Raw genomic sequence first — 111,444 nt, forward strand, 5'->3', positions numbered from 1 at the left:
GCGACCCAGCGCTTGGCTTCCTCGTCGTAGTCGAACATCGGGAAGTCGACCACCCAGGCCGGGGCCCACTTGCGACCATCGACGTGCCCCTTTTCGTGGCCGATCTTGGTACGCAGGGCGCCGAGGGCGTCGGTGACGATCTTGGTCTTGTCTGCGCCGAAGAAGATCAGGTCGCCGCTGGTGGCGCCGGTGCGCTCGATCACCGCGCGCAGCGAGGCTTCGGACAGGTTCTTGACGATCGGCGACTGCAGGCCGGTTTCGTTGATCTGGGTGACGTCATTGACCTTGATGTAGGCCAGACCCTTGGCACCGTAGATCTTCACGAACTCGGTGTAGCCGTCGATCTCGCCACGTGTCAGGGCTGCTCCACCCGGGATGCGTAGCGCGGTGACGCGGCAGGCCGGGTCGTTGGCGGCACCAGCGAAGACCTTGAAGGCCACATCCTTCATCACGTCAGCCACGTCGACGAGTTCCAGCGTCACGCGCAGATCCGGCTTGTCCGAGCCGTAGCGGGCCATTGCCTCGGCGTAGGTGATGCGCGGGAACGGGTTCGGCAGTTCGACGTCGATGGCATCCTTGAACACGTAACGGATCAGGTTTTCCATGATCTCGGTGATCTCGGTCTCGTTCAGGAACGAGGTTTCCATATCGACCTGGGTGAATTCCGGCTGGCGGTCGGCACGCAGGTCTTCGTCGCGGAAGCACTTGGTGATCTGGTAGTAGCGGTCGTAGCCGGCCACCATCAGCAGCTGCTTGAAGAGCTGCGGCGATTGGGGCAGGGCAAAGAACTGGCCGTCATGCACGCGGCTCGGCACGAGATAGTCGCGTGCACCTTCCGGGGTGCTCTTGGTGAGCATCGGTGTTTCGATGTCCACGAAGCCTGCGTCGTCCAGATAGCGGCGGAAAGCACGTGCAGTCTTGTAGCGCAGCATCATGTTGCGCTGCATGGCCGGGCGGCGCAGGTCGATCACACGGTGCGTCAGACGTACGTTTTCGGACAGGTTCTCGTCATCCAGCGGGAAGGGCGGGGTGACCGAGGTGTTCAGCACTTCGAGTTCATGTGCCAGCACTTCGACTTCGCCGGAGATCAGGTTGGCATTGGTCGTGCCCTCGGGGCGGCGGCGCACCTTGCCGGTCACGCGCAGGCAGAACTCGTTACGTACCTCTTCCGCAATCTTGAAGGTCTCGGCACGGTCCGGATCGCAGACGACCTGCACCAGCCCCTCGCGGTCGCGCAAGTCGATGAAGATCACACCGCCATGGTCGCGACGGCGATGAGCCCAACCGTAAAGGGTGACAGTCTGGTCGAGCAGGGCGGCGGAAACGAGGCCGCTATAAGTGGTACGCATCAATGATCTCCGTGATCCGGTGTTTTGTTTTGATCGTGCAAGGCTGGCAAAGCGGCTGTCAGCCCGAATTCAGTGTCTGGCTGCTTCTGGGGCAACCGAGCCCATGGATATGATGAACTTCAGGGCGTCATCCACCGACATTTCCAGTTCCATCACGTCCTTTTTTGCCATCATCAGAAAAAAACCTGATGTCGGGTTTGGCGTTGTTGGCACATAAACGCTGATCGAGTCGGCAGGCAAATGCTGCGCCAGCTCACCTGAGGGCGTGCCTGTCTGAAAGGCGATTGTCCAGCTGCCTGCGTGTGGATACTGCACCAGAAGTGCTTTGCGGAAAGCCTGCCCACCCGGTCCGAGCAAAGTGTCTGAAACCTGCTTTACGCTGGAGTAGATCTGCCGGACTACGGGGATCCGGTTGAGCACACTCTCCCACATTTTCACAAGTCTCTGACCAAGCAGATTGGAGGCTACAACCCCCGTCCCGATGACTACCAACAGGGTGATCAGGGTGCCCAACCCCCACAGTTTGAATCCGATCAGGTTGTTGGGCTGCCAGGCCTGTGGCAGGAGCAACAGGGATTGGTCGAGCGTACTGACGATGGACTTGAGAACCCAGACTGTGATTACGAGAGGTATCCAGACCAACAGTCCGGTGATCAGATGTTTCTTCATGAGGGCTCAGTGGCAGGAGCAGCTGCCCGCGCAAGGGGGAGGAGGCGCGTCTGGAGCCGCCGGGCAGGAGGCTGTTGCCGAGTTTGACGAACTGGAAGAGCTGTTTTTGAAATCTGTTGCATACCAGCCATTGCCTTTGAGCTGGAAACCCGCTGCACTCAGCTGTTTTGCGTAAGTGCTGCTGCCGCAGGCCGGGCAGTTGCTGATCGGTGCGTCGCTATGTTTCTGAAGGTGGTCTTTTTGATGACCGCAGTCACCACAACGATATTCGTAAATAGGCATGTGCATCCCCTAAACCATGGATTCTAACGCATTGGCACGGCTGGAAAAACTGGCAAACAGCATTAACACCGGCCAAGGCGCGAAGAAAATGGGGATGAAGCTCCGTCTTTCAAGCCGGATCAGAGCGGGAGGAATAGCTTGCTCAGGGTCTCACCGAAGAACAGCATCAATACCCCTGCCGCAGCAAGGTATGGACCAAAGGGGATTGGGGTTTCACGTCCGTGTTTGGCAAAAATCATCAGGCTAATGCCCACGCAGGCGCCGACAACGGATGAAAGGAGGATGATTCCGGGCAGTGCCTGCCAGCCCAGAAAAGCCCCAAGTGCTGCCAGAAGTTTGAAGTCCCCGTAGCCCATTCCTTCCTTGCCGGTTACCAGTTTGAAAAGCCAGTAAACGGACCAGAGAGAAAGATAACCAGCCATTGCGCCAATTACGGCAGCTTCAAGTGGAACGAAGATCTGATTGAGGTTAAGCAGCAAACCCAGCCACAGCAGCGGTAGCGTGATGTCATCAGGCAGCAGGAATGTGTCCAGATCGATGAATGTCAGTGCCAACAGAGACCAGATCAGAAGCAGGCCCGCTGCTGTTTGCAAGGTCGGTCCGAACTTCCAGGCGACGGCGGCGGACAGGAGCGCCGTCAATACCTCAATAACCGGATAGCGGATGCCGATGGGGGCTTTGCAGTGACTGCAGCGGCCACGAAGGACCAGATAGCTCAGCAGCGGTATGTTCTCGAGTGCAGTAATCAGATGCCCGCAATGCGGGCAGCGGGAGCGTGGCGTTGCCAGCGTGAGCTTTGGCGTGTCCGGCGCTGTTTCGCCACGGAATTCGGCGGCATCAGTCTGCCACTGCCGCTCCAGCATTTTGGGCATGCGATGGATGACGACGTTGAGAAAACTGCCGACGCACAAACCAAGGAGCAGGACTGTCGTGATCAGCAATACGGGCTGCTCCAGATACAGGGATGGGGGCATGATTTCGGAATGAATAAAGGCGGCGCATGCGCGCCGCCTTGTCTGGTTGAAAGGGGCTTAAACGACCTGGCCGAGTTTGAAAATAGGCAGGTACATTGCAACAACCATGCCGCCAATGATCGTACCCAAGAACACGATGATGATCGGCTCCAGCAACTGGGACAAGCCCGCGACCATGTCATCTACTTCCCGCTCGAAAAAGTCGGCAACCTTTCCACACATTCCATCCAGCTGTCCGGATTCTTCGCCAATGGAAACCATCTGTACAACCATTGCCGGGAAAACCTGAACGCCTTGCATGGCAACAGTCAGACTGGTGCCTGTGGAAACTTCATTCTGGATGGTTTTGGTGGCAACCTTGTACACGTGATTGCCTGCTGCACCTGCCACAGAGTCAAGTGCCTCCACCAATGGAACGCCTGCCGCAAACATTGTTGAAAGGGTACGTGTCCAGCGTGCAATCGTAGCTTTTCTGATGATGTCGCCAATTACTGGAATTTGTAGAGTGGCCCGATCCACCCAAGCCTGCATTGAAGGAGAGCGCTTGTAAGCAAAAACGATAGCGACGACGGCTGCGATGGCTCCGCCGAAAATCAGCAGGGAATTGGACACAAAGAAGTCCGATATTGCCATGACAAAGAGTGTCGGAGCGGGGAGGTCAGCACCAAAACTGGTAAACACCTTTTTGAATTCAGGAATCACAAAAATCATCATCACCGAAGTGACTGCCCCGGCAACGACCATGACCGAGATAGGATAGAAAAGTGCTGATTTGATCTTGCTTTTGATCGCCAGCATCTTTTCCTGATAGATGGCGATGCGGTCCAGCAGATTTTCCAGTGCCCCCGATTGCTCTCCCGCTCCGACAAGGTTGCAATAGAGTGCGTCAAAATGCGCAGGATGTTTCCGTAATGAATTGGACAGGCTTGTTCCTGTTTCCACTTCGCTACGGATGTCGCTCAGCAAGCGTCCGAGCGCTGGGTTGCTGCAACCCTTGATCGCAATGTCAAAAGATTGAAGGAGCGGTACCCCTGCGCGCATCATCGTCGCCAACTGTCGCGTGAAGACTGCGATATCTTTGTCTTTGACGCTGGAGCCTTTGCCGAACGAGCGTTTTTTGACCTTGGTGACGGAAATTCCCTGGCGCCGCAGCGTCGCCTGAACCACATTTTCGGTTTGTGCGCGGAGTTCTCCCCGAATTACCTTGCCGCTTTTGTCCTTGCCTTCCCATGTGAATAAAGTTTCTTTTTGTTCGACGCTGGGGCGCCGGACGGATCGGGTTGCTGTGGCCATGTCGGTTTTCCGTAAATTACTCGTTAGTTGTTGCGAGTACTTCTGTCAGTGAGGTCATCCCCTGCTTTACCTTGAGCAGTCCCGATTGCCGCAAATCGCTGACCCCTTCAAGTTGAGCCTGAGCTGCTATATCCATGGAGTTGCCTCCTGTCATGATGATGCGCTGAATCTCTTCAGAAATAGGCATGACTTGATAGATGCCCACGCGTCCTTTATATCCGGAGCCCTTGCAGCGATCACAGCCTACGGGGCCATAGGCTTGCCAGCTGCCGTCCAGGTCCGCTTCCGAGAAGCCCGCTTGCATTAGCGCTTCCATCGGAATGTCGATAGGTTTTTTGCAAGAACACAGACGTCGAGCCAAGCGTTGCGCCGTGATCAGGATGACGCTCGATGCGATGTTGAATGGAGCAACCCCCATGTTTTTCAGGCGATCAAGCGTGGTTGGTGCATCATTTGTATGCAGGGTCGACAACACCATGTGGCCCGTCTGCGCAGCTTTGATCGAAATTTCAGCCGTCTCCAGGTCGCGAATTTCGCCGACCATGATTACATCAGGATCCTGGCGCAGGAAAGCTTTAAGCGAAACGGCAAAGTTCAATCCAGCCTTGTCATTCATGGTGACCTGATTGATGCCGGGAAGGTTGATTTCTGCCGGGTCTTCAGCTGTTGAAATATTGACCCCGGGTTTGTTCAGGATATTCAGACAAGTGTACAGCGAGACGGTCTTGCCGCTACCGGTTGGGCCAGTGACGAGTACCATTCCGTAGGGACGCTCTACCGCGTCAAGAAGTGCTGCTTTTTGTTCCGGCTCATAACCCAGTGCATCTACGCCCAGCATGGCGCTGGTCGGATCAAGAATGCGCATGACGATTTTCTCGCCATGCATGGTTGGCAGGGTAGATACGCGAAAATCAATAGCTTTGTTCTTTGACAGTACCAGTTTCATGCGGCCATCCTGCGGGACTCGTTTTTCCGAAATGTCGAGTCGTGAGATAACCTTGATCCGCGCCGCGATTTTTTCTTTTAGTGCAAGGGGCGGTTGTGATATTTCGCGCAGGATGCCATCCGTCCGAAAGCGGATGCGATAGAACTTTTCGTAAGGCTCGAAATGGATATCGGAAGCGCCTTCGTTAATAGCGTCGACCAGCATCTTCTGGATGAAGCGGACCACCGGGGCATCGTCAATTTCCGCACCAGTTGTATCTGCTTGAGCTTCATCCGGGTTGGTCTCTATCAGGCCTTCCATGTCGAATTCGTCAGAGACTGACATGTTGCTCAGTGCTGACGAAACCGACTCTGTCAGTTTGGCGAGCATCTGGGTCAGTTTGTCGACTTCAACAACAACAGGATCTACTGCCAACCCTGTCTGAAAACGGATTTCGTCCAGTGCCCGCAAATTGGTCGGATCGGCCAACGCCACCGTAATCCTGTTGCCGCGCTTGCTCAGGCCGATGACCTGATGCTTTGCCATCAGTTTGGCGTCGATGGCATCCTTTGCTACATAGGTCTCGTCGTAGGCAGACAAATCAAGCCAAGGGCTGCCGAAAGTTGTTGAACAGAAGGTTGCAATTTCGCCAGTTTTCATCAATCCCCGCTGTACAAGCTCGGCTACAAAGCCACCGGGATTTCCTGTTTGTGCAGAGCATGCTTGCGCGTCGGTCTCGTTCAATCGACCGTGCTGAACCAAGGCTCGAGCGAGACCGCTCAGTGAAGTTTGTTGGACGGCAGCCATCAGGGGAGTTCTATCTTCAGGACTTTCAATAGGTTACGCACGTTACTTGATGTTGTACCGTAATACCTTCGATTGTAAACCGCCTTGTGGCTTTTTTGACACCGATAGTCGGGTGCGGCAAGGCTTCGAGCAGAAAATCAACGTTCGCGGCGTACTGTCATTGTCGGCATCGACTTTTGGGACTGAAGAGGTCAGACGCTACGCCCTAGTAAAAACTCCAGCACAAAACGGGTGCCTGCATAGGCTAATACCAGTGCTATGAAACCCGCCAAAAGCCAGTGTGTTGCGGTTTTCCCTCTCCAGCCCAGAGTTTTTCTACCAATCAGCAGGGTTGCGAACAATAACCAGGATGCTATGCCGAAAAATGCCTTGTGATTCAACATCAATGGTTTATTGAATATCTGTTCAGAGAAGAACAGGCCAGACCCTACTGTCAGCGTCAGGAACACAAAGGCAGTGTTTGTCAGGCGAAAGAGCAGGCTGTCCAGTATGAGCAAAGGAGGGGTGTCTCGTTCTTCGCCTAGCTTTGCGCGATGAAGATTGTGTTCGGCTGCAGCAAGAAGCAATGCATGGAAAATTGCCAAGGTAAAGAGGCTGTAGGCCAGCATGGCGACAACGATGTGCGCCTTGAATGCCCAGTTTGCAAGAGGCAGCGAGTGGGGGTGGCCTGATATCGCCAGGGGGAGAAGGCAAGAAAATCCGGCAATGGGCGCGGCATGTTTGAGTAAGCGATGAAGGGGGGTGAGCAGGCTTTCCAGGCTGTAAATCAGCATGGCTAACCAGAGGGTCAATGAAAGTGCTGCGGTAAAGCCGAAGCGCAGTCCGTCTTCTGCAAAGAGTAGGTTTCCCAGTGACCATGCGTGGGAAACTAGGGCGGACAGCAACAATGCATGAATCAGCGCGTTGCGATCAGTCTTTTTCCGGATGCAGGCGATGGTCAAGGCTGCATAAAGCGAGGCAGGTAGCAGATACAGTAGAATGTTTCCCATTCTCTTAGTTTAACGCCCATTAGGGGGCGGCGGAACCCGCTCCCTGACCATTGCCGGACTCTCATTGCATGCTGGATAACCTGACCAACCGTCTTGCTCACGTCGTCAAAACCCTGCGTGGACAGGCTCGCCTGACCGAAGACAATATTGCCGAGATGTTGCGTGAAGTGCGCATGGCCTTGCTGGAGGCTGATGTGGCTTTGCCTGTGGTAAAGGAATTGATCGCCCGCATCAAGGAAAAAGCCTTGGGGCAAGAGGTGGTTGGCTCTCTTACGCCTGGTCAGGCGCTTGTCGGTGTGGTGCAGCAACAACTTGCTGAGGTTATGGGCGGTACGCAAGCGGCATTGAATCTTGCGACTCAGCCGCCAGCGACGATTTTGATGGCGGGTCTGCAAGGGGCGGGCAAGACCACGACGGTAGGGAAGCTGGCTAAATATCTGAAGGAGAGGCTGCGCAAGAAGGTGTTGGTTGTTTCTTGTGACATCTACCGCCCTGCCGCCATTGCTCAGTTGCAGACGGTGGCTGGTCAGGCTGGCGCAGAGTTCTTTCCATCATCGGTCTCCGAAAAGCCGGTGGATATTGCACTGGCGGCCATTGATTTCGCCAAAAAACATTATTTTGATGTGCTGCTGATTGATACAGCAGGGCGTTTGACGGTCGACGCGCAAATGATGGCTGAGATTCAGCATTTGCATGCAGCGATAAATCCGATTGAAACCTTGTTTGTGGTCGATGCCATGCTGGGACAAGATGCCGTCAATACTGCCAAGGCTTTTCATGAGGCATTGCCTCTGACCGGGGTTGTTCTGACCAAGCTGGATGGTGATTCGCGCGGTGGTGCGGCTTTGTCTGTGCGCTACGTTACCGGGGCTCCGATCAAGTTTACCGGCGTGGGCGAGAAACTGTCCGGTCTGGATGAATTCCATCCGGATCGCATGGCTAGCCGGATTCTTGGCATGGGCGACATTCTCTCGCTTGTGGAAGAGGCGCGTTCAGTTGTTGATGAAAAAGCAGCGCTTGATCTCGCTCAAAAGCTTAAAAAGGGCAAGGGCTTTGATCTGAATGACTTCAAAGAGCAGATTGGCCAGATGCGCAAGATGGGCGGTCTTTCCAGTCTGATGGACAAGATGCCGGCGCAGTTCGCTCAGGCGGCCCAGCAAATGCAGGGGGGCGAGCAAGAGAAGGCAATGGGGCGGGTCGAAGGCATTATCAATTCCATGACTCCGTTTGAGCGTGCCAACCCTGATTTGATCAAGGCTAGCCGCAAGCGTCGAATTGCCTCAGGGGCTGGGGTGCAGGTGCAAGAGGTTAACCGGCTACTGAATCAGTTTGAGCAAATGCAGAAGATGATGAGGCAGTTTTCCAAAGGCGGGATGGGCAAGCTTATGCGTGGTTTGGGGGGGCTCAAGGGGATGTTGCCTGGGGCGTAGCACCCTCCGTTCGTCTGTTTGCTTGAGTGTTTGCCCTTTTGGGCGAATTTTTGGTTGTAGTGACGGCTTTCCTTGCTGCGGCAATGGTTGCTTGGTTTGTATTTCTTAAAAAAAGAAAACTAAGTGGCGTGCCTGTGACGCAAAAAGCAGCCCCCCATCCTTTTGTCGTTGCGGATGCGTAACTTCTTGTCGGAAATGCGCTTGCGGCTTGTGTAGGCGTATAGCATGATGTCGCCTACAGGAATTTATCTAGACGTAAACCCTAGTTCGTTGATCGAGAATAAGGTTTTTCGAGCGGCCAAGTCGAGGTTTTTGGGGAGAAACTCAAGTGATCAACACTCAGGCAAGACCTGCCCCTTCTTTTGCTGTGGTTGGAAGTTGCGAGCGAGGATTTACCTTGGTCGAGCTAATGGTTGCAGTGTCAGTTATGGCTGTGCTGTTGGTGATTGCTATCCCTGGTTTTACCGAGCAGATCCGTTCAGGGCGTACTCAAATGGCGTCGGATGGACTCAAACGTGCCGTTTCCAGGGCCAAAGATGTGGCGCGGGATACAGGGCGTCGCACCATCTTGACTGTGAATGGCACTCCGGTGGGTGTGGCGGGTTGCGATGACGCGGCTTGGGCGATCACGCAAGGCAGTGAAATTATTTCGTGTCTGACCAAGGCTGATTTTACGAAGCGTTACGAAGGTACGTCGATTGGCAGTGGGGCAACCGCCGTAATGACTTTCCTGCCGTCAGGCATCGGCAGCGGGATTGTTAACGGTTCGGGAGACAGTATTTCCTCGGTCTCCTACGAAATGAAGTCTGGCTCAACATTCAAGACGGTCAAGATTTACGCAGGTGGGGTGGTTGATGTCATCTAGAAAAAACAGTCAAGGTTCGACCCTGATTGAAGTCCTGATTGCCGTGCTAGTGCTATCTATTGGCTTGCTGGGCGCTTTCAAGCTCCAGACCGAAGGCGTCCGCCTGAATGCCGACTCGAAATACACAGTGATAGCCGCTTCGTATGCGCAGGATGCGCTTGATGCCCTTTCTTTCAACAGACTGAATGACAAAACCACTTGGGTCAGCATTACGAGCAGTTCCGTTGGGGCAGGGCTCAGCGGCCGGCCTGGCGAGTGGCTGATGAATCTTCAACGCGACCTGCCTGATGGGAATGCCTCCATCGGTTGTGCCAGCAAAGCCTGCACCGTGGAAATTTCTTGGACTCCGCCCGGTCGCGACCCGGTTACCGCAAAGTACAGCATGTATGACAACTGATCTGCTCAGCCGCCAGCGCGGCTTTTCTCTCGTGGAACTCATGATCGCTCTGGTGCTCGGGCTGATCGTTGTGGGTGGTTCACTGGCGGTTTTTGCCAGCCAGCGCGTGACGATGCGCTTGTCTGGTGAAATGGCCGATGTGCAGGCGGATGGCCGAGTTGTGCTTGATGCTTTGGCGCGAGATCTTCGGACTGCTGGTGACTTCGGATGCTGGCCTGTATCCAATCCTCCTATCAGTAAACTTGTCAACGCAGCCGTGTTTGATGAAACCGCCGGCGGTTTGGCTGGGTACGATGGGCCTACCTCGCTCCCAAGCGCGTCGGGGCCGTTCGGTGTCGCAACGGTGCGTTCAGCCGCGCTTGATACGAATTCCGATATTGTTTCCATATCAGGTGTATTTGGAAGCCTGTCACAACTCAAGAGTGGAATGACCGACCAGAGTGCGGCGCTGGTTCTCAAGCAGCCCACCCAGAGTTTTCAGGCCAATGACGTCGCAGTCATTACTGATTGCGTGAATTGGTCAAAGTTTCAGGTCACCAGCGTTGCAACGGATGCGTCAGCAAAAACAGAGACCCTTTCTCATGCTGCTGGTGGGGCTGGCGTAGGAGGTGGCAACAAGGATCCAACACTCGGCGAGGTATTTGCCACTGGAGCGACTGTTGGGCGGCTTGATACTGTCTGGTGGTTCATTGCGACGCAGGCGGATGGGCAAAAAGGTCTCTTCCGACTTAGTGCTCGTGATGGTGTTCCCATTCTGGTTTCCGAGCGTGTTAGCGCGATGGTATTGCTCTATGACATCGACTCTGACGGTGATGGTGTCGTGGATCAGGCAGACAAGACTGCTGCAGATGTCAGCAATTGGGCTCAGGTTCGAGGCGTCAAGGCGCAGTTGCTGATGCGCTCGGAGAAAAAAGCCGCCACGGCAGCAGGAACGGGTGTTTTTGATGGCCAGTCCGTTCCGCAGGATGGGCGCCTCTATCTTCCGCTTCAAATGAACGTTGCATTGAGAAACCAATGAAACAGCTCACCAAGAAACATCGCATGAATGCAGCCGAGCAGCGAGGCGCAGCGCTTGTGGTCGCCTTGATCATGCTCATCATGGTGTCATTGCTGGCGGCGGCAAGCTTTGCGCTGACGACCTCCGAGGCCCGCGGGTCGGCGGGATGGAGTGACCGTCAGCGTGCCCTGTTCGCGGCCGAAGGTGTGCTCAAGGAGGGGGAGACTGCCGTGCAAGTGCTGGTCGATGCGGCAGGAACGAGTGTTGAGCAGGCAGTCAGGATCAAGGGCAAGGGTTTCTATGTTCGCACCGATGGTACTTTGCCTGATATTGACCCGTGGCCCACGGCGAGTTCGATTGCAGGAACAGCGGCGGATCAGCGCCTTGATGGACAGCTGAATTATATCGCGGTGTTTGAAGGCACAGGAATCAAGCCAGGGGCTGCGCTGGGAAATGCGGCTGGTAATCCCAACAAGGCGGCCGAGCAGCCGCGTTTTACCGTCTATGCCAAGGCCGGCGGCATCAAGGAGGGCACGTATGTGGTGCTCTCCTCATCGAAAGCTTACTGAGAAAGTGGAGTCCAAGATGAAACTCTCAACCCTGAAACGATTTGGCGCAGGCGCGATGCTTGTCTTTGGCATGGCGAGTGCTGTGGCTTGGGCTGCTGCAGTGTGTACGAACAACACCAGTCTTGGATCGGTGTTGTCTGTGCTTGATGATGGGAAGATCAATATTGCTGCGGGTAACTGCAACTTGCGTTTCTACGGGGTATCGACTGTCGGGACGAAGAACGGAAATTACGTCGAGCCGGAGGCCGGGAAGTGTTATCCCTATGTTTCTGATACGGAAAAGTCGACAACACCTGTGATTGCTAGTGGTGTTTCTTCCGCGTCCAAACCGCTTGATGCTTGGCAGGAAAGTGGATCCAGCTTCAATTTTTCGGTTTCAGCAAGCTCAATTAATTTTGGTAAGTATACGGCGGTTAGTCAGTATTGGGGGACTTACGCAGGAAGCCTGTCCAACACCGCAGATGGGGATCATGTAATTACTGATGCTGGTCGTACCGTCACCTTCAAAAAGGCCGGCAATGTATATACGTTGCCTAGTGGTGATTACGACACGATTTCAGTTGAAGCTGGTCAAGGGTCCATTGTTTTTTCGGGGCCTGTACGTATCAAGAAACTGATAATTACAAACAATAACTCGGTGACGTTCGCTCAGGATGACTCCGCTTCGACTCCGTCGAAGAATTTCATTGATGAGTTTAATTTGAGTTCTGCGGCCCGACTCCATCTTTCAGGTACGGGGCTGACTACCCTGAATATTCTGGGTAAAAACGCTACTACAGGGGGCGTAAGCGGCTGGTCTATTGGATCGCAAGTCTGCATCAATTACCTGAACTGTGACCCTACTCAAGAGAAAACCACGGCTAATATGGCCATGCAAAATCCTGATCGCCTGCAGATCAATGTCTATAACGGCGATCTCGTCACACAGGGCTCATTTGCGATTGCAGCAGGGGTCTATGTGGCGAATGGTGCGATCAACTTCAGCAACGGCACTCCCATAACGGTTGTGGGTGAGGTTCTTGGGAAAAGCATTTCTCTGCAAAATAATGCTGGAACACAGCTTTACTACAAATCGACTTCTGCGGCAACCTTGCAAGCAGATGCCTATTCACTTACGCCGCCTGCGATAGATGCGATCACGCAGGAAGGATCGTTGATTTATCGTGCGATGCAGAGTGATTATCGCCAGGATGGATCGACGCCAGGAACCTCTGGTCACCTCCGGGCTTTCCGCCTCAAGGCGGATAGTTCGCAGGAAGATACGCCAGTCTGGGACGCTGCAACCAGGATGACGCTTGCGGACCGGCAATCGAAGATCTTTACGGACAGTGATGCAAAAACCTTCCGTACCTTGCTGGCAACGCCAGCATCGGAATTTACCAATGGCACGCTGACGGGGTCGGCGGATTGCATCATCAACCCGAATTGCCAGAACGGCGCGAAGCTTGGTGGGCGTGATCCGGATTCGCTGGTGGGAACTCCTTGGCGGACTCATCCCCTGATCGTCGGGCAATCCGTGCTGTTCGCAACGGATGACGGCATCCTGTATTCCATATCCCGCACGACCGGCGATCTGCAATGGGGCTGGATTCCGCGCCAGATCCTTCCATTGACCGGTGACTCCGCTGCTTTGCGCAGCCAACACCCTTGGGGTCAGATCAACTCGGCGCAGATTACGGTGTTTGAGGGCGGGGCCTGGGTATCCAAAACTTACGTGACCGGTGCGGCGCTGGGCGGGCAATTGCATTTTGCGATTCTGCTCAGCAATGACGGTGCGTCGCTGTCAGAAGTTGTGTGGAGCGACTACCGGGCCAATCAGTTCTCCCCCGGCTCGGCGACATGGGGTGGATTCACGGGCTTGCCGTATGGTGGCGGAGCACCCATCGTGGGGGCCGGCAACAAGGTTATCTATATCGTTGGCAACAAGCTGGTTGTGCGGAATCTCGATGGCAGCGGTACGGTTGAAACAAAGACCATCAGCTCATCCAGCTTCGGCAATGTTTCGAGCAATCTGATCTACCTGAACGACAGTTCCATTTTCTTCGGGTCGTCAAAGGGACGCGTGTGGCAAATGGATATCAACGGTGACGTTGTACCAGGAGTCAATGATGTAGATCTGGGCCTGACGGAGCCCGTTACCTATCTTAATGGGGCGCGTATGGTGTCTGGTGGGGGGAATTCCCTCCAGTTGCTGGCGCAGAGTGCTAACCGGGTCAGCGTATTGAGGTTCTTTGCCGATACATGGTCGCGTGCTTGGTTCACCGGTGTTGGAGCGTCGTCGGATGTGCAGGTCCCTTATATTCCCGCTACTAACAGCGCCTGGATGAGTGCACCTGCTGACATCATGAACGGCAAGGTCGTGTTGTATTACACGACGAAGGATTTCACCGGCTGTGATGTGCGTGGCTATGCGTTTGGTCCCTTGTCACTGGTTGACGGTGCCGCCTCATTGTTAGGTACTCGATATCGGCTAATTACGGCAACGAACCTTTCTCACTATCTTGGGAAGGGTGAGGCTGTTGGCGGTACGCTGACACGGTTCAAAGGCCGCTACGGAGTTTGGGGGGCTTCTGCGGGTTCAAGTTTCAAGCCCAGTGGTTCGGGAAGCTCTTCAGGCAGTGGCGGTGGCAGCAATTCAGGGGCCGGGAACATTGGGACTGGGGCTGGTACTACGGATGCCAATGGTGGGCATCTTGACTCAGATGACAATGTGCAAACCAAGCGCTTGAACTGGCGCGAACTGACCAACTTCTTCTGATAAGGAAAATATTGATGAAGAAGCCAGCCGGTTTTACTTTGATTGAGTTGATGATCGTCGTGGGAATCATCGGGATTATTGCGGCGATTGCCTATCCGTCCTACATCGACTCGGTGCGCAAAACGCGCTTTGGCCAAGCGAAAGAGGGGGCAATGCAGGTGGCGAGCCAGCTGGAGCGTCTGGTGTCGCAGAGCAATGCGTACGAGGCAGATCTGACGAAGGCGGCGGGACCCTATGGGGATTTGCTGAATTACGCCTACCCGGAAACGGACACTCCGAAACGAACGTATGTGTTGGTTGTTACCGAGCAGACAGCGCGTTTCAATCTCTGGGTTGGTGTGAATTCGGCAGGGACGAAGTGTGGATGCGATGGAAAAGTATGCACTGCAGCAACCGCAGGCACTTTCACCGCGACACAGAAAACCTGTGCGAGCCCGACTGTCACGTTCTGACGAGGTGTTGGACCTTCCTATGTGACAAGGGCGCCAATTGGCGCCCTTGTTGTTTGTGGCGACGAAAACTCTCAGCGAAGTCCGGCTGCGTAATCCGACACTGCCTTGATTTCTGCGTCGGTCATGCGGATGGCGACGGTGCGCATCATGCTGGCAGGGTCGTTGTTGCGCTCATTGGCCCTGAATGCCTTGAGTTGCGCTTCGATATAGTCTGCATACTGGCCTTGCAGGCGCGGGTATTGGGCCGGGATGCCCATGCCGGCCGGGCCATGGCAGCCGGAGCAGGCGGGCAAGCCCTTGCTGGCGTCGCCGGCGCGCCAGAGTTTTTGGCCGAATTCGACGGTTTGTTTGTTCTTGGCTTGTTCTGGCTTCTGTTTTTGTTGTGAAAAATAGGCGGCCAGTCCTCGCATGTCGGCATCGCTCAATGCGGCTACCATCGGTGCCATGCTGGCGTTGATGCGTAGCGCGGGCTTACCGCCCTGGCTCTTGAATTCGCTGAGTTGTTTGGCCAGATAAGCTTCATGCTGGCCAGCCAGTTTGGGAAATGTGGCCGCAATGCTGTTGCCGTCAGCGCCGTGACAGGCTGCGCAGACGGTCTCTGCGGTTTGCTTGGCTTTGGCAAGATCCGGTTTGTTGGCCGGAGCACTCTGGGCAAATGCGGTCTGGACGGTCAGGGCAATCGTCAGGATTGAAATGCGCGCGATCATTGTCACCTCTGAGGTGTGGCGTTCTTGAATCCTGATATTCTATACCGCCGCGCGCGTCGCGCGGAATCCTGCATTTGCATGTCTCCGGTTTCCTCTATGTCCCTGTTCCGCGCTGCCCGTTTTGAAATTTCCATCGCCCGTCCGCAAGATCTGCCCGCTCCCAACGGTGCCGAGATCGCTTTTGCCGGGCGTTCCAACGCAGGCAAATCCAGCGCCATCAATACCTTGGTCGGGCATACACGCCTTGCTTACGTGTCGAAAACGCCGGGCCGTACCCAACTGATCAATATTTTCCGCATGAACAATGGGGCCGCGCTGGTGGATTTGCCTGGCTATGGTTACGCCAAGGTGCCGGAGGCGATCCGCAAACAATGGGTGCGTCTGCTGGAGGAGTACCTGACTTCGCGTGAGAGCCTGATCGGGCTGATCCTGATCATGGATTCGCGCCATCCGCTTACGCCACTGGACCAGCAGATGCTGGGCTGGTTTGCGCCGACGGGCCGGCCGATTCATGTGCTGCTGACCAAGTCGGACAAATTGACCCGCGGCCCGGCCATGCAGACCTTGGCCAAGGTGCGCAAGGAATTGGCCGCTTGGGGAGACAACATTACCGTGCAGCTTTTCTCCAGTCTCAAGAAGACGGGTATGGATGAAGCCGAGAAAATCGTGAGTGGATGGCTGAGTGCCGAGCCGGTGGCTGAGGAAGTCCTGGATGAGCAGCGGGTCAGCAAGCCGTGAGCTGCGAAGCCTTTGTGGCGCTTGCTCCGCATGAGGGGTGCCCGGAGTGCCTTGTTTGACGCCCGTCTTCGTGGCATCTGTCTGAAGAATTAGGTTGGATGCCGGTCTTCGTGAGGGGAGATAAAAATAAACCCCGGTGCGAGGGGACACACCGGGGTTGGAATGACCTGAATGACCCGGGGGAGTTCATACAGGTACCCGCTCAGGGAGGTGAAGCGGGTGACGGTTCGCACCGTCTGTAGCTATTGACGACGATGCGCCGGAAAAGTTTAGGTTTGGTTTGTAAGGATGTGTAAAACCTTTCTCAGCAGGAACCCCTTTGCTTCGTGAGCGAGAGCCAGAAATGAGTCAGAAGCCCTTGTCGTTTGCCCGTTTTCCCGCCAACCGTCCGCGCCGCATGCGTCGTGACGAGTTCTCCCGCCGCCTGATGCGTGAATCGCGCCTGTCGGCCGATGATCTGATTTACCCGGTGTTCGTGCTAGAAGGCACGGGTCGGGTCGAGCCGGTCACTTCGATGCCTGGCGTATCGCGGGTATCGCTGGACAAGCTGCTGGAAGTGGCTGAAGAGGCTGTGGCGCTGGGCGTTCCGGCACTGGCATTGTTCCCGGTGATCGAGTCCGGCAAGAGCGAAGGGGCCGAGGAGGCCTGGAACCCGGATGGCCTCGTTCCGCGTGTGGTCCGCGCATTGAAAGCCCGCTTTCCGGAACTTGGCGTGGTCACCGATGTGGCGCTCGACCCCTACACCAGCCACGGCCAGGATGGCCTGATCGATGCGACGGGCTACGTGCTCAATGACGAAACGCTGGTGGTGCTGGAGAAACAGGCCTTGTGTCACGCTGCAGCCGGGGCTGACGTAGTAGCGCCATCGGACATGATGGATGGTCGCGTGGGGCGTATCCGCGCCGCACTGGAAGCCGCTGGCCACATCCATACGCGCATCCTGGCCTACTCGGCGAAGTACGCATCGAGCTTTTACGGCCCGTTCCGTGACGCGGTTGGTTCGGCGGGCAATCTGGGCAAGGGCAATAAATACAGCTACCAGATGGACCCGGCTAATTCCGATGAGGCGCTGCGTGAAGTGGAACTGGATATTGCCGAGGGCGCTGACATGTTCATGGTCAAGCCCGGCATGCCGTATCTGGATATCGTGCGTCGCGTGAAGAGCGAGCTGGCGGTGCCGACTTTTGTGTATCAGGTCAGTGGTGAATACGCGATGCTCAAGGCCGCGGCGGCGAACGGCTGGCTCAACGAAGAGGCTGTATTCATGGAGTCCTTGCTGGCGTTCAAGCGTGCCGGAGCCGATGGCATCCTGACTTACTACGCGTTGGAAGCCGCGCGCATCCTCAAGCGCGATGCCTGAGCTGCTGATCCGGGCGATGCGCCTGGCTGATCTGCCGGGCGTTTTTGCCTTGCAGTGCCGCGCGCATCCGGCGGATTATCACGAGCCGCTTGAGGCTCTGGCCAGTCGCCTGCGGGCAGGGCACGCGCATTGTTTTGTTGCTGAGTGCGTTGGCGAGCTGCTGGGCTATGTCTTTGCCCATCCCTGGAGCGGAGAGCCGCCGCCTCTGCATGTGCCGCTACCTCCGTCACGCCCGCCTGATCATGTTTTTCTGCATGATCTTGCGGTATGCCAGGCATCCCGGAGACGGGCTGCTGGCGGGCGTCTTCACGATGCCGTGCTGGAGAGTGCCGTCAATGCTGGCTTGGCAGACATGCAGCTTGTAGCGGTAGGTGCGGCGCGGGTCTTCTGGCTGCGCAAGGGTTTTGTCGAGTTGCCGCAGGCGCGACTCCATCCGGCGTATGGTGACGCGGTGCTGATGCGACGGGAACTAGATCTCCGAGATAGTGCTGCCCGCACGGACCTGAATCAGTGACGCGAAGAGATTCCGCCTGCCCGGGTTGAGCCTGAGCGATTTTCGTACTCCAGCTGCCGGGCCATGGCCCGCTCCCGTTCGATCCGGCGCTGCGCCTCGGCGGCTTCTTGCCGGCGCTGGCTTTCTTCCTGACGGGCACGGTATTCGTTTTGCTGGCGCAGTCTGTCGTCTTCGCGCTGAGCCTGGCGTGAGGCTGTTGCCAGATCACGATTGATCCGTTCGCTTTCGTAGGAAAGATTTGCACTCATGCGTGCGGCTTCCGCTTTTTCCTGGCGCTCCCGGTTCTCGGCTTCGCGGATCCGCTGTCGTTCTTCCTGCGCCTCCTGAGCTGCCTTGATCCGTTCGGCTTCTTCTTGCTGCAGTTTTTGAGCCTCGGCAATCAGGCGCAAACGCTCGGTTTCCATCTTGTGCTGGGCGCGGAAATACAACCCTGTTCCAAAGGCCAGGATGATCACCAGCGCCCATTTCCAGCCATACCTGAGGAAGTGCGAGGATTCGGCTTCGGCGTACACGATGACAGGCTCGTTGACGGAGGGTGGGTTAAGGCGAGCATCGTATTTTTCCCGCAAAGCCGGCTTTGAAAGGGTGAGATAAGCATCCTTGATCAAGTTGAACTGGGTATCCGGATCCAGCTGGCCAGATTTCAGCTTGCCATCAAGATAATTGTTCTTGAGTCTTTCGTAGGCAGCCTTGATGGCATCTTCGGAGGCTTGCGGGCTGAGCTCGAGCAGGTCGTAAAGAGTTTGTGCCATGGCTGTGTTGTGACGTGTGCTGAAGGATGAACGAGGCGGCGTGTCCGGATTGTCGTGCCGCTCATCGGATTGCCGGATTTCAACGGCCAGTGGGATTGTAGCCGAATGACCTGAGCCGGCGCGCCGACAGGAGGCGTTTGTCCACCCACTGTGGTTTTTTGAGCGCACGGCCGATCAGTACTGTGCGCATGCCCAGTTTTTTGGCTGGACGCAGGTTTTCGGCCGTATCTTCGACCATGATGCAGCGGCGGGCTGGGACTTTCAGCTTTCGCAACACGCTGCGATACGCCCGGATCTGTGGTTTCGGATGGTAAGCCAGGTCTTCGACAGCAAAGCTCCCGTCCATGACCCGATCCAGCCCGGTCAGGCGCAGGATTTCGTCGACATACTGGCGAGGAGCGTTGGAGAAAATGTACTTTTGTCCTGGCAGATGGCGCAGGTGAGTGAGGAGCATCCGGTCAAAAACCACCATCCCTGCCAGATTCTCAAACTGGTGGGTGGCATGCAGGAAATGGGCAGGCTTGGTGCCGTGGTTGCGTACCATGCCACGCAGTGTCGCGCCATACTGGCGCCAGTAACGCATGCGCAGCGCGCCGGCTTCTTCGATGCTGAGTTGCAGGTGCTCGGCGAGATAGGCCGTCATGGCCCGGTTGATGTGCGGAAAGATATGCACGCCCGCATTGTGCAGTGTGTTATCGAGGTCAAACAGCCAGATCGGTTTCACAGCAGGCTTTCGTATAGGGCCAGATCAGTGGCCGAGAAGCAGCAGAAGATCACTTCCTGGATTGCCGGGCAGGCCTCCAGAGTATCGCGTACGGAACGGATGGCGACCCGTGCCGCCATGTCCTGAGGATAGCCGTAAACGCCCGTGCTGATGGCCGGAAACGCAATGCTGCTCAGGTTATGAGCCTGTGCCAGCAACAAACTGTTGCGATAGCAGGCGGCCAGCAAGGCCGCTTCGTTGTGTCTGCCCCCATGCCAGATCGGCCCAACTGTGTGAATGACATGCTGTGCAGGCAGCTGATAGCCCGCCGTGAGTCTGGCTTCCCCTGTGGGACAAGCGTTCAGGGTGCGGCATTCAGCCAGCAATTGGGGGCCGGCAGCACGGTGAATGGCGCCATCCACACCACCGCCGCCAAGCAGGCTGGGCTTGGCCGCATTGACGATGGCAGACACGGACAGGGTGGTTATGTCGGCGTGCAGGGCGTACAGAAGCATGAATGCCGGACTGGAACAGGAGACGAATGATTGTACCTGCCTTGCCCGATCGGGTTTTGCGGGCGGCGGGCGGCTGCGCCGGAAACTAGGCTGAGAGTTGCCTGAACCTTATGCCACAAAACCGGGTGGCAAGCTCCGGACCGCTCTCGATGCGCAACCCTTTTACCGGCATTTCCTGGTGCATGCATGGGCCACGTTTGCTGGCGCGCTTGCGCGCCTGGGTGCCATTGCTGATTTTTGGTCTGGGCATTACGGTCACGCTGCTGGTCTGGTCGGTCGTGCAGCAGCAGATCCGGGAGCGCGAACAGGCTGCTTTCGAGTTTCAGGTCAGCAAGGTTGCAGAGGCTCTGGATAGTCATCTGACTGCGACGGGGCAGGTCTTGCGTGGGGTTGCCGGGCTGTTTGCGGTTAACCGGGATATAGACCGTCGTGAATACCAGCGTTACGTAGCAACGTTGCGACTGGATATGCGTTACCCCGGAATCCAGGGCGTGGGGTTTGCCCGGCTGTTGTCGAAGTCCGAGATGGAGGCACACCAGCGGGAAATGCGTGCCCGGGGCTCCGAGGATTATGTGCTGAACCCGGTTGGCGCGCTCGAGGCGTACAGCGCAATTTCATATCTGGAGCCGTTTGACTGGCGTAATCAGCGCGCCTACGGTTACGACATGTTTGCCGAGCCGGTGCGTCGACAAGCCATGCTGCGGGCGCGTGATACTGGCTTGCCTGCCTTGTCGGGCAAGGTCCGTCTGATGCAGGAAACCGAGGCGGATGTGCAGGCTGGAGCGCTGCTTTACGTGCCGGTCTATCGGGACGGAGAGGGTGGCGAGTCGCTGGAGCAGCGGCGCGAGCGTCTCATTGGCTGGGCGTTTGCGCCTCTGCGCATGCGTGATTTGCTGGGTGGGGTGCTGGCGCGCAATTTCCCCGAATTGCGCGGGCGGATTGGCCTGGCTTTGTATGACGGTGAGCGGGAGGCACCGGAGCATCTGCTGTTTCGCTCGGAGCCCCTACCGGGCAAAGCGGTTGCGCAGGAGGTCCGCCATCCGCTGCAACTGGCCGGTCAGCCCTGGTCCTTGCACGCGTATACCTTGCCTCGTGCTCCGGGCGCTCTGGAAGGTGCGCGTGGTCGTGGCTTCCTGATCGCGGGCAGTCTGGCCAGCATCCTGCTGGCCTTGCTGGCCGGCTTCCTGCTCAACAGCCATACCCGGGTTTCTGCTGCACTGGCCCAGACCGCGGAGGCGCATCGCCTGCTGCGCCTGAGTCAGGACGAACTGCAGGCGGTATTCGACACTTCCGGAGCGGGGATCTTTCTGGTGGACACGCGTGGGGTGATCGTTCGCACCAATCAGCACATGGCCGAAATGTTTGCCTGCAGCTGCGAGAACCTGCTGGGCCTGCCGTATGAGAGTCTGGTTCCGGCGGCCGAGCGTGAGCCGGTACAGCACCGGGTGAGCGATCTGCTCGGCTGTGGGGTGGGGACCGTCAACATCGAGCGACGCTATTGCCGTAGTGATGGCCGTGAATTCTGGGCCTTCCTGTCGGCGCGGCGCCTGCTTGATCGGGATGGCGTGACGCGGGGCATGGTCGGTGTGATCATTGATCTGAGCGAACGACATAATGCCGAGCAACGGCTGAAACGTTCCGAGCATCTGTATCGCACGCTGACCGAGACCATGCAGGATGTGGTCTGGATTCTCGATGTTGAAAGCCGCTGCTTTACCTATTGCAGCCCATCGATCCAGCAACTGCGTGGATACCGTGTCGATGAAGTCGTGGGTGCCGATCTCCGGAATTCGCTGGTGCCGGAGACTGCGGCCCATCTCGATTTTCTGGTGCAGGAGCGGGCCGAGGCTTTTCGCAAGGGCGAAGTGCCGGCAGGGCGCTACTACGTCGATGAGATCGAACAGCCGTGCAAGGATGGCAGTGTGGTGAGCACCGAGGTCGTCAGCTGTTTCTTCTACGACGATGAAGGCGGGCGCCTGTGCATGCGCGGAGTCACACGCAACATCTCCGAGCGCAAACGCAACGAGCAGGAGCGGCGTATTGCTGCGGTGGCCTTTGAGTCGCGTGAAAGCGTGGTCGTGACGGATGCCGAAGGTGTTGTCATCCGGGTGAATCGCGCCTTTGTCGAGCTGACTGGCTATGCGCCGGAAGAAGTGCTTGGCAAAACGCTGCACATCCTGCATTCCGGACGGCACGATCATGACTTTTATGTTGCCATGTGGGAGACCATTCTGGCCGATGGTTACTGGCAAGGACAGGTCTGGAACCGCAGCAAGGATGGGCAGATCTACCCGGTGTGGCTGACCATCACGGCGGTAAAGAACGATGCCGGGCGAACCACAAATTATGTTGGCACTTCATCCGACATCAGTCGCCAGGTGCAGCATCAGAGCGAGATCAACAATCTGGCCTTCTACGATCCGCTGACCGGGCTGGCCAACCGGCGACTCTTTACCGATCGTCTCGGCCATGCCTTTGCCAAGAGCAGTCGCAATCGCAAGTTCGGCGCGGTGCTCTACATTGATCTGGATCGTTTCAAGGAAGTGAACGACAAGCTGGGGCACGCGGAGGGCGACCGCCTGCTTGAGCTGGTGGCCGATCGTCTGGCCACCAATGTGCGTGAAGGCGATACGGTGGCGCGCTTTGGCGGTGATGAATTCGTGGTGCTGCTGGATGATGTGGACGACGAGCTGGATGCCGCGCTGGAAACCGTGCTGAGCATTGCCGAGAAACTGCGCCAGGCCCTGAATCTTCCGTACAAGCTGCGGGGCAGCATGCCGGCCGACTGGCATTGTTCATCCAGCATCGGTGTGGCGGTGTTCCGGGGGCAGCAGGAGGATATGGAAACGGTGCTGGTACGCGCGGACCGGGCCATGTATGCGGCGAAAGACGGTGGGCGCAACGCTGTGTGTGTGGATGAGGCCAGTCGCGAGCCTTGAGTGGCAAGGCGCTTGCTGCAGCGGGCTACTGGCGATTCCGGAACTGGATGACTGCACGCCCGTCTTCAATCTGTTTCGGTGCAACTTTCCAGGCGTGACCAAACACGAGTTCAAACGTCGCGGGCAGGCGCCCGTCGACCTGTGCCTGAAGAGCCGCATCCCGCGCGGATCTCCAGCCTGCCTTGCCGGAGAGCCCCGCTGGACGCGCCTTCGCAGCATTGCTGCTCGCAGAGGCCCGCAGGTCGCGGATCAGCGGGTCGATGCCGGTGTAGGTCAGGGTGATCGTCTGCATGTCCATGACCGGGTCGGCAAAGCCGGCCTGAACGAGACAATCGCCGATGTCGTGCATGTCGATGAAGCGATGCACGCGTTCGCCCGCGTGCCCGGGCAGGATGGCGCGCAATTCCTTCAGGGTGTCCGGCCCGAGGGTCGCGAACATCAGCAGTCCGCCGACTTCCAGCACCCGATGGCATTCGCGGATCGCCGGCAGCGGGTCGGTCAGCCAGTTCAACAGGAGGTTGCTCCACACCAGTTGCACACTGCCACGCGCCAGCGGCAACTGATGGGCGTCGGCGCAGACGAGTTGCGGCCCCGGTTTCTGACCCAGCAGGCGTTGCATGAAACTGCGCTCTGGCTGGGCCTGCTTCAGCAGGGGCAGGGCGAAATCCAGCCCGATATGGGTTGCCTGTGGATAGCGTGCGGCAAGCATGGGCAGATCAGCGCCATGACCGCAGCCCAGATCCAGGATGCGCCGCGGTTCGAGGCGGATGTAATCCAGCCGCTCAGCCATCCGGCTGCTGACCTCGCGTGCCAGGAAATCGGCCTTGGCGACACTGGCCGCGCGAGACGCAAAGCGGCGGCGGACGAGGGCGTGGTCGAGCTGAAAGTCCTTGGCGTCGGGCATGGGCGCAGGTCAGATGAGAAAAGGGCGGGCATCTCTGGATGTCCGCCCGGAGTGTAGATCAGGATCGCTCAGTGTGCGGAGCTTGCTGCCGGAGCTTCGCCCGTTGCCTTGTGCGGTGCGTGCGGATGCCAGCCAACTACGGCCATCATCACCGCGAAGCCGACCACATACGCCAGTACCACATGCCAGCCGTGGCGCAGCCACTGTCCGGCGGATTTGGCCTCCGGGTACATGTTTGACAGCGCCACGCCGGCCGAGGAACCGAACCATAGCATCGAGCCACCAAAGCCTACGCAATAGGCCAGCACGCCCCAGTCGAAACCGCCCTGGCGGATCGCCAAAGCCGTCAGCGGGATGTTGTCAAACACGGCCGAGACGAAGCCCAGACCCAGCGCGCTCATCCACGAAGCGGGCGGCAAACTCTCCACCGGCATCATCGAGGCTATCACCACCAGCGAAAGCAGGAAGATCGAGCCCTTGAAGGTTTCCGGCATCAGTTCCCAGTCGTGACGGCGGACTGGAATGGTGATCAGGATTGCCACCCAGACGGCGGCGCCAATGAAGGGGAAACTGTCCGAAATGTCGGCGAACTTCAGGTTCACCACGATGTTGGTGCCCATCGCGAGAACGAGGATGGCTGCGACGATGCCGACCCGGGCCCAGTCAATTTTCGTGTGGGCGTGGGTGTTCTTGAGGATCGGCGAATAGGCGTGCTGCTGTTTGGCGGCAAAGTAACCACAGAAAATCAGTGCGACCACGGCTGCGGCGTAAGCATGGAACACGTCGGCGGGCGAGATGCCGTCAATCCACATCATGGTGGTGGTGGTGTCACCGACCACGCTGCCCGAGCCACCGGCATTCGAGGCGGCAACGATGGCTGCGAGGTAGCCGATGTGCACCTTGCCCTTGAACAGCTGATGCGCCATGGCGCCACCAATCAGGGCGGCAGCAATGTTGTCGAGGAAGCTGGAGATCACGAAGACCATCACCAGCATCATGAAGCCGCCTTTCCAGTCGTCCGGCAGATATTTTGGCAGCACGACCGGCACATGGCTCTTCTCGAAGTGACGGGCTAGCAGAGCGAAGCCCATCAACAGGCACAGCAGGTTGGCGAGCGTGACCCACTCGTGCTGCAGATGCAGGCCCAGTCCCACGAAACCTGTGCCGAACTTGAAGCCGGTGAAAACCAGCTTGTAGGTGGTGACGGTGATCAGGCCGGTAAGCGCTACCTGCAAGGTGCTGTTATGCAGCAGGGCCACGCCAAGCAGCGTGCAGGCAAAGATGAAAAACTCCAGCGGGATGCCGGCAATGGCCGGGCCACTGGCTGCAAAGGCAGCGGGTGAGGCGGCAAGCAGGCAGAGCAGGGCAGCGGCGCGCAACATAGGTGTCGGTTTCATGGTGATGGCGAGCGATTTGAAAGAAGGGTGCCTGAAGAAGAGCAAAGGACGGGCCTGTGCGGGCTGCTTGCGCGCAGATCAAGGCCCTGTCTGGTTTTCGTGGAAAAGGCTGACGCCAGCGGCGCAGCCTGTCTGTCATCTTTGCGACATTATCCCATGCTCTGGCGCGAGCTTTGCTGCGTCACCAGGAATGCTGCCATGCCTCAGACCAAGGTGATGCCCAGCTTGCCAAAGAGCTCGGTGTCACGGTCCGCATCCGGGTTGTCGGTCGTGAGCAGGCGGTCTCCCGAGAAAATCGAATTGGCGCCGGCGAGATAACACAGGGCCTGGGTTTCGTCGCTCATCTGCTGGCGGCCGGCGGACAGGCGCACATGGCTCGTCGGCATGGTGATGCGCGCGACGGCGATGGTGCGTACGAACTCGATCGGGTCCAGCGCCGGCACTTCGGCCAGCGGGGTGCCGGCAATCGGCACCAGACCGTTGATGGGCACCGACTCCGGCGCCGGGTTCAGATTGGCGAGCTGGGCGATCAGCACCGCGCGGGCGCGGCGGTTTTCGCCCAGGCCGACGATGCCGCCGGCGCAGACCTTGATGCCCTGGTTGCGCACCTTGTCGATGGTCTCCAGCCGGTCGTCGATGGTGTGGGTGGTGACGATCTCGCTGTAGAACTCGCGGGCGGTGTCGAGATTGTGGTTGTAGTAGTCCAGCCCGGCCTCCTTGAGGCGCTCGGCCTGACCGTCTTTCAGCATGCCCAGCGTCACACAGGTTTCCAGCCCCAGTTTCTTCACCTCGCGCACCATCTCCAGTACTGGCTCCAGATCCTTTTCCTTCGGGCTGCGCCAGGCTGCGCCCATGCAGAAGCGCGAGGCACCCTTGTCCTTGGCGGCCTGGGCCATCTTGAGCACTTCGTCGAGGCTCATCAGCGGCTCGGCTTCGAGGCCGGTCTTGTAGCGCTTGGATTGCGAGCAGTAGCTGCAGTCTTCGGAACAGCCACCGGTCTTGATGGACAGAAGGGTGGAGCGCTGTACGGCATTGGCATCGAAATGCTTACGATGCACCTGCTGGGCGCGGAAGATCAGGTCGCTGAACGGCAGCTCGAAGAGCTCGGCAACCGCGTCGGTGCTCCATTCCCCTTCGCGGACTTCGGCCGGGCGGTGGAAGGCGATGGCTTGCTCGGCGCTGACGCAGGAATTCATGGAACGACCTCTGGAGTTTGAAAACAGCCGGGCATGATCCGGGAAAGGCTGAAAGCTTGTCAAACCGCATTTTCGATGCGTTGGCGTATGTCCTGGATGCGGCCATCAGCACCGCATGGCCGCGGGAATGCTTCGTGTGCGGCGAAGCGGCGGGCGCTTTTGCCGTGTGCCATGCCTGTGAGCCAATACTGCTGCGGCTTCCCGCGGCGGTCTGCCCGAGATGCGCGCTGCCAGCCCCTGTCGAAGGTATGCTCTGCGGAGCCTGCCAGCGTCGCCCGCCCTGTTTTGATGCGACCCGCGCGGTCTTCGTTTACACCCATCCGGTACGCGAAATGGTGCTGGCGCTCAAGCATGGACAGGGCTTCGTGTTGCTGGACTGGCTGGGGCAGGCAATGAGTGGGGCGCTGAACGGGCTGAAGGCGGACTGCATCATTCCTACGCCCTTGCATCCGCGGCGTCTGGCGGAGCGGGGGTTTAATCAATCTGGCGAGCTGGCTCGCCGGGTGGCGAAAACCTGCGGTTTGCCACTCTGGCGGGAAGCTGTTGTGCGAGATGTGGATACGCCAAAATTTGCGGGCATGCGTGGCAAGCAGCGCCGTCGGGCCGTGCGTGGCATATTCCGCTGTGTGGAAGATTTCAGCGGCCAGCATGTCGTGCTGCTGGATGATGTGATGACCAGCGGTGCGACACTTGATGAACTGGCGCGCACGCTCAAGCAGCGTGGTGCCGTGCGGGTGACGAATCTCGTGCTGGCGCGGACCCTGCGTGTGCCCCGCAAATAGCCTCGGGATGCTGCGTGCGGCGTATCGACGGAAATGAACGGCCCGTTTCGGTTGCGGTGCCCGGCTGTCAGGTGTGCCTTCTCCGGGCCGGAGGCGCCGAATTCTCCGCCGCGGCGGTCGTCACGGTGAGTCCCGGGGATGCGATAATTGCGGCATGTTTCATATCGTCCTGCACAAACCCGAGATTCCCCCGAATACGGGCAACATCATCCGTTTGTGCGCCAATACCGGCGCACATCTGCATCTGGTTGAACCTTTGGGGTTTGATCTCAGTCACAAGCAGCTGGCTCGCGCTGGCATGGATTACGCTGAACTGTCGGTGGTCAGTCGTCATCCGGATTGGCAGAGTTGTCAGGTGGCGCTGGCCGGGCGGAGGTTTTTTGCGGTAAGTACGCGCGGTGGTGTGCGTTACGATTCCGTTGCATTTCTGCCAGAGGATGTGTTTGTGTTTGGCTCGGAATCCGCAGGTTTGCCACCTGAAGTCTTGGCCGGATTTCCGGATCAGCAGAGGTTGCGCTTGCCAATGCAACCGGGCGTTCGCAGCATCAACCTGTCGAATACGGTGGCCATTCTGGCCTACGAAGCCTGGCGACAGAAAGGCTTCAGCGGAGGAGTCTGACTGTCATTAATGCCTGAATCGGCATGTTTGTTGCAATGGCACACCGCCAAATCGATTGATTTATGTCATCGCGACGGAGCACCGGCGCGGTAACTGTCGGAAAACTTGATTACACTTCATCGGGCTGATGCGGGTCTTCCGCGCCGCAGGCCCTTGTTTTGCAGGAACTGGACACATGAATAAAAAATGTCGGGTCGCCCTTTTTGGCGAGTGCATGATTGAACTGCGTGGCGAGATGTTTGGCACGATGCAGCAGACTTTCGGTGGCGACACTCTGAATACTGCTGTCTATCTGGCACGTCTGGGGGCCGATAGCGGCATTCAGGTTTCTTACGCCACCCAGCTGGGCACCGATGCCTTCAGCGCCAAAATGGTTGAAGCCTGGGAAAAAGAAGGGATTGATACCCGCATGGTGCGCAGGGTGGAAGGCAAGATGCCCGGGCTCTACACCATCCAGGTGGATGATTCGGGCGAGCGCACTTTTTTCTACTGGCGCGACATGAGTGCGGCCAAGGACTTTTTCGTTGGCCAGGAACACAACAGTCTGCTGGAACAGCATATCGACGAACTTGATGTGCTTTATTACAGCGGAATCAGCCTTGCGGTGCTGCCAGATTCCGGCCGGGAAACGCTTTTTCAACTGGCGGATCATCTGCGCAAACGCGGTGGCAAGGTCTTTTTCGATAATAACTACCGCCCGCGCGTCTGGCGTGGCGATCCGAATACCCAGGCGTGGTACGACCGTGCTTTTGCCAATGCCGACCTGACTTTCATCACGCTTGAGGACAATGCAGCGCTCTATGGTCTGGATGAAGAGTCCGCCTTGGCGCATGCATACTCGCTGCCCTGTGAAGAGGTGGTGATCAAGCGCGGTTCTGATCCGACACTGATTCGTGTGCATGGTCAGGAACCGATCATGGTGCCGACCTTCCGCGTGGAAAAGGTGGTGGATACCACGGGAGCAGGGGATTCATTTGCTGGTGGTTATCTGGCCGCCCGCCTTGCTGGTCAGCCGCCGGAAATTGCCGGACGCTATGGCAACAAGCTGGCTTCGATTGTTGTTCAGCATCCTGGTGCGATCATTCCGCTGGCGGCGATGCCGGTGTTTTTCTTTGGCTAGACTGTAGAACTGCTGCATGAGGCGAACTCGGGTCTCTGGGAAACGGCGTGCATGCGCCATGCCCTGCGTCCTGTTTTCGCCTTCTCCACACCAATTCATGCTGGTTTTAGCGGTATGAAATGCAAGGATTGGCGCAGCTAATCCGGGTTTACATCTTCTTGAGTTGTCAGGCAACTTGATCTAGTATGCGGCAAATTTTCCCGATTTGTCAGGCGTATTAGCCTTTGCTTCTTCGGCCGATCCGCGTGGCTCCATTTCAGACAGGAGTTCGTTCATGGCTGTACTCAATCGCTCGACCCTCGCCACTGCCAAGGTGCGCGCCGAATTCAAGCTGGACGCTGCCGCGGGGAAGGCGCCTGTGCGCATCCTGCAGATCGGCGACGGCAATTTCCTGCGTGGTTTTGCCGATTGGCTGATCGATGTCACCAATGGAGCGGGTCTGTTCAATGGTCGTGTAACCATTGCCCAGCCGCTGGCACGCGGCATTGCAGACCTGATCAATGCACAGGATGGCCTGTTTACCGTGCTGCTGCGGGGTGTGCAGGGCGGACAGACGGTTGATTCGCGTCGCATCGTGAGCTGCGTCGACAAATGCCTGAACCCCTACGCCCAGTGGGACGAGATGATCGCCTTGGCCGAGGATCCCAGCTTGCGCTTCGTGATCTCGAACACCACCGAGGCCGGCATTGCCTATGTGGCCGAAGCGCAGAGCAATGCCTGTCCGGACAACTTCCCGGCCAAGGTCGCCAGTCTGCTGTGGGCGCGCTTCCAGAAACTCGGCGGCAGCGCCTCTACCGGCCTTGTCTTCCTGCCCTGTGAGCTGATCGAAGCCAACGGCAGCAAGCTGCGCAGCACCGTGTTGCAGCATGCCCAGGCCTGGGGTTTGCCGGCAGCCTTCGTTGAGTGGGTTAACGCGCACAACCATTTCTGCAACACGCTGGTCGACCGCATCGTTCCGGGCTACCCGGCGGCAGAGGCCGAGGCGCTGTGTACCGAGCTGGGTTATACCGACAAGCTGCTGGTGGCCGCTGAACCCTTCCTGCTGTGGGTGATTGAAGGTCCGGCGCATCTGGCCGAAGAGATTCCGCTGCACAAGGCCGGGCTGGATGTGGTGTGGACCGATGACCTGCAACCGTACCGCACGCGCAAGGTGCGCATTCTCAACGGCGCACACACGGCGTCCTCGCTGGCGTCCTATTGCGCCGGGCTGGATACCGTGCAGCAGATGACCGAAGACCCGGTCGTGTCGAAGTACCTCAAGCAGGTGATGTTCGAGGAAATCGTGCCCTTCGTGCCGCTGCCCGATGCCGAGCGCAAGGCCTACGCTGACACGATCATGGAGCGTTTTGCCAATCCGCACATCCGTCACGAGCTGATCTCGATTGCCCTGAACTCGGTTTCGAAGTGGCAGGTGCGAGTGTTGCCGACAGTGAAGGATTTCGCCAAGGCACACGGCAAGGCACCGGCCGGTCTGGCCTTCTCACTGGCGGCGCTGCTGAATTTCTATCATGGCCAATTCGACGCCCAGGGCGAATTTGTCGGTCAGCGTGAAGCCGGAAACTACCCCATTCGTGACAACGCCGATGTGCTGGCGGCCCTTGCTGAAGCCTGGCGCGGCTGGCAGGCCGGTGAAGCGCTGAGCGCCCGCGTGCACTCCATGCTGGGAGATGTCCGGCTGTGGGGTGAAGATCTGAACGCGGTGGCTGGCCTGACCGATCAGGTTGTTGCGGCACTGACTGCCATCAAGGCCCGCGGTGTGAAGGCCGCGATGGCCGAACTGGCCTGAGGAGATACGAATATGGATGCTTCCATCGCCATCCGCCTGCATGCCAACGATGATGTGGTGATCGCCACGCGTCAGCTCATGCCGGGCAACACGATTCCTGGTGAAACCTGTACGGTGCGCGACCTTGTGCCGCCTGGCCACAAGGTTGCTGCGCACGACATCAAGGCGGGCTCACCGGTGCGCCGTTACAACCAGATCATCGGTTTTGCCAAGGCCGACATCGCTGCCGGCCAGCACGTCCATGTGCAGAACCTCGGGGTAGCCGATTTCGAGCGTGATTACGCCATCGGGACCGCCCGTTTCGATCCGCCGAAGCTTGCTCAGCCCGCCATGTTCAAGGGTTTCAAACGTGCCAATGGCAAGGTCGGTACGCGCAACTATATCGGCGTGATCGCTTCGGTGAACTGTTCGGCAACGGTGGTGCGTGCGATTGCCAACCACTTCAGTCGTGATCGGCTGGCCGCCTTTCCGAACATTGATGGCGTGGTGCCGATGCCGCACCCGCTGGGCTGTGGCATGAACAGCCAGGGTGAAGGCATGCTGGCACTCAAGCGCACCATGCTTGGCTATGCCCAGCACCCGAATTTTGCTGGTGTGCTGTTTGTCGGGCTGGGTTGCGAGATGAACCAGGTGCAACCCCTGATCGAACAGATCGGCATCTACCCGGAAGGCATGCTCGGCAGTGTGAACATCCAGGAGCTGGGTGGCACCTCGAAAGCCATTGCCAAGGGCATCGAACTGGTCGAAGCCATGTTGCCCAAGGCCAATGCTTTCCAGCGCGAAGAGGCTCCGATCAGCCATCTGACCATCGGCCTGAATTGCGGTGGCTCGGACGGTTATTCCGGCATTACCGCCAATCCGGCACTCGGTGGCGCGGTGGATATGCTGGTGGCGCATGGTGCGACGGCAATCCTTTCGGAAACGCCTGAAATCTACGGTGCTGAGCACCTGCTGACCTGTCGTGCGGCGAACCCGGCGATTGCCGAAAAGCTGATCGGCCGCATCGCATGGTGGAAGCACTACACCAGCGTGAATGGCGGCGAGATGGACAACAATCCCTCGGTCGGCAACAAGGCGGGCGGGCTGACCACGATTCTTGAAAAGTCGCTTGGTGCTGTTGCCAAGGGCGGCACCACGACCCTGCAGGGCGTGTATGAGTACGCTGAGCAGATCGATGCCAAGGGCTTCGTGTACATGGATACCCCGGGCTACGATCCGGTTTCGGCAACGGGTCAGGCTGCCGGTGGTGCGCAGCTGATCTGCTTCACCACCGGGCGTGGTTCGGCCTTTGGCTGTGCCGGCGTGCCGACGATCAAGCTCGCTACCAACAATGCCCTGTGGAATCGCCAGCGCGAGGACATGGACGTGAATTGTGGCGACCTGCTTGATGGGGTGCCGATGACCGAGATCAGCCAGCGCATCTTCGATGCGATCATCCGCTACGCATCGGGCGAAAAAGCCCAGAGCGAGAAACTTGGCTACGGCAACGACGAGTTCCTGCCCTGGATGATTGGTGCCGTAATGTAAGACGGCAGGTCTGAAGAGCGGCTTGTGGAGCCGTTCTTCAGGCTTCATGCGGCAAGATGCCCGCCGCTATTGGCTGAGCGGGCAGAGGGGCTGAAAACTTCCGTCAGTAGCCGCTCTTCAGTCCGGTCGCCCCTGAAACGACAAAGCCGCCTGCGGGCGGCTTTGTCATGTCCACGGAAGTCGGCTCACTCCGGCTTTTTCTTGCCTTGCTTGTTGGGGCAGTCCGGCTTGATGCATTCGGCGTACAGATACATGGCGTGTTCGCGCACCTTGAAGCCTTTTTCGGCGGCAATGGCGTTCTGACGGGCCTCGATTTCGGGATCGAAAAATTCTTCCACGCGGCCACAGTCGACGCACATGATGTGGTCGTGGTGGTCGCCCTTGTCGAGTTCAAAGACGGCCTTGCCGGTTTCGAAATGATGGCGCTTGAGCAGGCCGGCCTGCTCGAACTGGGTCAGCACCCGATAGATGGTGGCGAGACCTACATCCAGCTCCTCGGCCAGCAGCAGACGGTAGACGTCTTCCGCGGAGAGGTGGCGCTCGGAGGTGCGCTGGAACAGGTCGAGAATCTTCAGGCGAGGCAGGGTAACCTTCAGGCCAGTTTCCTTGAGGCTTTGCGGTGGGGGCATCACTGTCTCCGGGTGGGTGGGGCTAGGGCCCGTATGATATAGTCCAGCCGTTCGTCTTGGAACGTGTCCGGGTGTGCGCACCCCCGATTGTTGATGTCACGAGAGCCCGTCCGTATGGTTTTGCGTACCGTTTTTCTGTCTGCAGCCGTTTGTCTGCTGACTGCTTGCTCCTCCAACACGCTCACCAACCTGGTCAAGCCTTACCGCATTGATGTGCGCCAGGGCAACGCTATAACCCAGGAAATGCTCTCGCAGCTGTCGCCAGGCATGAGCCGCGAACAGGTCCGTTTCGTGATGGGCTCGCCTTTGCTGGTTGATGTGTTCCATGCGGACCGTTGGGACTATGTCTATCAACACTCTGTCGGTTACGCTGAACCCGAACGTCGCAAGGTTGCACTGTTCTTCGCCAATGACAAGCTTTTGCGCGTAGAGGGCGATGTGGTCGCCGGCGCGGGTGAAGTGCCGATTGCCCCGCGCGTGATCGACATTACTGGCCCGGCTGCCACACCGGCTTCTGCCAAGCCCTGATTCCATCGGGGCGGTCTGCTACTGCCCCTGTTTAAACCCCGAGGATTACCCATGACTGTCAAGGTCGCCATTGCCGGAGCCTCCGGCCGTATGGGGCGCATGCTCATCGAAGCCGCCCTGCAATTGCCCGAAGTCACGTTTGCGGCTGCGCTGGATCGCGCCGACAGCCCCTTCATCGGCCGTGACGCAGGAGAGCTGGTTGGCAATGCCTGCGGGGTGGTAATTACGGCCGATGTAGACGCCGCACTGGCGGTTGCCGATTGTCTGATCGATTTCACCCGCCCGGAAGGCACGCTGGCGCATTTGCGCATTGCACGTCGCCTCAAGCGCGCCATCGTGATCGGTACGACGGGCTTCAGTCCGGAAGAGAAGGCGCTGATCGGCGAAGCCGCGCGCGAGATTCCGGTGATGTTCGCGCCGAACATGTCGGTCGGCGTGAATGCCGTATTCAAGTTGCTGGATGTGGCGGCAAAAATCCTGGCCTCCGGCTACGACGTGGAGGTGTTTGAAGCCCATCACCGATACAAGGTGGATGCACCGTCGGGTACCGCCTTGCGCATGGGCGAAGTGGTGGCGGATGCACTTGGACGTGATCTTGGGGAATGTGCCGTGTATGGCCGTGAAGGGGTGACCGGTGAGCGCAAGCCGGAAACCATCGGCTTTGCCACGGTGCGTGGTGGTGATGTGATTGGCGACCATACGGTGATGTTCTGCGGTCTGGGCGAGCGTGTGGAAATTTCGCACAAGGCCAGCAGCCGCATGCCCTATGCCACCGGAGCCTTGCGCGCTGCAGCCTTCCTGCAAGGTAAAGCCAGCGGCCTCTACGACATGCAGGATGTACTCGGCCTGAAGTAAGCCTGCACAGATCGATGACACCGACGGCCGGATTTCCGGCCGTTTTGCTTGCGGGAGCCTCAAGAGAAGACGGCTTTCGTCCGTAAACTCCGGGAGAGTTATCCCTTTCGCCATCTTCCGGAGCCCGCATGGCCCGCCGCCGCCACGAAGAAGAACATGAAAACCACGAACGCTGGATGGTGTCCTACGCGGATTTCATCACCTTGCTGTTCGCGTTTTTTGTGGTGATGTATGCAATCAGTTCGGTCAATGAAGGCAAGTACCGTGTCCTGTCGAGTTCGATGATGCAGGCCTTCCGCAGCGCATCCAATGAGCAGGGAAGTGCGATGCTTACCCCTGTGCAGGTTGCGGGCTCGCCAGTCGTCCAGATCGTGACGCAGCAACCCAGAGCAAATCCTGAAGCAGAAGCCCGGCGCGCCGAATTCCGTCAGAGAATGCGCAACATGGCAGAGGATGTGAAGCGTGTGCTGGAACCCCTGGTGGCGGGCGGCCAGGTGCGGGTGACTGAAGGGGTGAACGGCATTTCGATTGAAATCAATGCCAGTGCCCTGTTCAAACCAGGCGAAGCCTTGCTCGGCATGGAGGCGAACCGGGCCTTGCGTGCTGTCGCCGAAGTGATCGCGGGGGGAGACTTTCCGATCAAGGTCGAGGGACACACCGACACTCTGCCCATCAGCACGCCGTACTTTCCTTCCAACTGGGAATTGTCTTCCGCTCGGGCGTCTTCAGTCGTGCGTCTGTTTGTCGAGTCCGGCGTGGCGCCGGGACGGCTGACGGCGGCGGGCTACAGCGATCAGCGTCCGGTGGCGGACAATGCAAGCCCGGAGGGGCGAGCCCGCAACCGGCGGGTGACCATCCAGGTGGAATCGATGGCGCCAGAGATTGCCAGTGCACCGTCGACGACCACTGAAGTTGAAAGCAATCCGCGGATGCGTACGGTGGACGGTGCGCTGGGGATTCCGGAGAACATTCGTCTGGTGCCACGTAACGAGCAATCCACACCTCCCTGAAGAGCCGCCTGTGATGGGTCTTTCAGGGCATGCATGCTGGAGAGCGCCGCTGGATGCGGCTCTCCAGTCACCTAGGAATTGATGCGTACCCACCAGCGCCGCCAGAACAGGGCGATGATCAGGGCCAGTCCGGCGGCAACGATCAGGGCCAGTACGCGCAACCAGCCATCCTGTGCGTCCAGCCAGGGAATGTAGTGGAAGTTCATGCCGAAAAATCCGGTCAGCAGGGTGGCCGGGGCAAAGACGGTGGTCACCACGGTCAGCATGCGGACCTCGGCATTCAGGCGGTTGCTGACTGAAGACAGATAGATGTCGAGCAAGCCGCCGATCAGTTCGCGCAGCGAATCGAGCTGTTCGATCACATGGACCGTGTGGTCATACACGTCACGGAAATACAGTTGAGTCTCCGGCAAGAGCAAGCCGGTGGGCGTGCGCTGAACGCTGTTGAGGACTTCACGCAATGGCCAGACCGCACGGCGGATCTCCAGGGTTTCGTGCTTGAAGTGGTTGATGTCCTCAATGCTGTGGCGATCTGCGCCAGCCAGGAGGTTTTCCTCCAACTCCTCGACGTCGATGCTCATGGCTTCTACGACCACAAAATATTGGTCAACCACAGCATCGATCAATGCGTGCAGCAGGCCGTCGGGGCCGGCTGAGCGCAGATTGCCGATGCCCTTGCGCAGGCGGTTGCGGATCGGGTCGAACAGGCCTGACGAACGCTCCTGAAAGCTCAGAACGAAGTCCCGTCCCAGCACCAGGCTGATCTGGTCGGATGAGGCGTCGTGCTGCACGCTGTCGTAGCGAAAGGCGCGCAGCACGATGAAGACGTAATCCTCGTACTCGTCAAGCTTGGGGCGCTGGCGGGTGTTGGCGATATCTTCGAGTACCAGTGGGTGCAGCTTGAAGCGTTTGCCGATTTCCTCCATCACACGCGGGTCGTGTACGCCATGCACGTTCAGCCAGATCAGCCGATGCTGACGCTGATGCTGGCGTGAGGCTTCAAGCGTATCGAAGGTGATTTCGCGCAGGCTGTCGGCGTTGTAATCGAAGAGACTGAAGCTGGTCTGATCGACCTTGATTTCGCCAACATGAATGATGCTGCCCGGCGCCTGGCCGGCCTTGGAGGCATAAAACGTACGGTTCCGTGTGGCCTTGCGTTCACGACCTTTGTGCATAGCGTCATCCAGAAATGGGCAGACCACAGTATCATGCATGCCCTGCCGCCTTGCTGGCATCAGGGGGATGCACCGATTTTACAAGGAGAGCCGCTTGCGATCAGCAAATTGCGCAGAATTGCAGATCGCAGCAATGGTAGAGGCAATACGTGGAGTGTGCATGACAGTGTGGGCCTCGCAAAGTCTCAATGCCGGACTTCTTCTGTAAAACGTGAATGTCGTAGCCTGTCAGCTGCCGAAGCAGCCATGACTCGCCGCAGCACCATCAAGAGGGCAGACCTGTTTGCCGCCGGATGCCGTCGGCAGGCGTTCGTTGTGTGGGTGATCAACAGGCTGAAACGAGCGCAGACAGCTGATATGGAGCGGATTGTCGTGCTCCCGAACGGATGACGGTGCACAGGGTTTGTTTTCTACTATCTAGATAGACCGTCGGTAATGGAGAAAAGAGAATGTCACTGCTTATAGGGGTGCCTCGGGAGGTTTTCTCGGGGGAGAAACGTGTTGCGACCGTTCCCGAGGTCGTGGAAAAGCTGATCAAGCTGGGTTTCAGGGTTACGGTCGAAACCGGCGCTGGTGATCTGGCCAATTGCAGTGATGATGCCTACCGTGCCGCGGGTGCCGAGATTGCCGAGAACGCAGCGAAGCTGTGGTCCGGTGCTGACATCATTTTCAAGGTGCGCGCCCCGAGCGATGAAGAAGTCGCGCTGATGCGCGAAGGCTGCACCCTCATTTCCTTTATCTGGCCTGCCCAGAACCCGGAACTGATGCAGAAACTGGCGGCAAAGAAAGTCACCGTGCTGGCGATCGACGCGTTGCCGCGCCAGCTCTCGCGCGCACAGAAGATGGATGCGCTGACCTCGCAGGCCGGTGTGGCAGGCTATCGTGCCGTGATCGAGGCCGCGAATGGTTTCGGCCGCTTCTTCAATGGCCAGATCACCGCTGCCGGCAAGGTACCGCCGGCAAAGGTCTTCATTGCCGGTGCCGGTGTGGCCGGTCTGGCAGCAATCGGTACGGCTGCGGGTCTGGGTGCCATTGTGCGCGCCAACGATACTCGCGCGGAGGTGGCTGATCAGGTCAAATCGCTCGGTGGCGAGTTCGTCAAGGTAGATTATGAGGAAGAGGGCTCGGGCGGCGGCGGTTACGCCAAAGTCATGTCCGAAGGCTTTCAGCAGGCCCAGCGCGAGATGTATGCCAAGCAGGCGCGTGAAGTCGACATCATCATCACCACTGCGCTGATCCCGGGCAAGCCCGCCCCCAAGCTCATTACCGCCGAAATGGTGCAGTCGATGAAGCCGGGCAGCGTGATCGTCGATATGGCGGCCGAGCAGGGCGGTAACTGCGAGCTCACCGTTCCAGGTGAAGCCGTGGTGCGCCATGGTGTGACCATCATTGGTTACACCGATCTCGTGAGCCGCCTGGCCAAGCAGTCTTCCACGCTGTACGCGAGCAACCTGTTCCGTCTGACTGAAGAGTTGTGCAAGACCAAGGATGGCCTCATCAACGTCAATTTCGAAGACGATGCGATCCGTGGGCTGACCGTCATCAAGGACGGCGAGATTACCTGGCCGGCTCCTGCACCGAAGATTCCGGCGGCGGCCGCCAAGCCTGCTGCTGTGGCCCCTGTGGCGAAAAAGTCGTCGCATGGACACGGTGAGCCAAGCGAGCCGATGTCGGCGAAGAGCATGGCAATCATGTTTGCAGTGGCCGGTGCGTTGTTCTGGCTCGTCGGGGCCTTTGCGCCGGCTGCTTTCCTTGGTCACTTTACGGTCTTCGTGCTGGCCTGCTTCATCGGCTACATGGTGGTGTGGAACGTGAAACCTGCGCTGCACACGCCGCTGATGAGCGTGACCAATGCGGTCAGCAGCATCATCGCGATTGGTGCGCTGGTGCAGATTGCTCCCCCGGAAGTTGGCAGTGTTGCCCGTCCCGATGAAGTGATCCGCTGGCTTGCCATCGGCTCCATCGTGCTCGCTACCATCAATATGTTCGGCGGCTTCGCCGTCACCCAGCGCATGCTGGAAATGTTCCGCAAGTAAGGGGAAGAAAAACATGTCTGCAAGTCTGGCTACCGTCTCCTACCTCGGGGCGACCATTCTTTTCATCCTGTGTCTGGGCGGTTTGTCCAACCAGGAGACCGCGCGTCGCGGCAATCTCTACGGCATGATCGGCATGACCATTGCAGTGCTGGCAACCGTTTTCGGCCCGCGTGTGGCGACGTTGGGCCTGCCCTGGATCGTTGGCGCCATGGTCATCGGCGGGGCGATCGGTGTCTATCTCGCGCGCGTCGTGAAGATGACACAGATGCCCGAACTTGTTGCCTTCATGCACAGCCTTGTCGGTCTGGCTGCCTGTCTGGTCGGTTTCGCGAGCTACATCGATACCTCGATTGCCTTTACCGGCGCCGAGAAGGCCATTCATGAAATCGAGATCTACGTCGGCATCCTGATCGGTGCGGTGACCTTCTCGGGCTCGGTGATCGCTTTTGGCAAACTCTCCGGCAAGATCGGCGGCAAGCCGATGCTGCTGCCGGGGCGTCACTTCATCAACCTGATCGGTCTCCTGATCGTCATCTATTTCGGCTACGCCTTCCTGCATGCCGAAACGGTGGATGCCGGCATGCTGCCGCTGATCGTGATGACCGTGGTTGCTTTGCTGTTCGGTATCCACATGGTCATGGCCATTGGCGGAGCCGATATGCCTGTCGTGGTCTCGATGCTCAACAGCTACTCGGGCTGGGCGGCTGCGGCCACCGGTTTCATGCTGTCCAATGACCTCCTGATCGTAACCGGCGCGCTGGTGGGCTCTTCTGGTGCGATCCTGTCCTACATCATGTGTTCGGCCATGAACCGCAACTTCATCAGCGTGATCGCGGGTGGTTTCGGCTCCGATGGTGGTAGCCCGGCGCCGAAGGCGGCGGGCGCTGCGGCCGAACCGGTTGGCGAAGTCAGCCCGATTCTGGCTGCAGAAACCGCCGAAATGCTGCGCGATGCCAAGAACGTGGTGATCGTGCCGGGCTACGGCATGGCGGTTGCGCAAGCCCAGCATACGGTGTTCGAGATCACCTCCTATCTGCGTGAAAAAGGCGTGAATGTGCGCTTTGCCATCCATCCGGTGGCGGGCCGCATGCCTGGCCACATGAACGTGCTGCTGGCTGAAGCCAAGGTGCCCTACGACATCGTGATGGAAATGGATGAAATCAACGAGGATTTCCCGGAGACCGACGTGGTCATGGTGATCGGCGCCAACGACATCGTGAACCCGGCCGCTCAGGAAGATCCGGCCAGCCCGATCGCCGGCATGCCGGTGCTCGAAGTCTGGAAGGCCAGGACCTCGATCGTGATGAAGCGCTCGATGGCTTCCGGTTATGCCGGTGTTGATAATCCGCTGTTCTACAAGGACAACAACCGCATGCTCTTTGGCGACGCCAAGAAGATGCTGGATGAAGTGCTGGTCAGCCTGAAGGCCTGATCCGCATTTTGCCGTTCAGCAGAAAGCCGGCCTTGTGCCGGCTTTCTGCTTTTTTGCGTGGCGCGGTATAGTTCCGTCCCATGAATACAGCCATTCTAAAAATCGCCGTCGCCCAGCTCAACAGCACCGTTGGAGACCTGCGCGGCAATGCAGCGAAAATCGGTGCCGCAGCGCACTCGGCCCGCGACGCGGGGGGCCATCTGCTCGTGACGCCCGAGCTTTCACTGTGCGGCTATCCGCCTGAAGATCTGTTGCTGCGCGAAGACTTCTATTTTGCCTGCGAGCGCGAACTGAGCGCCTTGGCGACGGCCTGTGCCGGGATTGACGTTCTGGTAGGTCATCCTCTGTTTGCCGATGGCGAGGCGTATAACGCAGCGTCCCTCCTGCGCGGAGGTCGTGTTTTTGCGACATATCGCAAAAATCGCCTGCCCAATTACGAAGTCTTCGACGAAGTACGTTACTTCGCTTCGGGCGAAGAAGCCTGTGTTGTTGAAGTGCAGGGCGTGCGTGTAGGCATCAACATCTGCGCCGATGTGTGGGAGTCCGGCACTGCCAGTGCAGCCCGCGCGGCAGGTGCTGAAGTGTTGCTGGTGCTGAATGCCTCACCTTTCCACATGGACAAGCACAGCCAGCGCCTCGATGTGCTGCGCGAGCGTGTCAGTGAAGCCGGCATTGGCGTTCTCTACTGCAACCTCGTCGGTGGTCAGGACGAACTGGTCTTCGACGGCGGCTCCTTTGCACTGGATGCGAATGGCGCACTGAGCTACCAGGCACCGGCTTTCGAAGAGCGCGTGGATATCGTCGAATACACTGCGGGGCATTTTCACAGCCCGGTGAAGGTGGCGCGCGGCAGTGTCGAGGCGGAGGTGTATGCCGCACTCACGCTCGGCGTTCGCGATTACATTGGCAAGAATGGTTTTCCCGGTGCCATCCTTGGGCTGTCGGGAGGCGTGGATTCGGCGCTGACGCTTGCCATTGCTGTCGACGCATTGGGTGCGGACAAGGTGCGTGCGGTGATGATGCCGTCGCCCTACACGGCGCAGATGAGCCTGGACGATTCGCGCGAGATGGTGCGTCTGCTTGGCGTGCGCTACGACGAACTGGCGATCCAGCCTGCCATGCAGACCTTCGAGGACATGCTGACGCCTCTGTTCGAGGGCCGGGTTGCAGATACGACCGAGGAGAACCTCCAGGCACGCATCCGTGGCATGAGCCTGATGGCGCTTTCCAACAAGTTCGGCAGCATCGTTCTGACCACCGGCAACAAGAGCGAGATGGCTGTTGGCTACGCCACATTGTATGGCGACATGGCCGGCGGCTTTGCGGTGATCAAGGATATCCTCAAAACCTTCGTTTACCGCCTGTGTGCATATCGCAACGGGATTGCGCGGGTGATCCCGGAGAACATCCTGACCCGCGCACCCTCGGCTGAACTCAAGCCCGACCAGAAGGATCAGGATTCACTGCCACCCTATGAGGTGCTCGATGCCATCATCGAAGCCTACATGGAGCGCAACGAATCGCCCCGCGAAATCATCGCGGCGGGTTACAGCGAGCACGATGTTCGTCGCGTGATCGGCATGCTCCGCCGCAACGAATACAAGCGCCGTCAGTCGCCCATCGGCATCCGTGTAACCCAGCGTGGCTTTGGCAAGGATTGGCGCTGTCCGATCACCAATCGCTACGCCGATGAATACTGAGCTGGCGCTTTGTTGGCTATACTTCCCGCAGACAAAACAAACACTGGAGACCATCCGTGAAGAAGATCGAAGCCGTCATCAAACCCTTCAAGCTCGACGAAGTGCGTGAAGCGCTGTCGGACGTCGGCATTGCCGGTCTGACCGTGACCGAAGTCAAGGGTTTTGGCCGCCAGAAGGGGCACACCGAGCTGTACCGCGGCGCCGAATACGTGGTTGATTTCCTTCCAAAGATCAAGGTGGAAGTCGTTGTTGTCGATGACATCGTCGATCAGGCCGTGGAAGCCATCATCAAGGCCGCCCATACCGGCAAGATTGGCGACGGCAAGATTTTTGTTTCATCGGTCGAGCAGGTCGTGCGCATTCGTACCGGCGAAACCAACGAACAGGCCATCTGAATTCCGCATGACGGGTTGCGCCAGGGCCCCGCTTGCGGGGCCTTGTTGTTTGCAGTCCATGCATATCGATCAGGAGCGTTGCCATGAGCCATCTCTTCTCTCCCCTCCGTCTGCGTGACATTACCTTCCCCAACCGTATCGCGATTCCGCCGATGTGCACGTATTCGGCGGAGAACGGCATGGCCGGTGACTGGCATCTTGCTCATCTCGGCTGTCGTGCCTCGGGTGGCGCCGGTCTGATCATCGTTGAGGCGACCGCCGTGACATCTGTCGGGCGTATCAGCCCACGTGATCTGGGTTTGTGGGATGACCGCCAGATCGACCCGATCATCCGCATGACACGCTTCATTCACCAGCAAGGGGCTGTCGCTGGTGTGCAACTGGCACATGCCGGGCGCAAGGGGGGCACCTGGGTTCCCGGTATGGGTGCAGGCACGATTCCGTTCGAGCACGGAGGCTGGCAGGTGGTCGCTCCCTCGGCGCTGGCTTTCGGGGAGGGTTTTGCCACGCCGCAGGCGCTGGATGAGACCGGCATCCAGCAGGTGATTGCGGAGTTCTCGGCTGCTGCGCAGCGCGCGTTGGTGGCAGGCTATCGAGTGGTCGAGGTGCACGCCGCGCATGGCTACCTGCTGCACCAGTTCCTCTCACCACTGGCCAATCAGCGCACTGATGAATACGGCGGAAGTTTCGAGAACCGAACCCGCCTGACCCGTGAAGTCGTCGCAGCCGTACGTGCCGTATGGCCCGAGCGTCTGCCACTTTTTGTGCGCCTGTCGGCGACCGACTGGGCCGAAGGAGGCTGGAACATCGAAGAAACAGTCGCCCTTGCGCGCATTCTTCGTCAGGAAGGCGTTGACCTGATCGATACCTCCTCCGGCGGCATGCTTCCAGTGGCCAGCATGCCTTTGGGGCCAGGCTATCAGACCGCATTTGCCGAACAGGTGCGACGTGAGGCCGGGATTGCAACCGGGGCTGTCGGTCTGATTACTGCGCCAGCACAAGCCGACCACATCATCCGCACACGCCAGGCCGACCTGGTGCTGGTGGGGCGAGAAATCCTGCGCGATCCTTACTGGCCGCTGCATGCCGCACAGGCTCTGGGGCAGGCTGCCAGCTGGCCCCAGCAATACCTGCGGGCGGCCCCGGCAGGCTCTATCCAGCGCGAAAGTCTCTAGAGGATCTGTCTGGATAGCCGCGTCCAGCAAGCCTCTCCGGCATTGTGTGCTGCAGATCCTCTTGTGGTCTGAGTCTTCGGCGTAGCTGCCTGAAGAAGTCCGCCTGTAGCGGCTTTTCGGCATGCGTCGGTAAATGACACGTGTTCCGACGCATTGGCAGAAATTGTCGAAAACCGTGATTTGTTCGACCGCTCATGAAAAAGCCCGCTTCAAGCGGGCTGAATCAGTGTGTGGTACCCGGGACGGGGATCGAACCCGTATACCTTGCGGCGAGGGATTTTAAGTCCCTTGTGTCTACCAGTTTCACCACCCGGGCAGGGTTGCGCATTCTACCTGAATGTCCCGTGCCGCAGGCCTCAGCTGTCTGCGCGTGGCAGGTTCATGTCGCGGCTGTGTGCGATCAGGCGCAAGGCCAGGCCAAACAGGAAGAGTGCCCAATGCGTGATGCCTCCGCTGGCGCCGAACTGGTGCGCCGCAAAGAGCAGCGTGGCGACGACGATGGATACGGTGCCGTAGAAGTCGCGGTGCAGGATGAAGGGGACTTCATTGACCATCATGTCGCGCACCAGCCCGCCGCCGACAGCCGTGATGAATCCGAGAAAGGCTACGCCAAACAGGTTCAGTTCCAGATTGAGGCCAAGCTGGGCTCCGGCGATGCTGAAAGCGACCAGGCCGATGGAATCGGCAATGATGAAGGCCCGCCGTAGGAAAAGCTGGCTGTGGCGGTGCAGCTTGATCAGCCAGGCAAATGCCAGGGTGGTGAAGCAGGCGGCGACCGGCCCTGCATCGATGAAAATGGCCGGCAGACGACCCACCAGGGCGTCGCGGATCAGCCCGCCGCCGATGGCTGTGAGCAACGCGAGGATGCTGATGCCAAGCAGATCGTACTGTTTGCGGGCGCCGATCAGGTAGCCGGAGATCGAAAACGAGATCGTGCCGATCAGGTAGAGCCAGTCGAAGGAGAGCAGATGGTTCATGAGCAAGGACTGAAAACGCCACTGCCCGGCGCGGGCCGGGCAGCGGGATGACAAGATCTCTCGGGTTTTAGCGCACGCCGGGTTCCGGCATCACGATATTGACTTCGAGTACTTCGTAGTTGCCCTTCTTCTCCAGTTGCACCTTGATGTCGTCGGAGCTGACCTTGACGTATTTGGAGATGACGGCGATCAGTTCCTTCTGCAGATCAGGCAGGAAGTCGGGCTGGCCCTCGTTTTCTGCACGCTGGTGAGCGATGACCAGCGTGAGGCGTTCCCGGGCGAGCTGGGCCGATTTGGGCTGGCTGCTGCCGAAGATTTTTTCAAGCCAGGACATGTCAGGCCCCTCCGAAGATGCGCTTGAGCAGGCCGGGCTTCTCGTAATTCACGAAGCGCATCTCGCGCTCTTCCCCGAGGAAGCGGGCGACCACGTCCTGATAAGCTTCGGCGGCTTCGCTTTCCTTGCTGTGGATCACCGGCGCTCCGGAGTTGGAAGCTTGCAGCACGGTTTCCGATTCCGGAATCACGCCCAGCAGCGGTACGCGCAGCAGTTCCTGCACGTCCTTGTAGGAGAGCATCTCGCCTTCCTCGACACGCTTGGCTGAGTAGCGGGTGACGATCAGGTGCTCCTTGACCGCCTCCTGTCCATCGCGGGCGCGGCGGCTCTTGCTTTGCAGGATGCCGAGGATGCGGTCCGAGTCGCGGATCGAAGAAACCTCGGGATTGGTCACCACCAGTGCTTCGTCGGCGAAGGTCAGGGCCATGATGGCACCATGTTCGATGCCAGCCGGCGAATCGCAGATGATGTAGTCAAAACCCATGTGCTCCAGATCCTTGAGCACCTTCTCGACGCCTTCTTCGGTCAGGGCGTCCTTGTCGCGGGTCTGAGAGGCGGGCAGCACGAACAGGTTTTCGCAGTGCTTGTCCTTGATCAGAGCCTGGTTCAGGTTTGCTTCGCCGTGAATGACGTTAACGAAGTCATACACCACGCGGCGTTCGCAGCCCATGATCAGATCGAGGTTGCGCAGGCCGACATCGAAGTCGATCACGGCAGTCTTGAAGCCGCGCAGCGCGAGCCCGGAGGCAAAGCTGGCGCTGGTGGTGGTCTTGCCTACGCCACCCTTGCCGGAAGTTACGACGATGATGCGGGTCACGGGGTTCTCCCTGATTTGATTGTTGTGTTCAGTCATTAGTCGAGTTGAATCGGTTCGAGTACCAGTGCCTGTTTGTCGTCTTCACCACGCAACAGGGCCTGGGCTGGTTTGCCAGCAATCTGGGCGGGAATGCCCTTTTCAAAAGTCCGGTAAACGCCGGCCACGGCGATGAGTTCGGGGCCGAAGTTGCTGCTGTAAATGCGCGCTTTCTTGTTGCCCGAGGCCCCGGCGAGGGCACGGCCGCGCAAGGGGCCGTAGCAGTGGATGCTGCCGTCGGCGATGACTTCGGCTCCATTGCTGACTGCGCCAAGGATGACCAGATCACTGCCCTTGGCGTAGATCTGTTGGCCAGAGCGGATGGTGCGGTCGACGACCATCGTGCCAGCCGCCATGGGAGCGGCTTGTGGCGCAGGGGCTGTGGAGACAGGCTCCGGGAGCGGCTCTGCAGCCGGTGCCGATGCGATGTCGCTCTCTGCCTGGAGTCTGGCGGCCTGTTCGGTGAGGATGGCGAGCCCGGCCTTGCGGGCGCTGGCGTGCAGATGCTCAGGCGCTCCGCGCAGGGCAACGGGCTGCAGGCCGTAACGACGCAGCAGACTCAGTGTGCCGGCCCAGTCCGCCTTGTCCGGGAAGTTTCTGGCCTGGCTGACATCGATGATTGTGGCCTCGCCGGCGAAGAATTCGCCCATGCCGCCGAGCATGACCTGCAGGGCGTCGGAGAGGCGCACATTGTCGATTTCGCGCAGTACGGCGCTCATGGCCGTGAGGCTGCCAGCCTTGAATTCGATGGGTTTGGCCATGGGCGGCACTGAAATCCGGGTTGATTAACCGCCCGAGTCTACTTTTTGAGGGCCTTTGGAGCAAGCCAAACGTGCCGGATGCCGCTTTCAGTGGGCCGGTAGCGTTTTGAGGAATATGCCGATCAGCTCGAAACCCTGCTCGAAGATGCTTTGCAGGACCGGCGCAAACGCGTTCAGCGAGATCAGGATGATCACCAGGCCAACGGTGGATGTAATCGGGAAACCGATGGCAAAAAGATTGAGCTGCGGGGCCGTGCGGGTCAGCACGGCCAGGGATATGTTGGTGATCAGCAAGGCGGTGACGATGGGCAGCGAGATCAGCAGCCCGCAGGCAAACGCCACGCTGCCGATGCGGGTGAGCATCAGCCAGGCTGGACCGGTGACCGAGACGCCACCGATCGGCGCCATCTCGAAGCTGCGGGCCAGCACGTCGATCATCAGCAGATGTCCGTTCAGCGCCAGAAAGGTCAGGGTGCTGAGCAGTCCGAGGAATTCGGCAAGCACGGCGGTCTGACCCGAGGAATTCGGGTCGAAGAAGGTGGCGAACGACAGGCCCATCTGCAGGCCGATGATGTCACCCGCAATATCCACAGCGCTGAGTACCATGCGCAGACCCAGTCCCATGCCGATGCCGATCAGGATCTGCTGTACGAAAACCGCCATGCCGAACCAGGTGCCGGGCTGAAGCGGTGGCGGCGGTGGCAGCACGGAGGCTATTGCTGCGCCGATGACCAGGCCGGCGACCAGTCGCAGGCGGCGTGGCACGACGGCACTGCCAAATATCGGGGCGGTGGCGATCATGCCCAGCACGCGCGCGACGGGATAGATCCAGGCCAGGAGCAGCGCGTCGAGCTGGGCGCTGGTGATCGAGAGCATGCGTCAGCCGATGAGAGTGGGTATCGCGATGAAGAGCCGGCGGATGTAGTCGGTGAGCATGGTGATCATCCACGGCCCGACCAGCAGCAGGGTCAGAAACATCACAACCAGCTTCGGTACGAATGAAAGCGTCACTTCATTGATCTGCGTGGCGGCCTGCAGCACGCTGATGATCAGACCGGTGGCGAGCGCTGCAGCAAACATGGGTGCGGCAACGAGCAATGCCACTTCAAGGGCGCCGCGGCCCAGTTCCATGACGGTGGTGGGGGTCATGCCTATCTCCTTTATCCGAAACTCTGTACCAGCGAAGTAACCAGCAGGGCCCAGCCATCGACCAGCACGAAGAGCATGATCTTGAATGGCAGCGAGACGATGACGGGTGACATCATCATCATGCCCATCGACATCAGTACCGAGGCGACCACCATGTCGATGATCAGGAACGGGATGAAGACGATGAAGCCGATCTGAAAAGCGGTTTTCAGTTCGCTGGTGACAAAGGCCGGCACGATCACGCGCATGGGCAGATCGGCAGCCTTGTCGACTTTGGGGGTCTTGGCCAGATTGGCGAAGAGCGATAGATCGGGTTCGCGGATCTGTTTGAGCATGAAAGCCTTCATCGGCACGCTGGCACGGTTGAGGGCTTCATCAAACTGGATCCGGTTCTCCGCCAGCGGCTGGTAGGCATCCTGATAGACCTTGTCGAGCACCGGCGACATGATGAAAAAGGTCAGGAACAAGGATAGCCCGAGCATCACCTGGTTCGGCGGGGAAGTCTGCGTGCCCAGCGCATGGCGCAACAGCGAGAAGACGATGATGATCCGGGTGAAGCTGGTCATCATCAGTATCACGGCGGGCAGGAAGCTCAGGGCCGTGAGCATCAGCAGGGTCTGCACCGGCAGGCTGTAGGTCGTGCCACCGCCGGCGGCCGGCGAGGTGGTCAGCGCCGGCATGGATTGAGCCGCGGCCAGTGCCGGTATCAGAGCCAGCAGCAGGGGCAGGGCAGCGAACAGGGCGCGTTTAATCTTCACGGCGACGCTCCAGCATCTGTTTGAGGCGGCTGGCAAACTCCCCGGCGCCGGGCATGGCGACAGGGGCCGGGGCGGCCGGCACCTCGTCGGCATCCAGTGCATGCAGGGCCGAGATGTGTCCCGGTGAGACACCCAGTACCAGCACCTGCTTGCCGATGGCGACAAGAACGACTTTTTCACGCGGACCGACGGCTGTTGCGCCGATGACGCGCAAGGCGCCGGGCTGGCTGGCGCGCGTCCCCTGCAGGCGTTTGAGCAGATACAGCCCGCCGACCAGCAGCGCGAGGGTCGCGCCCAAGCCCAGCAGCATCTGCAGCAGACTGCCGGCGGGAGAAGGCAGGGCTTCGGCGGCGAGCGCGGGAGCAGGGAGGAGAAACAGGAACAGGCGGATGTTCACGACAGTCACCGGGGGATTCGGGATGGTGTGAGCTTAGCCCCGCAGCCTGTCGCGGCAGGGGTGGAAAAGAATGGCAAAAGGGCGGCAAATCCTGCCGCCCGGTTTTTCCGGTTGCCTGCCTGCGCTGCCGCATCCAGTGGTCTCCGACGGGCAGGGGGTCTGCCGAGCCGCATGCAGCCTGCCTGTGCGGGCCGGCAGGCTGCACAAGCCCGCCCCATGCGGCTGTGCAGCGAGTGCCTGACGACCCCGTTTTATACCTTGTACTGCGCCACCGCCTTGCGCATGCGTTCGACGTTGCCCTGCAAGGCATGCGAAGTGGCTTCGGTATCACGGGCTACGCCAAGATTCTCTTCGGTCAGGCGGGCAACCTGTTCGACGCTTTGCGCCATCATCGTCATGGCACTGCTTTGCTCGGCGGAGGAGTGCGAGATTTCCGAAACCATCTGTGCGGTGGTGTTCATCTGCTGGTTGATCGCCAGCAATGCGTCGTGAGCCTCATGCACGAGGGAAACGCTGGTGCCGACCTGATCTGCGCTCTGGCGCATGCCATCGACGGCGCTGGTGGTATCCGCCTGGATGCGCACGATCATCTGGTCAATTTCCCGGGTTGCACTGGCCGTGCGTTCGGCGAGTTTGCGAACTTCATCGGCTACCACGGCGAAGCCGCGTCCCTGTTCGCCGGCACGGGCGGCTTCGATTGCGGCATTCAGGGCGAGCAGGTTGGTCTGGTCGGCGATTTCCTTGATCACGCCGGCAACCTTGCCAATCTCGTCGGTGCGCGAGCCCAGTTGCTCGACGGTTTCTGCCGAGCGGGCAACCGTCGTCGACAGGGTCCTGATCGTGGCGGACGCCTTGTCTGACAGATCGGCGCCGGCGCCGGCCTGCTGTCCGGCTTGCTGGGCCACGCTCTGGGTGCTTGCCGCATGATGGGCGACTTCGGCGATGGATACGGTCATTTCCTCCACACCGGCGGCTGCCGTCGAGGTGCTGGCGCTTTGCACGGCAGCGGCGGCGACCAGCGATTCGACTGACTGATTCAGGCCATTGGTGGTTTCCGCCACTTCGCGGGTGGTGTCGCCAATGATCTGCAGGGTGGCGCGCACAGCCGACACAAGCGTATCGATGCGTCCGGCAATTTCACCGATGAGGTCATTGTAGGTGGGCGTCAGGGTTGCGCTCAGGTCGCCTGCACCCAGCGCCTTTTCGAGAAAGTTGCGTACGTTTTTCAGACGCTGAAGAGCGCGTGGCAAGTACCAGAAAAGCATGTAAAAAGCCGCCACAAGCAGCACGGCTGCGCTGATTTTATGCACGGTTTGCAACCAGCCCCACTCGACAGCTCCGGCAAGCAGGCGGCTGATCTCGGTAAAGATCGCCAGCAGGACAAAGCTGAACAGGCGCGTCTGAAAGGCTAGCAGGGTGTCCACCAGCGGAGAGTGATTTCGAGTGACCCGTCCGTCCTGAACGCGTATCGATCGGTCTCCTGCACGCAGATGCTGGTAGGCTTTTTCTGCTCCGGCAACCTGCTCACGGGTGGGCGGTGTCCGGACCGACTGATAGCCGACGACCTGACCCTTTTCGCGGACCGGTGAAGCATTGGCCACAACCCAGTAAAAATCGCCGTTCTTGCGCCGGTTCTTGACGATGCCCTTCCAGGGGCGACCGGCTTTGAGGTTGTGCCACATGTCCGCAAACGCTTCGACCGGCATGTCCGGGTGACGGATCAGGTTGTGGGGCTCACCCACCATTTCCTCGGGGAGAAAACCGCTGATGTCAGCAAAGGCTTGATTGACTTCGGTGATGCGCCCCTTGAGATCAGTCCGCGAATAGATGAAAACGCCTTCCGGGACGAGGTATTCGCGCTGGGTGATGGGCTGATTGTTGCGCATTGTGTCTTCCTGAGTGTGCGATGTGTCGGGCGGGGCAAGCTGTGGCAAAGGTCATAACCCATTTGGCTATCGACATATCGGCACGCGCCATCTGCCCTTAAGGGCAGAATATGCGTTATTTGGCGAACTGGTTGTTGCGCATTGTGTCTTCCTGAGCGCGCGATGTGCCGGTCAAGGCCTGCTGTTGAGAAGGCCATAAGCCCCTTGGCTATCAACATAGCGGCACGCGCTTATCTGCCCTGAAGGGCAGAATATGCGCTATTCCAGATTTCATATATCTCAGGGATAGAGGACGCTCGCAGCGCCCTTCTGCCCGGCAAACTGCATGCAGGGCAAAGCTGGGGTGTGGTGGCTGCCGTGGGAGGGGCGGGTCAGGGGCGCAGTTTCCGTACGCGTTCGGATGGCGTGATGATGTCGGTGAGGCGGATACCGAATTTATCATTCACGACAACGACTTCGCCTTGAGCGATCAAAGTTCCATTGACCAGTACATCCATCGGTTCGCCCGCCAGCGCATCAAGCTCGACGACCGAGCCGTGCGCGAGTTGCAGCAGGTTGCGGATCGAGATGCGGGTGCGCCCCAGTTCCACGGTCAGATGCACCGGAATATCGAGGATCAGCTCATAGTCGTTCATGCTGCCCGGTTTGGTGCCGCCATCGAAATTCTGGAAAACGGCAGGCTGCGCGATTGAAGCGGCTTCTTTTGACGCGGCGACTGCGTCGACATCAGCCTGCTCCTGCATGGCGGCAGCCCAATCGTCTTCGCTGATCTGGTTTTCCGTGTCAGCGGCAGTGTTGAGTTCTTCTTCAGCCATGATTTGCTTCTCCTTGCCCGCCCAGTTTGGTGGCGATCAGATTGATTTCGGTGTCTTCCGGGCGGATGAATTTCTCGACCCGCAGAGCGTAGTGCGCGCTCTGGATGCCGTACTTGCATTCGAGGATCTTGACCCCGTCGACGTTGGCTTCGATGTTTTCCGGAATATCGAGCGGAATGACATCGCCAACCTTGAAATTCACGATATCGCGCAGCGAAATTTTCGTGGTGCCCAGATTGGCGACCAGATCGACATCCACGCCGTTGATCTGTTTGGACATCAGGCTGATCCAGCGTTTGTCCTGGGTGATGTGATCAGACTGCATCGAGCTGTAAAGGATGTCGCGGATCGGCTCGACCATCGAGTACGGGAAGCAGATGTGCATGTCGGCCTGGGCGCCGCCGAACTCCAGCGTGAAGGTGGTGGCCACCACGATTTCGCTGGGTGTGGCGATGTTGGCAAACTGCGAGTTCATCTCGCTGCGGATGTATTCGAACTGGATCTGGAAGACCGGCGACCAGGCCCGCTCGTATTCGGCGAAGACCACGCGCAGCAGGCCCTGAATGATGCGCTGTTCGGTGGCGGTGAAGTCGCGGCCTTCCACCCGGGTGTGGAAGCGTCCGTCGCCGCCGAACATGTTGTCGACCACCAGGAACACCAGATTCGGGTCGAACACGATCAAGCCGGTACCGCGCAGCGGCTTGGCCATGATCAGGTTGAGGTTGGTCGGCACCACCAGATTGCGCACGAACTCGCTGTACTTCTGCACGCGGATCGGGCCGACCGAGACCTCCGCGTTGCGGTGCATGTAGTTGAACAGGCCGATGCGCAGGTAGCGGGCATAGCGCTCATGGATCAGCTCCAGGGTGGGCATGCGCCCGCGGACGATGCGCTCCTGGGTCGCGATGTTGTACGAGCGGATGCCCGTACCGTCATCCCCCGTCTGTTCCGGTTCGTCCAGTTCGCCGGTCACGCCCTTGAGTAGTGCGTCGACCTCTTCCTGCGAGAGAAAATCCTGGGCCATGTTCTGCCTCGATTCCTGCAGCCTGTTCGCTTGCCTATTGCACGATGAATTGGGTGAAGAACACCGACACAACGGGGCCTACGGCTTCCTGTGCTGTCGCTTTCTTCTTTTTGGACACGGGTGGAGCCTCCCAGCCCATGATTTCGTTGATGATTTCCTTCATTTCCTCCGCCAGGGTTTCGCGTCCCTCCGGCGAGGTGATTTCCGAAGGCTTCTTGCCGGCCAGAAGTCCGAGTACCTCATGCCGGATCTGCGGCATGTAGGCCTTGACCTGATCGCCCACATGCGCGTCGATGACGCGCAATGAAGCAACGACCTGCAGGAACTGTTCGCCGTTTTCGGGCTGCAGATTCACGGTAAAGGGTTCGAGTGGCAGGAAAACCGGGGGTTTGGTCGGATCGAATTTAGGCCATACGTGAGCCGCATGTGCCGCCGGCTCATCCGCTGCAGCATCTTCTTCACCATCGGCCGCTGCCTTCTTCTTGCTCAGCAGCATGAAGGCCCCGCCGGCGATCAGGCACAACAGGACAACCGCAGCAACGATGATGATCAGCAGCTTTTTGCTCTTTTTCGGGGGGGCCACCTCGGCGGCTTCTTCTTTTTTCGGTGCGTCCTTGCTGGTCGCCATGATGGGAGTTCCTTGTCCAATCCGTCATTGCCACAATTGTGTCGCATGAATCACGACTCTCAAGCCCTGATTAACGGACGTTGCAGCCCCCAAATGAAGGGTATGGGTCCCAAAAAACGCGTTTCCCGCCTTTGTTGGCAGTGTTGAGTTCATTTTCGGTCTCAGGCAAACGTATCAATCATTCCGTTACCCTGACGCAGCCAACTGCTGCGTGTCGTACCTGCGGCGGCATCCACGCCGGACAGGCTGTCGCCCGAGCTTGCGAAACGGCTGCTCAGGCTCCGCTTGCCTGATGTGTCGGATTGCGCCTGACCGCTGTTACCGGCATTGACGTTGGCCTGGCCCAGCTGGATGCCTGACTGTGCCAGCACTTCGCGCAGGCGTGGCATGGCGTCCTGCAAGGCTTCACGCGCTGCCGGGCTGGCTGCCACGAAGGTCGCGCTGGCCTGGTCACCCTGCATGTTGATGGACACTTCCACGCGACCGAGAGAGGGCGGGGTGAGGACAAGCTCTGCCCGGCCATTGTCGCGGTTGGCGATCCAGCTGACCTTCTGCCCGACTTCCTCTGCCCAGCCACGTGTGGCGACTGGGGTGCTGACCTCGTGCTGAGGCAAGGGCTGGCTGGTGCGATTGTTGTGCGCCGCACTCAGAACGCCGTGCGTTTGCGGGGAGGCCTCTACGTTCAGATTCTGGCTGGCGTTGGCCAGCTCGGCTGCGAATGAGCCGGCCTTGTCTTGCGAGCGGGCAGCCAGGAGCTTTTCTGCTGTGTCGTCCGTGGAGACTGCGTCAGTCTCCGTCCGTGTTCCGGCCTCGCTGCGAAGCTGGCTGGCGAGGGACTTGTCATCATTCCCGGCCGACAGGCCTGTTACAGGCCGGGTTGCCGCTTCGTCTTGCAGGGCATTTGTGTCGACGGGGCTGTTGGTTGATGCGTTGCCGGCAAGGCTTGCCGCACGGGCGGCGAGGGCTGCCGTCGTGGCGGCAAGCAGCGCGCTTGCGTCCTGAGTGCCCCCAGTCTCGGTCGCCTGCAGGTCGGCGGTGCTGTTGTCTTGAGCGGTCTGGCGCTGTGCGGCGGCGGCAAGCAGCAGGGTCGGGTCCATGCCGGCTGTCGTGGTCGTCTGCGTGACTGGATCAAGGCTTGAAGCGGTCTCTGTATCGGTCCTGGACTTGTCTGCAGGAGCGTCTGCGGCCTTGTCGGTGCGGTCTTTGGCCGATGTGCCCGGCGTTTTGGCCGGAGCGGCCTTGGCGGCATCCTGAGCCTGACTGCGCGACTTCAGCACCTGCGCAAAACTCGGTTGTCCGGACTGCTCGGCCGGCTGTGCCGAGCCCTGACTGGCAGGGGTGCGCTGCACCACGGGGGCGACGGCGGCAAGCGCGGAAACATTGACTTCGGCCATGGGGACTACCTCGATATGCGGTGTTGTGCGCTCTCTTCAGCAAGGGGTGTGCCAGATAGCGAAAAGATGGGGCGTCTCAAAAGAGGTGAAACTCGGGTATGGCTGGAGAGGCTCTTCTGGTAAGGGTTTTCAGGCAGGCCTGCTGAAGACTGTTGTCTGTATTGGGTGTAACGGCTGGCAGGCTGAAGAGTGTTGTCAGAGGCGGCTCCTGGGCTAGGTTCCGCCATCCTCCTGCTGCTTGCGGTAATGCTTGATGGCGTGTTCGTCGCTCTGGTTCTGCTCGCGTTTGTTCTGGCGTTTCTGTTCGTGCAGGTCCTGGCGATGCGAGAGGGTGTCGAAAGCTTTGGCGCGGGAATGTTCCGAGGCCCAGTTCTGCTGACCGCTGGCGGTCGCTTTCTTCGAATGCTCGACGATCAGCTGCTGGGCATTGATCGCATCGTCAAGCTTGATCAGGAAACCCGAATAGTTGCGCCAGGCGTTCGGGTCGATGCCACTGCGGGCCGTCTGCATGAAGCGCTCGCGGTATTCGACCCGGTACTGCTGGAGCATCTGCAGCTTGACCTCGCAGGCCTGTTCGCTGGCGATCAGTTCGCCCAGCCTGCGAGTGGCTTCGTCTACGCGCGTATGGGCCAGTTCCTGCAAGGTCTTCAGTGGCGTCTTGTGGCTGCTCATGTTTTTATGTTCTGACTTCTCTGACTGCGTTTTGCTACGTTTTGCTGCGGTTTGTTGCTTACAGTGGCTGACCGAACAGGGCATTCAATTGGGCCAGACTTTCTTCATAGTCGGCGCGTTCTTCAATCTGCTGCTGAAGGAATTTCTCCAGCGCCGGATACATGCGCACCGCCTCATCCAGCAGCGGGTCGCCCCCTGGCTGATAGGCCCCGACTGCAATCAGGTCCCGCGAGCGCTGATACCTTGAGAATAGCTGCTTGAAGCGGCGAACGAGATCGAAATGACTGGGGCGGATCAGGCCGTGCATGGCGCGTGAGATGGATTGCTCGATATCCAGTGCCGGGTAATGCCCCTGATCGGCCAGGGCCCGCGAGAGCACGAAGTGTCCATCCAGAATCGCGCGTGCCGAGTCGGCAATCGGGTCCTGCTGGTCGTCGCCCTCTGCGAGTACGGTGTAGAAAGCGGTGATCGAGCCGCCGCCATCCGGGCCGTTGCCGGCGCGCTCGACCAGCGCGGGCAGGCGGGCGAATACCGACGGCGGATAGCCACGCGTGACCGGCGGCTCGCCGATGGCGAGCGCAATCTCGCGCTGGGCCATGGCGTAGCGGGTGAGCGAATCCATGATCAGCAGCACCTGCTTGCCCTGATCACGGAAATGCTCGGCAATCGTGGTGGCATAGGCCGCGCCCTGCAGGCGCATCAGCGGGCTGGTATCGGCCGGCGCGGCCACCACTACCGAGCGTGACAGACCGTAGGCGCCAAGGTTCTGTTCGATGAATTCCTTTACCTCGCGGCCGCGTTCGCCGATCAGGCCGACGACCACCACATCGGCCGAGGTGTAACGCGCCATCATGCCGATGAGTACGGATTTACCCACGCCCGAGCCGGCGAAAAGGCCGACGCGCTGCCCTCGGCCGACGGTCATCAGTGCATTGATGGCGCGGATGCCGACGTCCAGACTGTTGCTGATCGAGGCACGTGCCAGCGGGTTGATCGGGCGGCTTTGCAGCGAGCGAGTCTGGGTGGTGCCCAGGGGGCCGAGAGAGTCGAGCGGGCGACCGGCGCCGTCGATGACGCGACCGAGCAGTTCGTCGCCGACCGGCAGATGTTTGGCGCGATCGGAGGCGCGGCGACGCGGCTCGACGCGCTCATTGGCGCTCGGCGTGGGCTGCACCGGTTCGTTGGGCATCACATGCGCGCCGGGGCCCAGACCAAAGACATCATCGGTCGGCATCATGTACAGCTTGTCACCATTGAAGCCGACGACCTCGGCCTCTACCGTGCCCCCGCCGGGCACCATGACGCGACAACCGGAACCGAGCGGCAGCTTCAGGCCACCGGCTTCCATGACCATGCCGTTGATGCGTGTCAGCCGGCCGAGCACCTGATAAGGCGGGGTGGCACGCACGATCTTGCGGCAATCCGTCAGGAAGCCGCGCCAGACCTTGCCGAAGTGTTCATTGGAACTCATGTCATTCCTGCAGGTTGCTGAATCGCTGTGTGTTTGCGCCGTACGCCTGGATCATTCGTCGAGAAATTCCGAGGCGGTCAGCGTGAGGTTTTCCACCACGCGACGCCAGCGCGTCTGGACCTGAGCGTCGATCTGGCCACCTGCGGATTCGATGCTGCAGCCGCCGGGCAGGATGCTGTCGTCTTCCACCACACGATGGCCGATACCTTCGTAATGCTCTTCCATGTAGCGCCGCAGCAACTGCACATCGGTCGGGTTGGCATGGATGATCGCGCCCTGCTGGGGCAGGCTCTGCAAGGCCTCGCGGCAGACCGCCAGAATGATTTCCGGGCGCACCGAAAGCGTTTCACGCACTACCTGACGGGCAATCTCGATGGCCAGTGCCTGGATTTCGTCAGCGACCTGCTGGTCCAGCGTGCTCATGGCCTCATCGAGCGCCTGCACCATCTGGTGCAGTTCGGCGGCCTCCATGCGGCCACGCGCGATGCCCTCCTCGTAGCCGGCGGCGTAGCCATCGCGCTGCGCCTCCTGCTGGATGCGTTCGATGTCTTCCAGCGTGGGCAGACTGACGCCAGGCGCAATTTCCAGCGGAGCATCGACCGCAGGTGTTACCGGCTCCGGTGGCGAGGCAGGCCGCTCCTGAACCGGCGGGGCATCGAATTGCTCGAAAGCCAGGCGCTGGTAAGCGTTGGAGGCCTGATTGCGGGGAATTACCTCGGCCATTCAGCAGCTCCCTTGCGTGCCTGAAGACCCGCTTCTGGCGGTCTTCTTCAGGCATGTGCCGTGGGGATAAGCGCCCGTGGCGGGTTTCCGGGTGTGCATGCTGGAGAGCGCCGTCCTGCGCGGCTTTCCGGGCATGGCTTGCAGCGTGTCAGACAAAGGCATCGTCGCCACCCTTGCCGCCCAGCATGATCTGGCCTTCTTCCGAGAGGCGCCGGGCCGTCTTGAGAATCTCTTTTTGCGCCGTTTCGACTTCGGACAGGCGAACCGGTCCGCGCGATTCCAGATCCTCGCGCAACATTTCGGCGGCCCGACTGGACATGTTCTTGAAGATCTTCTCGCGCATCTCGGGCTGCGCCCCCTTGAGGGCGATGACCAGCTGGTCGCCCTGGACTTCGCGCAGGATGGTCTGGATGCCGCGGTCGTCCACATCCATGAGGTTTTCGAACACGAACATCTCGTCGAGGATGCGCTGGGCCAGATCCGGATCGTATTCGCGCACGTTGTCGAGAATGGCCGTCTCTGCCGCGTTGCCGACAAAGTTGAGGATTTCGGCGGCGTGGCGGGTGCCGCCCATCGACGCTTTCTTGAGGCTCTGCGCCGAGCCGGACAGCACGCGGGCCAGTGCTTCGTTGAGTTCCTTCAGGGCTGTCGGTTGCACCCCGTCCAGTGTCGCGATCCGCAGCAGGATGTCGTTGCGCTGGCGGTCGTTGAAATGCCGCAGGATTTCTCCGGCATGGTCGAATTCCAGGTGCACCAGGATCGTTGCAATGATCTGCGGGTGCTCGTTCTTGATCAGGTCGGCTGCGGTGGCAGCATCCATCCATTTCAGGGACTCGATGCCGGCCGTGTCAGAGCCTTGCAGCACGCGCGAGATGAGATTGGCGGCACGTTCATCGCCCAGCGCCTTGGTCAGCATCGTGCGGATAGCTTCCTCGTCCGGCTCGATGTGCGAGCCGCGTGCCGCGTGCATCTGCAGTTCTTCAAGCAGCTTCTCGACACGTTCGCGCGATTGCGGCGTCATCCGGGCCATGCCGGAGCCCAGCTTCTGCACCTCGCGTGGAGACAAGTGTTTGAGAATTTCTGCCGCTTCGTCGCCCCCCAGCGTGAGCAGCAGCAGGGCACTCTTTTCCAGTCCTTCGTTAGCGTCCTTCGCCACTTGCGCCTCCTCCCATCCATTCCTTGATCAACTGCGCCACCATCTTTGGATCCTTCTTGGCGACTTCGCGTGCCCGGGCCAGTTTCTTCTCGAAACTCATCTTCGCCAGCTCCAGCTCCAGCACCTCGGGCGGGATGTCGGAGTCGACCATCTGGGCGCGCTCTTCCAGATTCTCTGCCGAGAGCGGCGCTTCGATTTCTTCCTCCTCCTCTTCCGGCTTGGGCGGTGCCACGCTGCGCATCAGAGGCTGGATCACTTTCTTGATCACGAACAGGATCACCAGCGCCAGGACCAGCCAGCGTGCGAGCTCCTTGAGCAGGGCGATGACTTCGGGATCCTTGTACATCGGCAAAGCGACCACATCTTCTTTTGCCGGATCGGTAAAGGCCGTATTGGTGACGTTGATGGTGTCGCCGCGTTTTTCGCTGTAGCCCACCGCTTCACGCACCAGATCATTGATCTTCTTCACCTCGGCTTCGGTCAGCGGTACGGTTTTGAAATTGCCCTTGGCGTCCTTTTCACTCTTGTGATTGACCAGCAGTGCGACTGACAGGCGCTTGACCTGGCCCAGCGCGCGCTTGACGTGCTGCACGGTCTTGTCGACCTCGAAATTGGTGGTGGCGGTCTTGCTCGAATTCAGCGGGATCGGCACGGGCCCGGACTGGGCAACGGTGCCTGGCACCACCGGCGAGGTGATCGGTGCAGTGGCCGGCACGGGTGGCTGATTGGAAAGTGCGCCCGGCACGCCGAGCGGGCCGGGGTTGTTGGCAATGTTTTCGCTGGTCTGCAAGCTGCGAATCGATGTGTTCGGTGGCGGGTTGGGCTTGTAGGTTTCGGAGGTCTGCTCGGCGTCGTCGAAATCCACGTCGGCCATGACCTGGGCGCGGAAGTTGGTGGAGCCCAGCATCGGATCAAGGATCTTCTGGATGCGCGTGATATAGCTTTCTTCCACATTGCGCACATATTCGAGCTGGGTGTCGTCCAGTGCCGGGCCACCCTGTTTGCGCTGGCGGGCCAGCAGGTTGCCGTTCTGGTCGATCACGCTGACCTGGTTGGCGGCCAGCTCGGGTACGCTGGACGAGACCAGATGCACGATGCCGGCAATCTGTGCGGCGTCCAGCGTGCGGCCGGCGCGCAGGCTGACGACGATCGAGGCGGTGGGCTTCTGTTCGTTGCGCAGAAAAGCGCTTTGCTTGGGAATGGCCAGATGCACCCGGGCGCCGGCGACTGCAGCAATGGACTGGATGGTGCGGGCCAGTTCGCCTTCCAGTGCGCGTTGGTAATTCACCTGTTCGTGAAATTGCGACAGACCGAGTTTCTGGTTTTCCAGCAGTTCGAAGCCGACCGAGCCACCGCGCGGCAAGCCCTGCGCAGCCAGCGTCAGGCGCAATTCATTGGCGCGGGTGGAGGGCACCATGATCGTGGCGCCACCATTTTCGATCTGGTAAGGCACGTTCTGCTGCTGCAACGCGGTGACGATGGCGCCACCGTCCTTCTCTTCGACATTGGAGAACAGTACCGAGTATTGCGGCTGCTGGCTCCACAGCCAGACACCGACGAGCAGGGCGATCGCAAGCGCCAGCGCAGCCGCGCCGGCCATCTTCTGGCGCGGCGAAAGCCGGTTGAAATTGTCGATCATCACCTGCATAGGTGAGGCGGGCGGCGTGGGCAGTGCTTCTTCGGCCATGTCGTGGGCTCCGTTATCGCCGTCGCAGGGGCGGCTTTTTTCACGAGCGCAGTGTGCGCTGCCTTGCGCAAGAGCGAGCGTGGAATAAGCGGCAGTTTTTGCCGGTTAATCCGGCGCTGATTGCGGTGCGGGCAGGGCTACAGTGGCGACCATCCCGCAAAGTGCCAAAGTGCCTGTGTGACCATGAACCAGACCCCGCCTCCGATGGATGCAGCCAGCCTCGCCGAAGCCTTCCAGGCTTTTGCGCGAGCATCTGATGAGCTGACCCAGGCCTACAACGGTCTGCAAGGGCAGGTCGGCGAGCTGACTGAACGCCTGACCCTGCTGATGGCGGCGCTGCCTGCCGGTGTGGTGCTGCTTGATGGCACGGGGGCCGTGGAACAGCTCAACCGCGCTGCCATCCGCATGCTGGGGGCGGTGCCTGCTACCACTCCGTGGAGCGTGCTGCTGGCGCGTTTCGAGCATACCGACACACCCGGCGAGTACTTCCTGCCGCAGGATGGCGATGCGGCCCTGCGGGTTTCCATTTCGGAGACCCCGCTGGATACCCGTGGCGGGCGCATCGTGCTGCTGCATGATGTGACCGAGGCCTGGCAGATGCGTACGCAGACCACGCGTACCGAGCGCCTGGCCGCGATGGGCGAAATGGTGGCGAGTCTGGCGCATCAGTTGCGCACCCCGCTGGCGGCCGCATTGCTGTACACCGGCCACATGGCCACCACCGATCTTGATCCGCTGGCGCGTGCCAGGGTGTCGGAGCGTGCCCTGGAGCGTCTGCGTCATCTTGAAAAACTGATTCAGGACATGCTGATTTTCGCGCGCGGCGAAGCCCTGGGGCGGGAGTCCTTTGGCGTGTGTGATCTGGTTGCCGAGCTGGCGCATACCATCGAACCTGTTGCACAGCGGCGCGGGGTGGCCTTCTCCGCTGATTGCGCGGCCGGCGCCCGCCAGCTCTTCGGCAATCGCAAGGAAATCGCCGGGGCGCTGATCAATCTGCTCGAAAACGCCCTGCAGGCCGTCGGTGAGGGCGGTACGGTGGCTTTCACGGCATGCGAGGATGGCGCGAATGCCATGTTCGCGGTGCAGGACAACGGTCGTGGCATCCCGCAGGAACTGCAGGCACGCCTGTTTGAACCTTTCTACACCACGCGTGCAGACGGCACGGGCCTGGGTCTGGCGATCGCGCGTGGCGTGGCGCGCGCCCATGGCGGCGAGATCAACCTCAAGTCCGCGCCTGGTGAAGGCACGGAATTTTCACTTGTCATTCCTCTGGCCGCCGTTGCGGACAGCGACAAAAGCGGAGCAAACCCATGATCGAGACGCTCACCATCCTTGTCGTCGACGACGATGCCAGTCTGCGCGACGCCATCAGCCTGATCCTTGAATCCGCCGGGCACTGCGTGGTGCTTGCGGCCAGCGGACCGGAGGCGCTTGCGGCGCTTGAGAAGCAGCGTTTCAATCTCGTGATCAGTGATCTGCGCATGGATCCGATGGACGGGCTCGAACTGCTCTCGCGCATCCGTGCTGCCAACCCCAAGCTGCCGGTGTTGCTGATGACCGCCTTTGGTGACGTCGACAAAGCCGTGGCCGCCATGCGCGGCGGTGCCTGCGAATTCCTCATGAAGCCGTTTGAATCCACGGTGTTGCTTGAAAATGTGCGGCGGTTCGCGACGGTCGCGCCGAGCAAGGAAGACATGGTGGCCGAAGACCCGCGCACGCGCAGCGTGCTGGCGATGGCTGCACGGGTCGCCGAAACCGATGCCTCGGTGTTGCTGACCGGCGAATCCGGCACCGGCAAGGAGGTTTTTGCCAACTACATTCATCAGCATTCGCGGCGCAAGAGCGGCCCCTTTGTGGCGATCAACTGTGCGGCGATTCCCGAGAACCTGCTCGAGGCAACGCTCTTCGGCTATGAGAAGGGCAGTTTCACCGGAGCGGTCACGGCGCAGGCCGGCAAGTTCGAGCAGGCGCAGGGTGGCACCATCCTGCTTGATGAAATTTCGGAAATGCCCATGGGCCTGCAGGCCAAGCTGTTGCGTGTGCTGCAGGAACGTGAAGTCGAACGCGTGGGGGGCAAGAAACCGATTGCGCTGGATATCCGCGTGTTGTCGACCAGCAACCGCGACATGTTGCGCGAAGTGCAGGCCGGGCGCTTCCGCGAAGATCTGTATTACCGCCTCAATGTTTTTCCGGTCGAGATCCCGAGCTTGCGTGAACGCCCGGCCGACATCCTGCCGCTGGCTCGCTACTTCATCACCCGGCATGGCGAACGAATTGGCAAAACGGCAAGAATTGCCGGCAATGCAGCGGAAATTCTTGCCGCCTGGCGCTGGCCCGGCAATGTGCGCGAGCTGGAAAACACGGTCCAGCGAGCCCTGATTCTGGCCAGTGGTGACACCATCGTGGCGGATGACGTGAAACTGTGTCTGCCCGGGTGGGACGGCAGTATTGCTCCGACAGCCGCACCCGTACAGGGTCTGCAGGCAGCCGCCTCGTACACCGGCGCTCCGCCTGCCTTTGCCGGCATGCCTTTGCAGATGCCCGTCAGCAGCGGCTCTCCGGGCAGCTTTGAGGCAGTACCGACCAACATGAAAGATCTGGAGAAGCAGCACATCCTGGATGTCTTGCGTACCGTGGGCGGCTCGCGCAAGAAAGCGGTGGAGAAACTCGGCATCTCGGAACGAACCCTGCGCTACAAGCTGCAACAGTACCGCGACGAGGGCTGGGTGGAGCAGTGAGGGGCAGGCGGACTGGCGCAATGAGCGGCCGTGTGAAATTTGCCACAGCCTGCGGCCATCCCTGATCGCAATCGTGCGGAACGCCTGCTAGATTGGAAGCCAGCCACACTTCTGTGGCTGGTTTTCACATTTGGGCACAAAAACTGCTTCTAATCCCGTACTGACACGGAGCCCGTCATGGACACTCGCGCTATAGAACAGATGATTGGTCAAATGCGTGCCGCAACAGATGTTGCTGCAGGCAAAAGCACGGCCACTTCTGCCGCAGGCGGCGCGGATTTCTCTTCCGCCCTGCAGAGCGCCATGCAGCAGGTCAGTCAGGCTCAGGAATCGGCCCAGCAAATGGCCCAGGATTTCTCTGCGGGTAACAGTGAAGTGAACCTGCAGGATGTAATGGTCAATCTGCAAAAGGCCAATTTGTCCTTCCAGCAGATGGTGCAGGTGCGCAACAAGCTGGTCTCTGCCTATCAGGACATCATGAACATGCCGGTTTGAGTTCTCCGGCGGAGCCCCAGCTTGCGCTGGAGCCTCTGGTAATGGCAGGACATGCACGCATAAAACACCCGGTTTTGCCGGGTGTTTTGTTTTGTGAGGCTCAGAAGCCGTTCTCCCGGTGCGGTGCAACCGCTGCCCGGACATTGGTTTCGGTCAGCTCCGGCGAGCAAAGCTCGATGAAGCGGAACGCGAAGCCGCGCAGATAGTGGCCGCGACGTACGGCGATCAGGGTCGTGTTGCGGGCGAACAGATGTGAGGCGTCGATCAGGCGCAAGTCCTGATCCCTGGCTGGATTGAAGGCTCCGGGCGCAATGATGCCGACGCCTAGCCCCAGTTCGACATAGGATTTGATCACATCAGCATCCAGTGCCGACATCACGATATCGGGTGACAGATTGGCTTCGGCAAAGGCCTTGTCGATCTTGCTGCGGCCGGTAAAACCGGTGTGGTAGGTAATCAGCGGGTGTTCGGCCAGCGCCGTCAGCGTCAGTTCTGGCTCATTCAGCAAGGGATGGCCGGCGGGCACCAGCACGGCGTGATGCCAGTCGTAGTAAGGGAAAGTCACCAGTTCCGGCTCGTTGTCGAGCGATTCGGTGGCAATGCCGATGTCGGCTTCGCCCGAGAGCAGTTGCTGGACGATTTCCTGCGGGCTGCCCTGATGCAGCGCCAGATGCACCTTCGGATACTCCTGCTTGAAGGTTGTGACCACCTTGGGGATCGCGTAGCGTGCTTGGGTGTGAGTGGTGACGACGGTCAGCTGCCCCTGATCCCGCTGGGTGAACTGGTCGGCGAGTTTCTTGATGTTGCGGGCGTCGAGCAGCATGCGTTCGACGATGACCACCAGTTCCTTGCCTGGCTCGGTCAGGCCGAGCAAGCGCTTGCCGCGCCGGATGAAGAGTTCGACCCCCAGTTCATCTTCAAGATCCTTGATGTGCTTGGAGACCCCGGGCTGGGAGGTGAACAGGGCATTGGCCACCTCGGTGAGGTTGTAATTCTGGCGCACGGTTTCGCGCACGATACGTAATTGCTGGAAGTTCATGGTCAGATTCCTGCTGCAATGTAAGGGGCTGTATGAGGCTGCGAGGGCGTCTGGAATACCTTGAGATGCGAAGGCGTGATCCGTACTTCACTCCCGGTTCTCAGTTGCAGGGCAATCAAGCGCTCAAGGGTCAATTCGACTTCGTAGTGATGCAATGTGCCGGAGGTGTCGATGCGTTCCAGTTCGACCCGCGCAGTCAGGCCAAACGCCTGAATACGGGCAATCCTGGCGCGTAGCCCCTCTACCTGCGTCAGATCGGTATCGATATCCAGCTCGTGAGGCCGGGCAAAGGCAATGACCTCGGCTCCCTGCGGGATATTGTCCTCCGCATGCGTCAGCGAGTGTTCATCAACCTGTAACGCACCTTGCCCTGCGCGGCCGTGAAACAGATTAACGGACCCCAGGAAGCTGTAGACGAAGGGCGTTTTCGGGGCGTTCCAGACTTCTTCCGGAGTACCGATCTGCTCGACGCTGCCGTGATTCATCAAGACCACGCGATCCGCAACCTCCAGCGCTTCTTCCTGATCGTGGGTGACGAAGATGCTGGTGATGTGCAGCTCATCGTGCAGGCGCCGCAGCCAGCGCCGCAATTCCTTGCGCACTTTCGCATCCAGCGCGCCAAAGGGTTCGTCGAGCAGCAGCACGCGGGGTTCCACAGCCAGAGCCCGCGCCAGGGCGATGCGCTGACGCTGGCCGCCGGAGAGTTGCGAGGGGAAGCGATCCGCCAGCCAGTCCAGCTGAACCAGCTTGAGCAGTTCGGTAACCTTCTTGCGGATCACGTCTTCGGATGGGCGCTCGTTGCGCGGTTTCACGCGCAGGCCGAAGGCAATGTTGTCGAACACGCTCATGTGGCGGAACAGCGCGTAGTGCTGGAACACAAAACCGACCTGACGATCGCGTACGTGCGTGGCGGAGGCGTCCGTTCCTTCTAGGATGACATTGCCTTTGTCCGCCTGCTCGAGGCCGGCAATGATGCGCAGCAAGGTGGTCTTGCCGCAACCGGAGGGGCCGAGCAGGGCGACCAGTTCTCCGGTCGGGAAGTCGAGCGAAACGTCGTTCAGTGCGACGAAGCTGCCGAATTGCTTGCGAATGTTCTGGACCTGGATGCTCATGGCGTTTCTTCCTGTTGGCTGTCACGGGCAGTGCGCGCGGCCTGCCACTCGATATAGGTTTTCAGTATCAGGGTGATCAGTGCCAGTACCGCCAGCAGTGAAGCCACTGCAAACGATGCTGCAAACTGGTACTCGTTGTAGAGGATTTCGATCTGCAGGGGCAGCGTGTTGGTCATGCCGCGGATATGCCCGGAGACCACACTGACTGCGCCGAACTCGCCCATGGCACGGGCATTACACAACACCACGCCATACAGTAATCCCCATTTGATGTTGGGCAGGGTGACGTGCCAGAAAGTCTGCCAGCCGCTGGCGCCCAGCACGATGGCAGCCTCTTCTTCCTCCTTGCCCTGAGCCTGCATCAGCGGGATCAGTTCGCGGGCAATGAAAGGGAATGTGACGAATATGGTGGCCAGCACGATGCCCGGTACGGCAAACACGATCTTGATGTTGTATTCCGACAGGTAAGGCCATAGCCAGCCTTGTGCGCCGAAAAGCAGTACATAAATGAGGCCTGCCACCACGGGCGATACAGAGAACGGCAGATCAATCAGCGTGATCAGCAGCTGCTTGCCGCGGAATTCAAACTTGGCAATTGCCCAGGCTGCTGACACGCCAAACACCAGATTCAGGGGGACGGCGATCGCTGCCGCCAGCAGTGTCAGACGTACCGCTGCCAGCGCATCCGCTTCGGTAATCGCGGCCAGATAGACATCCCAGCCTTTCTTGAAGGCTTCGACGAAAACGGTGGCCAGAGGCAGCAGCAGGAAGCCTGCAAAGAACAGCAGCGAAATGCTCAGGATCGTCCATTTGACGAGCGGATTGTCGCGTGTGGCGGGACTGTCTTCGTAGTGACGTGCCTGATTCAGCGACGCCAGATGTGCCGCGTTCAATGTTGCTGTAGCGCCTGCCATCAGACAGTCCTCCCGATACGGCGGGTCGACCAGGCTTGCAACCCGTTGATGATGAACAGCAAGACGAAGGAAACCAGCAGCATCACGGCTGCAATGCCCGTGGCGCCGGTGTAATCGTATTGCTCAAGTTTGGTGATGATCAGCAATGGCGTGATTTCAGAAACCAGCGGAATATTGCCGGCGATGAAGATCACCGAGCCGTACTCACCGACAGCGCGGGCAAACGACAGTGCAAAACCGGTCAGCAGTGCGGGCAGCAAGGCGGGAAAGATCACCCTGCGGAAGGTTTCCCAGCGGTTTGCTCCCAGACTGGATGCCGCTTCCTCAAGCTCGACCTCCAGATCTTCAAGAACTGGCTGCACCGTGCGCACCACGAAAGGCAGGCCAATGAAGATGAGTGCGATCAATACCCCCCAGGGGGTGAACGCGATCTTGATCCCGTAGCCTTCTGCCAGGCTGCCGACCCAACCCTTGGGCGCATAGATGGCAGTCAGCGCGATGCCGGCAACGGCGGTTGGCAGGGCAAAGGGCAGATCGATCAAGGCGTCTACAATCTTGCGGCCGGGAAAGCGGTAACGCACCAGAGACCAGGTCAGCAGCAGCCCGAAAACGCTGTTGATGGCTGCTGCCAGCAATGAAGCTCCAAACGAGAGGCGAAATGAAGCGAGGACGCGAGGCGATGTGACGGATAGCCAGAAGTGTTCCCAGCCGCCGCTGGCGGTCTTGATGAACACGGCTGAAAGCGGGATCAATACCAGCAGTGACAGATAGAGCAGGGTGTAACCCAGCGTCAGATTGAAGCCAGGCAGGACTCTGAAGGGTTTGTTGTGGGCGGCCATGTCTGTGTTGCGTTATATGCAATGACCACAGTTTATGGCTGCCTATATATGGAGCTAACTAATAAAAAGTGAAGTTCTTATTCCTTATATGAGTAAGTGCAGCGATGCACTCCGTACCCTTTTCGCTGACATCTGAATTTTGATATGGGAAAGATGTATGAATGATTGTCGGGTTGCAGCGCAAAATTGCGTCAACGCTTTGTCTGTTTCTGCCGTTACTCTTCCCATGTGCCAATTGCTTGGAATGAATTCGCTGAAACCTGCCCGGTTGAGTTTCTCGCTGGAAGGTTTCCTGCGCCGTGGCGGCGAAACCGGTGAGCATGCTGATGGCTGGGGTATTGCACTGTATGAAGAGCAGCGTTGCCATTTGCTGATTGATGAGCAGCCCTCGTGCCAATCGCCCCTGGCGCAATGGATCCAGCAATATTCGCGGCGCTCGCGCAACATCATCGCGCATATCCGCAAGGCCACGCAGGGCGTAGTCAGCGCCACCAACTGCCATCCCTTCCTGCGCCATTTGTGGGGGCAGGAGTGGGCTTTTGCCCACAATGGCAATCTGGATCTGGCCGCTTTGCCCCGACCACAGAACTTCCAGCCTTGCGGTCAGACGGACAGCGAATTGGCGTTTTGCCTGTTGCTGGATGGCTTGCATGCGCGTTTCGGAAGCCAGATTCCCGACGTGGCCGAAATCCACGCCTGCCTCAGCGAGCTGAGCCAGAAAATCTCCGCTGCAGGCAATTTCAACTTCGTCCTGTCCAATGGGCAATGGCTGTTTGCCCATCGCAGCACCGACCTGCATTACCTGGTGCGTGCCTATCCCTTCGGTCGGGCGCAGTTGCTGGATTGCGCGCTGGGTATCGATTTCGCCCGCCACAACGAGAGCGATGACCGCATGGTGATCATCGCCACTCAGCCGCTGACGGATGAAGCCTGGCTGGCCTTGCCACAAGGTGAGGTGGTGACCTTCGCCGAGGGGCTTCAGCTAAGGTTTGACAGCTACTGATTGCTCTCCGGGTTTGCCAGCGTCCTTGAACAAGTGCGCCTGCACGCGGCCTTCAATGGTTTCTTGAGGTACGTGCTGGCTTTCGATGGCGGCGTCCTTTAACCCCGTTGCCAATGCCCTGTACAAGGGGGCTGGGCCGGCTGGCCAAGGCGAGGGGCTGATCTATCATGGAGATCGCAGCATTTCTCCGGTCACGATCTGTGGGCGAACCGCGTTCAGGCTCCTGGCCGGTGGTTTGTGCAGGCCAGGTCTCCATCGAGGCAGAGGTTGGGACGTGATGAATGAAGTGCCGCCCATCAATCCATTGAGCTGTGTTCCCGAGTATCAGCGTCTTTTCGATGCGGCGCCGGGCTTGTATCTGGTGCTTGATCCACAACTGAGGATCGTGGCCGTCAATCAGGCCTATGCGCGCGCCACGATGACCCGCCCGGAAGATATCCTTGGCAAGTGGATGTTCGAGGTCTTTCCGGATAATCCGGATGATCCCGAGGCCGAAGGGGTCCGGAATCTGCGAGTGTCACTGCTGCGTGTGCTGCAGACTGCTCAGGCCGACACCATGTCGGTGCAGAAATACGATATCCGCAAGCCGGTCGAGGAGGGCGGTGGTTTCGAGGCGCGCTACTGGAGTCCGCTCAATACCCCGGTGATGGGCGCCAACGGACAACTGGCCTACATTATCCATCGCGTCGAGGATGTGACCGAATTCGTGCGCCTTAAGCAGCAGGGCGTGGAGGAGAGCCGTCTCAACGATACTTTGCGCCAGCAGGCGCTACGCATGGAAACAGAGGTTTTCGCGCGTGCCCGCGAGGTGGCTGAAGCTAGTGCCCGCCTCAAGAGTGCCAACGAAGAGCTTGATCGTCTGTATCACAAAACCCGCGAACTTGACGAGCTGAAGACCCGCTTCTTCGCCAATGTCAGTCACGAGCTGCGCACCCCATTGACATTGATTCTCGGGCCGCTGACGCATCTGCTCGAATCGCCGCGCCTGGACGAAGCCGAACGGCACAGCCTGCAAGTGGTGCAGCGGAATGCACGGCTGCTGCACCGTCAGGTCGACAATCTGCTGGATCTCGCCAAGCTTGATGCCGGGCATATGAGCGTGCATTACACCCAGTTCGATCTGGCTGGACTGGTGCGGGTATTCGCCTCCAATTTCGATACTGTCGCTGCCGATCGCCGGATTCGCTACCGGCTGGACTGCCCGGAACAGCTGATGGTGCAAGCCGATGTACAGAAATGCGAGCGGGTGCTGCTGAATCTGCTCTCGAATGCTTTCAAGTTCGTTCCGGATGGTGGCATCGTGCAGGTTTCCTTGCTCCACGAGGGCAATCAAATTGCGCTGGAGATTCGAGATAGCGGCCCAGGCATTCCGGAAAACATGCACGAAACGGTGTTTGAACGCTTCCGCCAGATCGACGACAGCGCCGAGCGCCGAGTCGGCGGCACCGGGCTGGGCCTTTCCATCGTTCGCGAATTTGTGACCCTGCAGCACGGCTCGGTAGTGGTGAGGCGGGCGCCTGAAGGCGGGGCGGCTTTTATGGTAAGCCTGCCGGTGCTGGCGCCACCGGGCAGTGTGGTTGGCAGTCTGGTGGCGAGCGAAGCCTTCCTGGCTGATGTGCCGGTCGAAGAACTGCGCCCCCTGATCCGGCAGGACCTGCAGTCGGAGCAGAACGATAGGCTTCCTCTGGTTCTCGTGATCGAGGACAACCCGGACATGAATGCTTTTGTCAGCTCAGCGCTGGCCGGGCGTTATCGTGTGGCAAATGCCTTCGACGGACATGCCGGGCTGCGACTGGCACTCGATCTGCGGCCTGCATTGATTCTCTCCGATGTGATGATGCCGGGCATGAGTGGCGACCGCCTGGTCGAGATCATCCGCCAGCACCCGGATCTGGACGCCACGCCCATCATCATGTTGACGGCCAAGGCCGACGATGCCTTGCGCACCGAACTCCTGCGTCATGGCGTGCAGGACTACATCCAGAAACCTTTCACCGTTGACGAACTGCTGGCGCGTATCGACAGCCTGCTCAAGGAGCGGCAACGCGTCGGGCGCCAGCTGCATAGTCTCGAAGAGCGTTTCCGCGCGACCTTCGAACAGGCCGCTGTCGGAATTGCTCATGTTGCACCGGACGGGCGCTGGCTGCGAGTCAACCGCAAATTATGCGAGATCGTTGGCTACAGCTACGAGGAGTTGCTCAAACTGAGCTTTCAGGACATCACTTACCCGGATGATCTGGATCTGGATGTCGGACTGGTTGGCAATGTCCTCAGTGGTGACCTGTCCAGCTACGAGCTGGAGAAGCGCTATATCACCAAGAGCGGGAAAGTGGTGTGGGTCAAGCTCACCGTCGCCCTGGTTCGCAACGAGCATGGAGGGGCCGAGTATTTCATCTCGGTGGTCGAGGACATCGGTGCGCGCAAAGCCGCCGAGCAGGCGCTGCTGGAAAGCGAGGAGCGTTTCCGCCTGATTGCGGCGACGATTCCGCAGGTTATCTGGCTGATCGAAGCATCGCCATATCGTTACGTATATGTCAGCCCCGCATTTGAAACCATCTGGCAGCGTCCTTGCGCGGAGCTCTACGCAAACCCTTCATTCAAGCTGCAGGTGCTTGACGAGCCGGATCGTGAGCGGGTCTGGCAGAGCATGCAGCAGGCCATGCAGGCCGGACAGCCGTTTGAACTCGAGTATCAGGTTGTGCGGCCCGACGGCAGTCGATGCTGGGTGCGCGAACACGGCCATCCTGTGACTACACAGCATGGTCCGGAAGGGCGTTACGTGGGCATCATCAGTGATATAACCGAAAGCCGTCAGATCGAGGAGCATCTGCGACAGGCTGCCGCCGTGTTCGAAAGCGCACGCGAAGCGGTGATCATCACCGCGCCGGGGGGTGAAATACTGGCCGTCAACCAGGCATTCACCGATATGACGGATTACTCCGAGCCCGAAGTGCTGGGCCACAGCACCCGGATCCTGCGCTCGGACCGACATGGACCAGAGTTCTATCAGGGCCTGTGGGCCAGTCTGTTGCAGACGGGGCAGTGGCAGGGCGAAATCTGGAACCGGCGCAAGAACGGCGAACTCTATCTGTGCTGGATGACCATCTCCCGGGTAGTCGACGGAGACGGCCAGGCAAGTCGCTACGTGGCCCTGATGACGGATATCAGTCAGCAGCGTCGTAGCGAGGAACAACTCGCTCATCTGGCGCACTACGATCCATTGACCGAGTTGCCCAACCGTTTGTTGCTGCAGTCCCGTCTGGATCACTCGTTGAAGCAGACCACGCGGTCTCGGCGCCGTGTGGCGGTGCTATTCGTGAATCTTGACCGCTTTCAGACGGTCAACGACAGCCTCGGACACCAGGCGGGTGACCAGTTACTCGTCGAGGTTGCCGAGCGCCTGCGCCAGCGGGTGCGCAACGAAGACACGCTGGGACGTCTGGGCGGCGACGAGTTCCTGCTGATCCTCGAGGCGATCGAGCGTCCCGATGCGGCTGCCGAAGTGGCTCAGGCGATCCTCAAGGCGCTGGCTGAACCCTTCCGCTTGCCGGATGGTGCGGAGCTCTACGTTGGTGCCAGCATTGGCATCAGCATTTATCCCGACGACGGGGGTAATTCCGGTGAATTGCTGCGCAATGCTGACGCGGCCCTGCATCAGGCCAAGGCACAGGGGCGTAACCGCTTCTGCTTCTATGCTGCAGCGATGAACGTCGATGCCCTGCAGAAACTGGAACTCGATGCTGCCCTGCGCAAAGCCGTGGAGCGGCGGGAATTCGAGCTTCACTACCAGGCGAAAGCCGATTTGCGCACTGGTGGCATCTGCGGTGCCGAGGCCCTGATCCGCTGGCGTCAGAGCGATGGCCGGCTGGTCTCGCCCGGGCAGTTCATCCCGTTGGCCGAAGCAACCGGCCTGATCGTGCCGATCGGTACATGGGTGATCGACGAAAGCTGCCGTCAGTTGCGTGCATGGCATGATGAAGGGATGACCGGATGCCGTCTTGCACTGAATGTTTCAGCGCGCCAGTTCCATGCCGCTGATCTGCCGACGGTGGTTCGGGACGCGCTGGACCGGCACCACCTTGACGCGGAGTATCTTGAACTGGAACTGACCGAGAGCATGCTGATGGATGACCCGCAGCGCACCATTGCGGTCCTGCAGGCGCTCAAGCAACTGGGCGTACGCTTGTCGCTGGATGATTTTGGCACCGGCTATTCCAGCTTCGGTTATCTCCAGCGCTTCCCTATTGATGCGCTCAAGATTGATCAATCCTTTGTGCGCGATCTGGGCTCCGACCATGGTGCGGGCGTGATCGCCGCCGCCATCATTGATCTGGCACATCGCCTTGGCCTCAAGGTCGTTGGCGAAGGTGTCGAAACGGCGGGACAACTGGATTGTTTGCGTGCTCAAGGCTGCGATGAAATCCAGGGTTATCACTTTGCCAGACCACTGCCCGCCGATGAACTTGCTGCTCTGTGTCGTGCGGGACACTCCCTTCCCATTGATCCGGCTGGTTCTGGTTGATGAGGTGCCTGAAGGGGGCGGGTGAAAATCCCGTCTGATTTCTGGATTGGTCCGCGATCAGGGCACACGGAGAAATGCTGATGAACAAGGTCAGCTGGGGGAGACGCTGAAGGCGCGCTCAGTAGCGTAATCCGGACTCAAGTCGCCTGGCACTGCAGGACAATGCGTAGCAAAAAATCCAGTAGATCAGCGCGATGAACAGATAGCCTTCGAGATAGAAACTGCGCCACTCGGCGTCGCCGCCCAGCGAGATCGCCAGCGCGCCAGTCAGCTCATGCAGGCTGACAATCGAGATCAGCGAGCTGTCCTTGAAAATGCCGACGAAGCTGTTAACCAGCGCAGGCAGGGCGGTGCGCAGGGCTTGCGGCAGCACGATGTGTCGTGTGGCTTGCCACCAGGTCATGCCAATGGCCAGCGCGGCGGTATATTGACCGCTTGGCACCGCCTGCAGGCCACCACGAATGACTTCGGCCAGATAAGCCGCCGCAAAGGCAGCGATGGTGAAGACCACGCGCGGCAGGATGTCTGGCCGCCATTGCGCGGGCAGGAGCAGCGGGAAGAGGAAAGCGGCCATGAACAGCAGGCTGATCAGCGGCACCCCGCGCACCAGCTCGATGTAGAGTGTGCATAGCTGGCGCAGCAGCGGCAGGCGGGAGCGTCGCCCGAGCGCCAGCAGGATGGCAAATGGGAAGGCCAGCAGGGTGCTGCCCAGCGAAATCAGCAGTGTCAGCGGCAGGCCTCCCCACAGCTTGGTCGGCACGAAGCTCAGACTGGCAAGGCCGCCAAGCATCAACAGCGTGGCGATGGACAGGGTGATGAGTGCCAGTACGGCGAAGCGGGGCTGCCACAACCGGCGCCAGGTGGCGAGACCCAGCACGGCGACGATGAGCAGGGTTGCAATGAGCGGCCGCCATTGTTCTGCGAACGGATAGCGGCCAAAGAAGAGCAGTCGATGTTTTTCGACGATCACGCCCCAGCAAGCACCGACGCCGCGCGCAGCCCGGCATGCCTCAAGATCCGCGCCCCATATGGCATGCAGCACTGCCCAGCTGAAGATCGGCCACAGCAGCGCGCCTGCGAGCAGGGTCCAGAAAATCGTACGTTTGCGCGGGAATCGGATCATGGGGATCATCGCGTGCCTCGCAGCGCGACACGCGTGTTGTACCGATTCATCAGCAGCGCCGTGAGGAGCGACAGGCTCAGGTACACCGCCATCACGATGACGATGCACTCAAAGGCGCGGCCGGTCTGGTTCAGCGAGGTGTTGGCGACTGACACCAGCTCCGGATAGCCGACGGCCACCGCCAGAGAAGAATTCTTGATCAGGTTCAGATACTGGTTGCCCAGTGGCGGCACGATGGCGCGCAAGGCCAGCGGAGCGATCACTACGCGCAATACCTGCAGTGGGCGCAGTCCCAGGGCGCGGGCTGCGTCGATCTGGCCACGCGACACGGACTGGATGCCGCCACGTACGATCTCGGCGATGAACACTGCGCTGTACAGGCTCAGCGCAATCAGCACGGCGAGAAACTCCGGGCTCAGGGACCAGCCGCCGCTGATGCCGAAGCCCTCCGCGGCCGGCAGGTCCAGCATGCATGTTTGCGTACAGTCCAGTGCGGGCAGGAATAGTCCGCCCTTGCTGAGCAGGAAGCCGGGCAGGGGTGCAATCGCTTCGCTGGCTTCCGGCAGCAGGCTGGTCAGCGCGAAGTAGCACATCAGCAATTGCAGCAACAGCGGGATGTTGCGCAGGGTTTCGACCAGCGCGCCACACAGTTTGCGCGGCACCGGGTGCTCGGCCAGACGCCCCAGACCGATCAGGGCTCCGAGCAGGGTAGCCGCCACGATGGCCGGCAAGCCCACACGCAGGGTGTTCAGCGTTCCGGTAAGGAACGCGCGCCACAGCGGCTGGCTGGCATCGTAATCAAGCAGACCTTCGCCTATTTCGAAGCCGGCGGGGTCGCGCAGAAAATCGAAACCGGCATGAATGCCACGACCGCGCATGTTTTCCAGCACGTTATGGCCCATCCAGCCCAGCAGCAGGGCGAGCAGAATGACGAGCGCAATCTGGGGCAACCAGCGAAACAGGGTTTGACGCATTCAACCGGAGTCCTGGCGATGAAAAGTGATACGCGTCGCTGCGAGAGCATGCGTGAGCGGAGTCTTGCCAGATTACCGCAAAGCCCTTGATGGAGTGCATGCCGAAGAGCCGCATGTGGCGGACTTCTTCATGCATGCAGGCTGTAGATCAAGGCGGGGCGCGGCTCTGCAGGCATATGCAGCCGCGGCCCCTGGCGGGTTTCGGCTCTTCAGCGCACCGGCGGTGCGTACAGAATGCCGCCCTTGTTCCACAGGTTGTTGAGTCCGCGCGGCAACTTCAGGACCGACTCCGGACCGACGTTGCGCGCGAAGATCTCGCCGTAGTTGCCCACTGATTTGATCGCACGGTAAGCCCAGTCGCGATCCAGTCCGAGCAGCTTGCCGGTATCTTCCGTCGAGCCCAGCAGGCGGCCGATGGCGGGGTCTTTGTTCTCGGCCTTGATGGCGTCGACATTGGCCCGGGTGATGCCGTATTCCTCGGCCTCGATCAAGGCGAAGGCGACCCAGCGCACGATGGCGAACCATTCATCGTCGCCACGGCGTACGGCCGGGCCGAGCGGCTCCTTGGAGATCACTTCCGGCAGGATCACGTAGTCATCCGGGTTCTTGGCTTCCTTGTTGCGTACGCCGGCCAGCCCCGAGATATCGGTCGTGTAGGCCTGGCAGCGGCCGGAGAAGAAGGCCTTGAAGGAAGCTTCAAAACCTTCGAACACGACCGGCTTGATCTTCACGTTCTGACTGCGGAAATAGTCCGCCAGGTTCTTCTCGTTGGTAGTGCCGGACTGCACGCAGACCTCGGCGTTCTTCAGCTGCCTGGCGCTGGTGACTTTCAGCTTCTTCGGAACCAGAAAACCCTGGCCGTCGTAATAGGTGACACCGGTAAAGGACAGGCCCAGCGACGCATCGCGATTCAGCGTCCAGGTCGTGTTGCGTGCCAGCACATCCACTTCGCCGGACTGGATTGCCGAGAAGCGCTGCTGCGAGTTCAGTGGCACGAAATTGACCTTGTTGGCGTCGCCCAGCAAGGCTGCGGCGATACCACGGCACAGATCCACATCAAATCCTGACCAGTTGCCCTGGCTGTCAGGCAGCGAGAAACCCGCTACGCCAGTACTCACGCCGCACTGAATGCTACCGCGCTGCTTGATGGCATCGACAGTTTTGCCGGCATGTGCGGTCTGGGTTGCCACGGCGCTGAGTGTCAAGGCACACAGCAGGCCGAGTTTGCGAAGTCTTGAAGAGCTCATCGGTGATCCTCTCTTTGGGGCGATCAGGGGAACTGTAATCGTAGCGAGCAAGAGGCGAACATGGAAACCATATTCTCATTCTATGCAAATCACCATTGGACACATCGGAGCCTGCGATGCCGCATTTTTTTCTCGCGCACGGACTCGTCTCGTGTGATGCAAAAAAACTAAATGCATATTGGATTTGTTTGATTTGAAAATAAAAAAGATTCTGAAATCAAAATAAAAAATCATTGGTTAGGCGTTTGTGTGTCGATGTTTAGGATGGCTCTCACCCGCTGACTGTTCGAATGCAAAACGCATTCGTTGTATGGACGTGGCGATCTTCTTCATATCAATACATACGAGAGTCAATACAATGAAAAATCATAAAATCAGCAGCATTGCTGCTGCCGTAGCACTTGCTTCCATTTCCGCAGCGCATGCTGCCGAGCCTGTTGTTGCAGGCGATGAAGCGGGTACCTTCAAGATTCCGGGGTCTGAAACGTCTGTAGGCTTCTATGGCTACGTGCATGTTGATGTGATCAAGGATGTGAACGCCGGTACGAAAGACTGGGCGTACGACGCCGGATCCATTGGTATCAAGGATGATCCGAGCGGAGTGAATGCCGATTCGCGCGAGGGCAAGCTCAATGTCACTGCCCAGACCTCACGTTTTGGCATCAAGAGCAGTACCCCGACTGAAATCGGCAAGGTTCGTACCGTGCTGGAAGGCGATTTCGTGGGCAGCACTTTCCGCCTGCGTCATGCCTATGGCGATCTGTCGTCGTCCTGGGGTTCGCTGATTGCCGGTCAGTACTGGACGCTGTTCCGCAGTGGCGAGGCGATTCCGGAAACAGTCGATTTCAACGGGCAGGGTAGCGTGGCTTCCGCACGCAAGCCGCAGGTGCGCTACACCACCACGCCGGGCGCTGCGGGCAGCTTTGCGGTCGGCATCGAAGTGCCGGCGAATCCGGTCAGCGATGCAATCGTAAAGGCTCCTGCCGTAACTGCCGCGTGGGTGAAGGGTGGCGACTGGGGGACGGTTTCGGTGCGCGGTATCGCCAACCAGATTGCCTTTGAAACGATTCCCACCACGACCACCGATTCAAGCTCCAAAACCAAATACGGTTTTGCCGGAAGCATCGGCGGCGCCTTCAAACTCGGACAGGCCGACACCTTGCAGGCGCTGGTGACTGCCGGCAACGGCATCAGCCAATACGTGGCTGCGGCCAACTACAACCCCGAGGCCGTCGAAGGTTCTGAAATCAAGCTGACGACGGTCACCGCCTACACCGCAGGCTGGCAGCATCGCTGGTCCACGTCTGTGCGTACCAACCTGTCCTACGGCCATACCCGTCTGGGTGATCAATACCTTGACGCAGTCGGTCATGCCGCCAACCGGACGGTTGATGGCGGATTTGCCAACGTGATCTGGTCACCAGCCAAGAACACCGAATTCGGCTTCGAATTCGGCCATGGTCAGCGCAAATTGAGCAGTGGCGAGAGCGGCAAGTTCAACCGGGTCCAGGCTTCGTTCCATTACGGATTCTGATCCGTCCGGTGCAGGTTCCTGCCGGGGCGCTTGGCGCTTCGGCAGTCCCGCCTTCCTTTCTCAAAGAACTTGAACACGGCTCGTGACACATGATTCATCTGGAGAACGTCAGCAAGACCTACCGTATTGGTGCGCGCGAAATTCATGCTGCCAAAGGGGTCAACCTGCATGTAAAAACTGGCGAAATTTTTGGAGTGGTCGGCCATTCCGGCGCAGGAAAATCGACGCTGGTTCGTCTGATCAACCGCCTTGAAACGGCAGATGCCGGACGCATCCTCGTCGATGGTGATGAAGTCTTGTCTCTTGATCCTGATGAGCTGCGTGCCCTGCGCCGGCGCGTAGGCATGATCTTTCAGCATTTCAATCTGCTCGGTTCTCGCACTGTTGCGCAAAACGTTGCCATTCCGCTGCGGGTGGCTGGATTGACGGATTCAGAGCAGATCAATGCACGCGTGGCTGAATTGCTTGATCTGGTGGGGCTGGCTGACCAGCGTCACGAGTACCCCGCACAGTTGTCAGGTGGCCAGAAGCAACGGGTGGGAATCGCCCGGGCGCTGGCGAACAGGCCGAAGGTTCTGCTTTGCGATGAAGCGACCAGTGCGCTCGATCCACAGACCACACGTTCGGTGCTTGAACTGCTGGAGCAGATCAACCGGAGCCTGGGTCTGACCATCGTTCTGATTACGCACGAAATGAATGTGGTGCGCTCGATCTGCGATCGGGTGGCGGTCATGGATGGTGGCGAGATCGTTGAATCCGGGGCGGTGACGCAGGTCTTCCTGCATCCGCAGCACCCGACCAGTCGGGCATTCGTGAACGAGGCTGAGCATCTTGACGAGCTTGAAGAGGTCCTCAAAGTTGCCAATGTCGAGGGACGCGTTGTGCGCCTGACCTTCATAGGTGACGACGCATATGCTCCGCATCTGGCGCATGCAGTACGGGAACACGGTCTCGATTTCACGATTCTCTCCGGGCACATCGAAAGGATCAAGACGACGCCGTGCGGGCAACTTACTCTGGCGTTGCGGGGAACTTCCCGTGCCCAGGATGTGGCGATTTCCCACCTGAAGCAGCAGGGCGTGGGTGTGGAGTTCCTGCAATGAGCGAATTGTTTGCCCGTCTGGATTGGGCGGGAATCCTGTTTGCAGGCTTCGACACGCTGACCATGCTGAGCGCCTCCTTGCTGTTCACGGTGCTGCTGGGGTTGCCATTGGGCGTGGTCTTGTTCCTGTCCGGAAAACGTCAGCTGCTCGAGCGGCCGAAGTTGTACGGTGCGCTCTCGGTCGTCGTGAATGTTGTGCGCTCGTTGCCTTTCATCATTCTGTTGATCGTGATGATTCCGATCACGGTGCGCCTGGTCGGAACCTCACTTGGCGTGGCCGGCTCGATTCCTCCGCTGGTTGTGGCCACGACGCCGTTTTTTGGTCGTTTGGTGGAGAGCGCCTTGCGTGAGGTTGATCGAGGTGTTGTCGAGGCCATGCTGGCCGCTGGCGCCACGATTCGCCAGATCGTTCTGTGGGCCTTATTGCCTGAAGCCTTGCCGGGCATTCTGGCGGCCGTCACGGTTACTGCAATAACGCTGGTGTCGTACTCCGCGATGTCTGGCGTCGTGGGTGGTGGTGGCCTTGGCGATCTGGCTGTTCGCTTTGGATATCAGCGATTCCGTACTGACGTGATGATCGTCACGGTGCTTCTGTTGCTGATCCTGGTTCAAGCCTTGCAGATGATCGGTGACCGCCTCGTTCATCACTTCAGTCGCACATGATTTACCCGTTTGCCTGCCTTCTGCAGGCCTTTACTCAACCCTGAAAAGGAAAAGCCATGAAACCCTTGAAAACGCTGACTGCTCTTGCAGCCATTAGCCTGGTTTTTTCCGCACATGCGGCGGACAAACTGACAATTGGAGCGACCCCGGTGCCGCAAGCTGAAATCCTCGAATTCATCAAGCCTCAGCTGGCCAAACAAGGCGTAGATCTGAATGTGAAAGTTTTTACCGATTACGTGCAACCCAATACGCAGGTCGAAGAGAAAGGGCTGGATGCCAATTTCTTCCAGCACAAGCCGTATCTCGACAATTTCAACAAGGAAAGGGGGACTCATCTTGTTGCTGTGGCCGCAGTGCATGTCGAGCCCTTTGGCGTTTATAGCCAGAAAGTGAAAGCCTTGAAGGATCTCCGGCAAGGGGCTGTCGTGGCGATCCCGAACGACCCAACCAATGGTGGCCGGGCATTGCTGTTGCTGGAAAAAGCGGGCCTGATCAAGCTCAAGGACAGCAGCAACATCCAGTCGACCGTGAAGGACATCGTCAACAACCCGAAAAAGCTGGAGTTCAAGGAACTTGAAGCCGCCACCCTGCCGCGTGTGCTGGATCAGGTGGATCTGGCAGCGATCAATTCCAACTACGCGCTGGAAGCCAAGCTTGTACCGACCCGGGACGCTCTCGCCATCGAAGGCAGCAAGTCACCGTACGCCAATTTCCTGGTCACGCGCCTCGACAACAAGGATTCATCTGCTGTCAAAAAACTGGCGCTGGCACTGACCACGCCTGAAGTGAAGAAATTCATCGAAGAGAAGTACAAGGGCGCCGTGGTTCCTGCATTCTGATTGATTCATCCACTCGTGGTCCGCTCCCTGCAACGGTTTGCGGACCATGCGTCATCTCATGAAAGCGGAACGCCTGTCCGCTTCGCTCAACGTTGTCAGTAGCTTCTAAGCAATGCAGGAATACGTATTTCTCATTCTCATCTCCGATTGATAGGGTGATCGTCATTGATTCCGATTGCGGATCTTTCTTTTTCAACTTTTCGAAGAATTCAATCATGAAATTGCACTCTTTCGTTCTCGTCGGACTGCTGCTGGTTTCAGGCTTGGCTCAGGCCGACCGTCTGGATGACATCAAGAAGGCCGGTGTGCTGCGCGTCGCCGCATTCGACGGTAACCCGCCGTTTGGCTACATCGACGAACACAGCAAGAAAATCGTCGGTCTGGATGTCGACTATGCCGAAGCGCTGGCCAGGAAACTCGGCGTCAAGCTGGAACTGGTGCCGACCAATCCGGCCAACCGGATTCCCTTGCTGAGCTCAAACAAGGTTGATCTGGTGTTCGCCAATTTCACGATCACCGAAGAGCGTGCCAAGGTCATCGATTTTTCGATTCCCTATATCGCTTCTGGTCAGCAGTTTCTGGCGAAGAAGGGCGTGCTGAAGTCGCCCGATCAGATCAAGGATCTGAAGATCGGGGCGGACAAGGGCACCACCATGGAAAGCACTCTGCGCGAGAAATATCCGAGCGCCCGTGTCATTTCTTTCGACGATACCCCCTTCGCGCTGGCTGCCCTGCGTAATGGCAACGTGCAGGCCATCACTCAGGATGGCACCAAGCTGGTTGCGCTGCTGGCTAACTTGCCGGATCGGGACAAGTACGAAATCCCGTCCTTTGCGATCTCTGAAGAACTTGAAGGAGTCGGGGTTCCAAAAGGTGAAAAGCGCCTGGTCGAGTACATCAATACGTGGCTGCTTGATGCGGAAAAAGACGGTACGGCAAAGCGCATTTATGACAAATATTTCGGCCCGAAGAGCAAGTCACCGCTGCCGCGTCTGTTCAAGATCGGGGATAGCCATATCCGCGAGAAATGAAGCTTGACGTGTTTCCAGGCTTGCAAGCAGCAGGCCTGGTTACGCCAAGTATTTTTGTAGTCTCCTTGTCTCCTTATGGTGCTGATCGTTGCCTTGCAGCGTCAGCACCGCTTCTTTTTGTGGTCCCCGATAATGATGTTTGAACTTCTGCGACCGGAATACCTGTTCTGGCTGTTCAAGGGTTTTCTGCTTACCTTGCAGATCGGGCTTGTCGTGATTCCGGCCGCCACCTTACTCGGATTTCTTGCCACGCTGGCCGCCGGCAGTGCCTGGCGACCCGTGGCATGGCTGGCGACAGGTCTGGTGGCCGTATTGCGCAATTCTCCGCTGCTGGTGCAGTTGTTCTTCTGGTACTTCGGTGCTCCGGCACTCCTGCCTGATGCTGTTCGCGAGTGGCTCAACATTACCCAGAGTGTCAGCTTGCCCGGCGGACTGAGCCTGCCATGGCCATCGTATGAATTCCTCTGTGGTGTGCTGGGTCTTACCCTTTACTCCGCAGCATTCGTCTCCGAAGAAATTCGTGCTGGCATGCAAGGCGTGCCCCGGACTCAGCAGCATGCGGCGGAGGCGCTCGGCATGCGGCCCTGGCAGATATTCCGGTACGTGATCGCACCGCAAGCCCTGAGAATTGCCTTGCCGCTACTGATGGGGCAGTACATGAACATCGTCAAGAATTCCTCGCTGACCATGGCTATCGGCGTGATGGAGCTGTCCTACGCTTCGCGTCAGGTCGAAACGGTCAGTTTCAAGACCTTCCAGGCCTTTGGTGTTGCCACTCTGCTTTACGTGCTGATCATAGCCGTGCTTGAAGCGATGGCTCTGCTGGTACAACACCGTCTGCCGGTCTTCGGGACAAGGCGCTGATATGGATTTCTCTGTCATTCATGGCAACCTCGCCTACCTGCTGTGGGGCTCCTGGCCGGATGGTCCGCTGGGTGGCGCGGCGCTCACCGCGCTGCTGAGTATTGGATCAGCGCTGGCCTCCGCTGCGTTGGGCTTGCTGCTTGGTGTCATGCTGGCGATGAGCTGCGGCCGTTTGAAAACTGCACTGATTCTGGGGCTCGGATTCTTCCGAGCGATCCCTGTACTGATGCTGATTTTCTGGACGTACTTTCTGCTGCCGATCGCCTTCGGTATCGACGTGCCGGGCATATTATCGGTGATGTGCGCGCTGTCACTGATCGGCGGTGCCTACCTGGCGCACTCGGTTTGCGCCGGAATTCGAGGGATTGGCCGGGGTCAGTGGCAAGCAGGCCTGTCGCTCGGATTCAGTCGCCTTAATGTCCTACGCTACATCGTGCTGCCACAAGCCCTGCGCATGATGCTGCCGTCTTTCATCAATCAGTGGGTATCGCTGATCAAGGACACATCGCTGGCCTACATCGTCGGTGTGGGAGAACTGTCTTTCCTGGCCGCACAGGTCAATAGTCGTACCATGGTCTATCCGGCTGAGATATTTCTATTCGTCGGCGCGATCTACTTCACTTTGTGTAGCGCGCTTGACGTGATGGCGCGACAACTCGGAAAGCGCTACCGGAGCGCCACGCACTCGCACTGATGCGCCGTTTCGCATGGAGAAGTTCTTCCGGTCCAGGCCGTGGTTTGATCATTCGGCTAACCGCGGGTGATGTTGTCTGGAAAAGATAGTTTTCCTGCCGCGATGCGAAGCCTTCGCCGGCTACTGGGGCCGCTCCAGCTTGTTTGTCGGAAGGCTTTTTTCAGTGTCACAAACGAGTAGAGTCAGACCGATTGACAGCCCGGTCAGACAGATTGTCTGGCGCCAGCGTGGCAAAGCTTGATGTCAGCTACACTCGGCTCCCTTCATAAAACTCGACGGCATACGTGATCATGAGAAATCCGCTCAAAATTTTTCAATACATCTTTGGTGGCATTGGCGCTGTCACTCTGATTATTGCCCTGATCCTGTTTGCCAATACACGCAGCTTCCTGAGTGAGGCGCAGCGCGCTCCAGGTGTGATCCTCGAACTTGTTGCTTCGGAAAGTGACGATTCCACGGTGTATCACCCGGTTGTGGGCTACCAGACACCGGATGGGGAAAACCGGTTTTTCCAGTCATCTGTCGGCAGCAATCCGCCTGCATACGAAGAGGGTGAGAAAGTCGAGGTGCTTTATTCACCGTCAAAGCCTGATGATGCGCGGATCAACAGTTTCTTTTCCTTGTGGGGAGGCGCGCTGATTGTGGGTGGGCTTGGCTCGATATTCTTTGCCGTCGGTGCGGGCCTCTGGTTGATCGTGCTACGTGGTACGCGGCGCGAAGCGCGCTTGCGCAAACTTGGGCATGTGGTTGAAGCCGCATATTTGCGTGTTGAGAAAAACACCAGTCTGGAGCTCAATGGCGCGAATCCCTGGCGCATTGTGTGCCAGTGGCAGGATCCGAAGACGACGAAGCTTCATATGTTCTTCAGCCAGAATCTGTGGTTCAACCCTGAATCCCGTATCGACCGTCAGAGCATTCCGGTTTTCATCGATCCCTTGAATCCGCAAAGCTACTTTGTTGACACAAGTTTCCTGCCAGAACTGGCTGACTGACTATTGTCCGAAGCGCCGCATCCAGCGGCGCTCTGCAGATAGCCGGCCTGAAGAAGTCCGCTGCGCGCGGCTCTCCGGGCAGTGCATTCAGGCGGTCAACCTGCCGCTGAAGTGATCGTTGATCTCGGCGTAGAGAGCTTGCAGGCGCTCCGGCGGGATGCTGCAGATGCCTTCGTAGGCTTTGGTGAAGTGCACTTCCGTGTGATTCAGGGCGTAGGGCTGGATCAGGCCTTCGGCAATCAGATCGTCGTATAGCGGTGAGCCAGGCAGGGGGCTGTAGATGCTCCAGCTCCAGCGGTCCTGCTCGATGGATTTAGCGAGCTCGAAGGTCTGCTGCACGTCGTCCTCGGTTTCGCCTGGCACGCCGATCATGAAGAAGCCGAAGACGCGCACGTGCTTCTTCGCCAGCGCCACGCCAGCACGGATCTCGTCGACGGTGATCTTCTTGTTCAGGCGTTTGAGGGTGTTCGGCGAGCCGGATTCGATGCCCAGATCAATCTGGGTCAGGCCGGCTTCTTTCATCATCGCCAGTTCGGCGTCATCGAGAAGGTTGATGCGGGTGAGTGCCTGCCATTCGACTCCGACTTTTCGCTCGATCATCAGACGACAGAATTCACGGGTCCAGTCTTTCTTCAGGTTGAAGATACTGTCCTTGAACCATACGCCCTGGATGCCATGTTCATCGCGAAGTTTCTCGATCTGCTCGACCACGCCGAGCGCCGAGCGGAAACGCCACTTGTGGCCCATGGTCTGTTGTACGGCGCAGAAGGAGCAGGAGTAGGGGCAACCCCGCGAGACGATCATCGAGATGCCGCGCACGCTGCGCAGCAAGCCGTTGTGCTCGATGTAACGCTCGACCGGGAAGGCGTTGTAATCAGCCGGCGGAATGGCATTGAGGTCGCGGATCAGCGGCGCACGCTCCGAAATGTGCAGGCCCTGATCCGTGCGGTAACACAGGCCGGGTACCTCGGCGAGCGTGCCTGCCGTTTTTTCGTGGCCTCCGGTCAGAACATCAAGCAGGGCGACGATGGCTTCTTCGCCTTCGCCGCGCATCACGAAGTCGACAGCCGGATGGGCGAGCACGCCTTCGGGGTCCAGCGTGGGGTGCACACCGCCCAGCGCGATGTGTGCCTGCGGCAGGATCTTGCGGGCCAGTTCGGCGACGCGGATGGCTTCCGGATAAGTCGGCGTCATTGCGGTGATGCCGACGAAGTCCGGCTGCTCATTGTGCAGGCGCTGTTCCAGTGCCTCGCTGTCCATCATCAGGCCCTGCATGTCGAGAAGTTCAACATCGTGTCCATGCTGCTTGGCGGCGGCGGTCAGATAGGCAAGGCCCAGCGGCGGCTCGAAAGGCGCGACATACAGATTGCCGCCACGAATCCACTTGGTGTAATCCTCGAAGCGGTTGCGAAATTCGCTGTGATCGAAGAACGCCGGATTGATCAGGAATATTTTCATGGCGGATCTCTGTCTGTGGCTCAGTGCGCGGCGATGCGGTCCAGATGGATGAAGCTCGGGTGGGCGGCGTCTTCGGTGGCGCGTCTATCCTTGAAGCTTTGCTCGATGACCTGCTCCGGCTCGATGACCCACACCCCGGCAAGATCAACATCGCCCAGGCGCTCGCGCACCGCGTTGTAGTGATGCAGGTAGAGCGGGCCGGTGATGTGGTACTTGAGGACGCGTCCCTTGATCTGCACGCTGCGCTTGTCCGTGCCACGCAGCAGGATGGTGACCTTGCGTTCGAACCAGATGCTGCCGACGAGATTGCGGCCGGTGGTGGAGGATTCGATCAATTCGAGTGAATGGATGCGACCGTCTTCGCCAAGGTGCAGCGATTGCTTGAAGACGGCGTGCGGCACGCCATTGCCATCTACGCTGGCCAACACCTTGATGGTGTCGCGGTCGTTGAGGAGCTCAATGACGTCCTGTGAAAGTTCGATGCTCATGGTGTAGTCCTCTCAGATTCGGGCCAGATCGGTGTCGGGGTGGTTGCCGCAGCGGCGGTAGTCGTCGAAGTCGACCGACAGGCCGTACTTGATGCGCAGATCCTGCAGGCCACGAGCGAGACGGATGAAGTAATCCAGCGACGGCGCTTTTTGCCCGGCGAAGGCCGAGCCGGGGCGCGGCACCCAGGCGATGTAGACCGTGGTGACGCCACGCTCGGCGAGGTATTCCGCTTCACTCAGGGTGGATTCCAGCGCGTCCTTTTCGCTCTTGAAACCGAGCGGTTGCGCCATCTCCACGCCGCCAACGATGCCGGTGCCGACATTGCCGCGACCGAAGATGTCGACCGCCCCGATCAGGCGATCACGCCAGCCCTTGTAGCCGATGTGTTTGGCTTTGCCGGGGCAGATCCAGTTGAACAGTTCTTCGTTGAGCACTTCCAGATCGCTGGTGTAGCTCGACAGGCCGGTTTCCTCATACAGGCGGCGCAACTGGCGTTCATTGAAGGCCGAGCCGATGAGCTGGCTGGGGAATTTTTTGGTGGTGAAGTTCTCGCCGATGGCTTGCAGCAGCTCGATGTAGAAATCCACTTCGAGGTCGAAAATTTCCTTGCCTTTGATCACTGAGCCGGCGGTGAGGCACAGGTTGGTGAAGCGGCCCGGCTCTTTGATGGCTTCAGCCAGGGTTTCCTTCACGTCTTGCGGGCGCAGGCGGTTCGGCACGCCGAGCTCGTCGCGCTGCTGTTTGGTGTGGGTGACGATGTCGCAGAAACGGCAGCCTTCGTTCTCCGCCCAGAAGTAGCAGAAGCTGGACTGGAATACGTTCAGGCGCTGCGGGCGGGCACTGATGATGTGGCTCATCGGCAGGCCGGTACTTGTCTGCTTGTCGTAGTAGGCGGGCTTGGGCCACAGGTCGACCTCTTCCAGTTCGCGGCCTTCGTCGAGAAGCACGAAGCGCCCGTCACGATAATCGACGGTGTAGGGGGCCTGCTCAAGCGGGGTCGGATCGACGAGGATGGTGCTGCCATCGCGCAGCAGCAGGGATTCGGGCAGCGGTTTGATGACTCCGTCACGCGAACCAAAGATGTAGGGGCTGCGCAACTGGTGGATGGCCGGATCAACCGCCGCTTCGGCACGCGGGGTGTAGAACACGCCACGGCGTTGCACGTCGATTTTCAGGGCGACCAGACGCGGGAAGTCGGGATGGGCGGCGAGGGTGTCCTCGAAAGAGGATTCTTCGCGATAACGAGGTTTAAGCAGGGCAACCATGTGGGCTCCTTGACAGACGGGTTTCGGTGCGTGGGTCACAAGACCCTGTTTGATGAATGGATTATCCGAAGGGCGCTGTCCGGTGCGAACCAATTAGTTCTGCTGAGCTTATGCAATCCTTATATGACCTGTCATGACAGGCTGTGGCAAGCTGTTGTTTGAGATACAAATATTTTTATGGCACTTGCCATTGGGATTGTGGTGCTGGTTGTTTAAAGGACTGGAAATGAAGGATTCAGCGTTCGGGCACGGTGCGCCGCAGCCGCTTTACCAGCAATTGCGTGAGGCGCTGCGAAAGAGGATTCTCGATGGTGATTTGCGCCAGCATGAACGCCTGCCTTCGGAAAGCGAGTTGATCAGCAGTTTCGGAGTGAGCCGGATTACGGTACGCCAGGCATTGAACGATCTGGCGCGCGAAGGTCTGATCTTCAAACTGGCGGGCAAGGGCTCATATGTGTCCAAACCACGCCCGATGCAGAGCCTTTCACGCCTGCAAGGTTTTGGTGAGGCGATGTCGCGACTGGGCTACCAGACGGTGAACCGGGTGCTCGGTCTGAGTAATGTCCCGGCCGACGCCACTGTAGCGGCAGGGCTGGAGCTGGAGCCTGGGGCGCTGGTGACGGAAGTGCGTCGGGTGCGTTACCTTGACAGTACGCCGGTATCGCTCGATCTGACCTTTGTTCGCCCCGAACTTGGTGCGCGACTGTCACGCGAGGATCTGGTGAGTCGCGACATCTTCCTGATTCTTGAAAATGATTACCGCATCTCACTTTGACATGCCGATGTGATCATCGACTCGGTGCTTGCCACGCCGGAGCAGGCTGCTTATCTGCAAGTCGAAGCTGGTGCAGCGCTGCTGCACATCGAACGTCTGACCTGCGGCCGGGATGGTGCTCCGCTGGAGTTTGATCACCTGTATTTCCGGGGTGATACCTTCCGCTATCAGGCCCGCGTGGAGCGGGACTGATGGCGAAGGTCAGGCGGCGCTCAGGCAGCGATCTGCTCGTGCGGGTTGCGCGGAAGCTTGCTCAGAAAAGCATCCAGGCCATCCTGCAGACGTTGGATGACTTCTTCAGTCAGATACGATTCAATCTCCGTGCCAGCACGCGTGAACTCCTGGTCGGCAACATTGATGCCGGGCAGGATGTGGCTGGTTTCAAGAGTTTTCAGCACAGGCAATAGCGCGAACTCGAGTGACTGGCGATAAGCGATGCTGCCGCTGGTAGAGAGACTGAGTACGCTCTTGCCATTCAGGCCTCGATGCTGGATCTGGTCGAGAATGGCCTTCAGTGCCGCAGTGAAGGAACCCTGATAAACCGGCGAAGCGATTACCACACCTTGAGCGCGGGCGATGGCAGCATTCAGGGCCTGATGGGCAGGCGTCCCCGATCTGGCGTGGATCAGGTCTTCCGCATTGAAATCGTCAATGCTGAAGCGGGTGACCGTGAAGCCAAGTCGGGCAAGTTGCTGCTCAACACAACGCAGAAGATATGAAGAGCGCGACTGTGGATTGGGGCTGCCCGCCAGGGTGACGATATGTGACATATTTTTTCCTTTAAAGTCAGAGACTCAGGCCGCCAGGGCGTCCGGTTTTATAAGGGTCTTGCCGAGCAGTTGATTCAGCAGCAATTCTTCCAGTGCAGCAAAAGCTGCATCGCTGCGCGCCCGCGGCCGTGGCAGGCGCACATGCAGATCCTGGGTGATCTGCCCGTCTTCGATAAGGATTACGCGATCAGCGAGCGCTATGGCTTCGTGCACGTCATGCGTCACCAGCAGGGCTGTGAAGCCATGTTCGCGCCACAGCGATTCGATCAGGGCGTGCATTTCGATGCGGGTCAGGGCGTCCAATGCACCGAGTGGTTCATCCAGCAGCAGCAGACGCGGGCGGTGTACGAGGGCACGGGCCAGTGCGACCCGCTGACGCTGCCCGCCGGAGAGACGGCTGGGCCAGTCGAAGCGTCGGTCGGCGAGGCCGACTTCATTCAGCACGTCGAGTACTTCCAGATAGCGATCCCGCGTGAGTCCGAGACTGACATTGGCAAGCACCTTCTTCCAGGGGAGCAGGCGGGACTCCTGAAACATGATGCGGGTGTCGTCATGTGTGGACTCCTGGCGACCATCATGCAACTGAACACCACTCTGGATTTCTTCCAGCCCGGCGATCACGCGCAGGAGTGTGCTTTTGCCGCAGCCACTACGCCCGACGATGGCAACGAACTCACCGGGCTGAATGTCCAGGTCGATGCTGCGCAGAACTTCGCGCTCGCCATAGCGTTTGACGATACTGCGCAGGCTCAGGCCCGTACCTTTTGCATTGACGATGGCAGCACTGCTGGCCAAGGCTTCAGTTTCACGTGAATTGTGGTTCATGGCTTTCACCTCCTGATTCAGTTCAGTGTTGATATCCGGGATGCCAGCGCAGCCAGAAGCGCTCCAGCCCTCGCGCCGTGAGATCGGCAAACTTGCCGAGCAGGGCGTAGAGCAGGATTCCGACCAGCACAATGTCGGTTTGCAGGAATTCGCGGGCATTCATGGTCATGTAACCGATGCCTGAGCTGGCCGAAATGGTTTCAGCCACGATCAGGATTACCCACATGAAGCCTAGCGAGAAGCGCACGCCGACCAGGATCGAAGCGGTTGCGCCGGGAAGGATGACGTCGCGATACAGGCCCCAGCCGGAAAGGCCATAGCTGCGTCCCATCTCGATGAGCGTGGCGTCAACCGAGCGGATGCCGTGATAGGTGTTCAGATAGATCGGGAAGAAAACCCCGATGGATACCAGAAACAGCTTGGCCCCTTCATCGATACCGAACCACAGGATCACCAGCGGGATCAGCGCCAGCGGCGGGATGTTGCGCACCATCTGCAAGCTGGTGTCGAGCAGGATTTCAGCGCGCCTGAAACTGCCTGTTAACAACCCCAGCAGCAGCCCGGCCCCCCCGCCAATGGCAAAACCGGACAAGGCCCGACGGGCGCTGACCGCCACGTGTTGCCATAGCTCTCCTGACAACGCGAGAGTCCAGGCGGCTTTGCCGATAGCCAGTGGCGCTGGCAAGACGCGGCTGGAGAGCCAGCCAGTCTGGGCTGCGAGTTGCCACAGGAGCAGCAGCAAGACCGGTGCCACCCAGGGAAGTGATCGTTGCCAGACGAGACGGGGCAGGGACTGACTCATGCAGGAACCTTTCTGTCTTCATGTTCCGGTCGCCCTGTTCTGGCTGGAACAAAGTGGTTGCCGACGATTTCGCCGAATGGGCCAGTCAGCGTCTTCCCCGGCAGGCGATCGGATGTGGTGTGCTCCAGCGGCAGCAACGGAAAGACCAGTTCGGCAAAGCGATAAGCCTCTTCCAGATGCGGGTAGCCTGAAAGCACGAAAGCCTCTGCACCGATAGCCTGATACTCGCGCAGCTTGGCCGCTACCTGTTGCGGATTACCGACGATGGCGGTGCCTGCACCACCTCGTACGAGGCCGACACCCGCCCACAGATGCGGGTCTATTTCCAGGTCGGCACGTGTCCGACCCTTGCCTTGACCATGCAGGGCAGCCATGCGGCGTTGGCCTTCGGATTCCATCTTGCCCAGAGCGCCCTGAGCACGTGCCACGGTCTCGTCATCGAGCCGGCTGATCAGGGACTCAGCTGCGGCCCAGGCTTCTTCCTCGGTTTCGCGAACGATCACGTGCAGGCGTACGCCGAACTTCACCTTGCGCCCATGTCTGGCGGCGCGGGCGCGCACATCATCGAATTTCTTCCTGACCTCTGCTGGTGGCTCACCCCATGACAGATAAGTCTCAACCTGTTCGGCCGCCAGATCATGGGCAACGTCCGAGGAGCCGCCGAACCACACTGGCGGATGCGGATTCTGGATCGGCGGGTAGAGAAGACGGGCTCCGGATACCTGCAGGTGCTCGCCCTTGAAGTCAAAACTTTCATTGGAGTGACTGCGGGCGATGATTTCCCGCCAGATCCGGATGAATTCGCCTGCTGCGGCATAGCGCTCGGCATGTGACTGGAACAGTCCATCACCCGCGAGTTCGCTGGAGTCTCCACCGGTAACCAGATTGACCAGCAGGCGTCCGCCGGAGAGACGGTCAAACGTTGCTGCCATGCGTGCGGCGAGCGCAGGTTGAGTAAGTCCGGGGCGCAGCGCAACGAGAAAGCGCAAATTGCGAGTGGCACCGATCAGGCTGGCGGTGACGACCCACGGATCTTCGCAGGAACGCCCGGTGGGCGTGAGTACGCCGTAATAGCCAAGCTGATCGGCTGCCTGTGCGATCTGGCGCAGATAGTCGAGACTGACTTCGCGAGCCCCTTCGCTGGTGCCGAGGTAGCGACTGTCGCCGTGGGTGGGCAGAAACCAAAGGATTTTCATTGTGCTTTTCTCTGTGGGAATGAAACGGTGAAAACACCGAATGGCCGGGGCGCTGTACCGCGCCTCCAGCCCTGGGTTAATGAGGATCAGCGTTTCAGGGCGGCGTCACGCACCTTGATGGCCTTCGGAATCAGCTTCAGTTCGAAGAAGGTGTCGGCCACCTTCTGCTGGTTGTCGAGGATCTTGTCGTCAATGGCCACGGTTTGCAGCTCATAGCGCGTCAATGCCTGTTCCACGATGGCAGGATCAAGCCCTTGCAGTGGCGCGATGATGGCTGCCGCTGCTTTCACGTCCTTCTTGATGATCAGCGCATGCTTCTGTGACTCCTCGAAAATCAGCTTGATCACGTCAGCTCGTTTCTCCGCGAATTCGCGTTCGGCCAGGAAGAAGTTGTAGTTGCTGACGATGCCGGTGCCATCGGCAAGGATGCGGGCATTAGCCTGCTTCTCGGCTGCCGAGAGGAAGGGCTCCCAGATGACCCAGGCATCGATACTGCCTTTTTCGAATGCGGCACGTGCGTCGGCGGGGGGCAGGAATACAGGGGTGATGTCGCTGTACTTCAGACCAGCCTTCTCAAGCGCCTTGACCAGCAGGTAATGCACGTTGGAGCCCTTGTTCAGTACAACCTTCTTGCCCTTCAGGTCGGCTACGGTTTTGATGGCCGAGTTTTTCGGCACAAGGATCGCTTCGGCCTGGGGGGAGGGGATTTCGGTGCCGACGTAAATGAAATTCGCACCGGCCGCCTGAGCGAAGATTGGCGGAGCTTCGCCGACGTTGCCGATATCGATGGCGCCAACATTCAGACCTTCAAGAAGTTGCGGGCCAGCCGGAAATTCAACCCATTTCACTTCGATGCCTTTCGGCGCGAGCAGCTTCTCGAGGGTGCCTTGTGACCTGATCAGAGACAGGATGCTGGCGGACTTCTGGAATCCGATGCGCAGCTGCTTCGGGTTGTATTCGGCAGAGGCTGGCGTTGCCATGCCAAGTGTGGCCATAGCCAGGACGGCAGCAAGCAGCTGGCGATGGAAACTCTTCGGTGTATTCATTTGATTGCTCCCTGTGGTGAGTGAGTGATTCGTCGGCATCTGCATGCTCTGGACATGACGCACTCTATTCAGGGGAGACATCCAAGGGAACGAAGGATTTCAGAATTGCTTATGCACAAGGCGCGAGGTGATCTGGTTGTGCTTATCAACATTCTGGATAAGCGAACAACTTTTTATTCGTTTTGCTGGTTAAAGCCAGCACATATGCTGCAGTCCATTCCCAAGGCCAGCATTCATTCCTGATGGATGCATGGTGCTCGCCAAATACCGAATATGGAGGAAGTGATGCCTTTATCTACTCTTCAGGATGCTCCTGCAAATGCGGCAAACCGTCATGGCTTGAGTCAGGCTCTGTCTGCCGATGAAACTTATGCAAAAGAAATTCTTGTTCGGGCACGTGAACGCGCTGCAGAGCGGAGTCTCCCGTTCTCGGGTGGTGTAACGCCTGTCGAAGCCTGGGAGTTGTTCAATCAGGGAGCCGCTTTGATCGTCGATGTCCGTAGTGCAGAAGAGCGCAAGTTTGTAGGACACGTTCCGGAAACCTTGCATGTTGCCTGGGCGACCGGGACTGCACTGACACGCAATCCGCGTTTCGCCAGAGAACTTGAGGCAAAAGTCGGAAAAGAGGCTGTTGTTCTTCTTCTGTGCCGCAGTGGGAAACGTTCTGCTCTGGCGGCAGAAGTTGCAGCCAAGGCTGGTTTCAAGAATGTTTTCAATGTGTTCGAAGGCTTCGAAGGCGACTTGAACGACCTGCAGCAGCGTGGCGAGAGCAACGGCTGGAAGCACTGGAATCTACCTTGGGTACAGGACTGATCATTTGGTTCTGAACGAAAGAATTTCAATCAGAAGTCGGAGATACAAACATGTCTAAATGGTTTTCAGATAATTCCAGATCCATTGGTGGAACGCCGCTGGTCAAGCTCAACCGCATCACCGGTGGCGCTGGTGCCACGGTGCTGGCGAAGATAGAAGGACGGAATCCCGCATACTCTGTCAAATGCCGGATCGGTGCCGCCTTGATCGACGACGCGGAAAAGCGTGGCCTGCTCGGGCCGGGCAAGGAACTGGTCGAGCCTACCAGTGGCAACACCGGGATTGCACTGGCCTTCGTCGCCGCTGCACGCGGCATTCCGCTGACCCTGACGATGCCTGAGACGATGAGCCTGGAGCGGCGCAAGCTGCTGGTTGCTTACGGAGCCAGGCTGGTGCTGACCGAAGGCGCCAAGGGTATGAGTGGTGCGATTGCCAAGGCAGAGGAAATTGCGGCGTCGGACCCCAAGTATGTGCTGCTGCAGCAGTTCAAGAATCCGGCCAACCCGGCCATCCACGAAGCCACCACGGGCCCCGAGATCTGGGATGCTACCGATGGTGCGGTGGATATCTTCGTTTCCGGCGTGGGTACGGGCGGCACGATTACCGGGGTGTCGCGCTATATCAAAAAAGCCAAAGGCAAGGCGATTACTTCCGTGGCGGTTGAGCCGGCGTCCAGTCCGGTGTTGAGCCAGACGCGCAATGGCGAGCCGGTCAAGCCGGGGCCGCACAAGATCCAGGGCATCGGCGCCGGTTTCGTGCCTGGCGTTCTGGATCTGTCGCTGGTAGATAGCATCGAGCAGGTCAGCAATGAAGATGCTGTCGAGTTTGCCCGTCGCCTGGCGCGCGAAGAAGGGATTCTGTCCGGTATCTCCAGCGGTGCTGCTGCAGCCGTCGCTGTGCGTCTGGCCCAGAAGCCCGAAAATGCGGGCAAGACCATCGTGGCAATCCTGCCGGATTCGGGTGAGCGCTATCTGAGCTCGGTGTTGTTTGAGGGGCTTTTTGACGCGGCCGGGATCGCGGCATGAACATCAGGCTTTCGTCCCTGGATGGGGCCGGTGCTTCAATGCTGGCCTCCGCCACGCCGAACTGGGATCTGGACCGTGTCGTTGCCGGCCTGCGTGAAGTACGCGAAAGCTGGCGTGAGGCCCAGCAGCGCCGCCATGAATATGGCGGGCGCGAGCTGCCGTCGCCGGAAACCCTGCGTCAGCTTCTGCTGTCCCTGCGGGGGGCACTGTTTCCAATGCGTCTCGGTCCAGCCGACTTGCGTCAGGAAAGCGAGGATTTCTACGTCGGCCATACCCTGGATGCGGCCTTGAACAACTTGCTCGTCCAGGTACGGCTTGAGTTGCGCTATGCAGCCCGCCAGACAAACGCGGGGGCTACCTCGCTGGAACTTCAGGCAGCAGGCATTGTGCGTGATTTTGCTGGCGCCTTGCCGGATATCCGTCGCCTGCTTGATACCGACGTGGCGGCAGCTTTTCGCGGTGACCCTGCCGCGCGCAGCGTGGATGAAGTGCTGCTGTGCTATCCCGGCGTCGTGGCAATGATTCATCACCGCATTGCCCACAAGCTGCATCAGCTTGGCGTTCCTCTGCTGGCACGCATCGTGGCGGAGCTGGCGCATTCCGAAACCGGAATTGACATTCATCCCGGTGCGCAGATCGGCCCGGGGTTCTTCATCGATCACGGGACGGGTGTGGTGATCGGAGAAACCGCCATCATCGGCCGCAACGTGCGTGTCTACCAGGCGGTCACCCTGGGGGCCAAGCGTTTTAGCAGCGATGAGGCAGGCACGTTGCACAAGGGCTTGCCGCGTCATCCGATTGTTGAAGATGACGTGGTGATCTACGCCGGCGCATCGGTACTGGGGCGGGTCACCATCGGCAAGGGCTCGGTGATTGGCGGCAATGTCTGGCTGACGCGCAGTGTTTCAGCGGGAAGCAACGTGACGCAGGCCAATTCCCAGCATGAAGTGCTGAACCACGGTGGAGGGATTTAAGCATGAGTCCGGTCGTCAACCGATTCCCTGCCGTCGTACGCCAGTTGCGCGAAGCGCGTGGCTGGTCGCAGGAAGAGCTCGCCGAGCGTGCCGATCTGAACCGTTCCTATGTGGGTGAGATCGAGCGCGGTATTGCCATGCCTTCACTGGTGACCATCAACAAACTTGCCTGCGGTTTCGAGCTTTTGCCCTCCTATCTGCTGGCGCGCTGTGAGCAACATTGATGGCTTTGTGCTGGCGATAGCATGTTGAGACACGCTTAGAAGAAAAGCATATTTGGTAAGACGTTTTCCTGATAAACCCTGAATCTTGCAAGGAGCCATGAATGGCCGCAAATGAAGTCCAGCAAGCGCTTGGCGATAACGCCGCACGCCAGCTTGCGAATGCCACCAAGACTGTCCCGCAGCTTTCCATCATCACGCCGCGCTGGCTGACCCATCTGCTGCAGTGGCAACCCGTCGAGGCTGGTATCTACCGCCTGAACAAGGTCAAGAATCCGCTGGATGTGCAGGTAACCTGCACTCAGCGCGAAGGCTTCGGCGAACTGCCGAACACCTTCGTTGATTACGAAGAAGCCCCGCGCGAGTACTTCCTCAATGCAGTCAGCACCGTGCTGGACGTGCAGACCCGCGTGTCCGATCTCTACAGCAGCCCGCATGACCAGATCAAGGAACAACTGCGCCTGACGATCGAAACGATCAAGGAGCGTCAGGAGTCCGAACTCATCAACAATCCGGACTACGGCCTGCTTGCGAGCGTGCATCCGGATCAGATCATCTATCCGCTGACAGGCGCACCGACGCCGGACGATCTGGACGAGCTGCTCACCAAGGTGTGGAAAGAGCCGGCCTTCTTCCTGACTCACCCGCTGGCGATTGCCGCCTTCGGCCGTGAGTGCACGCGCCGTGGCGTGCCGCCCCCCACAGTGTCGCTCTTCGGCTCGCAGTTCCTGACCTGGCGCGGCATCCCGCTGATCCCGTCGGACAAGGTGCCGGTGGCCGATGGCAAGACCAAGATTTTGCTGATCCGCGTGGGCGAGAAGCGCCAGGGCGTGGTTGGCCTGTTCCAGCCGGGTCTGGCGGGCGAACAAAGCCCGGGTCTGTCTGTGCGCTTCATGGGCATCAACCGCAACGCCATCGCGTCCTACCTGATTTCGCTGTACTGCTCGCTGGCTGTGCTGACCGACGACGCGCTGGCCGTGCTTGATGATGTGGAGATCGGCAAGTTCCATGACTACCCAGACACCTACAAGTAATCCTGCAGGCGCAGGCAGCTTGGGTGGTGTGACGGGGCTGACGCCGCCGGCTGGCCTTCCCGAGGGGCCTCCCTCGGGCCTGCCGGATGTGGCAAGCCTGGCAAAGCTGGCGGGCGAATTCTTTTCCGCCTTGCCGACGACAGCGCTCCCAGGTGGTGCCACTAATGGTTTGCCCCTCGGGCTGAGCCATCTGGGTGGCCCGTCGCAGCTCGCTACGCCGCCTCAGCCATCCGAGCCGGTGTTGGCACTTGGTGCGCGAGCCCCTGCGCTCGCTCCGGTTGCCCAGACACAGACCGGGCTGCCTGAAAAGGCGGTGGATTCTGCTGGCGTATCGAGCCGTTCTCCGGCGCAGGGCGTGCCCGAAGCCTATGCGGCCTCGCTGCCCAGCATCGATCTGCCGCAAGCCCCCGTGCAAGCGCCAGCAACGCCGCCCAGCTCACCGTATTACTTCCTCGGTGAAACGAGCGCGTATCCGGTTGCCGACGAAGTCGATGTGCCGCGTGAAGATCGCGTGACAGCCCGTTCTTTCGGTTTGCCCGGTGAGGACGAGTTGTGTGCGTTGCTCGGTGGTGTGCCGCCAACCGCTGCTGCTCCGACTGCCGAACCTGCGAAGAAGGATCAGTGGTTCTACTTCACGGATCTGACTCGTAACGAGAATGGTCGTGCTCCGGCGTCGCAAGCCGGCGCACGTCCGCCTTTCGATGTGAACGCCGTGCGCCGCGACTTTCCGATCCTGCAGGAACGCGTTAATGGCAAGCAGCTGGTCTGGTTCGACAACGCTGCCACCACCCACAAGCCGCAGGCCGTGATCGACCGTCTGGCTTACTTCTACGCCCACGAGAATTCCAATATTCACCGTGCGGCGCATGAACTGGCTGCGCGGGCGACGGATGCCTACGAGGGGGCGCGCAACAAGGTCAAACGCTTCATCGGTGCCAGCTCCACGGAGGAAATCATCTTCGTGCGCGGCGCCACCGAAGCGATCAATCTGGTTGCCAAGACCTGGGGCGCGCAGAACATCGGCGAGGGGGACGAGATCATCGTCTCCAATCTGGAGCACCATGCCAACATCGTTCCCTGGCAGCAGCTGGCTGCTGCCAAGGGTGCGAAGCTGCGTGTGATACCGGTGGATGACACGGGGCAGATCCTGCTCGACGAGTATCGCAAGTTGCTCAACGACAAGACCAGGATCGTCGCGGTGACGCAAGTCTCCAACGCGCTCGGCACCGTCACGCCGATCAAGGATATTGTCGCCCTCGCACACAGCGTGGGTGCCAAGGCGCTGGTCGACGGCGCGCAATCCGTGTCGCACATGCGGGTGAATGTGCAGCAGCTGGATGCCGACTTCTTCGTCTTCTCGGGCCACAAGATCTTCGGCCCGACCGGCATCGGCGTGGTCTACGGCAAACGCGACATCCTCGAAAACATGCCGCCCTGGCAGGGTGGGGGCAACATGATCGCGGACGTCACGTTTGAGCGCACGATCTATCAGCCGCCGCCCAACCGCTTCGAAGCCGGCACCGGCAACATCGCGGATGCGGTAGGCCTCGGCGCGGCGCTGGATTATGTGGATCGCATCGGCATCGAGAATATCGGGAGCTACGAGCACGATCTGCTGGCTTATGCCACGCAAGGCTTGCTGACGATTCCGGGTATCCGCCTGATCGGCACGGCGGCCGAGAAAGCCAGTGTTGCGTCCTTCGTGCTCAAGGGCTTCACCACGCAGGAAGTGGGCGAAGCACTGAACCGCGAAGGCATTGCGGTGCGTACCGGCCACCATTGCGCCCAGCCGATTCTGCGGCGCTTCGGTGTCGAGCAGACCGTGCGGCCCTCGCTGGCTTTCTACAACACCTGCGAAGAGGTCGATCGCATGGTGCGCGTGGTGTATCAGCTGGCGACTTCGCGTCGTTGAGTGTGTTGTAAGCAATCGCAAGCCGGCAGCCGGGAAACCGCTGCCGGCTTTTTCATTTGAGAGAGTCCGAATATGGAATGCACCGTCAGCTGGGCCGGGGAGGCCCGTTTTATTGCCTCAACCGGCAGTGGTCACGAAGTCCGCATGGAAGGCGGGGCAGGCGAGCTGGGAGGGAAAAACCAGTTTCCCCGACCGATGGAAATGATTCTGGCCGGCGCTGGCGGCTGCACTGCTTACGACATCGTTGTGCTTCTCAGGCGTGAGGGCTATGCGGTAGAGGGATGCAAGATTCGTCTTGATGCCGAGCGAGCAGGAAGCGAGCCCAAAGTATTCACACGCATCCATTATCACTACACGGTGAGCGGGCGTGACATTGAGCCAGACGCCGTGGCGCGTGCGATCGCGCTGTCTGCCGGAAAGTACAGCTCAGCGGCGAACATGCTGTGCAAGACCGCACAGCTCGTTCACGACTTCGAGGTCGTCAACGCGGTCTGAGCGGAGATGTTTTCGACTCGCCCGATCTCCGGTTCGCGGATGGGCAGGTTCACCAGTGCGGCGAACGCGGCCAGGCCCATGTCGGCCCACCACATCGGCGTCAGGCTGTTCCAGCGTGCCAGTGCCAGGCCACCCAGCCAGGCACCGAGAAAGCCGCCGATCTGGTGTGAGAGCAGGGTCAGGCCGAAGAGTGTCGACAGATAGCGATTGCCGAAGAGTTTGCTGACCACACCAGCGGTGGGCGGCACGGTGGCGAGCCAGGTGGCGCCGAGGCCGGCGGCGAAGAGGTAGAAGCTGGCGGATGTGCGCGGGCTGGCGAGAAAGAGCAGGACCATCGCGGCGCGTGCGCCATACAGCCAGACCAGAATCAGTTTGCTGCGCAAGTGCTGCACCAGCCAGCCGGCGGTGAGGCTGCCGAGGATGTTGAAGAGGCCGATCACCGCCAGCGAGCCGCTCGCCACGCCAGCGGGCAGCACGCACAGACTTACTTCGCCGGGCAGATGGGTGACGAGAAAGGCAATGTGGAAGCCGCAGGTAAAAAAGCCCGCATGCAGCAGCAGGTAACTGCGATCCCGCAATGCCGTGCGGAGCACGCTGGAGAGCCGCTCCCCGCCTTGCTCTGCAGCATGCATGCGCGCAGAGGTAATGCTGGCGGGCCTCTTCAGGATGCGGGCCAGGGGCAGGGCGCACAGCGTGATGAAGGCAAGCCCGCACAAGGCACCGACCCAGCCACTGAACAGGATCAAGCCTTGCACCAGCGGCGCAAAGAGGAACTGGCCGACGCTGCCGCCCGCGTTGATGATGCCGGCGCTCATGCCACGGTGTTGCGGCGGCAGGCGCTGGGCAATCGCTCCGATCAGCACCGAGAAAGCACCGGAACCGGTGCCGGCGGCCATCAAGACGCCGAGCACCAGACTCAGGCCCGGCGTCGAGTGCATCAGCGGCGTCAGCAGCAAGCCGACAGCCTGCAGAATCAGTGCGGCCACCAGTACGCGGCCCGGACCATAGCGGTCAGCCACCGCGCCGGCAACTGGCTGGATCGCGCCCCACACGAACTGGTTCACGGCCATTGCCAGGCTGATGCTGGCGATGCCCAGGCCGGTGGCGGTATTCAGTGGCGAGACGAACAGCCCGAGCGACAAGCGCGTGCCCAAGGTGACGGCGAGTACTGCGGCGGCGGCCAGGGCGAGCCTGATCCAGTGGTTCGGGTGAGGAGTGCCGGTCATGACGATGGAAAACTTGACGGAGCAGCAGCCTCGCAGGTCGCGCTGTGACAGACAAGCGGCGATGACCAGCATGCATATCAGATGATGTGATAAGCAAGGCACAAGAATTTCGTTCGCACCGAAAGACCCTTCTTTTAAGGTGGTCGGCTTTCACGGCGCCATTCGGTGCCACCTCCGCGAAAGGAAAACCGCATGGCCTTGCTGGTCACCGAGGATTGCATCAATTGTGATGTCTGCCAGAGCCTGTGCCCCAATGGTGCGATCAGCCAGGCTGAGGGCGCGTCGCTCATCGATCCGGTGTTGTGCACGGAGTGTGTCGGGCATTTCGACGCGCCACAGTGCGTGGAAAACTGCCCGAGCGACTGCGTGATCGAAGATCCGGACCACCGCGAAAGTACCGGGACATTGCTGCAGAAGCATCAGCTTATCGCCAGCTTTGGTTGAGCCGGATGGATCATGCCGACACATATCATCAGAAAGGCCATCCGCACCGTGCCGGACTGGCCGCAGGCGGGTATCTGCTTCCGCGATATCACTCCTTTGCTGCAGGACCCCAAGGCCTTCCGCCTGTTGATTGGATTACTTGCTGAACGTTATCGCACCCGGCCACCCGACTACGTGGCAGGCATCGATGCGCGCGGCTTCATCCTTGGCGCGGCGCTGGCGTACGAGATGGGTGTCGGCTTCATCCCGGTACGCAAGAAGGGCAAGCTGCCTTTTGCCACCGTGTCCGAAGATTACGCGCTGGAGTACGGCACGGCCTGCGTTGAAATCCATGCCGACGCCTGTTGTCCGGGCGACCGTGTGCTGCTGGTCGACGATCTGGTGGCAACTGGCGGTACCATGCTCGCCGCAGCGCGCCTGATCCGCAGATTGGGCGCTGAAATTGTCGAGGCCGCAGCCATCGTGGATCTGCCCGAGCTCGGCGGCTCCAGCCTGATCCGGGCGGCGGGCATCAACGTTTACGCGGCGTGTGATTTTGCCGGGCATTGATTTTTTGAGGAGTAGAAATTGATCGTCATTCTGGGCGCCATGGACAGCGAGATCGCTGAGTTCCTGTCGGTGATGGAGCAGCGCGAGACCTCGGTCTGGCAAGGCATCGAGGAACATCGCGGACTCATCGACGGCCACCGCGTGCTGGTCAGCAAGACGGGCGTGGGCAAGGCCATGGCCGCCATGCGCACCCAGCATTTCATCGACAAGGCCGCGCCGCGTGCGCTGCTGTTCACCGGTCTCGCCGGCAGCCTCAAGACCGACATCCGCATTGGTGACACCGTGCTCGGCCGTGATCTGGTGCAGCACGATCTGGAAAGTGTGGTGCTGGGGCTGCCGCGCGGGCAGATCCCTTTCACCGAGATCCGCTTCCTGACGCCGGACCCGGCCTTGCTGGCCCGCGCGACTCAATATCAGCCGCCGGAGGGCAAAGTCCATCTGGGCCGCATCTGCACCGGTGATCAGTTCATCACGCACCGCGAAATGAGCAGCCACGCCTACCTGCATCAAGAGCTGGCCGGCGACGCCGTGGAGATGGAAGGCGCCGCCGTAGCGCTGGTGTGCTCGCTCAACGCCATTCCCTACCTCGTGGCCCGCACCATCTCCGACATGGCCGACGAGGATGCCGTCAGCAACTTCGAAGAGATCCTGCCGCGTGCCAGCCAGAACAGTCTGGCGCTGGTCCGCCATCTGCTGGCGGGAATGTAGGTCTGGTCGAGGTGATGCCCTGAATGCTGCTACTGGCGGCGCTCTTCAGCCTGCTGTGCTGCAGAGTGTCGTCAGATGCGCCTGTATGGAAGAGCAGGCTGAAGAAGTCCGCCAGTAGCGGCTCTTCGCGGTATTGAAAATAAAAAAGCCCGCGCGGGCTTTTTGCAGCGCAGGCCAGCATCGAATCAGGGCGTGTGGGCCTGACTTGCTCACCCGGGGGCGCTACCGCCTGCTCTGATGAAGGATTACAGCCCCGTCATCTTCAGGAGGGTGTCCGGCAGGCGCTCTCCCTGAATCTCAATTCCCGCCAGCCGGGTGTGAATGCGCGTGAGATCGTCGGCTCCGAGTTCGACGGCCACCGCGCCCAGATTCTCCTCAAGGCGATGCAGTTTGGTGGTGCCGGGGATCGGCGCTATCCAGGGTTTTTGCGCGAGCAGCCAGGCCAGGGCGATCTGCGCGGGCGTTGCTCCTTTGTCGGCAGCGATGGACTTGAGCACATCCACCAAAGCAAGATTGGCCTGGCGGGCTTCGGCTGAGAAGCGCGGCACGAAATTGCGGAAGTCGCCCTCCTCGAACTGGGTGCTGGCGTCGATCCTGCCGGTCAGGAAACCCGCGCCCAGTGGGCTGAAGGGTACGAAACCGATGCCCAGCTCTTCGAGGACGGGCAACAGTTCCAGCTCGGGCCCGCGCCAGAACATCGAATACTCGTTCTGTACGGCAGTGAGCGGCAGCACTGCGTGGGCGCGACGGATCGTGGCCACGCCAGCTTCCGAGAGGCCGAAATGGCGCACCTTGCCCGCGAGCACCAGATCCTTCACGGCACCGGCGACGTCTTCGATCGGCACAGCGGGATCGACGCGGTGCTGGTAGAGAAGATCGATATGATCGGTGCGCAGGCGCTTCAGACTGACTTCAACCGCTGCCTTGATGTGCGCCGGTTGGCTGTTGGTGCCAGCGCCGCGCTGCCCCGTCACCGGGTCGATGTCGAAACCGAACTTGGTGGCGATGACGACCTGATCCCGGATCGGCGCAAGGGCCTCGCCGAGCAGTTCTTCGTTGATGAAGGGGCCATAGGCTTCGGCAGTGTCGAACAGCGTCACGCCGCGTTCATATGCAGCGCGCAGCAGGCGGATCATGTCCTGCTTGTCTGCTGCTGAACCATAGATGTTGCCGGTCATGCTCATGCAACCGAGACCGATTGCCGAGACTTCCAGACCGTTGCCAAGTGTGCGGTATTTCATGTGCATGCTCCTGATGCGGATATGAACTCAGCGGTCCAGCTGGTGCTTGTGCAGGAAATCCGACATCAGATCGGCAATCTGCAGGTTGTTCAGGTCGGAGAACGGAAAATGGGTATTGCCCTTGATGCCGATCTCCGGCAAGTGCACGACTGAGGCATTACCGCCATGGCGATTGATGGCGTCCGCCCACAAACGCGCCATTGCGAGCCGTACTCGCCAGCCATCCTGGCCGGGGTTGGCGCTGGGCTCTGTCGGAATGAAGTCCCCGTAGTAGATGACAATGGGAATCTTGGTGAGTTTGAGGAACTCCGCCGGAGGGATTGCAACGGCTTCCAGAGCGCCGGCTGAGCTCGCCATGGCAGGGGGAAGCTCGTTCTGCGGAAACACAAAGCCGCTTCCGGGCTCGTAGGAAACGATGGCGCGGATCTGCGGATTCTTCATGGCTGCGAGCCAGCCCATGCCCCCGCTGTGCGAGTGAGTGACCAGAACGCCCGGGCCGATCTTGTCGAACAAAGCCGAGACGGCATCACTGGTCACCTGCACATCAATCGGGCCGGTATCCGGCGTCATGGCGCGGAAATACTGATCCAGTGCGTCTTTGGAGCGGGAGAACTGCACGCCGGGGAAATAGTCCGGCCACACGCCGACCCGAAAAGTGTTGAACCAGCGTTGCTCGTCTGGTACAGCGCTGACGCTTCCACCCTGCGTGCCGCGTCCGGCGGCACCACGCCGTGGCTGGTCAATCAGATAGGTGGCGAACTGTCGCCGAAGGAAGATGTTCTGATAACCCTCACGACCGTCCGCAGTTGTTTCCCAGGTCTTGGAAAACTGGCCGAAGCCATGCCACATCACCAGGGGCAGCTTCCTGGCCTTTACCGGGACCTGATAGAAAACACGGGCGTGATCGCCGTGCAGCGTCTGTCCACCCGAAGAGAGGTTGGTGGTATCAAAAACGCCCGTGCTCTGGATGACCGTACCTCCTACTGCAAAACTGCCCTGCTCTTGAATCATGAGGGGCTTTGCCGATTTGATCGGGCCCGCGAGGGCCAGCGGCGACGCGATGATCGTGGCGAATGCGAGTGTGATGAGCACTCGAGCACTGTTGTATTGGATGTTCATCTTGTTCCTTTGCTATTGATGGCCGGCTCAAGGCTGAAAATAGTCAGGCGAGCGGCTGAAGTCACAGGGCCTTACTTCAAGGGGGCTTCGACCCCGCTGAAGGCAAGCACCGCTTGCGGCAGGCGCTCGCCCTGGATTGTGATGCTGGCTAGTTCTGCATTCAGCGCGGCAAGCTCGGCGGCGCTGAAGGCGATTTCGCTGGCGCCGATGTTGTCGAGCATGTGAGCCATCTGTGTCGTGCCGGGGATGGGCACGATCCAGGGCTTCTGCGCCAGCAGCCAGGCCAGCGCAATCCGCGCAGGTGTCGTGTTCTTGCGCTCTGCCCAGCCCTTCACGAGGCGCACCAGCGCCATGTTGTTGGCCCGGGTTTCGGACGAGAAGCGGGTTTCGGTCTTGCGGAAATCACCGTCGGCAAAGCTGGTACGTTCGTCAATCGCGCCGGTAAGGAATCCCACCCCGAGCGGACTCCATGGCACGAAGCCGATGCCCAGTTCCTGACACAGAGGCAGGACTTCCTTTTCCGGCCCGCGCCAAAGCATTGAGTATTCGCTCTGCACCGCCGTGACCGGCAGTTCGGCGTGGGCGCGGCGCAAGGTCTGCAGGCCCATTTCGGACAAGCCCCAGTGCAGTACCTTGCCTTGGGCCATCAAATCCTTGATCGCGCCGGCCACGTCTTCGATCGGCACAGCGGGATCGACCCGATGCTGGTAGAGCAGGTCGATGCGGTCCGTGCGCAGGCGTTTGAGCATACCGTCGACGGCGCGCTTGACGTGGTCCGGACGGCTGATGAGGCCCGGGCGGCGCTCGCCGGTCTGCGGGTCGATATTCCAGCCGAATTTGCTGGTAATCACCACCTTGTTGCGGAACGGCGCAATCGCTTCGCCGAGAATCCGCTCGCACTCAAGCGGGCCATAGGCCTCGGCCGTGTCGAAGAAGGTGACGCCGTTTTCATAGGCCTTGCGGATGATGTCGATCATCTCGGGCCAAGCGGGGACGGTTGTCTGATAGGTGCGAGCCATGTTCTGCACGCCGAGGCCGATGCTGGAGACTTCCAGCTTGCCGAGCTTGCGCCGCGCGCCGGGCTGAGCGGCCGAGGCCGGCGTACTGCGGGTTTTCGCCTGTGCGTTCGTTGCAAGCCCGGCGCTAGCCAGGGCTGCGCCAGAAGCGACGGCCACCGATGTGCCGAGGAAGTTGCGGCGTGTGCCATCAAATTCAGGTGTGTTCATTTTTTATCCCTTTGTTTCATACCACGCATCGTTGATGAGTGTCCGTGAGCGCTTCAGAGCGTCCTGCCGTAAAACTGCCCGAGCTTATTTACTGCCTGATCCACGTATTTCGGCACCCAGTAGGTTTCGATGTGAGTGGCGCCTTCGATCTTGAACAGCTCTTTGTCTTGCGTGCCGGTGGCCTTGGCGAAAGCGTCCTCACTCATATATAGGCTGTCGGCCTTGCTGCCGGCAATCAGCAGCAGGGGCTTGTCGATCAGCCCGACCTGGCTGGTGGCATCCCAGCGCATCAAGTCGAGCAAGCTGCTGGTGGTGTACTTGAAGGTCGAGTTCGGATGGGCGTGCGTTTTCCAGTAGTACTCATACCCTTGGCGATACAGATCAAACGGCAATTTGGCGATCTGCTCGTCGCTCAGATTGGCGTCGCCCGAGTACAGGACGGGGCCGCCGGCCGCCTCCTGAGCGCGTGCAGCCGAGGCCTGCTGTAGACGGGTCTGGATCGTGTTCAGGGCTGAATCCACGTAGCCATTGCGGCGCACCCGACCCGAATTGAACATGCTCAGCGTGGCAATGGACTTGAAGCGTTTGTCGGTTTGCGCCGCCGCCAGCGAATAGCCGCCACCACCACACAAACCCAGCAGGCCCAGACGTGCGCTATCGGCGCCAGCGTACTGACTGATGAAGTCAGCCATGCCGTGGATGTCTTCAATGCGATGGGACGGTTTATCCACACTGCGTGGCTCGCCACCACTGGCGCCCTGGTAGGCAGCATCTGCGGCGATGGTGATGTAGCCACGCTCAGCCATACGCTGGGCATACAAGCCGGCGACCTGTTCCTTCACTCCACCATTGGGATGTGCGACGACCAGGGTGGGGTATTTTTTTGCGGGATCGTAGTTCGCTGGCGTATAGACGTTGGCCGCAATCGTGAGGCCGTTGAGCTTGTAGCTTACGGGGTGAATATTCACCTTGCCGGGCACGTTGGCGGAGATTGCTCCGTCATAGGCCAGCGTGAAGGGATTCTGTTTGTAGTCGGCAGCGATAACTGCGCCCGACGATGCACTGACGACAGCGGCCACGATGCTGGCATTGAGTAGATTGAGGTACATGTGAATGCTCCGAAATGTAAAAACCTAGCGCGCGGCGGGCGCCGGCGTGTTCTGGAAGACTTCCTTGGCCACCGCGGTGGCCGAGACGGCGCTTGGCCAGCCGGCATAGAAAGCCAGATGCGTAATCAGCTCGGACAACTCGGTGCGGCTCACGCCGTTCAGCTGAGCGAGTGCAAGATGAGACTTCAACTGGTCCGGGCGATTCATCGCCAGCAGCGCGCTGACGGTAATCAGGCTGCGGTCGCGCTTGGATAATTCCGGGCGCTCCCAGATGTCTGCATACAGCACCTGATCGGTGAGTTCGGCGAGCTTCGGCGCAGTGGCGCCCATCAGCTGCTGGGCTCGGGAGACCTGTGGCGCAGCCGGAGTTGTGGGGGCGGGAGCGGGTGCAATGCCGTACTGCGCATCGCTGACCTTTTCCATCCAGTCAGCGGTTTTCCCGGCCTCATGCTCCTGCACGGACAGATGCGTCATGCTGGCTTCCTGTGTGGCGCCATGCCAGTGTTTCTGCCCAGGCGGAATCCACACCACATCGCCCTGAGTGATCTTGCGGCGCTCGCCGCCCCAGAACTGCACATAACCCGCGCCGCGAATCACATGCAGATGTTGTCCGACCGGGTGCGAATGCCAGGCGGTGCGAGCCGCGGGCTCAAACGTAACGTGGGCCGCCGACGCACGGGAGGAGCCCTCGGCCGCAAACAGCGGGGCGACAGAGACCTTGCCGGTAAAGCGCTCGGCCGGGCCGATGCTGCCCGGGCGCTGAGCCTCGGCCGTGACCGGCACCGACAGCGCAGTGGCTTTCGCCGGTGCTTCAGCCGCACTGGCCGGCAAGGCCAGCACGCCCATCAGCGCGGAAGCCAGCAAACGCGGCAATAACTTCGAATCCATTTCATCTCCTCGCGGCATCAAGCCAAAGTAATCCTTGCTGCAATCCCCTCTTCAGCTCCTGATCCTCAGGGTGCGGTGGGAGGCAAGGGCGTGGATTGATCCTAGGTTGCTGCACACAAATCAACAATGGATGTAAAGTTGCACGACTTGTTCAATATTGCTCAACTATGCTGCGCGCCGGCCTTTCTGAACTTACCGCCTTCATCACCATCGCCGAGCAGCGCAGCTTTCGCGCGGCCGCGCGGATCTTGGGCGTGTCGCCCTCGGCACTCAGCCACACGGTGAAAAATCTCGAAGAGAGCCTCAATACGCGCCTCTTCAACCGCACCACCCGCTCGGTGGCGCTGACCGAGGCGGGCGAGCAGTTCCTGCGCCGCGTGGCGCCCGCACTGGGAGACATTCAGGACGCGGTCAACGAGATGGCTTCAGCGCGCGACCGTCCTTCCGGTTCGATCCGGATCAGCAGCGCGGAGGCAGGGGCACGAATCTTGATCAGGGATGTGCTGCCGGCTTTTCTGGCGGCCTACCCCGACATTCATGTGGAGTTCGTCGTCGACACCCGCTTCGTGGATATCGTGGCCGATGGTTTTGATGCCGGCATTCGCGTGTTTCAGGACGTTCCGCGCGACATGATTGCCGTCAAGTTCGGGCCCGACTGGAGGTTCGTCGCGGTGGCGTCCCCCGCTTATCTTGCGCAGCACGAATTGCCGCGCACGCCGGAAGACCTCAAGCGGCATCGCTGTCTGCGCTTTCGCTTTTCCAGCGGTGCGCTGTATCACTGGGATCTGGCGCGCGGCGCAGTCAGCACGACACTCGACGTCGAAGGACCGATGACCCTGGGCAATACCAATCTGATGACCGATGCGGCGCTGGCTGGCATCGGCGTCGCCTGGGTGCCGGAATATCTGGTGACCGAGCATGTCGCGGCCGGTCGCCTGATTCACCTGCTGCCCGAATGGAGCCCGACGCTGCCCGGTCTGAGTCTGTATTACCCCGCCAATCGCCATCCGCCTGCTGCGCTCCGACTGTTTACTCAGGCCGTACGGGAGTGGGCGGGTAAATCGGTCGCGGGGTGATCTGGCAGACAGGCGCTGCGCATCCGTCGGTAAGGTAGCTTCAGGACTTCAGGACGCGGAAGGTGCGATCAGTGCCAGCTTCGGGTTCCGGGGGCGCGGCTGAACTTGCGCAGCTTTGTCCTCCGGCTGCTGGCGCCACCATGCATGCGTGCTGTTGCCGGTGTGGATATCCAGCCGTTCGCCGAATCGTGGCGTGCTCAGGGCAACGCCGCCTTGTTCGGCCAGTGCAGTGATGCGTTCCAGTGGCTCGGTCCAGGCGTGCAGGGCGAGATCAAAGGTTCCGTTGTGAATCGGCACCAGCCGCTTGCCCTTCAAGTCAATGTGCGCCTGAATGCTCTGCTCGGGCTGCATGTGCACGTCGGCCCAAGCTTCGTTGTAGGCCCCGTTTTCAATCAGCGTGAGATCGAAAGGGCCGAATCTTTCGCCGATCTCCCGGAAACCGTCGAAGTAGCCGCTGTCGCCGCTGAAAAATACGCGGCTTTGCGGCGCGATCAGCACCCAGGAGGCCCACAGGGTGCTGTTGCGGTCAGTCAGGCTGCGGCCGGAGAAATGCTGCGCGGGGGTGGCGATCAGGCGTAAGGCACCGACCTGTGTTTCCTCCCACCAGTCGAGCCGTTGGATCTTTGTGGCCGGAATTCCCCAGCCGATCAGGCGCTCGCCGACGCCTAGCGGAGTGACAAACATGCCCACCTTGTCTGCGATGGAGAGGATGCTTTCCCGGTCAAGATGGTCGTAGTGGTCGTGCGAGAGGATGACGGCTTCGATGGGTGGCAGATCATCGCGGGCGATAGGGGTGGTGTGAAAGCGCTTCGGCCCGGCAAAGGAGAAAGGCGAGGCACGCTCGGCGAAGACCGGGTCTGTCAGCCAGAATTTCCCCTCCAGCTTGAGCAGGACGGTGGAATGCCCCAGGCGCCACAGGCTCTGGTCCGGTGCCTGCTGCAGATCAGCGGGACTCAGGGGCAGAACTTCAAGTGCAGCGCCGGGGCTCGCATCGGGCGATTTTCCGGTCAGATATCGCCAGGTTCCCTTCAGGCTGTCGGCGAAATTCAGGCCCCGCTCCTGGGTGAGATTGTGGAACTGGCCGTTGGCGTAGTGGCTGGCGCTAGGCCGCTCGCGCTGAATGTCCGGTGCGGCTTCAAAGATCGACGAGTAGGCCATGATGCTTGTTCCAAGTAGTAAAGGCAGGAGCAGCCAGCGAGGCTTGAGGCGGACGTGCGGCATCTCAGGCATCCGTCTGGATCTGCGCGGAGCTCAGTACGGATCTGCCTCGCGCGGTGGGCAGGCCTGAAATCAGCACCTGGGCAACGTGCAGTGCCTCGACCGGGCGCAGGCCGAGCGGGATCGCGCGCCCGAGCAGTCTGAAGAGCGCAGCAGTCACTTTCTCGGCCAGGCGAGACTTCTGCCCCAAAGCTGCGCGATCACCCAGTAGCAGCGAAGGGCGGGCAATCAACAGCGCATCGGTCTCGAGTGCAGCCAGCGCTTCTTCAAGCTCGCCTTTCACTCGGTTGTAGAACATGCGGGAGCGGGCATTTGCGCCAGCAGCGCTGACGAGGGCGATGCGTTTCGCGCCAGCCGCCAGGGCAGCGTGTGCAACGGCCAGATTCGCCTCGAAATCCACCGCGTGGAAAGCGGCCTGGCTGCCCGCATCCCGGATCGTGGTGCCGAGTGCCAGGTAGACTTCGTCCACCGGCGGAAGGGGTGGCAGCGTTTTGAAATCGACCTGATGCACCACGAGATTCGGGTGCCGGATGGCCAGATCACGCCGGCCAAGAGCATGCACTTCGCTCACCGTCTCGTCCGCCAGCAGCGCTTGCAGGAGGTGTTGCCCGACCAGACCGGAGGCGCCTGCGATGGCGACACGCCGTGCGTGGGGAGGGTTTGGATTTGTCATGTTGTGTTCCATTTCAGGTGACGCGGGCAATCATGCTTGCTGACGCTCAGGGGCGTGCGTAAAGAGGTAACGTGCCGAGATCATCAGTGTCAGAAAGAGCAGCAGCGCACTGACTTCCAGTGTGTGCCCGGTGCGTTGGGCCAGATCGGCCGCGTCGTGACTGATCTGGCCGCCCGCGGTGAAGACCACCACCAGCACCGCCAGCCCCAAGGAACCGCCGAACTGGTGGGCCACGTTCACGAGGCCCGAAGCGGCACCGGCATCCCGGCTTTCCACGCCAGCCACGCCGGCCATGGTCAGCGGCGCCAGCACCCAGCCCTGGCCCAGACCGATCAGGATCATAGGCAGCACCAGCCCGGCGAGATAGGAGAGTTGCGGCGCGGCCAGCCCCTGCCAGAGCAAGCCCGCCACACACAGCACCAGCCCGCTGAGCAGCACCCGACGCGGCCCGAAGCGGCGCATGACGCGCGGCACCGACATGGAGGAGATCAGCTGCGGAATTGTCACCGGCACAAACGCCAGCCCCGCCAGCATTGGGCTAAAGCCGAGCACGCGCTGCAGGTATTGCGCGGTGAAGAACCAGAAGCCGACCATGCCGCCCAGAAACAGCAGGCGTGCCGCGTAGGCCGCGTTGCGGCTGCGGTCGGCAAACAGGCGCAGCGGCAGCACCGGCTGGCTGGCCCGGCTTTGCTCCCACAGGAAGAAGCTCAGCAGCAGTACTCCAGCAAGGATGGTGTAGTGCGACCAGGGCGAATGCCAGCCGACTTCAGCGGCCTCGACGATGCCGAAGACCAGCGCGCTCATGCCCAGCGTGGAGCTGATGGCGCCAGCCAGATCGAACTGGCCGGCATGGCGCGGCGTTTCTTCGATGTAGCGAAGACTCCCCAGAATCAACATCAGGCCGATCGGCAGGTTGATGAAGAAGCCGGCACGCCAGGAAATCAGGTCGGCCAGCAGGCCGCCCAGCACCAGCCCCACCGTGGCGCCCATGCCTGCGGCTGCGGCATACCAGGAGAGGGCCCGGGTGCGCTCGTGGCCTTCGGCAAAGTAGACCGAAATCAGCGCCAGCGTCGAGGGCGCCAGCACGGCTGCGCCGAAGCCCTGCACGGCGCGGAAGCTCAGCATCCAGACCGGTGAAGTCGCGGCACCGATGGCCAGCGAGGCCAGCGTGAAGATCGCCAGACCGGCAATGAACATGCGCCGGCGG

General features: G+C 59.7%; 107 protein-coding genes, 1 tRNA gene and 1 pseudogene (2 of these 109 only partly in view). 50 read left to right on the forward strand and 59 right to left on the reverse strand.

What is annotated here, in order from left to right; translation table 11 throughout:
- From aspS to Q9Q94_RS14410, 7 genes are all read right to left on the reverse strand, one after another.
- A protein-coding gene (gene aspS / locus Q9Q94_RS14380; RefSeq protein ID WP_305980801.1) for an aspartate--tRNA ligase crosses the window boundary here: on the reverse strand, positions 1 to 1,349 show its 5' portion. The gene continues 445 nt to the left of window position 1, outside the view; only the first 1,349 of its 1,794 coding nucleotides appear in the window; the start codon lies at positions 1,347 to 1,349; its stop codon lies beyond the left edge, outside the window.
- Between the two features lie 69 nt (positions 1,350 to 1,418).
- Positions 1,419 to 2,018, reverse strand: a complete 600-nt coding sequence (locus Q9Q94_RS14385; RefSeq protein WP_305980802.1) for a DUF502 domain-containing protein — start codon at positions 2,016 to 2,018, stop codon at positions 1,419 to 1,421.
- Between the two features lie 6 nt (positions 2,019 to 2,024).
- Positions 2,025 to 2,300, reverse strand: coding sequence for a zinc ribbon domain-containing protein (locus Q9Q94_RS14390; RefSeq protein WP_305980803.1), 276 nt, complete (start codon positions 2,298 to 2,300; stop codon positions 2,025 to 2,027).
- Positions 2,301 to 2,419: 119 nt separating this feature from the next.
- Positions 2,420 to 3,274 (reverse strand): A24 family peptidase, encoded by an 855-nt coding sequence (locus Q9Q94_RS14395; RefSeq protein WP_305980804.1) that lies wholly within the window; start codon positions 3,272 to 3,274, stop codon positions 2,420 to 2,422.
- A gap of 57 nt (positions 3,275 to 3,331) precedes the next feature.
- Positions 3,332 to 4,567: a type II secretion system F family protein gene (locus tag Q9Q94_RS14400; RefSeq protein ID WP_305980805.1), complete on the reverse strand. Its 1,236-nt coding sequence runs from the start codon at positions 4,565 to 4,567 to the stop codon at positions 3,332 to 3,334.
- A gap of 16 nt (positions 4,568 to 4,583) precedes the next feature.
- Positions 4,584 to 6,299, reverse strand: coding sequence for a type IV-A pilus assembly ATPase PilB (pilB, locus tag Q9Q94_RS14405; protein ID WP_305980806.1), 1,716 nt, complete (start codon positions 6,297 to 6,299; stop codon positions 4,584 to 4,586).
- 191 nt (positions 6,300 to 6,490) lie between these two features.
- Positions 6,491 to 7,288, reverse strand: a complete 798-nt coding sequence (locus Q9Q94_RS14410) for an inner membrane protein YpjD (protein ID WP_305980807.1) — start codon at positions 7,286 to 7,288, stop codon at positions 6,491 to 6,493.
- Between the two features lie 68 nt (positions 7,289 to 7,356).
- Here Q9Q94_RS14410 and ffh point away from each other — a divergent pair, with 68 nt between their 5' ends.
- From ffh to Q9Q94_RS14450, 8 genes are all read left to right on the forward strand, one after another.
- Positions 7,357 to 8,718: a signal recognition particle protein gene (gene ffh / locus Q9Q94_RS14415; protein ID WP_305980808.1), complete on the forward strand. Its 1,362-nt coding sequence runs from the start codon at positions 7,357 to 7,359 to the stop codon at positions 8,716 to 8,718.
- A 26-nt stretch (positions 8,719 to 8,744) separates the two neighbouring features.
- Positions 8,745 to 8,900 (forward strand): hypothetical protein, encoded by a 156-nt coding sequence (locus Q9Q94_RS14420; protein WP_305980809.1) that lies wholly within the window; start codon positions 8,745 to 8,747, stop codon positions 8,898 to 8,900.
- Between the two features lie 146 nt (positions 8,901 to 9,046).
- Positions 9,047 to 9,583: a Tfp pilus assembly protein FimT/FimU gene (locus tag Q9Q94_RS14425; RefSeq protein ID WP_305980810.1), complete on the forward strand. Its 537-nt coding sequence runs from the start codon at positions 9,047 to 9,049 to the stop codon at positions 9,581 to 9,583.
- A complete protein-coding gene (gene pilV / locus Q9Q94_RS14430) occupies positions 9,573 to 9,980 on the forward strand; it encodes a type IV pilus modification protein PilV (RefSeq protein ID WP_305980811.1) in 408 nt (135 codons plus the stop codon). Before Q9Q94_RS14425 ends, pilV begins: the two co-directional genes overlap by 11 nt.
- On the forward strand, positions 9,970 to 10,998 hold the full coding sequence (locus Q9Q94_RS14435) for a prepilin-type N-terminal cleavage/methylation domain-containing protein (protein ID WP_305980812.1): 1,029 nt from the start codon (positions 9,970 to 9,972) through the stop codon (positions 10,996 to 10,998). Before pilV ends, Q9Q94_RS14435 begins: the two co-directional genes overlap by 11 nt.
- A complete protein-coding gene (locus Q9Q94_RS14440) occupies positions 10,995 to 11,546 on the forward strand; it encodes a PilX N-terminal domain-containing pilus assembly protein (protein WP_305980813.1) in 552 nt (183 codons plus the stop codon). Before Q9Q94_RS14435 ends, Q9Q94_RS14440 begins: the two co-directional genes overlap by 4 nt.
- A gap of 16 nt (positions 11,547 to 11,562) precedes the next feature.
- Positions 11,563 to 14,304, forward strand: coding sequence for a hypothetical protein (locus tag Q9Q94_RS14445; RefSeq protein WP_305980814.1), 2,742 nt, complete (start codon positions 11,563 to 11,565; stop codon positions 14,302 to 14,304).
- 14 nt (positions 14,305 to 14,318) lie between these two features.
- Complete coding sequence (locus Q9Q94_RS14450) at positions 14,319 to 14,756, forward strand: type IV pilin protein (protein WP_305980815.1); 438 nt, start codon at positions 14,319 to 14,321, stop codon at positions 14,754 to 14,756.
- 71 nt (positions 14,757 to 14,827) lie between these two features.
- Here the strand turns inward: Q9Q94_RS14450 and Q9Q94_RS14455 are convergent, their stop codons facing one another.
- On the reverse strand, positions 14,828 to 15,463 hold the full coding sequence (locus Q9Q94_RS14455; RefSeq protein ID WP_305980816.1) for a cytochrome c: 636 nt from the start codon (positions 15,461 to 15,463) through the stop codon (positions 14,828 to 14,830).
- A gap of 96 nt (positions 15,464 to 15,559) precedes the next feature.
- On the opposite strand from Q9Q94_RS14455, the gene yihA reads away from it, so the two are divergent.
- The 3 genes from yihA (at position 15,560) to Q9Q94_RS14470 (ending at position 18,075) form a co-directional block, all read left to right on the forward strand.
- On the forward strand, positions 15,560 to 16,201 hold the full coding sequence (gene yihA, locus Q9Q94_RS14460) for a ribosome biogenesis GTP-binding protein YihA/YsxC (protein ID WP_305980817.1): 642 nt from the start codon (positions 15,560 to 15,562) through the stop codon (positions 16,199 to 16,201).
- Between the two features lie 343 nt (positions 16,202 to 16,544).
- Positions 16,545 to 17,561 (forward strand): porphobilinogen synthase, encoded by a 1,017-nt coding sequence (hemB, locus tag Q9Q94_RS14465; RefSeq protein WP_305980818.1) that lies wholly within the window; start codon positions 16,545 to 16,547, stop codon positions 17,559 to 17,561.
- On the forward strand, positions 17,554 to 18,075 hold the full coding sequence (locus tag Q9Q94_RS14470) for a GNAT family N-acetyltransferase (protein ID WP_305980819.1): 522 nt from the start codon (positions 17,554 to 17,556) through the stop codon (positions 18,073 to 18,075). Before hemB ends, Q9Q94_RS14470 begins: the two co-directional genes overlap by 8 nt.
- Here Q9Q94_RS14470 and Q9Q94_RS14475 read toward each other — a convergent pair.
- The 3 genes from Q9Q94_RS14475 to Q9Q94_RS14485 all read right to left on the reverse strand — a co-directional run bounded on the left by Q9Q94_RS14475 (position 18,069) and on the right by Q9Q94_RS14485 (position 20,045).
- The gene (locus Q9Q94_RS14475) at positions 18,069 to 18,827 is read right to left on the reverse strand and encodes a DnaJ domain-containing protein (RefSeq protein WP_305980820.1); all 759 of its coding nucleotides are present in this window, start codon (positions 18,825 to 18,827) and stop codon (positions 18,069 to 18,071) included. The two genes, Q9Q94_RS14470 and Q9Q94_RS14475, sit on opposite strands and share 7 nt — an antisense overlap.
- A gap of 79 nt (positions 18,828 to 18,906) precedes the next feature.
- Positions 18,907 to 19,551 carry a pyrimidine 5'-nucleotidase gene (locus tag Q9Q94_RS14480; RefSeq protein ID WP_371929854.1) on the reverse strand — a complete coding sequence of 215 codons (645 nt, stop codon included), beginning with the start codon at positions 19,549 to 19,551 and terminating at the stop codon, positions 18,907 to 18,909.
- Positions 19,548 to 20,045, reverse strand: coding sequence for an O-acetyl-ADP-ribose deacetylase (locus Q9Q94_RS14485; protein WP_305980821.1), 498 nt, complete (start codon positions 20,043 to 20,045; stop codon positions 19,548 to 19,550). The genes Q9Q94_RS14480 and Q9Q94_RS14485 overlap by 4 nt, the downstream gene beginning before the upstream one ends.
- Positions 20,046 to 20,194: 149 nt before the next feature.
- Between Q9Q94_RS14485 and Q9Q94_RS14490 the strand changes: the two genes are divergently transcribed.
- Positions 20,195 to 22,984: a CHASE domain-containing protein gene (locus tag Q9Q94_RS14490; protein WP_305980822.1), complete on the forward strand. Its 2,790-nt coding sequence runs from the start codon at positions 20,195 to 20,197 to the stop codon at positions 22,982 to 22,984.
- Positions 22,985 to 23,009: 25 nt separating this feature from the next.
- Here Q9Q94_RS14490 and Q9Q94_RS14495 read toward each other — a convergent pair whose 3' ends face one another.
- The 3 genes from Q9Q94_RS14495 to bioB form a co-directional block, all read right to left on the reverse strand.
- On the reverse strand, positions 23,010 to 23,888 hold the full coding sequence (locus Q9Q94_RS14495) for a methyltransferase domain-containing protein (RefSeq protein ID WP_305980823.1): 879 nt from the start codon (positions 23,886 to 23,888) through the stop codon (positions 23,010 to 23,012).
- Between the two features lie 68 nt (positions 23,889 to 23,956).
- Positions 23,957 to 25,285 carry a citrate transporter gene (locus Q9Q94_RS14500; RefSeq protein ID WP_305980824.1) on the reverse strand — a complete coding sequence of 443 codons (1,329 nt, stop codon included), beginning with the start codon at positions 25,283 to 25,285 and terminating at the stop codon, positions 23,957 to 23,959.
- Positions 25,286 to 25,488: 203 nt separating this feature from the next.
- Positions 25,489 to 26,481, reverse strand: a complete 993-nt coding sequence (bioB, locus tag Q9Q94_RS14505) for a biotin synthase BioB (protein ID WP_305980825.1) — start codon at positions 26,479 to 26,481, stop codon at positions 25,489 to 25,491.
- Between the two features lie 80 nt (positions 26,482 to 26,561).
- On the opposite strand from bioB, the gene Q9Q94_RS14510 reads away from it, so the two are divergent.
- The 5 genes from Q9Q94_RS14510 to Q9Q94_RS14530 all read left to right on the forward strand — a co-directional run bounded on the left by Q9Q94_RS14510 (position 26,562) and on the right by Q9Q94_RS14530 (position 32,315).
- Positions 26,562 to 27,263, forward strand: coding sequence for a ComF family protein (locus Q9Q94_RS14510; protein ID WP_305980932.1), 702 nt, complete (start codon positions 26,562 to 26,564; stop codon positions 27,261 to 27,263).
- 154 nt (positions 27,264 to 27,417) lie between these two features.
- Positions 27,418 to 27,882 (forward strand): tRNA (cytidine(34)-2'-O)-methyltransferase, encoded by a 465-nt coding sequence (locus Q9Q94_RS14515; protein WP_305980826.1) that lies wholly within the window; start codon positions 27,418 to 27,420, stop codon positions 27,880 to 27,882.
- Positions 27,883 to 28,057: 175 nt separating this feature from the next.
- Positions 28,058 to 29,002 carry a sugar kinase gene (locus tag Q9Q94_RS14520; protein WP_305980827.1) on the forward strand — a complete coding sequence of 315 codons (945 nt, stop codon included), beginning with the start codon at positions 28,058 to 28,060 and terminating at the stop codon, positions 29,000 to 29,002.
- Positions 29,003 to 29,276: 274 nt separating this feature from the next.
- Positions 29,277 to 30,788, forward strand: a complete 1,512-nt coding sequence (locus Q9Q94_RS14525) for a tagaturonate reductase (RefSeq protein WP_305980828.1) — start codon at positions 29,277 to 29,279, stop codon at positions 30,786 to 30,788.
- Between the two features lie 12 nt (positions 30,789 to 30,800).
- Positions 30,801 to 32,315 carry a UxaA family hydrolase gene (locus tag Q9Q94_RS14530; protein ID WP_305980829.1) on the forward strand — a complete coding sequence of 505 codons (1,515 nt, stop codon included), beginning with the start codon at positions 30,801 to 30,803 and terminating at the stop codon, positions 32,313 to 32,315.
- A gap of 185 nt (positions 32,316 to 32,500) precedes the next feature.
- On the opposite strand, the gene fur is transcribed toward Q9Q94_RS14530, so the two are convergent.
- On the reverse strand, positions 32,501 to 32,944 hold the full coding sequence (fur, locus tag Q9Q94_RS14535; protein ID WP_305980830.1) for a ferric iron uptake transcriptional regulator: 444 nt from the start codon (positions 32,942 to 32,944) through the stop codon (positions 32,501 to 32,503).
- Between the two features lie 114 nt (positions 32,945 to 33,058).
- On the opposite strand from fur, the gene Q9Q94_RS14540 reads away from it, so the two are divergent.
- The 3 genes from Q9Q94_RS14540 (at position 33,059) to motD (ending at position 35,337) form a co-directional block, all read left to right on the forward strand.
- Positions 33,059 to 33,472 carry an outer membrane protein assembly factor BamE gene (locus Q9Q94_RS14540; RefSeq protein ID WP_305980831.1) on the forward strand — a complete coding sequence of 138 codons (414 nt, stop codon included), beginning with the start codon at positions 33,059 to 33,061 and terminating at the stop codon, positions 33,470 to 33,472.
- 51 nt (positions 33,473 to 33,523) lie between these two features.
- On the forward strand, positions 33,524 to 34,327 hold the full coding sequence (gene dapB, locus Q9Q94_RS14545; RefSeq protein WP_305980832.1) for a 4-hydroxy-tetrahydrodipicolinate reductase: 804 nt from the start codon (positions 33,524 to 33,526) through the stop codon (positions 34,325 to 34,327).
- A gap of 128 nt (positions 34,328 to 34,455) precedes the next feature.
- Complete coding sequence (motD, locus tag Q9Q94_RS14550) at positions 34,456 to 35,337, forward strand: flagellar motor protein MotD (protein ID WP_305980833.1); 882 nt, start codon at positions 34,456 to 34,458, stop codon at positions 35,335 to 35,337.
- A 71-nt stretch (positions 35,338 to 35,408) separates the two neighbouring features.
- On the opposite strand, the gene corA is transcribed toward motD, so the two are convergent.
- Entirely contained in the window at positions 35,409 to 36,512 is a 1,104-nt protein-coding gene (gene corA / locus Q9Q94_RS14555; RefSeq protein WP_305980834.1) for a magnesium/cobalt transporter CorA, read from the reverse strand.
- A gap of 449 nt (positions 36,513 to 36,961) precedes the next feature.
- Between corA and Q9Q94_RS14560 the strand changes: the two genes are divergently transcribed.
- From Q9Q94_RS14560 to Q9Q94_RS14580, 5 genes are all read left to right on the forward strand, one after another.
- Complete coding sequence (locus Q9Q94_RS14560) at positions 36,962 to 38,548, forward strand: Re/Si-specific NAD(P)(+) transhydrogenase subunit alpha (RefSeq protein WP_305980835.1); 1,587 nt, start codon at positions 36,962 to 36,964, stop codon at positions 38,546 to 38,548.
- Between the two features lie 13 nt (positions 38,549 to 38,561).
- On the forward strand, positions 38,562 to 39,980 hold the full coding sequence (gene pntB / locus Q9Q94_RS14565) for a Re/Si-specific NAD(P)(+) transhydrogenase subunit beta (protein WP_305980836.1): 1,419 nt from the start codon (positions 38,562 to 38,564) through the stop codon (positions 39,978 to 39,980).
- Positions 39,981 to 40,060: 80 nt separating this feature from the next.
- Positions 40,061 to 41,680: an NAD+ synthase gene (locus Q9Q94_RS14570; protein ID WP_305980837.1), complete on the forward strand. Its 1,620-nt coding sequence runs from the start codon at positions 40,061 to 40,063 to the stop codon at positions 41,678 to 41,680.
- 56 nt (positions 41,681 to 41,736) lie between these two features.
- A complete protein-coding gene (locus tag Q9Q94_RS14575) occupies positions 41,737 to 42,075 on the forward strand; it encodes a P-II family nitrogen regulator (RefSeq protein WP_305980838.1) in 339 nt (112 codons plus the stop codon).
- A gap of 83 nt (positions 42,076 to 42,158) precedes the next feature.
- Complete coding sequence (locus Q9Q94_RS14580; RefSeq protein WP_305980839.1) at positions 42,159 to 43,250, forward strand: NADH:flavin oxidoreductase/NADH oxidase; 1,092 nt, start codon at positions 42,159 to 42,161, stop codon at positions 43,248 to 43,250.
- 231 nt (positions 43,251 to 43,481) lie between these two features.
- On the opposite strand, the gene Q9Q94_RS14585 is transcribed toward Q9Q94_RS14580, so the two are convergent.
- The 19 genes from Q9Q94_RS14585 to fliF form a co-directional block, all read right to left on the reverse strand.
- Positions 43,482 to 43,566: transfer RNA gene (locus Q9Q94_RS14585), tRNA-Leu, on the reverse strand.
- A gap of 40 nt (positions 43,567 to 43,606) precedes the next feature.
- Positions 43,607 to 44,227 carry a trimeric intracellular cation channel family protein gene (locus tag Q9Q94_RS14590; protein WP_305980840.1) on the reverse strand — a complete coding sequence of 207 codons (621 nt, stop codon included), beginning with the start codon at positions 44,225 to 44,227 and terminating at the stop codon, positions 43,607 to 43,609.
- A gap of 67 nt (positions 44,228 to 44,294) precedes the next feature.
- Positions 44,295 to 44,561, reverse strand: a complete 267-nt coding sequence (minE, locus tag Q9Q94_RS14595) for a cell division topological specificity factor MinE (protein ID WP_305980841.1) — start codon at positions 44,559 to 44,561, stop codon at positions 44,295 to 44,297.
- Between the two features lies 1 nt (position 44,562).
- On the reverse strand, positions 44,563 to 45,378 hold the full coding sequence (gene minD, locus Q9Q94_RS14600; RefSeq protein ID WP_305980842.1) for a septum site-determining protein MinD: 816 nt from the start codon (positions 45,376 to 45,378) through the stop codon (positions 44,563 to 44,565).
- Between the two features lie 35 nt (positions 45,379 to 45,413).
- Positions 45,414 to 46,175: a septum site-determining protein MinC gene (gene minC, locus Q9Q94_RS14605; protein ID WP_305980843.1), complete on the reverse strand. Its 762-nt coding sequence runs from the start codon at positions 46,173 to 46,175 to the stop codon at positions 45,414 to 45,416.
- 87 nt (positions 46,176 to 46,262) lie between these two features.
- Complete coding sequence (gene fliR, locus Q9Q94_RS14610) at positions 46,263 to 47,051, reverse strand: flagellar biosynthetic protein FliR (protein ID WP_305980844.1); 789 nt, start codon at positions 47,049 to 47,051, stop codon at positions 46,263 to 46,265.
- A gap of 3 nt (positions 47,052 to 47,054) precedes the next feature.
- Positions 47,055 to 47,324 (reverse strand): flagellar biosynthesis protein FliQ, encoded by a 270-nt coding sequence (gene fliQ / locus Q9Q94_RS14615; protein WP_305980845.1) that lies wholly within the window; start codon positions 47,322 to 47,324, stop codon positions 47,055 to 47,057.
- Positions 47,325 to 47,335: 11 nt separating this feature from the next.
- Positions 47,336 to 48,076, reverse strand: a complete 741-nt coding sequence (gene fliP, locus Q9Q94_RS14620) for a flagellar type III secretion system pore protein FliP (protein ID WP_371929858.1) — start codon at positions 48,074 to 48,076, stop codon at positions 47,336 to 47,338.
- Positions 48,072 to 48,479 (reverse strand): flagellar biosynthetic protein FliO, encoded by a 408-nt coding sequence (fliO, locus tag Q9Q94_RS14625; RefSeq protein ID WP_305980847.1) that lies wholly within the window; start codon positions 48,477 to 48,479, stop codon positions 48,072 to 48,074. The genes fliP and fliO overlap by 5 nt, the downstream gene beginning before the upstream one ends.
- A 251-nt stretch (positions 48,480 to 48,730) precedes the next feature.
- Entirely contained in the window at positions 48,731 to 50,365 is a 1,635-nt protein-coding gene (locus Q9Q94_RS14630) for a PAS domain-containing methyl-accepting chemotaxis protein (protein ID WP_305980848.1), read from the reverse strand.
- Positions 50,366 to 50,736: 371 nt separating this feature from the next.
- Positions 50,737 to 51,180 carry a flagellar motor switch protein FliN gene (gene fliN, locus Q9Q94_RS14635; protein ID WP_305980849.1) on the reverse strand — a complete coding sequence of 148 codons (444 nt, stop codon included), beginning with the start codon at positions 51,178 to 51,180 and terminating at the stop codon, positions 50,737 to 50,739.
- Positions 51,173 to 52,204, reverse strand: coding sequence for a flagellar motor switch protein FliM (fliM, locus tag Q9Q94_RS14640; protein ID WP_305980850.1), 1,032 nt, complete (start codon positions 52,202 to 52,204; stop codon positions 51,173 to 51,175). The genes fliN and fliM overlap by 8 nt, the downstream gene beginning before the upstream one ends.
- Before the next feature lie 34 nt (positions 52,205 to 52,238).
- Entirely contained in the window at positions 52,239 to 52,832 is a 594-nt protein-coding gene (gene fliL, locus Q9Q94_RS14645; protein ID WP_305980851.1) for a flagellar basal body-associated protein FliL, read from the reverse strand.
- Between the two features lie 161 nt (positions 52,833 to 52,993).
- Entirely contained in the window at positions 52,994 to 54,226 is a 1,233-nt protein-coding gene (locus Q9Q94_RS14650; RefSeq protein ID WP_305980852.1) for a flagellar hook-length control protein FliK, read from the reverse strand.
- A gap of 213 nt (positions 54,227 to 54,439) precedes the next feature.
- Positions 54,440 to 54,898 (reverse strand): flagellar export protein FliJ, encoded by a 459-nt coding sequence (gene fliJ / locus Q9Q94_RS14655; protein ID WP_305980853.1) that lies wholly within the window; start codon positions 54,896 to 54,898, stop codon positions 54,440 to 54,442.
- 58 nt (positions 54,899 to 54,956) lie between these two features.
- Positions 54,957 to 56,369, reverse strand: coding sequence for a flagellar protein export ATPase FliI (gene fliI / locus Q9Q94_RS14660; protein ID WP_305980854.1), 1,413 nt, complete (start codon positions 56,367 to 56,369; stop codon positions 54,957 to 54,959).
- A 51-nt stretch (positions 56,370 to 56,420) separates the two neighbouring features.
- Positions 56,421 to 57,092 (reverse strand): flagellar assembly protein FliH, encoded by a 672-nt coding sequence (locus Q9Q94_RS14665; RefSeq protein ID WP_305980855.1) that lies wholly within the window; start codon positions 57,090 to 57,092, stop codon positions 56,421 to 56,423.
- Between the two features lie 148 nt (positions 57,093 to 57,240).
- Entirely contained in the window at positions 57,241 to 58,248 is a 1,008-nt protein-coding gene (gene fliG / locus Q9Q94_RS14670) for a flagellar motor switch protein FliG (protein WP_305980856.1), read from the reverse strand.
- Positions 58,232 to 59,935, reverse strand: coding sequence for a flagellar basal-body MS-ring/collar protein FliF (gene fliF / locus Q9Q94_RS14675; protein ID WP_305980857.1), 1,704 nt, complete (start codon positions 59,933 to 59,935; stop codon positions 58,232 to 58,234). The genes fliG and fliF overlap by 17 nt, the downstream gene beginning before the upstream one ends.
- 183 nt (positions 59,936 to 60,118) lie before the next feature.
- Between fliF and Q9Q94_RS14680 the strand changes: the two genes are divergently transcribed.
- The 3 genes from Q9Q94_RS14680 to fliE all read left to right on the forward strand — a co-directional run bounded on the left by Q9Q94_RS14680 (position 60,119) and on the right by fliE (position 63,168).
- Positions 60,119 to 61,249 (forward strand): PAS domain-containing sensor histidine kinase, encoded by a 1,131-nt coding sequence (locus Q9Q94_RS14680; RefSeq protein WP_305980858.1) that lies wholly within the window; start codon positions 60,119 to 60,121, stop codon positions 61,247 to 61,249.
- Positions 61,246 to 62,673 (forward strand): sigma-54 dependent transcriptional regulator, encoded by a 1,428-nt coding sequence (locus tag Q9Q94_RS14685; RefSeq protein WP_305980859.1) that lies wholly within the window; start codon positions 61,246 to 61,248, stop codon positions 62,671 to 62,673. Before Q9Q94_RS14680 ends, Q9Q94_RS14685 begins: the two co-directional genes overlap by 4 nt.
- A 177-nt stretch (positions 62,674 to 62,850) precedes the next feature.
- Positions 62,851 to 63,168, forward strand: a complete 318-nt coding sequence (gene fliE / locus Q9Q94_RS14690) for a flagellar hook-basal body complex protein FliE (RefSeq protein ID WP_305980860.1) — start codon at positions 62,851 to 62,853, stop codon at positions 63,166 to 63,168.
- Between the two features lie 100 nt (positions 63,169 to 63,268).
- On the opposite strand, the gene Q9Q94_RS14695 is transcribed toward fliE, so the two are convergent.
- The 4 genes from Q9Q94_RS14695 to cysT are packed head-to-tail and all read right to left on the reverse strand — an operon-like array spanning position 63,269 to position 67,072.
- Positions 63,269 to 64,207 (reverse strand): CysB family HTH-type transcriptional regulator, encoded by a 939-nt coding sequence (locus Q9Q94_RS14695; protein WP_305980861.1) that lies wholly within the window; start codon positions 64,205 to 64,207, stop codon positions 63,269 to 63,271.
- A gap of 2 nt (positions 64,208 to 64,209) precedes the next feature.
- The gene (locus Q9Q94_RS14700) at positions 64,210 to 65,319 is read right to left on the reverse strand and encodes a sulfate/molybdate ABC transporter ATP-binding protein (RefSeq protein WP_305980862.1); all 1,110 of its coding nucleotides are present in this window, start codon (positions 65,317 to 65,319) and stop codon (positions 64,210 to 64,212) included.
- Positions 65,316 to 66,233 carry a sulfate ABC transporter permease subunit CysW gene (gene cysW, locus Q9Q94_RS14705; RefSeq protein ID WP_305980863.1) on the reverse strand — a complete coding sequence of 306 codons (918 nt, stop codon included), beginning with the start codon at positions 66,231 to 66,233 and terminating at the stop codon, positions 65,316 to 65,318. The genes Q9Q94_RS14700 and cysW overlap by 4 nt, the downstream gene beginning before the upstream one ends.
- A complete protein-coding gene (gene cysT / locus Q9Q94_RS14710; protein ID WP_305980864.1) occupies positions 66,233 to 67,072 on the reverse strand; it encodes a sulfate ABC transporter permease subunit CysT in 840 nt (279 codons plus the stop codon). Before cysT ends, cysW begins: the two co-directional genes overlap by 1 nt.
- Before the next feature lie 226 nt (positions 67,073 to 67,298).
- On the opposite strand from cysT, the gene Q9Q94_RS14715 reads away from it, so the two are divergent.
- Entirely contained in the window at positions 67,299 to 68,075 is a 777-nt protein-coding gene (locus Q9Q94_RS14715; RefSeq protein WP_305980865.1) for a class II glutamine amidotransferase, read from the forward strand.
- 277 nt (positions 68,076 to 68,352) lie between these two features.
- Positions 68,353 to 72,597: an EAL domain-containing protein gene (locus Q9Q94_RS14720; RefSeq protein WP_305980866.1), complete on the forward strand. Its 4,245-nt coding sequence runs from the start codon at positions 68,353 to 68,355 to the stop codon at positions 72,595 to 72,597.
- Between the two features lie 118 nt (positions 72,598 to 72,715).
- On the opposite strand, the gene Q9Q94_RS14725 is transcribed toward Q9Q94_RS14720, so the two are convergent.
- The 3 genes from Q9Q94_RS14725 to Q9Q94_RS14735 form a co-directional block, all read right to left on the reverse strand.
- A complete protein-coding gene (locus tag Q9Q94_RS14725; RefSeq protein WP_305980867.1) occupies positions 72,716 to 73,720 on the reverse strand; it encodes an amino acid ABC transporter permease in 1,005 nt (334 codons plus the stop codon).
- Between the two features lie 5 nt (positions 73,721 to 73,725).
- A complete protein-coding gene (locus tag Q9Q94_RS14730) occupies positions 73,726 to 74,694 on the reverse strand; it encodes an amino acid ABC transporter permease (protein ID WP_305980868.1) in 969 nt (322 codons plus the stop codon).
- Between the two features lie 209 nt (positions 74,695 to 74,903).
- A complete protein-coding gene (locus tag Q9Q94_RS14735; protein WP_305980869.1) occupies positions 74,904 to 75,941 on the reverse strand; it encodes an amino acid ABC transporter substrate-binding protein in 1,038 nt (345 codons plus the stop codon).
- 358 nt (positions 75,942 to 76,299) lie between these two features.
- Here Q9Q94_RS14735 and Q9Q94_RS14740 point away from each other — a divergent pair, with 358 nt between their 5' ends.
- The 8 genes from Q9Q94_RS14740 to Q9Q94_RS14775 all read left to right on the forward strand — a co-directional run bounded on the left by Q9Q94_RS14740 (position 76,300) and on the right by Q9Q94_RS14775 (position 83,660).
- A complete protein-coding gene (locus Q9Q94_RS14740) occupies positions 76,300 to 77,475 on the forward strand; it encodes a DcaP family trimeric outer membrane transporter (protein WP_305980870.1) in 1,176 nt (391 codons plus the stop codon).
- A gap of 89 nt (positions 77,476 to 77,564) precedes the next feature.
- Positions 77,565 to 78,578 carry a methionine ABC transporter ATP-binding protein gene (locus Q9Q94_RS14745; protein WP_305980871.1) on the forward strand — a complete coding sequence of 338 codons (1,014 nt, stop codon included), beginning with the start codon at positions 77,565 to 77,567 and terminating at the stop codon, positions 78,576 to 78,578.
- Positions 78,575 to 79,240, forward strand: coding sequence for a methionine ABC transporter permease (locus Q9Q94_RS14750; RefSeq protein WP_305980872.1), 666 nt, complete (start codon positions 78,575 to 78,577; stop codon positions 79,238 to 79,240). The genes Q9Q94_RS14745 and Q9Q94_RS14750 overlap by 4 nt, the downstream gene beginning before the upstream one ends.
- 56 nt (positions 79,241 to 79,296) lie before the next feature.
- Positions 79,297 to 80,079 (forward strand): MetQ/NlpA family ABC transporter substrate-binding protein, encoded by a 783-nt coding sequence (locus Q9Q94_RS14755; protein WP_305980873.1) that lies wholly within the window; start codon positions 79,297 to 79,299, stop codon positions 80,077 to 80,079.
- Positions 80,080 to 80,294: 215 nt separating this feature from the next.
- On the forward strand, positions 80,295 to 81,110 hold the full coding sequence (locus tag Q9Q94_RS14760; RefSeq protein WP_305980874.1) for an ABC transporter substrate-binding protein: 816 nt from the start codon (positions 80,295 to 80,297) through the stop codon (positions 81,108 to 81,110).
- Between the two features lie 132 nt (positions 81,111 to 81,242).
- On the forward strand, positions 81,243 to 81,974 hold the full coding sequence (locus Q9Q94_RS14765) for an amino acid ABC transporter permease (protein ID WP_305980875.1): 732 nt from the start codon (positions 81,243 to 81,245) through the stop codon (positions 81,972 to 81,974).
- A gap of 1 nt (position 81,975) precedes the next feature.
- The gene (locus Q9Q94_RS14770; protein ID WP_305980876.1) at positions 81,976 to 82,668 is read left to right on the forward strand and encodes an amino acid ABC transporter permease; all 693 of its coding nucleotides are present in this window, start codon (positions 81,976 to 81,978) and stop codon (positions 82,666 to 82,668) included.
- Between the two features lie 290 nt (positions 82,669 to 82,958).
- Positions 82,959 to 83,660 (forward strand): DUF3592 domain-containing protein, encoded by a 702-nt coding sequence (locus Q9Q94_RS14775; protein WP_305980877.1) that lies wholly within the window; start codon positions 82,959 to 82,961, stop codon positions 83,658 to 83,660.
- 87 nt (positions 83,661 to 83,747) lie between these two features.
- On the opposite strand, the gene Q9Q94_RS14780 is transcribed toward Q9Q94_RS14775, so the two are convergent.
- Genes Q9Q94_RS14780 through Q9Q94_RS14790 form a run of 3 tightly spaced genes read right to left on the reverse strand, consistent with a single transcriptional unit; the run spans position 83,748 to position 86,872 of the window.
- Positions 83,748 to 85,118 (reverse strand): B12-binding domain-containing radical SAM protein, encoded by a 1,371-nt coding sequence (locus Q9Q94_RS14780; RefSeq protein WP_305980878.1) that lies wholly within the window; start codon positions 85,116 to 85,118, stop codon positions 83,748 to 83,750.
- A 20-nt stretch (positions 85,119 to 85,138) separates the two neighbouring features.
- A complete protein-coding gene (locus tag Q9Q94_RS14785) occupies positions 85,139 to 85,606 on the reverse strand; it encodes a hypothetical protein (protein ID WP_305980879.1) in 468 nt (155 codons plus the stop codon).
- A gap of 12 nt (positions 85,607 to 85,618) precedes the next feature.
- Entirely contained in the window at positions 85,619 to 86,872 is a 1,254-nt protein-coding gene (locus tag Q9Q94_RS14790) for a radical SAM protein (RefSeq protein WP_305980880.1), read from the reverse strand.
- Positions 86,873 to 87,098: 226 nt separating this feature from the next.
- Here Q9Q94_RS14790 and Q9Q94_RS14795 point away from each other — a divergent pair.
- Positions 87,099 to 87,839 (forward strand): annotated as a pseudogene (locus Q9Q94_RS14795) (GntR family transcriptional regulator).
- Positions 87,840 to 87,859: 20 nt separating this feature from the next.
- Here Q9Q94_RS14795 and Q9Q94_RS14800 read toward each other — a convergent pair.
- The 5 genes from Q9Q94_RS14800 to Q9Q94_RS14820 all read right to left on the reverse strand — a co-directional run bounded on the left by Q9Q94_RS14800 (position 87,860) and on the right by Q9Q94_RS14820 (position 92,286).
- Positions 87,860 to 88,417, reverse strand: a complete 558-nt coding sequence (locus tag Q9Q94_RS14800; RefSeq protein WP_305980881.1) for an NAD(P)H-dependent oxidoreductase — start codon at positions 88,415 to 88,417, stop codon at positions 87,860 to 87,862.
- Positions 88,418 to 88,441: 24 nt separating this feature from the next.
- Positions 88,442 to 89,242 (reverse strand): ATP-binding cassette domain-containing protein, encoded by an 801-nt coding sequence (locus Q9Q94_RS14805; protein ID WP_305980882.1) that lies wholly within the window; start codon positions 89,240 to 89,242, stop codon positions 88,442 to 88,444.
- A 22-nt stretch (positions 89,243 to 89,264) separates the two neighbouring features.
- Positions 89,265 to 90,044, reverse strand: a complete 780-nt coding sequence (ssuC, locus tag Q9Q94_RS14810) for an aliphatic sulfonate ABC transporter permease SsuC (protein ID WP_305980883.1) — start codon at positions 90,042 to 90,044, stop codon at positions 89,265 to 89,267.
- Positions 90,041 to 91,240, reverse strand: a complete 1,200-nt coding sequence (gene ssuD / locus Q9Q94_RS14815; protein ID WP_305980884.1) for an FMNH2-dependent alkanesulfonate monooxygenase — start codon at positions 91,238 to 91,240, stop codon at positions 90,041 to 90,043. The genes ssuC and ssuD overlap by 4 nt, the downstream gene beginning before the upstream one ends.
- Positions 91,241 to 91,326: 86 nt before the next feature.
- Entirely contained in the window at positions 91,327 to 92,286 is a 960-nt protein-coding gene (locus Q9Q94_RS14820; RefSeq protein WP_305980885.1) for a sulfonate ABC transporter substrate-binding protein, read from the reverse strand.
- Between the two features lie 285 nt (positions 92,287 to 92,571).
- On the opposite strand from Q9Q94_RS14820, the gene Q9Q94_RS14825 reads away from it, so the two are divergent.
- The 7 genes from Q9Q94_RS14825 (at position 92,572) to Q9Q94_RS14855 (ending at position 98,760) form a co-directional block, all read left to right on the forward strand.
- On the forward strand, positions 92,572 to 93,099 hold the full coding sequence (locus tag Q9Q94_RS14825; protein WP_305980886.1) for a rhodanese-like domain-containing protein: 528 nt from the start codon (positions 92,572 to 92,574) through the stop codon (positions 93,097 to 93,099).
- A gap of 50 nt (positions 93,100 to 93,149) precedes the next feature.
- On the forward strand, positions 93,150 to 94,124 hold the full coding sequence (gene cysK, locus Q9Q94_RS14830; protein WP_305980887.1) for a cysteine synthase A: 975 nt from the start codon (positions 93,150 to 93,152) through the stop codon (positions 94,122 to 94,124).
- 41 nt (positions 94,125 to 94,165) lie between these two features.
- Positions 94,166 to 95,098, forward strand: a complete 933-nt coding sequence (epsC, locus tag Q9Q94_RS14835; protein WP_371929859.1) for a serine O-acetyltransferase EpsC — start codon at positions 94,166 to 94,168, stop codon at positions 95,096 to 95,098.
- A gap of 2 nt (positions 95,099 to 95,100) precedes the next feature.
- Positions 95,101 to 95,322, forward strand: a complete 222-nt coding sequence (locus Q9Q94_RS14840) for a helix-turn-helix domain-containing protein (protein ID WP_305980889.1) — start codon at positions 95,101 to 95,103, stop codon at positions 95,320 to 95,322.
- Positions 95,323 to 95,423: 101 nt separating this feature from the next.
- A complete protein-coding gene (locus tag Q9Q94_RS14845; RefSeq protein ID WP_305980890.1) occupies positions 95,424 to 96,353 on the forward strand; it encodes a family 2A encapsulin nanocompartment shell protein in 930 nt (309 codons plus the stop codon).
- A complete protein-coding gene (locus tag Q9Q94_RS14850; protein WP_305980891.1) occupies positions 96,328 to 98,265 on the forward strand; it encodes a family 2A encapsulin nanocompartment cargo protein cysteine desulfurase in 1,938 nt (645 codons plus the stop codon). The genes Q9Q94_RS14845 and Q9Q94_RS14850 overlap by 26 nt, the downstream gene beginning before the upstream one ends.
- A gap of 72 nt (positions 98,266 to 98,337) precedes the next feature.
- Complete coding sequence (locus Q9Q94_RS14855; protein ID WP_305980892.1) at positions 98,338 to 98,760, forward strand: OsmC family protein; 423 nt, start codon at positions 98,338 to 98,340, stop codon at positions 98,758 to 98,760.
- Here the strand turns inward: Q9Q94_RS14855 and Q9Q94_RS14860 are convergent.
- Entirely contained in the window at positions 98,730 to 99,986 is a 1,257-nt protein-coding gene (locus tag Q9Q94_RS14860; protein WP_305980933.1) for an MFS transporter, read from the reverse strand. The two genes, Q9Q94_RS14855 and Q9Q94_RS14860, sit on opposite strands and share 31 nt — an antisense overlap.
- Before the next feature lie 192 nt (positions 99,987 to 100,178).
- On the opposite strand from Q9Q94_RS14860, the gene Q9Q94_RS14865 reads away from it, so the two are divergent.
- From Q9Q94_RS14865 to Q9Q94_RS14875, 3 genes are read left to right on the forward strand one after another with little or no spacing between them, the layout of a single operon-like run.
- Positions 100,179 to 100,430, forward strand: a complete 252-nt coding sequence (locus Q9Q94_RS14865) for a YfhL family 4Fe-4S dicluster ferredoxin (RefSeq protein ID WP_305980893.1) — start codon at positions 100,179 to 100,181, stop codon at positions 100,428 to 100,430.
- Between the two features lie 12 nt (positions 100,431 to 100,442).
- Entirely contained in the window at positions 100,443 to 100,979 is a 537-nt protein-coding gene (locus tag Q9Q94_RS14870; protein ID WP_305980894.1) for an adenine phosphoribosyltransferase, read from the forward strand.
- Positions 100,980 to 100,997: 18 nt separating this feature from the next.
- Complete coding sequence (locus Q9Q94_RS14875) at positions 100,998 to 101,687, forward strand: 5'-methylthioadenosine/adenosylhomocysteine nucleosidase (protein WP_305980895.1); 690 nt, start codon at positions 100,998 to 101,000, stop codon at positions 101,685 to 101,687.
- 245 nt (positions 101,688 to 101,932) lie between these two features.
- Here Q9Q94_RS14875 and Q9Q94_RS14880 read toward each other — a convergent pair whose 3' ends face one another.
- From Q9Q94_RS14880 to Q9Q94_RS14900, 5 genes are all read right to left on the reverse strand, one after another.
- The gene (locus Q9Q94_RS14880; protein WP_305980896.1) at positions 101,933 to 102,928 is read right to left on the reverse strand and encodes an aldo/keto reductase; all 996 of its coding nucleotides are present in this window, start codon (positions 102,926 to 102,928) and stop codon (positions 101,933 to 101,935) included.
- Positions 102,929 to 102,955: 27 nt separating this feature from the next.
- Positions 102,956 to 103,939, reverse strand: coding sequence for an alpha/beta fold hydrolase (locus Q9Q94_RS14885; RefSeq protein ID WP_305980897.1), 984 nt, complete (start codon positions 103,937 to 103,939; stop codon positions 102,956 to 102,958).
- Between the two features lie 179 nt (positions 103,940 to 104,118).
- Positions 104,119 to 105,273, reverse strand: coding sequence for an aldo/keto reductase (locus tag Q9Q94_RS14890; protein ID WP_305980898.1), 1,155 nt, complete (start codon positions 105,271 to 105,273; stop codon positions 104,119 to 104,121).
- Positions 105,274 to 105,326: 53 nt separating this feature from the next.
- Entirely contained in the window at positions 105,327 to 106,382 is a 1,056-nt protein-coding gene (locus Q9Q94_RS14895) for an alpha/beta hydrolase (RefSeq protein WP_305980899.1), read from the reverse strand.
- A 24-nt stretch (positions 106,383 to 106,406) separates the two neighbouring features.
- Positions 106,407 to 107,270 carry a carboxymuconolactone decarboxylase family protein gene (locus Q9Q94_RS14900; RefSeq protein WP_305980900.1) on the reverse strand — a complete coding sequence of 288 codons (864 nt, stop codon included), beginning with the start codon at positions 107,268 to 107,270 and terminating at the stop codon, positions 106,407 to 106,409.
- Between the two features lie 167 nt (positions 107,271 to 107,437).
- On the opposite strand from Q9Q94_RS14900, the gene Q9Q94_RS14905 reads away from it, so the two are divergent.
- Positions 107,438 to 108,346, forward strand: a complete 909-nt coding sequence (locus Q9Q94_RS14905; protein ID WP_305980901.1) for a LysR family transcriptional regulator — start codon at positions 107,438 to 107,440, stop codon at positions 108,344 to 108,346.
- Between the two features lie 48 nt (positions 108,347 to 108,394).
- Here Q9Q94_RS14905 and Q9Q94_RS14910 read toward each other — a convergent pair whose 3' ends face one another.
- The 3 genes in view from Q9Q94_RS14910 to Q9Q94_RS14920 are tightly spaced (at most 30 nt apart) and all read right to left on the reverse strand, a layout consistent with a single transcriptional unit that may run on beyond the window.
- Complete coding sequence (locus tag Q9Q94_RS14910) at positions 108,395 to 109,567, reverse strand: MBL fold metallo-hydrolase (protein ID WP_305980902.1); 1,173 nt, start codon at positions 109,565 to 109,567, stop codon at positions 108,395 to 108,397.
- A gap of 1 nt (position 109,568) precedes the next feature.
- Positions 109,569 to 110,237, reverse strand: coding sequence for an NAD(P)H-binding protein (locus Q9Q94_RS14915; protein WP_305980903.1), 669 nt, complete (start codon positions 110,235 to 110,237; stop codon positions 109,569 to 109,571).
- 30 nt (positions 110,238 to 110,267) lie between these two features.
- Positions 110,268 to 111,444, reverse strand: partial view of an MFS transporter gene (locus tag Q9Q94_RS14920; RefSeq protein ID WP_305980904.1) — the 3' portion only. The gene runs 215 nt beyond the window's last position; 1,177 of the gene's 1,392 nt are visible here — the last part of the coding sequence; the start codon falls outside the window, past its right edge; the stop codon is at positions 110,268 to 110,270.

It is taken from the genome of Uliginosibacterium sp. 31-16, from assembly GCF_030730865.1.
In the GTDB taxonomy this organism is placed as follows: Bacteria; Pseudomonadota; Gammaproteobacteria; order Burkholderiales; family Rhodocyclaceae; genus Uliginosibacterium.

Excerpts from the sequence above, each read along its gene's own strand:
- Q9Q94_RS14770 (WP_305980876.1), top strand. The coding sequence starts at position 81,976 with ATGGATTTCTCTGTCATTCATGGCAACCTCGCCTACCTGCTGTGGGGC.
- Q9Q94_RS14500 (WP_305980824.1), bottom strand. The coding sequence starts at position 25,285 with ATGAAACCGACACCTATGTTGCGCGCCGCTGCCCTGCTCTGCCTGCTT.
- Q9Q94_RS14470 (WP_305980819.1), top strand. The coding sequence starts at position 17,554 with ATGCCTGAGCTGCTGATCCGGGCGATGCGCCTGGCTGATCTGCCGGGC.
- corA (WP_305980834.1), bottom strand. The coding sequence starts at position 36,512 with ATGCACAAAGGTCGTGAACGCAAGGCCACACGGAACCGTACGTTTTAT.
- cysT (WP_305980864.1), bottom strand. The coding sequence starts at position 67,072 with ATGGCCGCCCACAACAAACCCTTCAGAGTCCTGCCTGGCTTCAATCTG.
- Q9Q94_RS14800 (WP_305980881.1), bottom strand. The coding sequence starts at position 88,417 with ATGTCACATATCGTCACCCTGGCGGGCAGCCCCAATCCACAGTCGCGC.
- fliL (WP_305980851.1), bottom strand. The coding sequence starts at position 52,832 with ATGGCGACCAGCAAGGACGCACCGAAAAAAGAAGAAGCCGCCGAGGTG.
- Q9Q94_RS14665 (WP_305980855.1), bottom strand. The coding sequence starts at position 57,092 with ATGGCCGAGGTAATTCCCCGCAATCAGGCCTCCAACGCTTACCAGCGC.
- Q9Q94_RS14720 (WP_305980866.1), top strand. The coding sequence starts at position 68,353 with ATGAATGAAGTGCCGCCCATCAATCCATTGAGCTGTGTTCCCGAGTAT.
- yihA (WP_305980817.1), top strand. The coding sequence starts at position 15,560 with ATGTCCCTGTTCCGCGCTGCCCGTTTTGAAATTTCCATCGCCCGTCCG.
- Q9Q94_RS14525 (WP_305980828.1), top strand. The coding sequence starts at position 29,277 with ATGGCTGTACTCAATCGCTCGACCCTCGCCACTGCCAAGGTGCGCGCC.
- Q9Q94_RS14760 (WP_305980874.1), top strand. The coding sequence starts at position 80,295 with ATGAAATTGCACTCTTTCGTTCTCGTCGGACTGCTGCTGGTTTCAGGC.
- Q9Q94_RS14840 (WP_305980889.1), top strand. The coding sequence starts at position 95,101 with ATGAGTCCGGTCGTCAACCGATTCCCTGCCGTCGTACGCCAGTTGCGC.
- Q9Q94_RS14890 (WP_305980898.1), bottom strand. The coding sequence starts at position 105,273 with ATGAACACACCTGAATTTGATGGCACACGCCGCAACTTCCTCGGCACA.
- fliJ (WP_305980853.1), bottom strand. The coding sequence starts at position 54,898 with ATGAGCAGCCACAAGACGCCACTGAAGACCTTGCAGGAACTGGCCCAT.
- fliR (WP_305980844.1), bottom strand. The coding sequence starts at position 47,051 with ATGCTCTCGATCACCAGCGCCCAGCTCGACGCGCTGCTCCTGGCCTGG.
- Q9Q94_RS14900 (WP_305980900.1), bottom strand. The coding sequence starts at position 107,270 with ATGGATTCGAAGTTATTGCCGCGTTTGCTGGCTTCCGCGCTGATGGGC.
- pntB (WP_305980836.1), top strand. The coding sequence starts at position 38,562 with ATGTCTGCAAGTCTGGCTACCGTCTCCTACCTCGGGGCGACCATTCTT.
- minE (WP_305980841.1), bottom strand. The coding sequence starts at position 44,561 with ATGTCCTGGCTTGAAAAAATCTTCGGCAGCAGCCAGCCCAAATCGGCC.
- minC (WP_305980843.1), bottom strand. The coding sequence starts at position 46,175 with ATGGCCAAACCCATCGAATTCAAGGCTGGCAGCCTCACGGCCATGAGC.
- pilV (WP_305980811.1), top strand. The coding sequence starts at position 9,573 with ATGTCATCTAGAAAAAACAGTCAAGGTTCGACCCTGATTGAAGTCCTG.
- Q9Q94_RS14855 (WP_305980892.1), top strand. The coding sequence starts at position 98,338 with ATGGAATGCACCGTCAGCTGGGCCGGGGAGGCCCGTTTTATTGCCTCA.
- Q9Q94_RS14515 (WP_305980826.1), top strand. The coding sequence starts at position 27,418 with ATGTTTCATATCGTCCTGCACAAACCCGAGATTCCCCCGAATACGGGC.
- Q9Q94_RS14715 (WP_305980865.1), top strand. The coding sequence starts at position 67,299 with ATGTGCCAATTGCTTGGAATGAATTCGCTGAAACCTGCCCGGTTGAGT.
- Q9Q94_RS14385 (WP_305980802.1), bottom strand. The coding sequence starts at position 2,018 with ATGAAGAAACATCTGATCACCGGACTGTTGGTCTGGATACCTCTCGTA.
- fliN (WP_305980849.1), bottom strand. The coding sequence starts at position 51,180 with ATGGCTGAAGAAGAACTCAACACTGCCGCTGACACGGAAAACCAGATC.
- Q9Q94_RS14885 (WP_305980897.1), bottom strand. The coding sequence starts at position 103,939 with ATGATTCAAGAGCAGGGCAGTTTTGCAGTAGGAGGTACGGTCATCCAG.
- Q9Q94_RS14390 (WP_305980803.1), bottom strand. The coding sequence starts at position 2,300 with ATGCCTATTTACGAATATCGTTGTGGTGACTGCGGTCATCAAAAAGAC.
- Q9Q94_RS14570 (WP_305980837.1), top strand. The coding sequence starts at position 40,061 with ATGAATACAGCCATTCTAAAAATCGCCGTCGCCCAGCTCAACAGCACC.
- Q9Q94_RS14590 (WP_305980840.1), bottom strand. The coding sequence starts at position 44,227 with ATGAACCATCTGCTCTCCTTCGACTGGCTCTACCTGATCGGCACGATC.
- Q9Q94_RS14530 (WP_305980829.1), top strand. The coding sequence starts at position 30,801 with ATGGATGCTTCCATCGCCATCCGCCTGCATGCCAACGATGATGTGGTG.
- Q9Q94_RS14865 (WP_305980893.1), top strand. The coding sequence starts at position 100,179 with ATGGCCTTGCTGGTCACCGAGGATTGCATCAATTGTGATGTCTGCCAG.
- Q9Q94_RS14450 (WP_305980815.1), top strand. The coding sequence starts at position 14,319 with ATGAAGAAGCCAGCCGGTTTTACTTTGATTGAGTTGATGATCGTCGTG.
- motD (WP_305980833.1), top strand. The coding sequence starts at position 34,456 with ATGGCCCGCCGCCGCCACGAAGAAGAACATGAAAACCACGAACGCTGG.
- Q9Q94_RS14785 (WP_305980879.1), bottom strand. The coding sequence starts at position 85,606 with ATGAGCATCGAACTTTCACAGGACGTCATTGAGCTCCTCAACGACCGC.
- Q9Q94_RS14395 (WP_305980804.1), bottom strand. The coding sequence starts at position 3,274 with ATGCCCCCATCCCTGTATCTGGAGCAGCCCGTATTGCTGATCACGACA.
- Q9Q94_RS14905 (WP_305980901.1), top strand. The coding sequence starts at position 107,438 with ATGCTGCGCGCCGGCCTTTCTGAACTTACCGCCTTCATCACCATCGCC.
- cysK (WP_305980887.1), top strand. The coding sequence starts at position 93,150 with ATGTCTAAATGGTTTTCAGATAATTCCAGATCCATTGGTGGAACGCCG.
- Q9Q94_RS14775 (WP_305980877.1), top strand. The coding sequence starts at position 82,959 with ATGAGAAATCCGCTCAAAATTTTTCAATACATCTTTGGTGGCATTGGC.
- Q9Q94_RS14790 (WP_305980880.1), bottom strand. The coding sequence starts at position 86,872 with ATGGTTGCCCTGCTTAAACCTCGTTATCGCGAAGAATCCTCTTTCGAG.
- Q9Q94_RS14650 (WP_305980852.1), bottom strand. The coding sequence starts at position 54,226 with ATGGCCGAAGTCAATGTTTCCGCGCTTGCCGCCGTCGCCCCCGTGGTG.
- Q9Q94_RS14445 (WP_305980814.1), top strand. The coding sequence starts at position 11,563 with ATGAAACTCTCAACCCTGAAACGATTTGGCGCAGGCGCGATGCTTGTC.
- Q9Q94_RS14495 (WP_305980823.1), bottom strand. The coding sequence starts at position 23,888 with ATGCCCGACGCCAAGGACTTTCAGCTCGACCACGCCCTCGTCCGCCGC.
- Q9Q94_RS14750 (WP_305980872.1), top strand. The coding sequence starts at position 78,575 with ATGAGCGAATTGTTTGCCCGTCTGGATTGGGCGGGAATCCTGTTTGCA.
- Q9Q94_RS14435 (WP_305980812.1), top strand. The coding sequence starts at position 9,970 with ATGACAACTGATCTGCTCAGCCGCCAGCGCGGCTTTTCTCTCGTGGAA.
- Q9Q94_RS14580 (WP_305980839.1), top strand. The coding sequence starts at position 42,159 with ATGAGCCATCTCTTCTCTCCCCTCCGTCTGCGTGACATTACCTTCCCC.
- Q9Q94_RS14730 (WP_305980868.1), bottom strand. The coding sequence starts at position 74,694 with ATGCGTCAAACCCTGTTTCGCTGGTTGCCCCAGATTGCGCTCGTCATT.
- Q9Q94_RS14880 (WP_305980896.1), bottom strand. The coding sequence starts at position 102,928 with ATGAAATACCGCACACTTGGCAACGGTCTGGAAGTCTCGGCAATCGGT.
- Q9Q94_RS14440 (WP_305980813.1), top strand. The coding sequence starts at position 10,995 with ATGAAACAGCTCACCAAGAAACATCGCATGAATGCAGCCGAGCAGCGA.
- Q9Q94_RS14740 (WP_305980870.1), top strand. The coding sequence starts at position 76,300 with ATGAAAAATCATAAAATCAGCAGCATTGCTGCTGCCGTAGCACTTGCT.
- Q9Q94_RS14725 (WP_305980867.1), bottom strand. The coding sequence starts at position 73,720 with ATGATCCGATTCCCGCGCAAACGTACGATTTTCTGGACCCTGCTCGCA.
- Q9Q94_RS14755 (WP_305980873.1), top strand. The coding sequence starts at position 79,297 with ATGAAACCCTTGAAAACGCTGACTGCTCTTGCAGCCATTAGCCTGGTT.
- Q9Q94_RS14845 (WP_305980890.1), top strand. The coding sequence starts at position 95,424 with ATGGCCGCAAATGAAGTCCAGCAAGCGCTTGGCGATAACGCCGCACGC.
- Q9Q94_RS14680 (WP_305980858.1), top strand. The coding sequence starts at position 60,119 with ATGAACCAGACCCCGCCTCCGATGGATGCAGCCAGCCTCGCCGAAGCC.
- Q9Q94_RS14410 (WP_305980807.1), bottom strand. The coding sequence starts at position 7,288 with ATGGGAAACATTCTACTGTATCTGCTACCTGCCTCGCTTTATGCAGCC.
- Q9Q94_RS14745 (WP_305980871.1), top strand. The coding sequence starts at position 77,565 with ATGATTCATCTGGAGAACGTCAGCAAGACCTACCGTATTGGTGCGCGC.
- Q9Q94_RS14400 (WP_305980805.1), bottom strand. The coding sequence starts at position 4,567 with ATGGCCACAGCAACCCGATCCGTCCGGCGCCCCAGCGTCGAACAAAAA.
- bioB (WP_305980825.1), bottom strand. The coding sequence starts at position 26,481 with ATGAATTCCTGCGTCAGCGCCGAGCAAGCCATCGCCTTCCACCGCCCG.
- Q9Q94_RS14805 (WP_305980882.1), bottom strand. The coding sequence starts at position 89,242 with ATGAACCACAATTCACGTGAAACTGAAGCCTTGGCCAGCAGTGCTGCC.
- Q9Q94_RS14700 (WP_305980862.1), bottom strand. The coding sequence starts at position 65,319 with ATGAGCATCCAGGTCCAGAACATTCGCAAGCAATTCGGCAGCTTCGTC.
- ssuD (WP_305980884.1), bottom strand. The coding sequence starts at position 91,240 with ATGAAAATCCTTTGGTTTCTGCCCACCCACGGCGACAGTCGCTACCTC.
- Q9Q94_RS14915 (WP_305980903.1), bottom strand. The coding sequence starts at position 110,237 with ATGACAAATCCAAACCCTCCCCACGCACGGCGTGTCGCCATCGCAGGC.
- Q9Q94_RS14870 (WP_305980894.1), top strand. The coding sequence starts at position 100,443 with ATGCCGACACATATCATCAGAAAGGCCATCCGCACCGTGCCGGACTGG.
- Q9Q94_RS14735 (WP_305980869.1), bottom strand. The coding sequence starts at position 75,941 with ATGAGCTCTTCAAGACTTCGCAAACTCGGCCTGCTGTGTGCCTTGACA.
- Q9Q94_RS14850 (WP_305980891.1), top strand. The coding sequence starts at position 96,328 with ATGACTACCCAGACACCTACAAGTAATCCTGCAGGCGCAGGCAGCTTG.
- Q9Q94_RS14485 (WP_305980821.1), bottom strand. The coding sequence starts at position 20,045 with ATGCTTCTGTACGCCCTGCACGCCGACATAACCACCCTGTCCGTGTCT.
- pilB (WP_305980806.1), bottom strand. The coding sequence starts at position 6,299 with ATGGCTGCCGTCCAACAAACTTCACTGAGCGGTCTCGCTCGAGCCTTG.
- Q9Q94_RS14695 (WP_305980861.1), bottom strand. The coding sequence starts at position 64,207 with ATGAACTTCCAGCAATTACGTATCGTGCGCGAAACCGTGCGCCAGAAT.
- dapB (WP_305980832.1), top strand. The coding sequence starts at position 33,524 with ATGACTGTCAAGGTCGCCATTGCCGGAGCCTCCGGCCGTATGGGGCGC.
- ffh (WP_305980808.1), top strand. The coding sequence starts at position 7,357 with ATGCTGGATAACCTGACCAACCGTCTTGCTCACGTCGTCAAAACCCTG.
- cysW (WP_305980863.1), bottom strand. The coding sequence starts at position 66,233 with ATGGCAGGCGCTACAGCAACATTGAACGCGGCACATCTGGCGTCGCTG.
- ssuC (WP_305980883.1), bottom strand. The coding sequence starts at position 90,044 with ATGAGTCAGTCCCTGCCCCGTCTCGTCTGGCAACGATCACTTCCCTGG.
- Q9Q94_RS14780 (WP_305980878.1), bottom strand. The coding sequence starts at position 85,118 with ATGAAAATATTCCTGATCAATCCGGCGTTCTTCGATCACAGCGAATTT.
- Q9Q94_RS14860 (WP_305980933.1), bottom strand. The coding sequence starts at position 99,986 with ATGACCGGCACTCCTCACCCGAACCACTGGATCAGGCTCGCCCTGGCC.
- Q9Q94_RS14825 (WP_305980886.1), top strand. The coding sequence starts at position 92,572 with ATGCCTTTATCTACTCTTCAGGATGCTCCTGCAAATGCGGCAAACCGT.
- Q9Q94_RS14455 (WP_305980816.1), bottom strand. The coding sequence starts at position 15,463 with ATGATCGCGCGCATTTCAATCCTGACGATTGCCCTGACCGTCCAGACC.
- fur (WP_305980830.1), bottom strand. The coding sequence starts at position 32,944 with ATGCCCCCACCGCAAAGCCTCAAGGAAACTGGCCTGAAGGTTACCCTG.
- Q9Q94_RS14630 (WP_305980848.1), bottom strand. The coding sequence starts at position 50,365 with ATGCGCAACAATCAGCCCATCACCCAGCGCGAATACCTCGTCCCGGAA.
- fliQ (WP_305980845.1), bottom strand. The coding sequence starts at position 47,324 with ATGACCCCCACCACCGTCATGGAACTGGGCCGCGGCGCCCTTGAAGTG.
- fliE (WP_305980860.1), top strand. The coding sequence starts at position 62,851 with ATGGACACTCGCGCTATAGAACAGATGATTGGTCAAATGCGTGCCGCA.
- fliI (WP_305980854.1), bottom strand. The coding sequence starts at position 56,369 with ATGAGTTCCAATGAACACTTCGGCAAGGTCTGGCGCGGCTTCCTGACG.
- Q9Q94_RS14520 (WP_305980827.1), top strand. The coding sequence starts at position 28,058 with ATGAATAAAAAATGTCGGGTCGCCCTTTTTGGCGAGTGCATGATTGAA.
- Q9Q94_RS14685 (WP_305980859.1), top strand. The coding sequence starts at position 61,246 with ATGATCGAGACGCTCACCATCCTTGTCGTCGACGACGATGCCAGTCTG.
- Q9Q94_RS14895 (WP_305980899.1), bottom strand. The coding sequence starts at position 106,382 with ATGTACCTCAATCTACTCAATGCCAGCATCGTGGCCGCTGTCGTCAGT.
- Q9Q94_RS14560 (WP_305980835.1), top strand. The coding sequence starts at position 36,962 with ATGTCACTGCTTATAGGGGTGCCTCGGGAGGTTTTCTCGGGGGAGAAA.
- fliM (WP_305980850.1), bottom strand. The coding sequence starts at position 52,204 with ATGGCCCAGGATTTTCTCTCGCAGGAAGAGGTCGACGCACTACTCAAG.
- hemB (WP_305980818.1), top strand. The coding sequence starts at position 16,545 with ATGAGTCAGAAGCCCTTGTCGTTTGCCCGTTTTCCCGCCAACCGTCCG.
- Q9Q94_RS14820 (WP_305980885.1), bottom strand. The coding sequence starts at position 92,286 with ATGAATACACCGAAGAGTTTCCATCGCCAGCTGCTTGCTGCCGTCCTG.
- Q9Q94_RS14910 (WP_305980902.1), bottom strand. The coding sequence starts at position 109,567 with ATGCCGCACGTCCGCCTCAAGCCTCGCTGGCTGCTCCTGCCTTTACTA.
- Q9Q94_RS14490 (WP_305980822.1), top strand. The coding sequence starts at position 20,195 with ATGCGCAACCCTTTTACCGGCATTTCCTGGTGCATGCATGGGCCACGT.
- fliF (WP_305980857.1), bottom strand. The coding sequence starts at position 59,935 with ATGGCCGAAGAAGCACTGCCCACGCCGCCCGCCTCACCTATGCAGGTG.
- Q9Q94_RS14540 (WP_305980831.1), top strand. The coding sequence starts at position 33,059 with ATGGTTTTGCGTACCGTTTTTCTGTCTGCAGCCGTTTGTCTGCTGACT.
- Q9Q94_RS14475 (WP_305980820.1), bottom strand. The coding sequence starts at position 18,827 with ATGGCACAAACTCTTTACGACCTGCTCGAGCTCAGCCCGCAAGCCTCC.
- Q9Q94_RS14765 (WP_305980875.1), top strand. The coding sequence starts at position 81,243 with ATGATGTTTGAACTTCTGCGACCGGAATACCTGTTCTGGCTGTTCAAG.